At 53.3% G+C, this 115,343-nt stretch carries 108 protein-coding genes and 2 pseudogenes (2 of these 110 running past the window's edge); 58 read left to right on the plus strand and 52 right to left on the minus strand.

Going from position 1 to position 115,343, the window contains the following annotated elements:
• A protein-coding gene (locus P8T57_RS01790) for a gamma-glutamyltransferase (RefSeq protein ID WP_341364419.1) crosses the window boundary here: on the minus strand, positions 1 to 459 show its 5' portion. The gene continues 945 nt to the left of window position 1, outside the view; the window shows 459 of its 1,404 coding nt (coding positions 1-459); it begins with the start codon at positions 457 to 459; its stop codon lies off the left edge, out of view.
• On the opposite strand from P8T57_RS01790, the gene P8T57_RS01795 reads away from it, so the two are divergent.
• The 3 genes from P8T57_RS01795 to P8T57_RS01805 all read left to right on the plus strand — a co-directional run bounded on the left by P8T57_RS01795 (position 446) and on the right by P8T57_RS01805 (position 3,327).
• Positions 446 to 1,792, plus strand: coding sequence for a M48 family metalloprotease (locus P8T57_RS01795; RefSeq protein WP_071241188.1), 1,347 nt, complete (start codon positions 446 to 448; stop codon positions 1,790 to 1,792). The genes P8T57_RS01790 and P8T57_RS01795 overlap by 14 nt on opposite strands.
• A complete protein-coding gene (locus tag P8T57_RS01800) occupies positions 1,789 to 2,478 on the plus strand; it encodes a hypothetical protein (RefSeq protein ID WP_341364420.1) in 690 nt (229 codons plus the stop codon). Before P8T57_RS01795 ends, P8T57_RS01800 begins: the two co-directional genes overlap by 4 nt.
• An 87-nt stretch (positions 2,479 to 2,565) precedes the next feature.
• Positions 2,566 to 3,327, plus strand: coding sequence for a thioredoxin domain-containing protein (locus tag P8T57_RS01805; RefSeq protein ID WP_114094014.1), 762 nt, complete (start codon positions 2,566 to 2,568; stop codon positions 3,325 to 3,327).
• 112 nt (positions 3,328 to 3,439) lie between these two features.
• Here P8T57_RS01805 and thiS read toward each other — a convergent pair whose 3' ends face one another.
• Positions 3,440 to 4,435, minus strand: coding sequence for a sulfur carrier protein ThiS (gene thiS, locus P8T57_RS01810; protein WP_063095751.1), 996 nt, complete (start codon positions 4,433 to 4,435; stop codon positions 3,440 to 3,442).
• 243 nt (positions 4,436 to 4,678) lie between these two features.
• Between thiS and aroQ the strand changes: the two genes are divergently transcribed.
• The 3 genes from aroQ to accC are packed head-to-tail and all read left to right on the plus strand — an operon-like array spanning position 4,679 to position 6,944.
• Positions 4,679 to 5,125: a type II 3-dehydroquinate dehydratase gene (gene aroQ / locus P8T57_RS01815; protein ID WP_341364421.1), complete on the plus strand. Its 447-nt coding sequence runs from the start codon at positions 4,679 to 4,681 to the stop codon at positions 5,123 to 5,125.
• An 11-nt stretch (positions 5,126 to 5,136) separates the two neighbouring features.
• Positions 5,137 to 5,583, plus strand: coding sequence for an acetyl-CoA carboxylase biotin carboxyl carrier protein (gene accB, locus P8T57_RS01820; RefSeq protein ID WP_341364422.1), 447 nt, complete (start codon positions 5,137 to 5,139; stop codon positions 5,581 to 5,583).
• A gap of 17 nt (positions 5,584 to 5,600) precedes the next feature.
• Entirely contained in the window at positions 5,601 to 6,944 is a 1,344-nt protein-coding gene (gene accC, locus P8T57_RS01825; protein WP_007090290.1) for an acetyl-CoA carboxylase biotin carboxylase subunit, read from the plus strand.
• Between the two features lie 84 nt (positions 6,945 to 7,028).
• On the opposite strand, the gene P8T57_RS01830 is transcribed toward accC, so the two are convergent.
• On the minus strand, positions 7,029 to 7,643 hold the full coding sequence (locus P8T57_RS01830; protein WP_341364423.1) for a LysE family translocator: 615 nt from the start codon (positions 7,641 to 7,643) through the stop codon (positions 7,029 to 7,031).
• A 156-nt stretch (positions 7,644 to 7,799) separates the two neighbouring features.
• On the opposite strand from P8T57_RS01830, the gene aat reads away from it, so the two are divergent.
• Both aat and P8T57_RS01840 read left to right on the plus strand, forming a co-directional pair.
• Entirely contained in the window at positions 7,800 to 8,447 is a 648-nt protein-coding gene (aat, locus tag P8T57_RS01835; protein WP_341364424.1) for a leucyl/phenylalanyl-tRNA--protein transferase, read from the plus strand.
• Between the two features lie 70 nt (positions 8,448 to 8,517).
• A complete protein-coding gene (locus tag P8T57_RS01840) occupies positions 8,518 to 9,000 on the plus strand; it encodes an N-acetyltransferase (RefSeq protein ID WP_341364425.1) in 483 nt (160 codons plus the stop codon).
• Between the two features lie 63 nt (positions 9,001 to 9,063).
• On the opposite strand, the gene serA is transcribed toward P8T57_RS01840, so the two are convergent.
• Positions 9,064 to 10,305: a phosphoglycerate dehydrogenase gene (serA, locus tag P8T57_RS01845; RefSeq protein WP_007090294.1), complete on the minus strand. Its 1,242-nt coding sequence runs from the start codon at positions 10,303 to 10,305 to the stop codon at positions 9,064 to 9,066.
• 228 nt (positions 10,306 to 10,533) lie between these two features.
• On the opposite strand from serA, the gene P8T57_RS01850 reads away from it, so the two are divergent.
• Complete coding sequence (locus P8T57_RS01850) at positions 10,534 to 11,682, plus strand: GNAT family N-acetyltransferase (protein WP_341364426.1); 1,149 nt, start codon at positions 10,534 to 10,536, stop codon at positions 11,680 to 11,682.
• 81 nt (positions 11,683 to 11,763) lie between these two features.
• On the opposite strand, the gene P8T57_RS01855 is transcribed toward P8T57_RS01850, so the two are convergent.
• From P8T57_RS01855 to P8T57_RS01885, 7 genes are all read right to left on the minus strand, one after another.
• Positions 11,764 to 13,446, minus strand: a complete 1,683-nt coding sequence (locus P8T57_RS01855) for a methyl-accepting chemotaxis protein (RefSeq protein ID WP_341364427.1) — start codon at positions 13,444 to 13,446, stop codon at positions 11,764 to 11,766.
• Between the two features lie 12 nt (positions 13,447 to 13,458).
• A complete protein-coding gene (locus tag P8T57_RS01860; RefSeq protein ID WP_341364428.1) occupies positions 13,459 to 14,076 on the minus strand; it encodes a hypothetical protein in 618 nt (205 codons plus the stop codon).
• Between the two features lie 506 nt (positions 14,077 to 14,582).
• Positions 14,583 to 15,137, minus strand: a complete 555-nt coding sequence (locus P8T57_RS01865; RefSeq protein WP_007090298.1) for a hypothetical protein — start codon at positions 15,135 to 15,137, stop codon at positions 14,583 to 14,585.
• A 101-nt stretch (positions 15,138 to 15,238) separates the two neighbouring features.
• Positions 15,239 to 17,560 carry an ATP-dependent Clp protease ATP-binding subunit ClpA gene (clpA, locus tag P8T57_RS01870; protein ID WP_037988020.1) on the minus strand — a complete coding sequence of 774 codons (2,322 nt, stop codon included), beginning with the start codon at positions 17,558 to 17,560 and terminating at the stop codon, positions 15,239 to 15,241.
• 3 nt (positions 17,561 to 17,563) lie between these two features.
• Complete coding sequence (gene clpS / locus P8T57_RS01875; protein WP_037988091.1) at positions 17,564 to 17,890, minus strand: ATP-dependent Clp protease adapter ClpS; 327 nt, start codon at positions 17,888 to 17,890, stop codon at positions 17,564 to 17,566.
• Between the two features lie 261 nt (positions 17,891 to 18,151).
• Positions 18,152 to 19,360, minus strand: coding sequence for a phasin family protein (locus P8T57_RS01880; RefSeq protein WP_341364429.1), 1,209 nt, complete (start codon positions 19,358 to 19,360; stop codon positions 18,152 to 18,154).
• Between the two features lie 304 nt (positions 19,361 to 19,664).
• The gene (locus P8T57_RS01885) at positions 19,665 to 20,327 is read right to left on the minus strand and encodes a hypothetical protein (RefSeq protein WP_341364430.1); all 663 of its coding nucleotides are present in this window, start codon (positions 20,325 to 20,327) and stop codon (positions 19,665 to 19,667) included.
• 262 nt (positions 20,328 to 20,589) lie between these two features.
• On the opposite strand from P8T57_RS01885, the gene P8T57_RS01890 reads away from it, so the two are divergent.
• Positions 20,590 to 21,900, plus strand: coding sequence for a D-alanyl-D-alanine carboxypeptidase (locus P8T57_RS01890; RefSeq protein ID WP_223305133.1), 1,311 nt, complete (start codon positions 20,590 to 20,592; stop codon positions 21,898 to 21,900).
• A 72-nt stretch (positions 21,901 to 21,972) separates the two neighbouring features.
• Here the strand turns inward: P8T57_RS01890 and P8T57_RS01895 are convergent, their stop codons facing one another.
• The 6 genes from P8T57_RS01895 to P8T57_RS01920 all read right to left on the minus strand — a co-directional run bounded on the left by P8T57_RS01895 (position 21,973) and on the right by P8T57_RS01920 (position 28,314).
• Positions 21,973 to 23,388 (minus strand): phosphomannomutase/phosphoglucomutase, encoded by a 1,416-nt coding sequence (locus P8T57_RS01895; RefSeq protein WP_037988015.1) that lies wholly within the window; start codon positions 23,386 to 23,388, stop codon positions 21,973 to 21,975.
• 9 nt (positions 23,389 to 23,397) lie between these two features.
• Positions 23,398 to 24,714: a UDP-glucose/GDP-mannose dehydrogenase family protein gene (locus tag P8T57_RS01900; RefSeq protein WP_063095731.1), complete on the minus strand. Its 1,317-nt coding sequence runs from the start codon at positions 24,712 to 24,714 to the stop codon at positions 23,398 to 23,400.
• A 75-nt stretch (positions 24,715 to 24,789) separates the two neighbouring features.
• The gene (gene galU / locus P8T57_RS01905; protein WP_007090306.1) at positions 24,790 to 25,677 is read right to left on the minus strand and encodes a UTP--glucose-1-phosphate uridylyltransferase GalU; all 888 of its coding nucleotides are present in this window, start codon (positions 25,675 to 25,677) and stop codon (positions 24,790 to 24,792) included.
• Positions 25,678 to 25,791: 114 nt separating this feature from the next.
• On the minus strand, positions 25,792 to 26,502 hold the full coding sequence (locus P8T57_RS01910) for a DnaJ domain-containing protein (RefSeq protein ID WP_063095887.1): 711 nt from the start codon (positions 26,500 to 26,502) through the stop codon (positions 25,792 to 25,794).
• A gap of 98 nt (positions 26,503 to 26,600) precedes the next feature.
• Positions 26,601 to 27,362: a VWA domain-containing protein gene (locus P8T57_RS01915; protein WP_247643627.1), complete on the minus strand. Its 762-nt coding sequence runs from the start codon at positions 27,360 to 27,362 to the stop codon at positions 26,601 to 26,603.
• A gap of 52 nt (positions 27,363 to 27,414) precedes the next feature.
• Entirely contained in the window at positions 27,415 to 28,314 is a 900-nt protein-coding gene (locus tag P8T57_RS01920) for a division plane positioning ATPase MipZ (protein ID WP_007090309.1), read from the minus strand.
• A gap of 209 nt (positions 28,315 to 28,523) precedes the next feature.
• On the opposite strand from P8T57_RS01920, the gene P8T57_RS01925 reads away from it, so the two are divergent.
• The 4 genes from P8T57_RS01925 (at position 28,524) to P8T57_RS01940 (ending at position 32,634) form a co-directional block, all read left to right on the plus strand.
• A complete protein-coding gene (locus tag P8T57_RS01925) occupies positions 28,524 to 29,558 on the plus strand; it encodes a hypothetical protein (protein WP_341364431.1) in 1,035 nt (344 codons plus the stop codon).
• 21 nt (positions 29,559 to 29,579) lie between these two features.
• Positions 29,580 to 30,713 (plus strand): NAD(P)/FAD-dependent oxidoreductase, encoded by a 1,134-nt coding sequence (locus P8T57_RS01930; protein ID WP_341364432.1) that lies wholly within the window; start codon positions 29,580 to 29,582, stop codon positions 30,711 to 30,713.
• On the plus strand, positions 30,710 to 31,900 hold the full coding sequence (locus P8T57_RS01935; protein ID WP_341364433.1) for a hypothetical protein: 1,191 nt from the start codon (positions 30,710 to 30,712) through the stop codon (positions 31,898 to 31,900). Before P8T57_RS01930 ends, P8T57_RS01935 begins: the two co-directional genes overlap by 4 nt.
• Positions 31,901 to 32,040: 140 nt before the next feature.
• Positions 32,041 to 32,634, plus strand: a complete 594-nt coding sequence (locus P8T57_RS01940; RefSeq protein ID WP_341364434.1) for a 2-hydroxychromene-2-carboxylate isomerase — start codon at positions 32,041 to 32,043, stop codon at positions 32,632 to 32,634.
• 89 nt (positions 32,635 to 32,723) lie between these two features.
• On the opposite strand, the gene P8T57_RS01945 is transcribed toward P8T57_RS01940, so the two are convergent.
• The gene (locus tag P8T57_RS01945) at positions 32,724 to 32,957 is read right to left on the minus strand and encodes a hypothetical protein (RefSeq protein ID WP_007090314.1); all 234 of its coding nucleotides are present in this window, start codon (positions 32,955 to 32,957) and stop codon (positions 32,724 to 32,726) included.
• 575 nt (positions 32,958 to 33,532) lie between these two features.
• Here P8T57_RS01945 and P8T57_RS01950 point away from each other — a divergent pair.
• The gene (locus tag P8T57_RS01950) at positions 33,533 to 34,579 is read left to right on the plus strand and encodes a Glu/Leu/Phe/Val dehydrogenase dimerization domain-containing protein (RefSeq protein ID WP_063095705.1); all 1,047 of its coding nucleotides are present in this window, start codon (positions 33,533 to 33,535) and stop codon (positions 34,577 to 34,579) included.
• Positions 34,580 to 34,688: 109 nt separating this feature from the next.
• On the opposite strand, the gene P8T57_RS01955 is transcribed toward P8T57_RS01950, so the two are convergent.
• From P8T57_RS01955 to putA, 3 genes are all read right to left on the minus strand, one after another.
• On the minus strand, positions 34,689 to 34,922 hold the full coding sequence (locus tag P8T57_RS01955; protein WP_037988009.1) for a (2Fe-2S)-binding protein: 234 nt from the start codon (positions 34,920 to 34,922) through the stop codon (positions 34,689 to 34,691).
• A 156-nt stretch (positions 34,923 to 35,078) separates the two neighbouring features.
• Positions 35,079 to 35,708: a BON domain-containing protein gene (locus P8T57_RS01960; protein ID WP_085644458.1), complete on the minus strand. Its 630-nt coding sequence runs from the start codon at positions 35,706 to 35,708 to the stop codon at positions 35,079 to 35,081.
• A 264-nt stretch (positions 35,709 to 35,972) separates the two neighbouring features.
• A complete protein-coding gene (gene putA / locus P8T57_RS01965; protein WP_341364435.1) occupies positions 35,973 to 39,782 on the minus strand; it encodes a bifunctional proline dehydrogenase/L-glutamate gamma-semialdehyde dehydrogenase PutA in 3,810 nt (1,269 codons plus the stop codon).
• A 185-nt stretch (positions 39,783 to 39,967) separates the two neighbouring features.
• Between putA and P8T57_RS01970 the strand changes: the two genes are divergently transcribed.
• The 7 genes from P8T57_RS01970 (at position 39,968) to P8T57_RS02000 (ending at position 47,322) form a co-directional block, all read left to right on the plus strand.
• Positions 39,968 to 40,441 carry an Lrp/AsnC ligand binding domain-containing protein gene (locus P8T57_RS01970; protein ID WP_007090318.1) on the plus strand — a complete coding sequence of 158 codons (474 nt, stop codon included), beginning with the start codon at positions 39,968 to 39,970 and terminating at the stop codon, positions 40,439 to 40,441.
• A 126-nt stretch (positions 40,442 to 40,567) separates the two neighbouring features.
• Entirely contained in the window at positions 40,568 to 41,176 is a 609-nt protein-coding gene (locus tag P8T57_RS01975) for a 2-hydroxychromene-2-carboxylate isomerase (RefSeq protein ID WP_037988082.1), read from the plus strand.
• Positions 41,177 to 41,437: 261 nt separating this feature from the next.
• Positions 41,438 to 43,048 carry a carboxyl transferase domain-containing protein gene (locus tag P8T57_RS01980; protein ID WP_114093999.1) on the plus strand — a complete coding sequence of 537 codons (1,611 nt, stop codon included), beginning with the start codon at positions 41,438 to 41,440 and terminating at the stop codon, positions 43,046 to 43,048.
• 7 nt (positions 43,049 to 43,055) lie between these two features.
• Entirely contained in the window at positions 43,056 to 43,877 is an 822-nt protein-coding gene (locus P8T57_RS01985; protein ID WP_114093998.1) for an enoyl-CoA hydratase/isomerase family protein, read from the plus strand.
• A 2-nt stretch (positions 43,878 to 43,879) separates the two neighbouring features.
• On the plus strand, positions 43,880 to 45,883 hold the full coding sequence (locus P8T57_RS01990) for an acetyl/propionyl/methylcrotonyl-CoA carboxylase subunit alpha (RefSeq protein ID WP_341364436.1): 2,004 nt from the start codon (positions 43,880 to 43,882) through the stop codon (positions 45,881 to 45,883).
• A gap of 1 nt (position 45,884) precedes the next feature.
• The gene (locus tag P8T57_RS01995; protein ID WP_341364437.1) at positions 45,885 to 46,814 is read left to right on the plus strand and encodes a hydroxymethylglutaryl-CoA lyase; all 930 of its coding nucleotides are present in this window, start codon (positions 45,885 to 45,887) and stop codon (positions 46,812 to 46,814) included.
• Between the two features lie 58 nt (positions 46,815 to 46,872).
• Positions 46,873 to 47,322, plus strand: a complete 450-nt coding sequence (locus tag P8T57_RS02000; protein ID WP_223305140.1) for a GNAT family N-acetyltransferase — start codon at positions 46,873 to 46,875, stop codon at positions 47,320 to 47,322.
• On the opposite strand, the gene P8T57_RS02005 is transcribed toward P8T57_RS02000, so the two are convergent.
• The 6 genes from P8T57_RS02005 to P8T57_RS02030 form a co-directional block, all read right to left on the minus strand.
• On the minus strand, positions 47,319 to 48,986 hold the full coding sequence (locus P8T57_RS02005; protein ID WP_341364438.1) for a methyl-accepting chemotaxis protein: 1,668 nt from the start codon (positions 48,984 to 48,986) through the stop codon (positions 47,319 to 47,321). The genes P8T57_RS02000 and P8T57_RS02005 overlap by 4 nt on opposite strands.
• 150 nt (positions 48,987 to 49,136) lie before the next feature.
• Complete coding sequence (locus P8T57_RS02010) at positions 49,137 to 50,516, minus strand: MATE family efflux transporter (RefSeq protein ID WP_341364439.1); 1,380 nt, start codon at positions 50,514 to 50,516, stop codon at positions 49,137 to 49,139.
• Between the two features lie 34 nt (positions 50,517 to 50,550).
• Positions 50,551 to 51,900, minus strand: coding sequence for a hypothetical protein (locus P8T57_RS02015; protein ID WP_341364440.1), 1,350 nt, complete (start codon positions 51,898 to 51,900; stop codon positions 50,551 to 50,553).
• A gap of 456 nt (positions 51,901 to 52,356) precedes the next feature.
• Positions 52,357 to 52,881 carry a DUF934 domain-containing protein gene (locus P8T57_RS02020; RefSeq protein WP_341364441.1) on the minus strand — a complete coding sequence of 175 codons (525 nt, stop codon included), beginning with the start codon at positions 52,879 to 52,881 and terminating at the stop codon, positions 52,357 to 52,359.
• A complete protein-coding gene (locus tag P8T57_RS02025) occupies positions 52,868 to 54,523 on the minus strand; it encodes a nitrite/sulfite reductase (RefSeq protein ID WP_341364442.1) in 1,656 nt (551 codons plus the stop codon). Before P8T57_RS02025 ends, P8T57_RS02020 begins: the two co-directional genes overlap by 14 nt.
• A 14-nt stretch (positions 54,524 to 54,537) precedes the next feature.
• Positions 54,538 to 54,831, minus strand: coding sequence for a DUF2849 domain-containing protein (locus P8T57_RS02030; protein ID WP_037987987.1), 294 nt, complete (start codon positions 54,829 to 54,831; stop codon positions 54,538 to 54,540).
• A gap of 70 nt (positions 54,832 to 54,901) precedes the next feature.
• On the opposite strand from P8T57_RS02030, the gene P8T57_RS02035 reads away from it, so the two are divergent.
• Entirely contained in the window at positions 54,902 to 55,465 is a 564-nt protein-coding gene (locus P8T57_RS02035; protein WP_341364443.1) for a DUF1489 domain-containing protein, read from the plus strand.
• Between the two features lie 6 nt (positions 55,466 to 55,471).
• On the opposite strand, the gene P8T57_RS02040 is transcribed toward P8T57_RS02035, so the two are convergent.
• Positions 55,472 to 56,437, minus strand: a complete 966-nt coding sequence (locus P8T57_RS02040; protein WP_007090334.1) for a transcriptional regulator GcvA — start codon at positions 56,435 to 56,437, stop codon at positions 55,472 to 55,474.
• Between the two features lie 139 nt (positions 56,438 to 56,576).
• Here P8T57_RS02040 and P8T57_RS02045 point away from each other — a divergent pair, with 139 nt between their 5' ends.
• The 3 genes from P8T57_RS02045 to P8T57_RS02055 all read left to right on the plus strand — a co-directional run bounded on the left by P8T57_RS02045 (position 56,577) and on the right by P8T57_RS02055 (position 58,967).
• Positions 56,577 to 56,810 carry a DUF1127 domain-containing protein gene (locus P8T57_RS02045; RefSeq protein ID WP_007090335.1) on the plus strand — a complete coding sequence of 78 codons (234 nt, stop codon included), beginning with the start codon at positions 56,577 to 56,579 and terminating at the stop codon, positions 56,808 to 56,810.
• A gap of 132 nt (positions 56,811 to 56,942) precedes the next feature.
• Entirely contained in the window at positions 56,943 to 57,980 is a 1,038-nt protein-coding gene (gene ppk2 / locus P8T57_RS02050; protein WP_341364444.1) for a polyphosphate kinase 2, read from the plus strand.
• 117 nt (positions 57,981 to 58,097) lie between these two features.
• Positions 58,098 to 58,967: an NAD(P)-dependent oxidoreductase gene (locus P8T57_RS02055; protein ID WP_063095657.1), complete on the plus strand. Its 870-nt coding sequence runs from the start codon at positions 58,098 to 58,100 to the stop codon at positions 58,965 to 58,967.
• A gap of 77 nt (positions 58,968 to 59,044) precedes the next feature.
• Here the strand turns inward: P8T57_RS02055 and P8T57_RS02060 are convergent, their stop codons facing one another.
• Positions 59,045 to 60,562 (minus strand): S41 family peptidase, encoded by a 1,518-nt coding sequence (locus P8T57_RS02060; RefSeq protein ID WP_341364445.1) that lies wholly within the window; start codon positions 60,560 to 60,562, stop codon positions 59,045 to 59,047.
• A gap of 323 nt (positions 60,563 to 60,885) precedes the next feature.
• On the opposite strand from P8T57_RS02060, the gene P8T57_RS02065 reads away from it, so the two are divergent.
• The 7 genes from P8T57_RS02065 to rsmA all read left to right on the plus strand — a co-directional run bounded on the left by P8T57_RS02065 (position 60,886) and on the right by rsmA (position 70,470).
• Positions 60,886 to 62,661 (plus strand): acyl-CoA dehydrogenase, encoded by a 1,776-nt coding sequence (locus P8T57_RS02065; protein ID WP_341364446.1) that lies wholly within the window; start codon positions 60,886 to 60,888, stop codon positions 62,659 to 62,661.
• Between the two features lie 195 nt (positions 62,662 to 62,856).
• Positions 62,857 to 63,975, plus strand: a complete 1,119-nt coding sequence (gene lptF, locus P8T57_RS02070; protein WP_341364447.1) for an LPS export ABC transporter permease LptF — start codon at positions 62,857 to 62,859, stop codon at positions 63,973 to 63,975.
• A complete protein-coding gene (gene lptG, locus P8T57_RS02075; RefSeq protein ID WP_007090341.1) occupies positions 63,972 to 65,075 on the plus strand; it encodes an LPS export ABC transporter permease LptG in 1,104 nt (367 codons plus the stop codon). The genes lptF and lptG overlap by 4 nt, the downstream gene beginning before the upstream one ends.
• 4 nt (positions 65,076 to 65,079) lie before the next feature.
• The gene (gene lptD, locus P8T57_RS02080) at positions 65,080 to 67,263 is read left to right on the plus strand and encodes an LPS assembly protein LptD (protein WP_341364448.1); all 2,184 of its coding nucleotides are present in this window, start codon (positions 65,080 to 65,082) and stop codon (positions 67,261 to 67,263) included.
• A 12-nt stretch (positions 67,264 to 67,275) separates the two neighbouring features.
• Entirely contained in the window at positions 67,276 to 68,547 is a 1,272-nt protein-coding gene (locus P8T57_RS02085; RefSeq protein WP_341364449.1) for a peptidylprolyl isomerase, read from the plus strand.
• A 20-nt stretch (positions 68,548 to 68,567) separates the two neighbouring features.
• Positions 68,568 to 69,599, plus strand: coding sequence for a 4-hydroxythreonine-4-phosphate dehydrogenase PdxA (gene pdxA / locus P8T57_RS02090; RefSeq protein ID WP_037990104.1), 1,032 nt, complete (start codon positions 68,568 to 68,570; stop codon positions 69,597 to 69,599).
• 4 nt (positions 69,600 to 69,603) lie between these two features.
• On the plus strand, positions 69,604 to 70,470 hold the full coding sequence (gene rsmA, locus P8T57_RS02095) for a 16S rRNA (adenine(1518)-N(6)/adenine(1519)-N(6))-dimethyltransferase RsmA (protein WP_007090345.1): 867 nt from the start codon (positions 69,604 to 69,606) through the stop codon (positions 70,468 to 70,470).
• Positions 70,471 to 70,491: 21 nt separating this feature from the next.
• Here the strand turns inward: rsmA and gmk are convergent, their stop codons facing one another.
• Both gmk and P8T57_RS02105 read right to left on the minus strand, forming a co-directional pair.
• Positions 70,492 to 71,124 carry a guanylate kinase gene (gmk, locus tag P8T57_RS02100; protein WP_063095640.1) on the minus strand — a complete coding sequence of 211 codons (633 nt, stop codon included), beginning with the start codon at positions 71,122 to 71,124 and terminating at the stop codon, positions 70,492 to 70,494.
• 10 nt (positions 71,125 to 71,134) lie between these two features.
• Complete coding sequence (locus P8T57_RS02105) at positions 71,135 to 72,019, minus strand: YicC/YloC family endoribonuclease (protein ID WP_341364450.1); 885 nt, start codon at positions 72,017 to 72,019, stop codon at positions 71,135 to 71,137.
• Positions 72,020 to 72,208: 189 nt separating this feature from the next.
• Here P8T57_RS02105 and P8T57_RS02110 point away from each other — a divergent pair, with 189 nt between their 5' ends.
• A complete protein-coding gene (locus P8T57_RS02110; RefSeq protein ID WP_341364451.1) occupies positions 72,209 to 73,033 on the plus strand; it encodes an SDR family NAD(P)-dependent oxidoreductase in 825 nt (274 codons plus the stop codon).
• 20 nt (positions 73,034 to 73,053) lie between these two features.
• On the opposite strand, the gene mltG is transcribed toward P8T57_RS02110, so the two are convergent.
• The 5 genes from mltG to fabD all read right to left on the minus strand — a co-directional run bounded on the left by mltG (position 73,054) and on the right by fabD (position 77,535).
• Positions 73,054 to 74,028, minus strand: a complete 975-nt coding sequence (mltG, locus tag P8T57_RS02115; protein WP_114093982.1) for an endolytic transglycosylase MltG — start codon at positions 74,026 to 74,028, stop codon at positions 73,054 to 73,056.
• A gap of 33 nt (positions 74,029 to 74,061) precedes the next feature.
• Positions 74,062 to 75,321 (minus strand): beta-ketoacyl-ACP synthase II, encoded by a 1,260-nt coding sequence (gene fabF / locus P8T57_RS02120; protein ID WP_037990093.1) that lies wholly within the window; start codon positions 75,319 to 75,321, stop codon positions 74,062 to 74,064.
• Positions 75,322 to 75,408: 87 nt separating this feature from the next.
• The gene (locus tag P8T57_RS02125) at positions 75,409 to 75,645 is read right to left on the minus strand and encodes an acyl carrier protein (RefSeq protein WP_007090351.1); all 237 of its coding nucleotides are present in this window, start codon (positions 75,643 to 75,645) and stop codon (positions 75,409 to 75,411) included.
• Positions 75,646 to 75,814: 169 nt separating this feature from the next.
• The gene (gene fabG, locus P8T57_RS02130; protein ID WP_037990091.1) at positions 75,815 to 76,555 is read right to left on the minus strand and encodes a 3-oxoacyl-[acyl-carrier-protein] reductase; all 741 of its coding nucleotides are present in this window, start codon (positions 76,553 to 76,555) and stop codon (positions 75,815 to 75,817) included.
• A 38-nt stretch (positions 76,556 to 76,593) separates the two neighbouring features.
• Positions 76,594 to 77,535: an ACP S-malonyltransferase gene (fabD, locus tag P8T57_RS02135; RefSeq protein WP_037990088.1), complete on the minus strand. Its 942-nt coding sequence runs from the start codon at positions 77,533 to 77,535 to the stop codon at positions 76,594 to 76,596.
• A 531-nt stretch (positions 77,536 to 78,066) separates the two neighbouring features.
• Here fabD and rpsF point away from each other — a divergent pair.
• The 12 genes from rpsF to P8T57_RS02195 all read left to right on the plus strand — a co-directional run bounded on the left by rpsF (position 78,067) and on the right by P8T57_RS02195 (position 89,249).
• Complete coding sequence (gene rpsF, locus P8T57_RS02140; RefSeq protein ID WP_007090354.1) at positions 78,067 to 78,444, plus strand: 30S ribosomal protein S6; 378 nt, start codon at positions 78,067 to 78,069, stop codon at positions 78,442 to 78,444.
• 22 nt (positions 78,445 to 78,466) lie between these two features.
• Positions 78,467 to 78,700 (plus strand): 30S ribosomal protein S18, encoded by a 234-nt coding sequence (rpsR, locus tag P8T57_RS02145; protein ID WP_007090355.1) that lies wholly within the window; start codon positions 78,467 to 78,469, stop codon positions 78,698 to 78,700.
• A gap of 47 nt (positions 78,701 to 78,747) precedes the next feature.
• On the plus strand, positions 78,748 to 79,686 hold the full coding sequence (locus P8T57_RS02150) for a DUF2232 domain-containing protein (RefSeq protein WP_037990085.1): 939 nt from the start codon (positions 78,748 to 78,750) through the stop codon (positions 79,684 to 79,686).
• The gene (gene rplI, locus P8T57_RS02155; protein ID WP_007090357.1) at positions 79,686 to 80,291 is read left to right on the plus strand and encodes a 50S ribosomal protein L9; all 606 of its coding nucleotides are present in this window, start codon (positions 79,686 to 79,688) and stop codon (positions 80,289 to 80,291) included. The genes P8T57_RS02150 and rplI overlap by 1 nt, the downstream gene beginning before the upstream one ends.
• Before the next feature lie 187 nt (positions 80,292 to 80,478).
• Positions 80,479 to 82,017, plus strand: coding sequence for a replicative DNA helicase (locus P8T57_RS02160; RefSeq protein WP_007090358.1), 1,539 nt, complete (start codon positions 80,479 to 80,481; stop codon positions 82,015 to 82,017).
• A gap of 43 nt (positions 82,018 to 82,060) precedes the next feature.
• Positions 82,061 to 83,182, plus strand: a complete 1,122-nt coding sequence (alr, locus tag P8T57_RS02165) for an alanine racemase (protein WP_071241144.1) — start codon at positions 82,061 to 82,063, stop codon at positions 83,180 to 83,182.
• A 59-nt stretch (positions 83,183 to 83,241) separates the two neighbouring features.
• Positions 83,242 to 84,015 (plus strand): ABC transporter permease, encoded by a 774-nt coding sequence (locus P8T57_RS02170; RefSeq protein ID WP_085644512.1) that lies wholly within the window; start codon positions 83,242 to 83,244, stop codon positions 84,013 to 84,015.
• 9 nt (positions 84,016 to 84,024) lie between these two features.
• Complete coding sequence (locus P8T57_RS02175) at positions 84,025 to 84,801, plus strand: ATP-binding cassette domain-containing protein (protein ID WP_341364452.1); 777 nt, start codon at positions 84,025 to 84,027, stop codon at positions 84,799 to 84,801.
• 53 nt (positions 84,802 to 84,854) lie between these two features.
• Positions 84,855 to 86,267 (plus strand): DNA repair protein RadA, encoded by a 1,413-nt coding sequence (gene radA, locus P8T57_RS02180; protein WP_007090362.1) that lies wholly within the window; start codon positions 84,855 to 84,857, stop codon positions 86,265 to 86,267.
• A gap of 62 nt (positions 86,268 to 86,329) precedes the next feature.
• On the plus strand, positions 86,330 to 87,016 hold the full coding sequence (locus P8T57_RS02185) for a CvpA family protein (protein ID WP_007090363.1): 687 nt from the start codon (positions 86,330 to 86,332) through the stop codon (positions 87,014 to 87,016).
• A 62-nt stretch (positions 87,017 to 87,078) separates the two neighbouring features.
• Entirely contained in the window at positions 87,079 to 88,539 is a 1,461-nt protein-coding gene (gene purF / locus P8T57_RS02190) for an amidophosphoribosyltransferase (protein ID WP_007090364.1), read from the plus strand.
• Entirely contained in the window at positions 88,536 to 89,249 is a 714-nt protein-coding gene (locus P8T57_RS02195) for an SDR family NAD(P)-dependent oxidoreductase (RefSeq protein WP_007090365.1), read from the plus strand. Before purF ends, P8T57_RS02195 begins: the two co-directional genes overlap by 4 nt.
• A 74-nt stretch (positions 89,250 to 89,323) precedes the next feature.
• Here the strand turns inward: P8T57_RS02195 and P8T57_RS02200 are convergent, their stop codons facing one another.
• Positions 89,324 to 89,752 (minus strand): c-type cytochrome, encoded by a 429-nt coding sequence (locus tag P8T57_RS02200; RefSeq protein ID WP_233421766.1) that lies wholly within the window; start codon positions 89,750 to 89,752, stop codon positions 89,324 to 89,326.
• Positions 89,753 to 90,013: 261 nt separating this feature from the next.
• On the minus strand, positions 90,014 to 90,919 hold the full coding sequence (locus P8T57_RS02205) for a LysR family transcriptional regulator (RefSeq protein ID WP_007090367.1): 906 nt from the start codon (positions 90,917 to 90,919) through the stop codon (positions 90,014 to 90,016).
• Between the two features lie 103 nt (positions 90,920 to 91,022).
• Here P8T57_RS02205 and P8T57_RS02210 point away from each other — a divergent pair, with 103 nt between their 5' ends.
• Both P8T57_RS02210 and P8T57_RS02215 read left to right on the plus strand, forming a co-directional pair.
• A complete protein-coding gene (locus P8T57_RS02210) occupies positions 91,023 to 92,060 on the plus strand; it encodes an aldo/keto reductase (RefSeq protein ID WP_341364453.1) in 1,038 nt (345 codons plus the stop codon).
• Between the two features lie 129 nt (positions 92,061 to 92,189).
• Positions 92,190 to 92,774 carry a TlpA disulfide reductase family protein gene (locus P8T57_RS02215; protein WP_341364454.1) on the plus strand — a complete coding sequence of 195 codons (585 nt, stop codon included), beginning with the start codon at positions 92,190 to 92,192 and terminating at the stop codon, positions 92,772 to 92,774.
• Between the two features lie 45 nt (positions 92,775 to 92,819).
• Here the strand turns inward: P8T57_RS02215 and der are convergent, their stop codons facing one another.
• From der to P8T57_RS02230, 3 genes are all read right to left on the minus strand, one after another.
• Positions 92,820 to 94,301, minus strand: a complete 1,482-nt coding sequence (gene der, locus P8T57_RS02220; RefSeq protein WP_007090370.1) for a ribosome biogenesis GTPase Der — start codon at positions 94,299 to 94,301, stop codon at positions 92,820 to 92,822.
• Positions 94,302 to 94,422: 121 nt separating this feature from the next.
• On the minus strand, positions 94,423 to 95,763 hold the full coding sequence (locus P8T57_RS02225; protein WP_065702023.1) for a PQQ-like beta-propeller repeat protein: 1,341 nt from the start codon (positions 95,761 to 95,763) through the stop codon (positions 94,423 to 94,425).
• 50 nt (positions 95,764 to 95,813) lie between these two features.
• Positions 95,814 to 96,464, minus strand: coding sequence for a tetratricopeptide repeat protein (locus P8T57_RS02230; protein WP_007090372.1), 651 nt, complete (start codon positions 96,462 to 96,464; stop codon positions 95,814 to 95,816).
• A gap of 454 nt (positions 96,465 to 96,918) precedes the next feature.
• Between P8T57_RS02230 and P8T57_RS02235 the strand changes: the two genes are divergently transcribed.
• The 3 genes from P8T57_RS02235 to P8T57_RS02245 all read left to right on the plus strand — a co-directional run bounded on the left by P8T57_RS02235 (position 96,919) and on the right by P8T57_RS02245 (position 98,630).
• Positions 96,919 to 97,344, plus strand: a complete 426-nt coding sequence (locus P8T57_RS02235) for a hypothetical protein (protein ID WP_063095613.1) — start codon at positions 96,919 to 96,921, stop codon at positions 97,342 to 97,344.
• Between the two features lie 154 nt (positions 97,345 to 97,498).
• A complete protein-coding gene (locus P8T57_RS02240; RefSeq protein ID WP_063095611.1) occupies positions 97,499 to 97,852 on the plus strand; it encodes a DUF2794 domain-containing protein in 354 nt (117 codons plus the stop codon).
• 16 nt (positions 97,853 to 97,868) lie between these two features.
• Positions 97,869 to 98,630: a tetratricopeptide repeat protein gene (locus tag P8T57_RS02245; protein ID WP_341364455.1), complete on the plus strand. Its 762-nt coding sequence runs from the start codon at positions 97,869 to 97,871 to the stop codon at positions 98,628 to 98,630.
• A gap of 62 nt (positions 98,631 to 98,692) precedes the next feature.
• On the opposite strand, the gene P8T57_RS02250 is transcribed toward P8T57_RS02245, so the two are convergent.
• The 3 genes from P8T57_RS02250 to P8T57_RS02260 all read right to left on the minus strand — a co-directional run bounded on the left by P8T57_RS02250 (position 98,693) and on the right by P8T57_RS02260 (position 103,039).
• The gene (locus P8T57_RS02250) at positions 98,693 to 99,721 is read right to left on the minus strand and encodes a ribonucleotide-diphosphate reductase subunit beta (RefSeq protein ID WP_007090376.1); all 1,029 of its coding nucleotides are present in this window, start codon (positions 99,719 to 99,721) and stop codon (positions 98,693 to 98,695) included.
• Positions 99,722 to 99,761: 40 nt separating this feature from the next.
• On the minus strand, positions 99,762 to 101,636 hold the full coding sequence (locus P8T57_RS02255; RefSeq protein WP_341365357.1) for a ribonucleoside-diphosphate reductase subunit alpha: 1,875 nt from the start codon (positions 101,634 to 101,636) through the stop codon (positions 99,762 to 99,764).
• Positions 101,637 to 102,106: 470 nt separating this feature from the next.
• Entirely contained in the window at positions 102,107 to 103,039 is a 933-nt protein-coding gene (locus P8T57_RS02260; RefSeq protein ID WP_341364456.1) for a hypothetical protein, read from the minus strand.
• A 186-nt stretch (positions 103,040 to 103,225) separates the two neighbouring features.
• Here P8T57_RS02260 and P8T57_RS02265 point away from each other — a divergent pair, with 186 nt between their 5' ends.
• From P8T57_RS02265 to P8T57_RS02280, 4 genes are read left to right on the plus strand one after another with little or no spacing between them, the layout of a single operon-like run.
• Entirely contained in the window at positions 103,226 to 104,521 is a 1,296-nt protein-coding gene (locus P8T57_RS02265; protein ID WP_063093908.1) for a tyrosine-type recombinase/integrase, read from the plus strand.
• A gap of 7 nt (positions 104,522 to 104,528) precedes the next feature.
• On the plus strand, positions 104,529 to 106,370 hold the full coding sequence (locus P8T57_RS02270) for a phage integrase SAM-like domain-containing protein (protein ID WP_341364457.1): 1,842 nt from the start codon (positions 104,529 to 104,531) through the stop codon (positions 106,368 to 106,370).
• 37 nt (positions 106,371 to 106,407) lie between these two features.
• A complete protein-coding gene (locus tag P8T57_RS02275) occupies positions 106,408 to 108,273 on the plus strand; it encodes a hypothetical protein (protein ID WP_157097758.1) in 1,866 nt (621 codons plus the stop codon).
• Between the two features lie 7 nt (positions 108,274 to 108,280).
• The gene (locus P8T57_RS02280) at positions 108,281 to 108,664 is read left to right on the plus strand and encodes a hypothetical protein (RefSeq protein WP_063093914.1); all 384 of its coding nucleotides are present in this window, start codon (positions 108,281 to 108,283) and stop codon (positions 108,662 to 108,664) included.
• A 160-nt stretch (positions 108,665 to 108,824) separates the two neighbouring features.
• Here the strand turns inward: P8T57_RS02280 and P8T57_RS02285 are convergent, their stop codons facing one another.
• Genes P8T57_RS02285 through P8T57_RS02305 form a run of 5 tightly spaced genes read right to left on the minus strand, consistent with a single transcriptional unit; the run spans position 108,825 to position 111,937 of the window.
• Complete coding sequence (locus tag P8T57_RS02285; protein WP_063093916.1) at positions 108,825 to 109,496, minus strand: cytochrome c biogenesis protein CcdA; 672 nt, start codon at positions 109,494 to 109,496, stop codon at positions 108,825 to 108,827.
• Between the two features lie 32 nt (positions 109,497 to 109,528).
• Positions 109,529 to 110,950: a mercury(II) reductase gene (gene merA / locus P8T57_RS02290; protein WP_063093918.1), complete on the minus strand. Its 1,422-nt coding sequence runs from the start codon at positions 110,948 to 110,950 to the stop codon at positions 109,529 to 109,531.
• A 1-nt stretch (position 110,951) separates the two neighbouring features.
• Positions 110,952 to 111,203, minus strand: a complete 252-nt coding sequence (gene merF, locus P8T57_RS02295; protein ID WP_063093920.1) for a mercury resistance system transport protein MerF — start codon at positions 111,201 to 111,203, stop codon at positions 110,952 to 110,954.
• Between the two features lie 3 nt (positions 111,204 to 111,206).
• Positions 111,207 to 111,569 (minus strand): cation transporter, encoded by a 363-nt coding sequence (locus P8T57_RS02300; protein ID WP_341364458.1) that lies wholly within the window; start codon positions 111,567 to 111,569, stop codon positions 111,207 to 111,209.
• A complete protein-coding gene (locus P8T57_RS02305) occupies positions 111,548 to 111,937 on the minus strand; it encodes a mercuric transporter MerT family protein (RefSeq protein WP_062956566.1) in 390 nt (129 codons plus the stop codon). Before P8T57_RS02305 ends, P8T57_RS02300 begins: the two co-directional genes overlap by 22 nt.
• Before the next feature lie 75 nt (positions 111,938 to 112,012).
• Between P8T57_RS02305 and P8T57_RS02310 the strand changes: the two genes are divergently transcribed.
• Positions 112,013 to 112,429, plus strand: coding sequence for a helix-turn-helix domain-containing protein (locus tag P8T57_RS02310; protein WP_062956567.1), 417 nt, complete (start codon positions 112,013 to 112,015; stop codon positions 112,427 to 112,429).
• A gap of 294 nt (positions 112,430 to 112,723) precedes the next feature.
• On the opposite strand, the pseudogene cadR reads toward P8T57_RS02310, so the two are convergent.
• Positions 112,724 to 113,133, minus strand: a pseudogene (gene cadR, locus P8T57_RS02315) (Cd(II)/Pb(II)-responsive transcriptional regulator).
• Positions 113,134 to 113,213: 80 nt separating this feature from the next.
• Here cadR and P8T57_RS02320 point away from each other — a divergent pair.
• Both P8T57_RS02320 and P8T57_RS02325 read left to right on the plus strand, forming a co-directional pair.
• On the plus strand, positions 113,214 to 114,110 hold the full coding sequence (locus P8T57_RS02320) for a cation transporter (RefSeq protein ID WP_062956568.1): 897 nt from the start codon (positions 113,214 to 113,216) through the stop codon (positions 114,108 to 114,110).
• A 5-nt stretch (positions 114,111 to 114,115) separates the two neighbouring features.
• A pseudogene (locus tag P8T57_RS02325) lies at positions 114,116 to 114,294 on the plus strand (signal peptidase II); the annotation flags it as partial.
• A 133-nt stretch (positions 114,295 to 114,427) separates the two neighbouring features.
• Here the strand turns inward: P8T57_RS02325 and P8T57_RS02330 are convergent.
• Together P8T57_RS02330 and P8T57_RS02335 are read right to left on the minus strand one after the other, a co-directional pair.
• Positions 114,428 to 114,637, minus strand: a complete 210-nt coding sequence (locus P8T57_RS02330; protein WP_062956569.1) for a hypothetical protein — start codon at positions 114,635 to 114,637, stop codon at positions 114,428 to 114,430.
• A 126-nt stretch (positions 114,638 to 114,763) separates the two neighbouring features.
• Positions 114,764 to 115,343: the 3' portion of a heavy metal translocating P-type ATPase gene (locus tag P8T57_RS02335; protein ID WP_063093927.1), read on the minus strand. Its footprint extends 1,877 nt past the window's final position; only the last 580 of its 2,457 coding nucleotides appear in the window; its start codon lies beyond the right edge, outside the window; the stop codon is at positions 114,764 to 114,766.

The raw sequence follows: 115,343 nt of genomic DNA on the forward strand, positions 1-115,343 counted from the left end.
GCCGCGCGGGACACCCGGAACGGTCGTTGCGACCTGTCCATCTGCGGTGCGAGTCCCCGGACGTGGCCAGAAATCAAGGACTTCGACCTTCTTCGATTCCCGATCATGGACAACGCAAACCCCGCCACCACCGATACCGGCAACCGATGATTTGGTCACCGTCATGGTGGCATAAAGCGCAACAGCCGCATCGGCCGCCGTGCCGCCAGCCGAAAGAACATCGCGCGCGATACGGACCGCACGGGGTTCGTCGGCAACCACGCCACCAAGGAAACCACTGACGGCCCCGATTTGGCCAAGATTATCAGTATTATCAGTACCGCAGGCAGCAAGACCGGCAGTCATTGCGATTGCCGCCATGATCCGCCATGATGGCTTGCGCGTCGGGAACCTGTCCGCACGGGTCGGGTCGACATAAGATGAACGAGAACACGGAACGCACATTTTGCTCAGACGCATTATTACTCTCACTGCCATTTTCCTTGTTGCCCTGCCCAGCACAGTTTTTGCGCAGGGTCGTTCTTTTATCCGGGATACCGAGATTGAGGAAACCCTTCATCTCTATGCGACCCCGATATTCAAGGCTGCCGGGCTCGATCCGCGCGGCGTTACTGTCTATATCGTCTCAGATCCCAGCCTGAACGCATTCGTTGCAGGTGGCCAAAAGCTTTTTATCAATACTGGCCTCTTGTTGAAAGCCCAGACTCCCGAACAGGTTATGGGCGTGATGGCCCACGAGACCGGCCACATTGCGGGCGGGCATCTTTCACGTGTTCATGATCAGCTTCGAAATGCATCTGCTGTGTCGATTCTGTCAACCATCGTTGGGGTTGCTGCCGGTGTTGCCGCCGGACGTGCCGATGTGGGTACGGCAGCCGTGCTTGGCGGCCAGAACGTTGCCGAACGCAATTTTCTGGCCTATTCGCGAACACAGGAAAGCAGTGCCGATCAGGCCGGCGTCAAATTCCTGAGCGAAGCAGGCATATCATCGCGCGGCCTGATGGAATTCATGGAAACGCTTGAAGGTCAGGAATTGCTGAGCACCGCGCGTCAGGACCCGTATCTGCGCAGCCACCCGCTGACGACCGAACGTGTTGATTTCCTTGAAAACTATACCGCGAATTCACCGTTAAAAGACGCCAAGGTCGATCCGGTTCTGTATGAACGCCATGACCGCATGCGTGCCAAGCTGTATGCGTTTACCAACCATATCCAGCATACTTTGCGCACCTATCCCGAGTCCGATACCAGCGTTTCGGGGCGCTATGCGCGCGCCATCGCCTATTACCGGGACTCGCAAATCGAACCGGCGATGAAACTGATTGACGGACTGATCGCCGAAGAACCCGAAAATCCGTATTTCGAAGAGCTTAAGGGTCAGGTCCTGCTGGAATTCGGCAAGGCCAAGGAAGCCACCGATCCGCTGCGCAAATCGGTCGAATTATCCAATGGTGCCCCTTTGATCCGCCTTCTGCTGGCGCATGCCCTGATTGAAAGCGGCGATGATGCGGTTCTGGGCGAAGCCAAGGAAAACCTTCTGGGGGTTCTTTCGGTGGAACGTGGCAATGCATCGGCATGGCGATTCCGGGCGATCATTGAAAACCGTCTTGGCAATGAGGGCGAAGCATCGCTGTCGCAGGCGGAATACAGCCTTTTGACCGGGGACCGGGAAGCGGCGAAATATCATGCGGTGCAGGCCGACCGGAAACTTGAAAAGGGCACCGCGACCTGGCAGCGCGCACAGGACATCATTCGGGCGACCGACCCGGAAGGCAAGGACAAGCCCAATTGATATCGGTTCTGTCGCCGCGGGCGGGCGTCATTTCGATGATGTCGCGCCGTCTGGGCGTTGCTTTTATGGCGGTTTACGTCCTGGCCGGATGCAGCCTGCCCGATGCCGGGGTCAGCGTCGAGGGAGACCTGAAGCTTCTTTACGCCCCCTTCTCGCTTGGCAATCCGCCGCGCTACTGGCATTACGCCGACCGCCCGGCAAAGCTTGATCAGGGTGAACAGTCAAAGGCCAACAGCCTTTACTGGGACGATATTGATGGGCGCATCGCCCTTGCCATGCGCCCGGCCATTGCCCCGTTTGAACTTGGCCGTCGAACCAATATTTCGGTTCTTGCATCCCCCTATCTATCTTTTGACTGGTTGATGAACGCATCCGCCCTGCCCGGCGATACCGAGCTTGTGCTTGGTTTCCGGTCGGAGTCACAAGGGGATTGGGGCGAAAGTGATCTGGGGGTTGGCAAGCCGCCGATTGATCACGTAATCCGCCTGCCGATCGGGGGCGATATTTCGGGCACTGTCGGCTGGCAGCGGGATTATTTCGATCTTTCGACCCTGCATCGACGATACTGGCCCGACACAGACACTGTCGATGTTCGTCTGGTATGGATCGGCGTCGCATCGTCACATGATCAGCGCCCCGATGTGGCCGGTGTCACATATCTCTCGCATATTTTACTTTCCCGTTAGGGTGCCCGTCTCGTATCAATGATTTAAAGAAATCAGGTCCTGCGCGATGTCAGAAACATCCGGGACGAAGACAACAGAGGATTTTCGATGAATTCGCTTATGATCAAACGCCTTTTGGGCGGTGCCGCCATTATGCTTTCTCTGGGTTTTGCCATGGGGGGCCCGGCACAGGCAGCAGACCTTAGCGACGCACAGAAGGCAGAGATCGAAGGCGTGATCGAGCAGTATCTGATGGAAAACCCGGATGTTCTGTTGCGCGCCATCCAGAATGTTCAGGTCTGGCAGACAACCGAACAGGCCCGTCAGCAGGCCGAAGCCATTCAGCCGGTATGGGATGCGCTGGTTGCTGACAGCTCCGTGCCATCGGTTGGCCCGCTTGATGCACCGGTTACCGTGATCGAATTTTTTGATTATCACTGCGGTTATTGCAAACGCGCCTTTGACGGTGTGAAAGAACTTGCGGAAAATTCCGACGGCAAAATCCGCACCATGTTTGTTGAATTCCCGATCCTGCGCGAAGAAAGTGCCAGTGCGGCACGTGCCGCACTGGCCGCTGCCAAGCAGGGCAAATACATGGAAATCCACGCGGCCTTCATGGAAAGCCGTGGTGTGCTTGACGAAGCACAGATCAATAAGCTGGCCGAAGATGCCGGTGTTGACGTTGATCAGATGCGCAAGGACATGCAGTCGCCGGAAATCAACGGCATGTTGCAGCAATATTCCGCCATGGCGCGCAGCATCGGGGTTAATGGCACCCCCGCCTTCCTGATCAATGGTCAGATGGTGTCGGGGGCGGATATGGAACGGGTCAATGCGCTGGTCAAAGCCGGACTTGAAGAAGCATCCTGATTTTTAAATCACCTGCGACTACGGATGCAGTCAATCCGTTTCGCAGCCTTAATAAAACAAAAGCCCCCGTTTCGGTATCGAAACGGGGGCTTTTTATCGGGCGTTTGCGCGATCAGATCAAACCGGCCAGCGGCGAGGACGGATCGGCATATTTTTTCTTGGGCATACGACCGGCAAGGAACGATTCACGCCCGGCAATGATCGCATGTTTCATGGCACGCGCCATGCGGATCGGGTCCTTGGCACCGGCAATCGCGGTATTCATCAGAACACCGTCACAGCCCAGTTCCATGGCAAATGCCGCATCGGATGCGGTGCCGACACCGGCATCGACGATCACGGGCACCTTGGCGTTTTCCTTGATGAGTGCGATATTGACCGGATTCAGAATCCCCATGCCCGATCCGATCAGGGAGCCCAGCGGCATGATCGCGACACAGCCCATATCTTCAAGCATCTTGGCCTGAATGGGATCGTCGCTGCAATAAACCATCACGTCGAAACCGTCCTTGATCAGGGCTTCGGCCGCCTTGAGGGTTTCGGGCATGTTGGGATACAGCGTTTTCTGATCGCCCAGAACTTCAAGCTTCACCAAGTTCCAGCCGCCGGCTTCGCGGGCCAGACGCAGGGTGCGAACCGAATCATCGGCCGTAAAGCAACCCGCCGTATTGGGCAGATAAACGTATTTTTTCGGATCGACATAATCGACCAGCATTGGCTGCGACGGGTCGGTCAGGTTAACACGACGCACCGCAACCGTAACCATTTCGGCACCCGAGGCATCAATCGCGATGCGGGTTTCTTCGAAATCCTTGTATTTGCCGGTACCGACGATCAGACGCGATTTGAATTTATGGCCCGCGACGACAAAGCCCGCGTCATCGGCCGATGCAAGATCGGCATCCGATGAACCGCCACCAATGAAATGAACGATTTCAAGTTTATCGCCATCGGCAAGGGCGGTATCGCCATAGGCCGTTTTCGGCACGATTTCGAGATTGCGTTCCACCGCGACCTTGGTCGCCGTGATCCCGAGTTCGCCGAGAAGATCGGCAACGGTTGCTGCGGTATCGATGGTGCGGTCTTCACCGTTGATGGTCAGGCGCATCTGTTCGTCTTGTCCTTGTGGTATCAAAATATTCATCTATTGGCGCGCAGTATGCGCAGCTGCCGGGCGAGAGGCAAGCTGTGATCGGCGGATTCTGCCATGCGGGGCACACAAAGCTGTCCCGATGGCGATGATGCCAGCATGATCTTGCGGCTACAGTCATAGCCTCGTCCGAATGCAACGTTGCGTCAGACTTTGGTCGTGCTATAAACGCATCACTATATGTTGGGCATGTGGGAACGGATGACAAAACCCGTCTACATTCTGAATGGGCCGAATTTGAACCTGCTGGGACAGCGTCAGCCGGAAATATACGGTTCGACCACCTTGCGGGATATCGACGACATGTGTTCGGCACATGGGTCGCAAATAGGCCTGCCCGTCGTCTTTCGCCAAAGCAATCATGAAGGCGAACTGGTTGACTGGATTCAGGAAGCCCGGCAAGAAGCTGCTGGTATTATTATCAATGCTGGGGCATATACGCACACATCGGTTGCGATCCTTGACGCCTTGCTGGCATCCGATTTGCCGGTCGTCGAGGTGCATCTTTCAAATATTCATCAGCGGGACGCATTCAGACATCATTCTTACGTCTCAAAAGCTGCAAAAGGCATGATCTGTGGTTTTGGCGCGCAGGGTTACATTCTTGGCCTTGATGCCATCAGATCACTGATCCACACACCATCATAAAAGATATCGAAATGAGCAAGTTCAACATCGACAACGATACCATTCGCCAGCTCGCCGAGCTGCTGGACGAGACCAACCTGACCGAGATCGAAGTTGCCGCAGGCGACAATCGCATTCGCGTCGCCCGTCAGGGCACCATGGTTGCAGCCGCTCCGGCTGCTGCACCGGTTGCGGCTCCTGCTGCGGCGGCTGCTCCGGCGACACCTGCTGATGCAGGTTCCCATCCGGGTGCTGTAAAATCGCCGATGGTTGGCGTGGTCTATTTCGCACCGGAACCCGGCGCTGCACCGTTTATTTCGGTCGGTTCCAGCGTTTCCGAAGGCCAGACCCTGATGCTGATCGAAGCAATGAAGACCTTCAACCCGATCCGCGCGCCGAAATCTGGCAAAATCAGCCAGATCATCGCAACCGACGGCCATCCGGTCGAGTATGACGAGCCGCTGGTCATTATTGAATAAGCCGGGGTAAACACCGCATGTTCGACAAACTACTGATTGCCAACCGTGGCGAAATCGCGCTGCGTATTCAGCGCGCCTGCCGCGAAATGGGCATCAAAACTGTCGCGGTGCATTCCACCGCCGATGCCGATGCCATGCATGTCCGCCTGGCAGACGAAGCCGTCTGCATCGGCCCGGCCGCATCGAAAGACAGCTATCTGAATATTCCGGCGATCCTGTCGGCTGCCGAAATCACCGGGGCGGAAGCCATCCATCCGGGTTACGGCTTCCTGTCGGAAAATGCCGACTTTGCTGCCATGGTCGAAGAACATGGCTTTGCCTTTGTCGGTCCGTCGGCGGAACATATCCGCATGATGGGTGACAAGATCACCGCCAAACTGACCGCAGCAAAACTGGGCATTCCGGTTGTTCCGGGGTCGGACGGGGAAATCACCACCGTTGCCGAAGCCCAGAAATGCGCCAAGGAAATCGGCTATCCGGTTCTGATCAAGGCATCGGGTGGCGGCGGCGGCCGCGGCATGAAAGTGGTCGAGCGCGACGAAGACCTTGCCGAAGCCTTTTCCATGACCCGCAAGGAAGCATTGCAGAACTTTGGCAATGCCGCAGTTTATATGGAAAAGTACCTTGGCAAACCGCGCCATATCGAACTTCAGGTTATCGGCGATTCCCACGGAAATGCCGTCCATCTGTTCGAACGTGACTGTTCGTTGCAGCGCCGTCACCAGAAAGTGCTTGAAGAAGCCCCTTCGCCGACGCTGACACCGGAAGAACGCGAACGTATCGGATCGACCGTTGCCAACGCGATGCGTGGCATGGGATATCGCAATGCCGGTACGATTGAATTCCTGTATGAAAATGGCGAGTTCTATTTCATTGAAATGAACACCCGCCTGCAGGTCGAACATCCGGTAACCGAAGCCATTTCGGGCGTTGACCTTGTGCGTGAGCAGATTCGCGTTGCCGCAGGCCTTGAACTGTCCTTTACGCAGGAAGATCTGGAAATTCACGGCCATGCGATTGAATGCCGCATCAATGCCGAAGATCCGGAAACCTTTGTGCCGTCACCGGGCAAGATCAAGGAATATCATGCACCGGGCGGTTTGGGCGTTCGTGTCGATAGCGGTATCTATACCGGTTATTCGATCCCGCCCTATTACGACAGCATGATTGCAAAGCTGATCGTGCATGGGCGTGACCGCGAAGAATGCATGATGCGCCTGCGCCGTGCGTTGGCCGAATATGCGATTGGCGGGATCAAAACCACCATTCCGCTGCATCAGAAGCTTCTGGCGCAGCCTGATATCCAGAAAGGTGATTACGATATTCACTGGCTGGAAAAATTCATGGGCATGAAGAAGTAACCTTCTTTATCCCGATCAAAAAACGGGGCTCCCGAAAGGAAGCCCCGTTTTTGTTTGGGAATTTCCGTTAGCCCAGCAACGCCCCTAGCGAGAGGCGATGGCAACCGCCGCTCCGGCCATAACCGTTGCACTGGTGCGGTTGGCGATTTTCATAGCGCGTCGGCTGCGGATCAGGTGGCGCAGACGCGACGCCATGAAAACCCATGTCAGGTCAACCGCGACCAGAACCACCATCAGGGCGACGGAAAGTTCGAACCAGCCAAACAGCGACACGGATGCCAGATCAATCACGGTTGGAACCAGCGCCATATAGAACAGCATGATTTTCGGATTGCCCATTGTCACCGTCATGCCCGCGATGAACATCCGGACACCGGATTTTGTATCGGGGATGGTTTCAGCATCGACATCAACAGGCGCGTGCCACATCTTCCACGCCAGATACAGAAGATAGGCCACACCAACATATTTGATGATGGCGAACAGGAGATGGAAGCTGTTTGCGATGGCCGACAGGCCAAGTACGGCAAAGCTGAGCCAGATCAGTTCGCCAATCCACAATGCGGCCAGAAACGGCAGGATATCGCGGTATCCACGTGCAAGAACCCGGGCCACCAGTGCCGCAACACTTGGTCCCGGCGATCCTGATGCCACCAGCAACGCCCCGGCAAAAATAATCAACGAAGAAATTTCGAGCATTTTACAATTCCGGCGCGAAAGAATTAATCATACATTTCGATTATCATGCCAAACATAGTCGATGGACTGCAAGCTGCTATCTTGTCAGAACAGTGCGCGTTCACATATGTAAACAGACGATTTGCAAACAGGACCGAAACCATTATCACCGCGATCATGTCGAACCAACTGACCCCTGATCTGTTGATCCGTGCCTATTCGGTCGGCCTGTTTCCCATGGCCGAAAGCCATGATGACCCGACCCTTTACTGGATTGACCCGGAATGGCGTGGCGTATTGCCGCTTGACGGCTTCCACGTGCCCAGAAGCCTGCGCAAAGCGGTGCGCAAGGAGACATTCAAGGTCCATGTAAACAAAGCATTTCCCGATGTCATTCGTGCCTGTGCGGAGCCAACAGACAGCCGGGATGACACCTGGATCAATGACAATATCCTTGATGCCTATTGCGCGCTTCACAAGATGGGGTGCGCCCATTCGATCGAGGCATGGCTGGATGGCAAGCTGGTTGGCGGTCTTTATGGCGTCAGCCTTGGGCAGGCGTTTTTTGGCGAAAGCATGTTTTCGCGTGCGACCAATGCATCAAAGGTGGCATTGGTGCATCTTGTCGCCCTTTTGCGGCAAGGCGGCTATACCCTGCTTGATACCCAGTTCGTCAATGATCACCTAAAACAGTTCGGGGTGGTCGAAATCCCACGGGAACGTTATCGTTCCGAACTTGCCCGCGCGCTTGCCGGACGGGCGAGCCTGCCGTTTGAAGCGGACCCCGAATTTATCGAACAGGTCTTGCAACAGGGCGACCGCTAACACCTGCCCGCGCCATGTTTTATCCCCTGCCCCGTGCGGGCTTGTCCCCCACGAAAGACTGATCGTTACAATGCAGATACGCCCCGCCACCCAGAATGATGTCGCGAAAATCCTTGAAATCGTTGCCCCGGTCCTTCGGGCCGGTGAAACCTATGTCATGCCCATCGACATGACCGACACGGAAGTGTTGGCCTATTGGATGGGCGCGGACAGGGAAACCTTCGTTGCCGAGGAAGACGGGCAGATTGTTGGCACCTATTACCTGAAAGCCAATCAGCCGGGCAATGGTGCCCATGTCGCCAATTGCGGCTATATGACCGCCCCCGATGCGGGCGGGCGCGGGATTGCGCGGCGAATGTGCGAAGACTCGCTGATCCGTGCAAGGGATCGGGGCTTCAAGGCAATGCAGTTCAATTTCGTCATCGCCAGCAACAAGGCCGCGGTGCATCTTTGGCCGCAGCTTGGCTTTGAAATTGTCGGGCGTTTACCCGGTGCCTATATGCACCCGACCCACGGCGAAACCGACGCACTGATCATGTATCGCAAACTATAAGAAAAGAGCGGAAACAATGATATTTCCGCCCTTCTCAGTTTGATTGGATTGCGCAACTATAGATCAGAACAGGAAGCGAACCCGAAGCGTACCGTCGATGGCTTCGAGTTCCTTGCGGATGCCAAGCCCCGGCTGGATTTCCTCGTCGACTTCGACAACCACGTAACCCACGCCGCCTTCGGAACGCAGATACTGACCGCTGATATTCATGCCGCGCGTTGCAAACACGTCGTTGATTTTCGACAGAACGCCCGGAACGTTGCGGTGAATATGCATGAAGCGGGTGTGCTTGCGATCCTTGACCGGCAGCGAAACTTCCGGGAAGTTGACCGCGCCCAGCGTCGACCCGTTATCGGAATAGGTGATCAGCTTGTCGGCAACTTCGACACCGATATTTTCCTGTGCTTCCTGGGTGGAACCGCCGATATGCGGGGTCAGGATCACGTTCGGCATACCGCGAAGCGGGCTCTGGAATTCCTCGTCCTTGCCGGCAGGCTCGACCGGGAACACGTCAAGGGCTGCACCGGCCAGATGGCCGCGTTCCAAGGCCGCAGCAAGGTCTTCGATCACGATGACATTGCCACGTGCCGCGTTGATCAGATGCGCGCCCGGCTTCATCTTGGCGATTTCGGTTGCGGTGATCATGTTTTTGGTCTGTTCGTTGGCCGGAACATGCAACGAAACGACATCAGATTTCGCCAGCAATTCATCCATCGAACTGCACGAGGTTGCGTTACCCATCGCAAGCTTGTTGATCACATCATAATAAATGACGTTCATGCCAAGCGATTCCGCCAGAACCGACAGCTGCGATCCGATATGACCATAGCCGATGATGCCCAAAGTCTTGCCGCGCGCCTCGTACGAGCCCTTGGCATTTTTAAGCCAGCCACCAGCATGGGCAGCCTTGTCACGCTGCGGGATACCGCGCATCAGCATGATGATCTGGCCCAGAACCAGTTCGGCGACCGAACGTGTATTGGAATAGGGCGCATTGAAGACCGGAATACCGCGCATCGCAGCGGCTTTCAGATCAACCTGATTGGTGCCGATACAGAAACAACCGATAGAGGTCAGCTTGGGTGCAGCGTCGATGACTTCTTCGGTCAGTTTGGTGCGGGAACGGATGCCCAGAAAATGCGCTTCGGAGACGACGGATTTCAGTTCATCCGCATCCAGAGCAGCAGGGTAGTGGTCGACATTTGAGTAGCCGGCCTCTTTGAACATCTTTACAGCGTTTTCATGGATACCTTCGAGCAGGACGATCTTGATCTTGTCCTTCTCCAACGAAAGCTTGCTGTTCACGGCGCACCATCCTTTTCTTTGCGAGGGCGACACGGGCATTTCCCGAGCCGTAGGGCCGTAACGTTACGCGCCCTTGGCCCAATGAAATAGGGCCTAAGGCAACGTCCGTCAAAGGCTTTCCCTTGCGCAAACATGCAATGCGCCTATCTTCTGAACGCATATACCGGCTATTGCGTATAGAATGCAGGCCCGAACGGCGACCAAGGATTGAACACAGGGGACCCCATCTTGCCTGCCGAGATAAGAACCGTTACCGATATCCATGAAATCGGCGCAACCGACTGGGACAAATGCGCAGGCACGGCCAACCCGTTTGTCAGCTTTGCCTTTCTTTCCGCAATGGAAGATAGCGGCTCGGCCAATGCCGATACCGGTTGGCAACCGTTTCATCTGGTGGTTACCGATGATGACGATACGGTTGCCGGGATTGTGCCGCTTTATGTCAAATCGCATTCCTATGGCGAATATGTCTTCGACTGGAGCTGGGCGGAAGCCTATGAGCGGGCGGGTGGACGGTATTATCCGAAATTACAGGCCGCAGTACCCTTTTCACCGGTTCCGGGCCCACGGCTTCTGATACGGTCCGATCATCCAGCCCCTGAGCGCGTTCGCACACTTCTGATTGGTGCGCTTTGTGCCCTGCCCGAACGGCTTGGCATTGCCAGCCTGCATGTAACGTTTTGCAGTGGCGATGAAAGCCGGGTGATGGAAGATGCCGGATTTCTTCCGCGAACCGGCATTCAATATCACTGGTGCAATCGTGGTTACGACAGTTTTGACGATTTCCTTGGCGCGCTGAATTCGCGCAAACGCAAAAATCTGCGCAAGGAACGCAAACAGGTGCGCGATGCGGGATACAGCTTTGAAGTTCTATCGGGTGATGACCTTAAAGCCGCCCATTGGGACCGGTTTTATGCCTTTTATCACGACACATCGGATCGCAAATGGGGCCAGGCCTATTTAACGCGGGAGTTCTTTGATCTTCTGCATGAACGGATCCGGGACCGGACCGTTTTGGTGGCTGCCTTTCGTGACGGCGACATGGTTGCCGGGGCGCTCAACCTGATCGGCACGGAAACCTTATACGGACGCAACTGGGGCACTGTTGACCGGACCCCGCTTTTGCATTTCGAGACTTGTTACTATCAGGCGATCGATATCGCGATTGAACGCGGCCTTAAAACGGTTGAGGCCGGGGCACAAGGTGAACACAAAATCCAGCGTGGCTATGAACCGGTTCTGACCCATTCGGCACATCTGATTGCCGATGCCGGTTTACGCACTGCCGTGGCCCGTTTTCTGGATCAGGAACGCCATCATATCGCGCAGGACCGCGAATTTATCGTGGCCGAACACAGCCCGTTCAAACAGGAATGAACCGGCAGCTCCGCCAAGCAAAAAGGAGCACGATGCATCAGCATCGCGCCCCTTCCTGACTGCCCAACCAACTCGTTATTTTTAGACGGCTCTGACGTCGTTCAGGAAGCCATTTACATGGCTTCTAAGCTCATCATTGGCGGCCGCAAGACGACCGACACAGTCAAGCTGACCATTCGAAAGATCGCCGCTTTCGGTTGTGGCCTCGGCAACACTTTTCACCGCATTTGAAATCGCGACGTTGCCATTGGCGGCCCCTTCGACACTGCGTGAAATTTCTTCGGTTGCAGCGCCCTGCTCTTCCACCGCACTGGCAACAACCGACATCAGTTCATCAATTTGATGAATGGTTTCGGCAAAGCCGCGAACGGCTTCGGCGGCGGCACCGGTTTCACCCTGCATTTCGGTAATTTTCGCAGTGATCTGTTCGGTTGCCTTCACCGTCTGGGCAGCAAGGTTTTTGACTTCCCCCGCCACCACAGCAAAGCCCTTGCCTGCATCGCCGGCACGTGCGGATTCAATTGTCGCGTTAAGTGCCAGCAGGTTTGTCTGATCGGCAATGTCGCTGATCAGGCTGACAACTTCACCAACACTTTGCGCCGCTTCGTTCAGCATTTCGACACGCTGATTGGTGCGTTCGGTTTCCGCAACGGCATGCTGGGTGATTTCGGTAACACGTGCGATCTGCGATGCGATTTCAGAAATCGACGCGGAAAGCTGCGCGGTTGCCGATGCAACGGTTTCGATGTCTCCCGATGATTCTTCGGCCTGCTCTGCCACACTTTTCGCATCCTGATTGGCGCGAACCGAATGTGACGAAAGCGTTTCCGATGCACTGCGGACCTCGTCCAGCGCAACATTAACCGCCGAAAGAACTTCCTGGATTTTATGATCGAAACCGGCAGTCAGAGTGCCCATACGCTTGCTGCGTTCGATCTGGCGTTCGGCTTCAATCCGTTCCTGTTCGGCCATCCGGGCACGTTCACGGGCGTTTTCACGGAACACTTCAAGCGATTTGGCCATCGCCCCCACTTCGTCGGCGCGCTTCATATCAAGGATTTCGATATCAAGGTTGCCAGATGCCAAACTTCCCATCGCATCCGTCATCTTGCGGATCGGTGTCGCAATAAGGCGCGACAACGTGCCACCAAACAATGCCGCCATGGCGATCAGCAAAACAACACCAATGCCCAGTGTGGTCTGAAACAGCATCATGGCCCGTTCGACACGGTTTTCGACATCCAGGTTCATCTGGTCGATATTTTCTGCCAGTTCCAGGGCAATCTTCGATACGCTGTCGGACAGTTCGCGCGGTTCGCCGGAAGCTTCAATCGCACGCGCATGGTTGACGGTCAGATAATGACGCATCAGTTTCGCCTGTTCGCTGGCGATCTCTTCCCAGCGATCAATTGCGCTGTCCATCTGTTCGATAAGATCGGCAATTGTCGGGTTAATCGTCGCGTAGACTTTCAGAACATCGGTGCGGGTATCGATTTCAGCCAGCGATTCCTGATAACTTTCAAGTCCGGTCCGGTCACCGGTTGTCAGGAAATAAACCAGTTCCTGACGCGCCATCAGATAAGAGCGGTCCAGGTTGCGATAGTCGCGTTCGAAATCAGAAAGATAATCACGTTGATCATTGGCAGACTTGACCTGGAAAGTCGCAAACATCCCGGCACCCGCAACCATCAGGATGACCACAATCATCACAGCAAAGCAGGTCGTCAGCTTGGCTGGTATGGAAAGGTTTTTGAAGAAGTTCATTGTCCGTCTCCCTTACAACTGCTGACGACGCGCGAGCTCATTAAGATTGACCTCGATCGTGACGGCACCGATTGGTGCCCCTTGCTGATCGCTCATGGTCATATTGAGCTGCGAACGCCAGGTGTCGGATTCTTCGTTATATTCAGCTTCATCAATGAAGACGGCGTTGGCTCCGTTGGGGAAGGTGTTTTTGAACTTGGCCTCGTCCCCCTGCCAGAAATCGGAAGTGATCGAGCTTTGCCCGACATTGAGGCCGACAGCGTCCATGACAAATATTTCGGCAAACAATCCGCCGGAACGCGCCTGGATCTGCGTCAGATAACTGGAAAGAGGATTGGTCAGAATGGCTGCGACCAGCGGCTGGTCCTCGGCTTCGCGTTCCGCCACCCATTGTTTGTCGGCAGCATCGATCTGATCCTGCGTCATTCCTTTGCGCAACCGGTTCTGCGACGAGATCGAAAGCTCGACCACCGGATTTGCAAGCCATTCCCGAACATCACGGATCGTGTCATCCGTAATCAACTGGTCCGGTGCCCCGGGCAAATCTGACTTGGCATTGGCGGCAGTGGCACCAAACGAAGTGCCAATCATCAGGCCCGTCACCAGAACAAGGTGTTTTGTTATCTTCATAACCCTTCCTACCCCTCCGTATGCAAATACTATCCCTTGGTATAGATTATACAGAGAAAAATCTGTTCATCAACTACTTTTAGACGCAGGAAAATATATACAAACACGCATACATTATCCGATATCCCCATATGGGGATGCCAGTTAAGCCATTGGAGGGCTGGATGATAAGAAAAGGGGGACAAAAGAAAAAAGCGGCGGAAAAACCGCCGCTGAGTTTGGTTGGGACACGAGCAAACTGCAGAAGATTACGTTGTTCCAGGCGCAAGATGCGCCCCTGCAAAGAACAACTGTCCGATCACCCATATGCATAGGGTGTGCCAGTTTTTGGCATCATCTTAAAATCGCAGAATTTGGCCGATTATTGATTGAAAAAACTCTGATAAGACAACTACTTCAAAATTAATTCGCAATTTGCGACAGAAATATTTGCAAAATGCGATAACCATTCTTTGCATTTTGCAAAACGCAATTTAAGTCAAATGACAGCAGGATTGATCTGCAGATCAACCGGCGTTGCGGCGTGCCGGCTTACGCTTTTTCCGATTTCCGAAATTCAGCAAAGCAGGAGCGTTTTCAATGATTTCCTGAAGAATTTCCTTGGCAATCTCAAGGTCATCCTTGGCACCTTCATCAAGGTGGCTGATATATCGCGGATTGGAAATCATGCGCTCTGCCTCATAAAGCGTGCGAAGCTCGCTTTGAAACATCTCGCGCGCACCAAGCGGCAGAACCGGCTTGGCACTCATCACAAAGAAGAATTTCAGGCTGGTTTTGATCACGATGCGCAGCATCAGAATCTGCAATTTATGGAATTGCTCTTCAAGCTCGTCCTTTTTCGGATGCTTTTCAAGCTTTGCAAGGCGGTCGGTGATCACCAGCGAAAGCGCTTTGAAATTATCGACTTCCTCGCGGAAAGGCCGGTAACCTGTCACTTCCGTTGTATCGACCGTCTTCTCGATCACATCTGCCAAAGCCACAAGCCTGCGCGCCTGCGATTCAAGTTTGGACAGAAACTTCTCGACCTCATCACGGTATTTTCGCTGTGTCGCCTGGTTCATTGTTTTTATATGCCACCAAAAGCAATTGCCCGAAACAACTGTTCCGGGCAATCACAATAACGCGCCAAAACTTAATGACAAGGTAATCGATCACAGGGCAATCAGTTTGCCATTTCCGGATCTTTTTCCTTTTTCGACCCGCCACCATTTTCTTCCGGATAACGGAAGATAACGGCATCGTCTTCGATATCGACCAGAACGGCCCCGCCCTTTTCGAGTTTGCCAAACAGCAATTCCTCGGCCAGCGGCTTTTTGACGTGTTCCTGAATGACACGCCCCAATGGACGCGCCCCAAAGGCCGCATCATAGCCCCGTTCGCCCAGCCAGGTCCGCGCGGCTTCGGTCAGTTCGATCGAAACATTGCGATCTGCAAGCTGGACTTCAAGCTGCAGTATGAACTTATCCACCACCATCTTGACGACCTCCGGCTTGAGGTTTTCAAACGGAATGACCGCGTCCAGACGATTACGGAATTCCGGCGAGAAAGTTCGCTTGATCGCCTCTGCATCCTCGCCGGTACGCATTTCACGTTTGAAACCGATGGGCGGCTTTGCCATATCCGATGCGCCCGCGTTGGTCGTCATCACCAGCACAATATTACGGAAATCAACGGTCTTGCCGTTATTATCCGTAAGCTTGCCGTGGTCCATCACCTGCAAAAGAATATTGAACAGGTCCGGATGGGCTTTCTCGATCTCGTCAAGCAGGACAACAGCATGCGGATGCTGATCGACGGAATCGGTCAGAAGCCCGCCCTGATCGAAACCGACATAGCCGGGCGGCGCACCAATCAGGCGAGAAACGCTGTGGCGTTCCATATATTCCGACATGTCGAACCGTATGAATTCGATCCCCATGACATGCGCCAGCTGCTTGGTCACCTCGGTCTTACCAACACCTGTCGGGCCGGAGAACAGATAGCTGCCAATCGGCTTTTCCGGTTCGCGCAGACCGGCACGTGCGAGCTTGATCGCGCTGGCAACAGCCTCAATCGCCTTGTCCTGCCCAAACACAACGGTCTTGAGGTCACGTTCCAGATTGGCCAATGCCTTACGGTCATCCGTCGACACCGATTTTGGTGGTATGCGGGCAATCTTGGCGACGATTTCTTCGACATCGCGTTTGGAAATCGTGCGCTTGCGCTTGCTTGGTGCCACCAGCATCCGGGATGCCCCGACTTCGTCAATCACATCAATCGCGCTATCGGGACGTTTGCGGTCATTGATATAGCGTGATGCCAGCTCGACCGCAGACCGAATGGCCTCGTTGGTGTATTTGACGTGATGATGTTCCTCGTAATAGGGTTTGAGGCCCTTGAGGATTTTAATGGTATCTTCGGGTGACGGTTCTTCGACATCGATTTTCTGGAAACGACGCACAAGGGCGCGGTCCTTTTCGAAATGACCGCGGAATTCCTTGTAAGTCGTGGAACCGATGCATCGAAGCGAACCGCTGGCCAAGGCCGGTTTCAACAGGTTAGAGGCATCCATCGCCCCGCCCGATGTCGCACCCGCGCCAATCACCGTGTGAATTTCATCAATGAACAGAACCGCGCCATCAAACTCTTCGAGTTCCTTGACGACCGCCTTCAGGCGCTCTTCGAAGTCACCACGATACCGTGTACCGGCCAGAAGCGCGCCCATATCAAGAGAGAAAATGGTGGCATCCGCAAGAACCTCGGGGACATCACCATCAACAATGCGACGCGCCAAGCCTTCGGCGATGGCGGTTTTGCCAACCCCCGGATCGCCAACATAAAGCGGGTTGTTCTTGGTGCGACGGCACAGGACCTGAATGGTGCGTTCAATTTCGCTTTGGCGGCCGATCAACGGATCAATCTTGCCATTCTGCGCCTTGACATTAAGGTTCACGCAATAGGCCTTGAGCGCCTCGCCCTCGCCAGCGGCGGCACCTTCTTCAGCGTCGGTTGTCGCACCGGGTGCAACTTCTTCTTCGGCACCACGCGGAATGCGGCGTTCGTTCAGTTCTGGCGCCTTGGCAATTCCGTGGGAAATGTAATTGACCGCATCCAGACGGGTCATGTCCTGCAATTGCAGGTAATAGACCGCGTGCGATTCACGTTCGGAGAACAGTGCAACCAGCACATTCGCCCCCGTTACCTCTTCTCGCCCGGAAGACTGAACATGAATGGCTGCGCGCTGTATCACGCGCTGGAAACCAGCCGTCGGCTTTGGGTCCACCAGACGCGCACTGATCAGGCCGGAAAGCTCGCTATCAGCAAACTCCAGCAGATCCGAACGCAGACGATCAACATCCACCCGGCACGCTTTCAGAACAGACAACGCGTCCTGATCTTCGGTCAATGACAACAGAAGATGTTCCAGCGTTGCATATTCATGACGCCGCTCAGAGGCATATGCCAGCGCACGATGTAAGCTTTCTTCAAGGTTACGTGAGAGCATGTTTCACTCCTTCTCTAACGTGCACTGCAGCGGATGCTGATTTTGCCGCGCCAGATCCATGACCTGGTTGACCTTGGTTTCCGCGATCTCGTAGGTGAAAACCCCACAAATTCCGACCCCCTTTCGGTGGACCTGAAGCATGATCGCGGTCGCCTCTTCCCGGCCCTTTTCAAAGAACCGTTCAAGCACATGGACAACGAATTCCATGGGGGTGTAGTCGTCATTTAGCAACAACACCTTGTACATGGACGGCTTCTTCGTCTTTGGCCGTGTCTTCGTTACGATCCCCGTATTCGGGAGACCACCACCGTCATTGTCCTGATCACTCATAATCTGCTTACCGGAACCCCTTTGTTCTGCATTGTCTCCATGATAGGTCATTGAACATCTGTTTCAAAGTCCGCAGCGACAAAACGTTTCTAACCTCATCCCAAATTCATGTAGGCCGAGAATGCCGTGCTGCAAGATCATTGACCAAACTTCGTCATCTTTGCCGTAAATATCGGTAAAAAAAATAAAAACGGACATGGCTGCCAGCCATGTCCGTCCCGATACATTCATTATGGCAAAATCCTAAGTGCGTCGGGTTGCTTACTTGATCGGAACACCAGCAGCCTTGGACATTGCAGCAAATCCGTCCGTGAAAGCAGCGAACATCATTTTCTGAATTTTTTCGCCTTCGGACATGCCGGACTCGACATAGCGCTTCAATATACGCTCGTTCAGCTCCTGCAGTTCAGAAAGGCTTTCGACCTTTGAAAGCGCTTCGAAATCAGCTTGGGATGCATCAACTTCCCGCTGCGCCCAGGATGCCAGCTCAGCACCGAAGGAACCGCTTTTTTCCATCAGCTCAGATGAAACCTGCCATACGCCTTCGAAACTTTTTTGCTGCGTTTCGATCAGTTCTTCGTATCTGGCCATCATTTGCGTTCCAGCATCGGAGAATATGTCAGCCTGCTCGGTAATCTTTTCTGTCACCTGAGCAAGAACATCATTGACCGCCGTTAGACTTCCTTCGAGAGCATTCTGGGTTGCTGCAACCATGGTATCGACTTCCGGTGCTTTCCAAAGCTCTGTGAACGGTTCAAGGCTGACCGCACCAAACGCAGCCACATCACCGGCGGCCGTCGGCTGGGCTGCAACCTTAACCTCGACATCAGTTTTTTGGGTGTCTTTAGCTTTCGTCTCGGCCTTCGCTGCCACTGTCACTTTGGCCGGAGCAGCCGCTTTCTCTTGCTCTGTCACGATGGAAGCCTTCTTTAATGGGGGGGGCGTTTCGGAAATCGCACCAGATGCCTTATCGCTGGAAACCGAAACTTTGGGTTCGCTAACGGCTTTGGAGGTAGGCATAACCGTATTCTTTTTCGATGTGGTTGCCGCCTTCGGACGGCTTGCCGGTTTGGGGCCTGCCGTTGTTTTCTTTCTGGCTTGTTCGGGCGCAGGCTTGCTTTCCGCTGCTTCTGCTTTTACCGGGTCATCAGCCTTGGCCGGAGCCTCAGCCCCTTTAGCGGCAACAGGTTCTTTCTTCGCCTCCGGTACTACAGCATCCGGTTTTGATAGCTCCGCAGGAGGATGACGCAATGCCTTTGCTTCAAGCGCGCTTGCGGTTGTGACGACACGCTTCGGCCGCTCTGTTGCAACCTCGGAAATTTCAGCTGTCGCGGCCTTTGCCGGGGAAGCAGCCGACTTTTTACCGCCATCAGAAGCTGTTTTTTGAGTCACCGCCTTTGGGCGAGAAGAGACCTTCGCCGGATTAGCATTTGTTGAAGCGGGCGCAGATTTTTTGCGAGGAGTCACCATGTGCCGACCTCCTTGAATTGGGCTTGGCATTCAGAAATTATGCTGCATCGCAACATAACCCTAGATGGAATATCGGTGTGCCGTCAAGGTTGCTTTGGTGACATTTTAAAAGTCGTGAATGGGTCAAGCACGTCTGGGAGAACGGATTATCTTGATTCCCAGGAACCGATTGTAAAAAACCGGCATACGTTCAACCGCTTAGGCGGGAAATTACGTTAATCCTGATATTCAGGATGCTAAAAAAACAAAAATGGCACGGGTTATGCCGTACCATTTTCATCGAAGATTCCTGAAACGGATCAGCTTATTTCAGCTGATTTCCGCGCACGGTGCGATAGAAATGGCGAGACTCGGCTTTCTTGTCATTCTTGCTGAAAAACGGATCAGGCTGCTTTGGCGTCCCGAAAGCCGGCGGCTGTGGAAGTGTTTTTTCCAAACCCGACAGGTTTTCGAGCACATTCGGGAAAGTCAAAGCGCGCAGATCATCCTTGGTAGATGTCCAGGCGGCAAGCGTGATGCTTTGCGATGAACAGCCAATCGCAACCCAGTAATAATCGTCAGAATGCAGGCGCAATCCGTCGCGGCTTTGATATCCGAAACCATCGGCCTGAAGCGCATCGGTCAGTGCAAGATATTGTCCGCGCGACAGGTTTTCCCGCGATTCCGTCCCGCCGAAAGCACCAAGGGGGGCTGCGACCTCAACATTGACCTCGCTTACGTCAAGCGGACCAAATATCCGCGACACCATCTCAAACTGCTCCGCACCGCTCCTGGGAACAAGGTCGTAACTGCGCGTTTCTTTATAATAATCAGCATTATAGACGATGCGAATCCGTCCTTCTGCATCCCCGGCAGAACATGCGGTTCGAATGTCATCCGCATTGATAAACGAGAACCAGCTACCCTTGCGCACCAGCGGATTTTCGATATCGCTTGTACCGGTAAAACTGCATGCAGAAAGCGCCATCAAACCTGCGGCACACAGCGCGCCACCACTTAAAATTGATGATTTTGTTCTTATGTTACTGACAACAGACATTATTTTTTTACGCATTCGATCCTCGATTTTTAACCTTCTGGCGGATATAAATTGAGTCTGACGAAAAAATGAGACCGCAACAAGGCGGCAACTCAGATTATCTGAACAAGCGTTAAGCATTTTTTTAATGCCGCGATGAGACACTGACCATATTTCGTCTTGGGGATCACCGTAAAGCCGAGCCCGTCAAATGCGTTTTAAGACCCGTCTTGGGCCAAAAGCGATGGCCACCGTTAGTACTGATCAAAGTCGACCGATGTGGCAATCGCAGGGTCGCAGGATTTACTGCGTCCTGTCCGTGATGCTGCTGATCATCGCTGCTGTTGTATTCACAACACCGGCAGCAATGGCACGCACCTATACAGCGATGGTTATCGACGCCGAAACCGGCGATGTCCTTCATGAATATCGCGCCGACCACAAAGTTTACCCTGCGTCACTGACCAAGATCATGACGCTTTACATGCTGTTTGATGCGCTGGATTCCGGTAAGGTATCGCTTTCGACACGTATGGAAGTTTCCAAACGCGCCTGGGGACAGGCCCCTTCGAAATTAGGCCTTCAGCCTGGTGAAAAGATTTCGGTCGAGGATGCCATTCTGGCACTCGTTACGAAATCGGCAAACGACATTGCCGTTGTGGTCGCCGAGCATCTTGGCGGAACCGAGGTGAAATTCGCGCAGATGATGACCGCGAAAGCGCGCCAGATCGGCATGAAGAACACCACCTTTCGCAATGCATCAGGCCTTCCGAACCGTGGCCAGTTGACCACAGCCCGCGATATGATCCGGCTTGCGGTTTCGCTGCGCAAGGATTACGGCAACTACTACCATTATTTCAGCACCCAGAAGTTCAGCTATGGTAAGCGCACCTATGGCAACCATAACAATCTTCTGGCGTCCTATTACGGTACGGACGGCATCAAGACCGGCTATATCAATGCGTCGGGCTTTAACCTTGTCGCATCGGTCAACCGCAATGGTCGCCGTTTGATCGGCGTTGTCTTTGGTGGCCGGACAGCGCGGTCACGCGATGACCAGATGAAAAAGCTTCTTGATCAGGCCTATCTTGAACTGAAAAAAGACGGCGAAATCATCGCGCCACGTCCGCGCATCAGCCCGGATGGCAAAATTCTTCCGGCTGATACCCAGCTTCTGATGGCCAAGCAGAACAACGCCAATGAAGTCGAACAGCCCGGCCGCATTGATACCGAAACCGTTGTCGCCCGCCTGTCGCCGGAAACCGGCGGATGGGGCATTCAGGTTGGTGCGTTCAGCGATCAGCGTCGCGCACAGGAAGCCGTCCTTGCCGCGGCCCGCACAGCGCCGGAAGTCCTTCGGCTGACCCGTGCCGCTGTCGAGCAGCAAAGCAACGGATCGGGGGTTGTTTATCGTGCCCGCCTGCTTGGGTTTGGTGGTGAACAGGAAGCACGCAGTGCCTGTGCTGCGCTGCGCAAGGAAAAGGTCGCCTGTATCCCGGTTAATGCCGGTGATGCCGGGTAAACAGCCTGCCTCAAATCAAAAAAGCCCGCTGAAGCAATTCAGCGGGCTTTTTTGTACCTTCCAGAAAACGGCCTAGTGACCTCCACCGGGTGCAAAGAAATCATTCGAAGTCAGACCGCTTTTTTGCAGCTGTGCGGTTACCTGTGCTTTCAACCGCAACAAACCGCTTTCATCAGCGGCCTCGCAACGGGCCACGATCGCAGGCTGGGTATTGGAAGCACGCAGCAACCACCAGCCGTCATCCGTGCTGACACGCACACCATCAATTCCACTGACTTCAGCACCAGCTTCGGACAAACGACCACGTACTTCTTCGATCAGGGCGAACTTGCGGTCATCCGGGCAGTCGATGCGGGTTTCCGGGGTATTGACGGCCACCGGCATCGCATCACGCCAGTCATCAAGGCTTTTGCCACTCTGAACCAGAATGCGATACAGCCGGACCGCGGCATACATTGCATCGTCATAGCCATAGTAGCGTTCGGCAAAGAAGATATGACCGCTCATTTCACCGGCAATCGGTGCCTTTGACTCAACCATTTTGGTTTTGATCAGCGAATGGCCGGTTTTCCACATGATGGCATTGCCGCCAAGACGGGTGACCTCGTCAAACAGCGTCTGGCTGGCTTTGACATCGGCAATGATCGATGCGCCCGGCAGACGCCCGAGAACGTCGGCAGCATAAATCTGCAGCAGCTGATCGCCCCACAAGACACGCCCCTGCCCGTCAACAACACCGATACGATCACCATCGCCGTCAAAGGCAACACCCCAGTCGGCATTCAGCGATGCCACCTTGGCCTTGAGATCGACCAGATTGGCCTCGACCGTCGGGTCCGGGTGATGATTTGGGAAAGTGCCATCGATCTCGTCAAACAGCAGGTGGTGGTTGCCCGGAAGCTTTGCAGTCAGTTTGCGAACCACATCGCCTGCGGCACCATTGCCGCAGTCCCATACAATCGTCATCGGCTTGGCAACATCACAATCAAGTTCGGTCAGCAACCGTTCGACATAGTGGTCTTCGATATCAATGTCGGTAACCGAACCAGTACCGGTTTCGAAATCACCCGATGCAGCAATACGGCCCAGCTCCTGAATGGCTTCGCCAAACACCGACTTTCCGGCATTGAGCATCTTGAAGCCGTTATAGTCAGACGGGTTGTGCGACCCGGTGACCATGATGCCAGCATCGGTTTTCTGGTCATAAACCGTGAAATAGAGCATCGGAGTTGGCCCACGCCCGATCCGGACAACATCACAACCGGTCGAAACGATCCCTTCGACAAGCGCACTTGCCAGTTCGGGCGAACTCAGCCGTCCGTCCCGGCCAACGGCAACCCGTTTTCCGCCAGACTGGCGCACTTTCGTACCGAATGCCTTGCCAAGAGCAAGCGCATCGACCGCATGCAGGGTTTTGCCCACGATACCGCGCACATCATATTCGCGCAGCACGGAAGGATCAAAATTGTGTCCGGCAGAGATGGTCATAGTTCTAACTTAGCCTCCGATTGATGCACGCCCGATGCAGGAATAGCTGAAACCCTGTTCTGCCATCTCGCCGGGGTCATATACATTTCGCAAATCCACCACGATCGGGTGTTTCAGCGCAGATTTGATGCGATCCAGATCCATCCCGCGGAACTCGTTCCATTCGGTCAGAACCACCATCGCATCGGCACCTTCAAGGGTGTCAAAGGCGGTATCGCAATAAATTATGTCTTCAAGAAGCTTTTTTGCTTCTGTCATGGCTTCCGGGTCATAGGCCTTGACCGTTGCGCCCGCCGCAATCAGGGCCGGCACGATGTCAAGGCTTGGCGCATCGCGCATATCATCGGTATTAGGCTTGAACGCCAGCCCGAGGATACCGATGGTTTTGCCCGAAACCGAGCCACCACAGGCCGAAATGATGCGATCAGCCATAGCCTTTTTGCGCTGCGCATTTACATCGACCACAGTTTCAATAATGCGCAGCGGGCTGTTATGTTCCTGTGCTGTGCGTACCAGCGCCAGAGTATCTTTCGGGAAGCATGACCCGCCATAACCCGGCCCGGGATGCAGGAATTTCTTTCCGATACGTCCGTCAAGCCCGATACCGCGCGCAACATCATGAACGTCGGCACCAACCTTTTCACAAAGATCGGCGATTTCGTTGATGAAGGTGATTTTGGCTGCAAGGAAGGTATTGGCCGCGTATTTGATCATTTCCGACGTTTCGCGCGAGGTGAAGACAATCGGTGTTTCAATCAGATAAAGCGGACGATAAAGATCACGCATCACGTCACGGGCGCGTTCGTCGGTCGTTCCGATCACAACACGATCCGGCCGCATGAAATCACCAATTGCGGACCCTTCGCGCAGGAATTCGGGGTTGGAAACCACCGCGAATTCCGCATCCGGTCGCCGTTCACGAATAATGCGTTCGACTTCGCGCCCCGTGCCGACCGGTACGGTCGATTTGGTCACGATGACGGTAAAGCCTTCCATTGCGTCTGCAATTTCTTCGGCTGCGGCATAAACGTAGCTGAGATCGGCGTGACCATCACCACGACGGGTCGGCGTGCCAACGGCAATAAAGATCGCCTCGGCACCTTTCACGCCTTCCTTAAGGTCGGTCGTGAATGTCAGACGCCCCGCCTTGACGTTATTTTCAACAAGAACATCAAGGCCCGGTTCGTAGATCGGCATGATGCCGTCTTCAAGACGGGCAATCTTTGCTTCGTCCTTATCAACACAGATAACGTCAGTGCCAAATTCCGAGAAACAGGCACCGGAGACAAGCCCCACATATCCGGTCCCGATCATTGCTATGCGCATGGATGCTTTACCCCAATAGTCGTCATTGGCAGGAGCCTGTCCCGGCTCCTGCCAAAATATATTAAGTGAATTCTATTATTCCGCGGCTTCGCCCGCGGCGAATTCGTGAATAAGATTGCGAACGTCATCACGCATGTCTTCGCGTGCCAGCGCGAAAGACATGGTGGCCTTCAGGAAACCGATCTTGTTGCCGCAGTCAAAACGACGGCCTTCGAAGCGATAGCCGTAAAACGGAACTTTTCCAATCATGGCCGCAAGCGCATCCGTAAGCTGGATTTCATTGCCCGCACCGCGCGGAATATTCTCAAGAACCTCAAAGATACCCGGATCAAGGATGTAGCGGCCAATCGCCGACAAGGTCGATGGCGCGTCTTCGGGCTTGGGCTTTTCAACCATGCCGCAGGCGCTGACCAGTCGGCCATTGGTGCCTTCGACTTCAAGCACGCCGTAACGCTGGGTTTCCTCGCGCGGGACGTCCATAACGGCAACCATATTGCCACCCGTCCGGCCATAGCTTTCGACCATCTGCTTCATGCAAGGCACTTTTGACTGGATCAGGTCATCGGCCAGAAGAACGACGAAGGGCTCGTCACCGACAAGAGATTTGGCGCACAATACGGCATGACCAAGCCCCAGAGGATTGCCCTGACGGGTATAGGTCACACGACCATTTTCCGGGATCATCGCAAGCGAGGTTTCAAGCGCATCATGTTTGCCGCGCTCCATCAGGATCGCTTCGAGTTCGGCAGAACGGTCGAAATGGTCTTCGATTGCGGTTTTGCCACGACCGGTTACGAAGATGAATTCTTCGATGCCCGCCGCGATTGCCTCTTCAACGGCATATTGAATAAGCGGCTTGTCTACCACTGGCAGCATTTCCTTGGGCATTGCCTTGGTTGCTGGCAAAAAACGGGTTCCCATACCCGCAACCGGGAATACAGCCTTTTTGATTCGCTTCGACATGCCTTTTTTCCTCTGTTTTGACCGCGTCATACCCGCCTCATTCGCATTCGGCCAATCTTATGCTTCTGCCACATTTCAAGAACGCGGATCAAGCGAGTGCGCTGTTTATTCAGTTCAATCTTTAAAAAGCTGTAACAGGAGGCTCCGGGCCGCATTGATTTTGGATGCAAGATAATCTGATCCGCCATGATCCGGGTGAACTGCCTTGATCAGGACCTGATAGGCCCGATTAATCTCCTCGCGCGTCGCCTGTTCGGAAACACCAAGGATTCTTCGGGCCTCACCTGCATTCATCTCTCCGCTGCGAAATCCACTGTCAGCTTGCTCGTAATCGTTTCCGGCACGGCCGTTTCCATTATCATTTTCATCCCGGGACGCCTGCCAGTTCTGCCATCCTGAACAATCCGGTCGGCGTTCCAGATAGGTTTCCAGAACAGTCTGGCTTTGATCTTGTGCGCCGCAACATTCAACATAAAGCACGCGCATCTCGTCAACCCCGAGCGTATCCAGATCCCGCCCAATCATCGAGCCGCGCACGATTGTGCCAGCCAGTTGACCGCTGTCGTGATCAAGATACATGTGCAGATAATCCGTTTTTATCTCCGATACCCGTCCTGAACCGGCAGACGCACGCCCGGAAGGCCTGCCGCCGCCAGAGCGGGCAAAACCGAACATCCTGCGCAATAATGGCCACAATAAGCCAATTTTGAGGATTCTAGAGAGGAAGGGTATGGCAGCAACAAGGGCGGCAACCATGGCCGCAAGCTTTCCGGTCAGAAGCAACCACGCTGCCAGCACGCCCAGCGACAGAACGACGACCCACATACCGATCTTTCTGACGTGCTTTGGCTCGGCTGACGATAACCATCTGATGATAAATCCGGCAGCAACGAAAAGCCCTATCCCCAACAAGAACCATTGCATTATCGGGGTTTCCGCAGTTGGGAGCCCAGCAATTTGACATCCTGCGATGATGTTTTGTGGCCGTATTCCTCGAGCGCGTTGATCCCGCCAACCGCATAACTTGCAACCGCGCCAAGCAAATCGCGTAAACGGTCTGCTGCACTGGCATCAAAACGGGCAAAAGCACCACCGGTGATCCGGGCAATTTCGCGGAAGGCTGTCTCGGCTTTCACGTCATATCCTTCCTGAAACATGAATGCCTTGATCCCCTTTAACGCCAGTTGCCCCGCCAGCCCGGCAAGATTATCGATATCTTCCTCGAGACAATCCCCGACATAAATCAAGGCGTTGATCTTTTTATCCTTCGCCTGACTTTCAACATGACCAAGCACCCGGGCAAGCTGTGTATGCCCCGCACGACAGGTGACTTTTGTCATGGAGTCACGCAACCTTGCCGCATCCCGATACCAGGCACTGGCCTTGCATTCCGAAATCCCGCGGAAGAAAACAAGCTGAATATCCAGTGTGCTGCCAATGCCTGCGACGGCATCAAACATTTCAGCCTGCAGAACTGCGGCACTGTCCCAGCTTGGCTGACGGCTGGCCGTTGCATCCATCGCAAAGATCAGACGCCCCTGCGCAGGACCAGAAGCCGGTGCAACAGCAGCCAAAGTGCGCGCCTGCTTCACAAAGGCGGTCACGTCTGTATGGTTTGAGACATCAGACGCAACACGGCTTTGCTGTTTGGCTTGTGTTTCGGGTGTCGATTTGTTTCCGGGCACGGGCACCAACCATTTTTCAGGGCACTATCACCCTGATATAGGGGCGCTTATATCAGATCGGCAACTCTTCGCCATCTGCCGGTGTGAAGCCGATTATTTCAAGCAACGCACGAACTTCCTGGCGGGCTGCCATATGCGACATGCTAAGCGGGATTCCCACCCCCTTCTCGCGAAGGTCAAGCAGGGTCAGACCTTTCAGGAACAATTCCCGGTAGATCACGCGTTCGCCAAAGCCGGGCGCCACACGGAACCGGATACGCGCTGCCAGCTTGTCGACGATTTCGGCGATATCACGTTTATTGCGTGCATCAAGATGTGACAGACGATTACGCATGACGATCCAGTCAATGGTACCGCCATCTACCGCTGCACGGCGTTTACGTGCATCCCAGACCATTTCGGCATAGATACTTGGTCCTTTGATATCAAGGGTGTCCGGATCGATCCGGGCGAGCATATCAAGATCGATATAGCTGTCATTAATCGGGGTTACCAGCGTATCGGCGCAGGAATGCGCAAGACGCGACAGGTAATTGTCACTGCCCGGGCAATCCATCACCACAAAATTGCAGCCCATCACCAGTTCGCCAAGTGCATTGGTGAAACGCTCCCGCTCGTCAAGCTTGGCGGCATTGCCATCATCAAGCTCGCTGCGGTAAATCGGACGATGATCCGGAACAGGCAGTTTCAGCTTTTTCTGTTCGTTAAATGAAATCCGGTTTTCAACATATCGGGTCAGTGTCCCCTGACGGGCGTCAATATCGAGCGAACCAACGGAAAATCCCATTTTCATCAACGATACGATCAAATGCATCGCCGTTGTCGACTTTCCGGATCCACCTTTTTCGTTGCCAATCACGATCACATGGGCGCGCTTCGCGCCTGGCTGCTTGGCGGTAGCGATCTGTTGGCCTGCGCTTTCCCCGGTTGCGCTGGTCTCGTGCACCGTCATTGAAGTTTGCTCCGTTATTCAGGCAATTTTCTGTCCCCAGGGCCGAAACCCTGCTTCCAATGAGCGTCTTTGCCCGTAAAAATCAAGAACAAAGAATTTCATTGAAGGCAAGTTGTCTACTGGCCCCTAGCCAATCTATCACCGTACAGGTAAAGATAGGAGTAGGGAAAAATGATTTCACCAGCAATAACATGAAGGAAGGACGCAAAGTGACCAATCGGGGGGCCCTTTGGGGTGGCGTAATTGCCGGCACTTTGATGATGACCGGAATGTCGTCTGCGAACGCGCAGGATGTTGGCGGGTTTGAGCAGATTCCAGCGGATCAGAGCCCGCTTTCACTTAAATCCGATATACCGCTTACAACGGTCTTTCTGCGCCAATATCGCGAAAACAGTACCGTTTTTGTTGGTCGCTGGCTGTCGCCTGCGGCGGAAGGCAGTATCAAAGGCGCAAGCGATGATTTGTTTGTTGAAAGCGTTTTTTCGACTTCCGCCCCGGGCTTTGCCTTTAACAATGAAATGTCGTCCGAACAGCTTTTGGAGATGTTTGACGGATTGCGCGGACGAAGTGCCACCAATGGCATGAATTTCATGCAAGATACCCGATACGGGCCGATTGCAATGACCCCCTTCATTCGCGCCGGTTCACAATGCGTGTCGTTTGTCGGTCAATGGAACCCGGATAAACCAACGGTGCGTGGCAGTCGCCTGCTTGGTTATTATTGTGACCCGGTCGCGCGCCAGACCATGACAGATTTCACAGCCCCACCTAAACAGCTTGATGTGGTTGATGCCCAGCTGTTCGGGGCTAATTTCTTTACGCGGTTTGACGTGCAGCTTCCCGACGGTGTCGTGATCCCGTCAACGCAAGCAACCCCGGAAATTGTCGAAACACAGTCACCAGCGGCACTTCCAGATAGCAATACGACAGACACACCGTCCGAAGGATTACCGATCAGCACCAACTGGCAAGGATCACGCGGACAGGGAATGCTGAAATTTGATCAGCCCTCCGGCGAAGGCACGATGATTATCGATAGTGACCTTCGCCATTGTGAAGGCATATGGCGGCATGATGGCGGCGCTTATCAAAGCAACACATTGCCGTTTGGCAGCTGGTACGTGTTCTGTGACGACGGGGCATCTGCACGTGGCCATTACACAAGCGAAGACCCCGGCAGTGTGACCGGCGAAGGTCAGGATAATCAGGGACAGGCCGTTTATTTCCGTCAGATCAACTCTTAAGCCCCGGACAATTTTTTCAACATGACCACCGATATTCAAACCGTCATTATCGGCGCCGGCGTTGTCGGCCTTGCCTGCGCACGCGCCCTGGCCAAAGCCGGTCGGGAAGTTCTGATTATCGAACGTCACGATGCAATCGGAACCGAGACCAGCGCACGCAATAGCGAAGTCATCCATGCCGGCATTTACTATCCGAAAAACAGTCTGAAGGCCAGATTCTGCGTGGCAGGACGCGATATGCTGTATCGCTATTGCGCAGAAAACGGCATTGATCATAAACGAACCGGCAAACTGATTGTCGCAACCCACGACGATCAGATCCCCGCCCTGCGCGACATTGAAAAACGGGCACATGAAAATGGGGTCCATGACCTTGTCTGGCTTGACGGACATGACGCGATTGCGCGCGAACCGGCCCTGAATTGCGTGGCAGCACTTGAAAGCCCGTCAACCGGCATTGTTGATTCCCATCAGCTGATGGTGACCCTATTGGGCGAGGCAGAGGCAAACGGGGCAACTTTGGCACTTAATACCGATGTTGTGGCCGCGAAATTTGAAAACGGCTTTTTTGCCATCGAAACGCGTGACCGCGACGGTCAGGAAATGAGCCTGACCTGTGCCGAGCTTCTGATCGCCGGGGGCCTGCATAGTCAGACATTGGCGCATAATTTTACCGGCCTGCCAGAACAGAGCATTCCGCCACAGCATTATGCACGCGGATGCTATTTCACGCTTTCGGGCAAGGCCCCCTTCTCCACCCTGATTTATCCGGCCCCCGAACAGGCGGGGCTTGGCATTCATCTGACCCTTGACCTGGGGGGACAGGCGCGTTTTGGCCCGGATGTGACCTGGGTTGAAGAACCGAACTATGACGTGCCCGAAGAAAAACGTGCGGGATTTGCAGCTGCCATTCGCAAATACTATCCGGCACTGGACGAAAATGCCCTTCAAACCGGTTATGCTGGCGTCCGACCAAAAATTCAGGCACCGGGCGAAGCCGCCCGCGACTTTCTGATTTCGGATCGCGAAGCCCATGGCATTGATGGTCTGGTGATACTCTATGGCATTGAATCACCGGGATTGACGGCATGCCTTGCAATAGCGGACCATGTCGAAAATGTCCTTTCACGACCGCAGGCAAAGGCAGCGTCATGATGGCAGAAGCAAACTGGCAAAAAGTACGCGATTTGAGCCGGGGAAAAGTTTCGGGCAAATTAACCAGCAATCCGCAAAGCAGATTTCGCTGGAAACGCAGCCTTGTCGCCTTTGGTTTGGTAGTTGGCAGCCTTTGCGCGCCTGTCACGTTGACTGCTCCGGTAAACGCCCAGCAGTTGGAGCCTTTCGTTCCGCCCCCCAACAGTCTTAGTTCACCGAGCAAACGAAGCGAGGCAACCGGAACGGAAAAGCCGGATGTTAAGTTTGCCGATGAAATGCGAAATTTCGTCATTCAGCTTAGCCGGTGGGCGAAATCCTATCGCAGCGATTTTTCGATCATTGCCCTTAATGGTCTGGAACTGACGGAATATCTTGAAACCACGCTGTTTGCATCGCGCGGGACGGCAGAGCCTGCACGCAATTATCTGCGTGCGCTTGACGGTATCATGATCGAAGCCCCGTTTTACGGTTTCGACAAATATGGCGAGCCCACAGATAGCGAGGAAACCAAATATATCCTTGGCTATCTGGATCGTATGAAATCATCCGGGCTTGAATATTTCGCGCTGGACTACACCGATAAAAGCGATGCACAGCAGGCCGCACGCCAGAAGTTGCGGGACCTTAACGCACTTTATTACGCGGCTCCGCCGCCCGATAAGCAGCTTTCGACATTGGCGAAAGTACCGCGCACACCAATTGGTGCGAACCCGCATATCATCGATAATATTCGCGAAGCCAAAAATTACGCGATCGTGCTCGACAGCTCACCTTATGGAACCAAGGACGCATTTATCGACGCAATGATCGATACCAATTACGATGTCCTGATCATTGATCCGTTCCATCGCGGCACAATCCCGCTGACCTATGACGACATGAAGCGTCTGCGTTATAAAAAAGTCGGCACGCCGCGCACCATCCTTGCCTATCTGAATATCGGAACGGCTGAAACATATCGCTACTACTGGCAGAATAACTGGCGTGCGGGCAGCCCGGAATTCATCGGCGAAGGCAACCTTGACGCGCGCTGGGGGCAGGAACACCATGTCTATTACTGGTCACAGGCATGGCAGAATATTATGTTCGGCAGCGAAAACAGCTATCTGGGCGGTATCATGAAGCTTGGGTTTGATGGTGTGGTGCTGGGCGGGCTGAATGAATATAGCTGGTGGCTGGATTACTAGATCCTGATCATGGCCACCTGCGAATTCATCACAAATCCGGGATATGCCGTCAGACCATTTGACGGTGACAGAGCAGATCGGGCAATCTTGCATCATTCCAAAACAATATGCCGCTGACAGGCAGCCCCCGGAGGTTTTGAATGTCTACGCCCATCATCCATTATTTCTTTGTTCAGTCCCCCTGGTCGTTCTTCGGGTTTAACCGCGTTGTCGAAATCGCACGCAAACATGATACACCGATCATCCATAAGCCATGCCGGGCAGCGGATGTCTGGCAACATGGCGGCGGTGTTCCCTTGGCGCAACGCCCCAAACCGCGCCAGGAATATCGCATGGTCGAAATGAAGCGCTGGGCAGACTTTTTGAACATTCCGGTCAATCTGAACCCTGCCGCGTTTCCGGTGGACGAAACACTGGCCGCGCGCACCATTATCGCGGTTCAGGACGAAGGCAAGGACCCGACCGGACTGATCCATACGCTGATGGGGGATGTCTGGCTTCGAGATCGCAATATTGCCGAGCCACAAGTCGTCCGCGAGGCGCTTGTGACGAACGGATTGTCGGGCGAATACATCGAACATGCCGATTATCCGGCGATTGCCAAAATTTATGATGCCAACAGCGAAGCTGCAAAAGCAGACAATATCTTTGGCGTTCCGACATATTTTGCCAATGGCGAAATGTTCTGGGGACAGGACCGGCTCGATTTTCTTGATCGCGCACTTGAGAAGTAAGACATTCCGATCATTACAGAAAACAACAAGGGCGGGTTGAAACCCGCCCTTGTTGTTTTGGCCGCTGGCCGGAAATCCCGTTGTGCCGGTTAGTCACGGCGTTTGACGTGATCGACAACAAAACCGTCGCAAGACGGATAGGTGTTTTCGATCATGGCAAGTGCCTTGTATTCGTCCTTGGCAGCAACTTCGTGGGTCTGCACATCGGCCCAGCGATCATCAAAAACCTCGTGGGAACGATTCTCTTTGACGCATTCACGAACGGCCTGGTTGTGCAGTTCAACCTGATAAACGGTTTGGCGTGGGTCTGTGAAAGCAGACATGTCCACCCGGTCTCCTTACTTTTGCCTGCGGCGCCCGCCCGACGCCGCCTGTGTCCTGAACCGGGAATTTCATAAAAATGAAACGCCCAACCACGAGTGTGGAACAAGTGGCTTAACGAGCCGTAAATCATCCGGCTGGATTCCATATTTAAATGAATTGATCCGGATTGAAGTGTGACGGTTTTGCATGGCTGGGTCCAAAATGGCGTAATTCTGCGGTGCAGCACGAATTCCTATCGCAGCGCAACTTGTCTCTTTCAGTTTACCCTTATGTCTGGATTTCGACCTTCCAAGCGCCGTTTGAACAACAAAAATGGGATCGCGACGCGCAACGACAAATGCCAAGATAACCATAAATCGCAAAATACGCATTTCAGTACGCGAAAGATTATTTCAAAGCACCCTCCTCACGATCACAAAATTCCATCTTTTGTCGCGCGTTTTACCGAAACGGTCTTTTTTAACCCAAAGGTGATTTTGAAATTGATCAAAAGCCCGAAGCATCAAACATAAAGGAATAATCAAGGGACCGCCCCTTGCAGAATAACGAGCTTGCGCCAGGAGGCGACACCAGGATGAACGTTTTTTCCGACACCGCATTTGACGGCCATGAACAGGTTGTTTTCGCCAGTGATCCCGACACCGGCCTCAAGGCCATTATTGCCGTGCACAATACCAATCTTGGCCCGTCGCTGGGCGGATGCCGTATGTGGCCTTATGCGTCGGAACAGGAAGCCATTCACGATGTGCTGCGACTGTCCCGTGGCATGACCTATAAATCAGCGCTTGCAAATCTGCCGCTTGGTGGCGGCAAATCGGTTATTATCGGTGATCCGCGCAGTCAGAAAACGCCCGAGCTGTTTCGCGCAGTAGGTCGGGCTGTTGAAAGGGTTGGCGGTCGCTACATCGTGGCCGAAGATGTTGGCACCAGCCCGGCTGACATGGAACAGATCGCCAGCCAGACCAAGCATGTCGGTGGTATTAATGACGGCAAAGATCCAGCACGGACCGGCGATCCGTCCCCCTTCACCGCCTACGGCGTTTTTATCGGTCTGAAAGAAGCGGTTCGCTTTAAAAACGGTCATGACGATCTTGCGGGGTTACGCGTTGCCGTTCAGGGGCTTGGCAATGTCGGCTATCACCTGTGTCGCATGCTGCATTCGGCGGGTGCACGACTGGTTGTGTCGGACCTGAATGCCAACAGCGTTAACCGGGCGGTCGAAGAATTCGGCGCTACTGCGGTTTCAACCGACGAAATCCTGTTCATTGATGCCGATATTCTGGCCCCCTGCGCGTTGGGGGGTGTCGTTAACGACCGAAGCATCGATAAAATCCGCGCCCGCATCATTGCCGGTGCCGCCAACAACCAGCTTGAAGCCGACCGACACGGCGAAATGCTGCGCGAGGCGGGCATTCTTTATGCGCCGGATTATGTGATCAATGCGGGTGGCGTTGTCGAAGTCTATTATTGCCGCGAAGGCAGGCCGGTGAGCGAAACCAACAAGCATATCGAAGGCATCGCCGCCACCGTGCGCGAAATCTTTGAACGTGCAGACCGCCAAAACCTGTCGACCGGTTTTGTTGCAGACCGCCTGGCCGAGGAACGGTTCGGGAAGCGCTGATTTTCAAACCTGCCTGCATTCCCGGAACGCAGGCAGGTTTCCGGGTCTGAAAACAACAAAGCCCCCGCTTGCGGAGGCTTCATCAAAATTTCCCGATCTATATTGGAGCTTATTCGGCGGCAATCGGAGCCACATTTGCGGTGACAGCGGCCGCATCATCGCAATCGCAATTGCCGCATGTTTTCGCCTGAAGCAATTCCGCACGCATGTGGCAGGCGCATTTCCCGCATTGCGGGGCACAGCCATGAAAACGGAATACGTCCGCAGGGCGCGTTGCACCACCTTCCTCGGCGGCACGACGAACATCGCGTTCTTTTATGGCGTTACAAATGCAAACATACATCGGCGTAATTGCAATCAGTTATTAATGACAGCAACCTACCTGTAATCCACATGCGAATAGTTTTCAAACACTTTTGCAACACGCAGATAAAAAAGATCCCCCGCAAACCGGCAGATTTGCAGGGGATCGCGAGAAAATCTTTTAATCACAAGGTGATCAGACAGTTGCGATATGGCTGACGACGCGCTTGACACCCTTGATACGACGAACGATTGACAGCACTTTGTCGAGCTCTTCGCTGCTTTGGGCATCACCCATGATGTAGACGATATTGTTCACGGACTGCCAACGGTAGTTCACCGAACTGACACCTTTTTCGGCCAATAACAATGCCTTGATCTGGCTTTCGATCCAAACGTCTGACCCTGTCTGTGTCGCCGAATCCGCCGGCACGGCATTTTTGCCATATTCGTCTTCTGCCTTGTGATAGGCCTCGATGGTTGCCGCATCTGCGACTTCAAGATGGTCATAGACAGTCTTGATGCGGCTGTCCTGTTTGACCAGCGACATCACATCAAAATATTTGCCTTTGGAATCGACCATGCCGGTGACCATCACCTGCTGTTTCCAGATATCGACATTCACGTCGATAAGGTAGGTATGGTCGACCTTAGAGAACTCGCCAAGGATGCCTGACTTGATCTGGGTATCAAGCCACTGGTCATTCCCGGTCCGGTCTTCCAGCGGCATCTGTAACGGCCCACAGGCCGCAAGCGGCGTCGCCAGCAAGGCACATACCGAAACAGCCTTCATCGCGTTGCGCCAGCCTCGGGAAATCGTGATCATCTTTGAGCTCCTTCTCATGCCGATGGATCGACATATCCAAATTCTTTCGAACCACTAATACAGCAGATCGCAATAAAGCTTTAACGCCCTGAACTGCCCGTGGTTCCGGCACATCTTGTGGCAGGCGATTATGACGAAAAAAAGCCCGCGCACAATTGCCCAGGCATGTTTCGTCGCAACACAAAGGCACAATATCGCCCCCCAAAGAAAAAGACCGGGGCGATATACCCCGGTCTCTGGTGACGGATATAGAGATCCGTAAGATCAGTTTTCTTCCATCGACATCAGTGATGCGTTGCCGCCCGCCGCCGTCGTATTGATGGTAATGGTTTTTTCGGTCGCAAAACGATGCAGGAATGTTTCGTCAGGCAACGCACCGTCATCGTCAGCACCGCTATCGGAAATCAGCGACAGGATCGCCCCGTCACGTTTTGCCAGAAGCTGCTTGAACGCCGTTACACGATCAAGCGGCGCAACGCAGGACACACCGGCGACATCGCCATCATACATCACGGCAACGCCGACCTTAGATGACACAACGCCGATAAGCTTTATCGGGAGGCCTGCTTCGAGCGCAAATACCGGAAGATCACCAAGCCATTTCTGATCGCCTGCCACAATTACCGCATTGCCCGCAGCAAGGGCTGCGGCGATATGACGGATAATCCGGGATGGCTCGGCATCCTTTTCGGCCTGAACCAGATAGACACCACGTCCCAGCATATAAAGGTCGTTGGTTTCACCGGTCGGCCCGGGCATCCGGGTCGGCGCAACAAAGCCGTTTTCCGAAATTGCGGCAAAATTCGCGATCAGTTCGGCATTTTCCGACAATTCGCTGACCGGGGCGGCTGCCAGTTTGGCCGCGAAATTTTCCAGAAGACGAACACGTTCATTGCCATCCGTCGCCTGCCATTTGACCTGTGCTGCCTGCAGGAAGCGGTATTCCTCGTCTGCCAGCGATGCCTTAATCACGATAGGCGAGCGGTCATCGGCAATTGCGGCACTACCAGCGGCCTTTTGACCGGCTTCAGTCACCGGCTTGGCAAAGCGTTCAACATAGTGCGGACCGCCTGCTTTCGGGCCGGTACCAGATTTACCCTGACCGCCGAACGGCTGCACGCCAACAACAGCCCCAATCATGTTGCGGTTCACATAGCAGTTGCCAACACGCAGCTTTTGCGAAATCTGGCGCACGGTGCTGTCGATACGCGAATGGATGCCCATGGTCAGGCCATAACCGGACGCATTGATCTGATCGAGAACCTTGTCCAGATCGCGCGCCTTGTAGCGAACAACGTGAACAACCGGGCCAAACACCTCACGTTCAAGAACATCAAGCGACGGAATTTCGAAGCAATGAGGGGCAAAGAACGTGCCGTCCTTGCATTCGGGCAAGATGTCACAGGCATGCAGCAGCTTGGCTTCCTTGGTCATGTGTTCGGCATGCGCGACAAGGGTTTTGCGCGATTTTTCGTCAATCACCGGTCCGACGTCGATATCAAGGAATTTCGGGTCACCAACGCGCAGTTCCTTCATCGCCCCGACCAGCATGTGGCAAAGTTTATCGGCGATGTCTTCCTGAACGAACAGGACGCGCAGGGCCGAGCAACGCTGCCCGGCGGACTGGAATCCGGAAATGATCGCATCCTGAACAACCTGTTCCGGCAATGCGGTTGAATCGACAATCATCGCATTCTGGCCACCGGTTTCGGCGATCAAAGGCAACGGAACACCCGGGCGCTTTGCCAGCGCCTGATTTATGACCTGCGCCGTTTCAGTCGAACCGGTAAATGCCACCCCCGCAATACGCGGGTCATTGATCAGGATGTTGCCAATCACCCGGCCCGGCCCCGGCAACAGCGTGAATGCCGCCGCCGGCACGCCCGCAGCAAGAATAAGTTCGGCGGCCTTAGCCGCGACAAGCGACGTCTGTTCGGCCGGTTTGGCAATCACGGCATTCCCGGCGGCAAGTGCAGCACTGACCTGGCCTAGGAAAATCGCAAGCGGGAAGTTCCACGGACTGATGCAGACGAAAATGCCGCGCCCTTCAAGGATGCTGCCCTCGCGGAAGCTTTCTTCTGCCCGGTTGGCATAATAACGGCAGAAATCGACAGCTTCGCGTACTTCGGCAACACCGTCGGAATAGAGCTTTCCTGCTTCGCGCTGACAGAGCGCGATGAATTCGTCCATGTTGTCTTCAAGAAGATCACCAAGACGGCGCAGGCACGCGGCACGCTCAGTCGCCGCGGTCTTGTTCCAGATTTCATAACCTTTGGCGGCGGCAACAATCGCGGCCTCGACATCGGCTTCACCGGCTTGAACCAGTTCGCCGACTTTTTCGTTCCGGTTTGACGGATTGAGGACATCAATAGCCTCGCCCGAGACAAGCTTGCCATCAATCAGCGGCGCAGCATGCCAGATTTTACCCTGAATCGAGGCCAGCTTTTCCGCCAGCGGCAGAAGCTTGGTCGTATCGGTCAGATCAATGCCCTTGGAATTGACGCGCCCCACACCATAAAGATCAATCGGTGCCGGAATTTTCGGATGGGCCTTGCGTGGCAGGGCGGCCATCTTTTCCACCGGGTCGGCAATCATTTCCTCAATCGGGAGTTGCTCGTCCTGAATGCGGTTTACAAAGCTGGTATTGGCACCGTTTTCAAGCAAACGACGAACAAGGTACGCCAGCAAATCCTCGTGGGTGCCAACCGGTGCATAAACACGGCACGGCACGTTTTCACCGTTTCTATCGACGATCTGTTCGTAAAGGGCTTCGCCCATGCCATGCAGCCGCTGGAATTCAAATGTCCGGTCATTGCCGGCCATTTCCAGAACCGATGCCACCGTGTGGGCATTGTGGCTGGCGAACTGGCAATAAAATGCATCACGACGCGACAGCATGAAACGCGCGCACGCCAGATAGGAAACATCGGTTGCCGCCTTGCGGGTAAAGACCGGATAACCTTCGAATCCATTTTCCTGACTGTTTTTGACCTCGGTATCCCAATAGGCCCCTTTGACAAGGCGCACCATCATTTTGCGGCCAACCTTGACCGACAGGTCGGCAAGCCATTCAAGCACGTGATACGCCCGTTTTTGATAGGCCTGCACCGCCAAACCATAGCCTTCCCAGCCATCAAGATCAGGGTCGGCAAAGACCGCCGCGATCACATCAAGTGACAGGTCCAGGCGATTGGCTTCCTCGGCATCGACGGTGAAACCGATGTCATATTTCTTGGCCAGTAGCGCAAGCTGTTTGAGGCGCGGCACAAGTTCATTCATGACACGGTCATAATTTGCGAAATCGTAACGCGGATGGATCGCGGAAAGTTTTACGGAGATACCCGGGCTGTTGATCGGGCCACGGTTATTGGCGACCTTGCCAATATCGTTGATCGCATCAACATAGGATTTGAAATAGCGATCAGCATCTTCCATGGTGCGGGCGGCCTCGCCCAGCATGTCATAGGAATAACGATAGCCTTTTTCTTCGTTTGCTTTTGCCCGTTCGGCGGCCTCTGCGATTGTGCGGCCCATAACGAACTGACGCCCCATAATGCGCATGGCATGGTTGAATGCCTTACGGATGACCGGTTCACCCGAACGTGCGATCATGCGCTTAAGCAATGCGCCCGGATCGGCCTTTTCCGCCTTGCCGAACTTGATCACCTTCCCCGTCAGCATCAGTCCCCAGGTCGATGCATTGACAAAGAAGCTGTCGGAATGGCCCAGATGGCTTTGCCAGTTGGCGTCAAACAGCTTGTCCTGAATAAGTTTATCAGCGGTGACCGCATCGGGAACGCGCAAAAGTGCCTCTGCAAGGCACATCAGGATGACGCCTTCCTTGCTGGATAGCTCATATTCATGAAGCAGTGCATCGATGCCGCTTTTGCCATTGTCGGCTTTGCGGACACGGGCGACCAACTGATAGGCGCGATCCTGAACACGGGCTGACTGCTCGGGTGCCAGTCGGGCGGCATTGATCATGCGCTCGACAACGGCTTCTTCGTCAGTGCGATAGGTTTCGCGAATTTTGGCGCGGATTTCGTTAGCCTGGGGCATATCAATGCGAAACATGGCGATGGCTTCTCCCTGCAAATGCGATCCTCCGGTTCCTTATGGGAACGCAGAGTTTTCTCCTCATGTGGCCACAGACAATATATATGCACTCAAAAAATGTGCTGCCATTTTCGCTAAAAATACGATATATCATCCACAGAAAAACTTTTAGTGCAGTCATTATAACTGGTTAATAGATAGAAATGCAGAAGAATCATAAAAGCCTGGACAAGATCGACAAACAGATCCTGCGCGAACTTCAAAACGACGGACGCATGTCGAATGTAGAACTGTCACGCCGCGTCAATCTTAGCCCGACACCTTGCCTTGAACGTGTCCGTCGCCTTGAACAACACGGCTTCATCACCGGCTATATGGCCCTGCTTGACCCCCGTAAGCTTAACCAGTCGCTGGTGGTTTTCGTCGAAATCACGCTTGATCGAACAACCCCGGACGTGTTTGACGTTTTCGCAACAGCGATCCGCAAATTGCCGGAAATCGAAGAATGCCACATGGTGGCAGGTGGCTTTGATTACCTGATGAAACTGCGGGTTGCTGATATGTATGCCTATCGTGAATTCCTTGAACGCCTGTCTTCGGTTCAGGGCGTGAGCCAGACTCATACATATGTCGTCATGGAAGAAGTAAAAGTCCGCCCCGGCATAACGATCCCATAAATTCCATCATTTTGGTTGCAATACAAATGCTTAGTGGCACACTATGACCAAGCCATCCTGCCGATGGCTTTGCCGGTATCGCAACGTGGCACACAGTTTCGCGTCATTATTTACGGGCCCCACAACATGTCGGAAGTCACTTTCTATTTCGATTTCTCGTCACCTTACGGTTACCTTGCGGCGGAACGCATAGAGGCCTTTGAGACCAGAACCGGCGTTACGGTCAATTGGTATCCATTCATGATCGGGGCAGCCTTCAAGCAAACCGGACAAAGCCCACTGCTGGACCAGCCAATCCGCGGCGACTATTTCAGGCACGACATGGAACGCTGCGCAAAGATGCAGAACACGCCGTTCTGCATCCCCGAAAAATTCCCCTATGCCGCACTGGTCCCGACCCGCGCCTATTACTGGATTGCATCAACCAAGCCCGCATTGGCGATCAAGTTCGCCAAGGATGTCTATCGCGGATATTTTGCCGACGGGCTTGATATGTCGGACCCGGAAGTTGTCTTTGCCACAGCCACCCGGCACTCCATCAATGCCGGAGAAATCCGCGCAGCCGTCGAAAATCCGAAATGGAAACAACACGTCCGCGAAGTTACCGACGAAGCCATCGCACGCGGTGCCTTCGGGTCGCCGTTCTTTTTCTATGAAGACGAGGCATTTTTTGGCAATGACCGGCTTGAACATCTTGAACGCTGGATCAAACTGCGCAAGCAGATTGACGACTGATCCGATCAGAAAACGTGCCCATCGAAAATCCATAACCAATTAAAATATATACGAATTTTGCGACACTTTCCCTCACTCGAAATATCATTTCGCGATCCCAATATACTGTCCATTTTTGATATACGTAAATTCGGTACTGGATTACCTATTTAATCTTGACGTTTACGTAAACTTCCACCATAACAGCAGTCATAAACGCCATTCACCACGGGGCCGTTTCCTTGCATAAACAGCCCCGGCAACAAACGGTGTCAATTGACGATGACGGTTCTGAAATCTGCGATAAATCCCCGCTCGGAAGATTTCCGCAACAATGCCGAACAGATGGAAAAACTGGTTGCCGATCTTCGTGATCAGATCACGCAGATCAAACTTGGCGGCGGTGAACGCGCGCGCGACCGGCACACAGGGCGCGGCAAACTTCTGCCCCGTGAACGTATCCGTCAATTGCTGGATATCGGGTCCCCGTTCCTTGAACTGTCACAGCTTGCCGCCTATGGCATGTATGACGATGAAGACGTTCCTGCTGCGGGCATCATCACCGGGATTGGTCGGGTTTCAGGCGTTGAATGCGTCATCGTTGCTAATGATGCCACGGTCAAAGGCGGCTCCTATTATCCGATGACGGTGAAGAAGCATCTTCGCGCGCAGGAAATCGCGCTCGAAAACAATCTGCCCTGCATTTATCTGGTCGATAGCGGCGGGGCGAACCTGCCACGGCAGGATGATGTTTTCCCGGATCGCGACCATTTCGGCCGCATCTTTTTCAATCAGGCAACCATGTCATCAAAGGGCATTCCGCAAATCGCGGTTGTCATGGGGTCCTGTACGGCGGGTGGCGCCTATGTACCGGCCATGTCCGATGAAAGCATTATCGTTCGTAAACAGGGCACGATCTTTTTGGGAGGCCCCCCCCTGGTGAAGGCCGCAACCGGCGAAGTTGTCTCGGCCGAGGACCTTGGCGGTGCCGATGTTCATTGCAAGACATCGGGCGTGACCGATCACTATGCACAGGACGATGCCCACGCATTGTCGATTGCGCGCAATATCGTCAAGAACCTGAACTGGACGAAAAATCCCGGTTTGACCCTGACCACCCCGCGCGACCCCGCCTATGACCCGCGCGAAATTTATGGCGTTATTCCAAGCGATTCCAAGAAACCCTATGACGTGCGCGAAGTCATTGCCCGCATCGTAGACGGATCAGACTTTGACGAGTTCAAGGCCCAGTATGGTACAACACTGGTTACCGGCTTTGCCCGCATTTTCGGCTATCCGGTCGGGATCATTGCCAATAACGGCATCCTGTTTTCCGAGAGTGCACTTAAAGGTGCACACTTCATTGAACTCTGTTGCCAACGCAGTATTCCACTCGTGTTCTTGCAAAACATCACCGGTTTCATGATCGGGCGCAAATATGAAAGTGGCGGCATTGCCAAGGATGGTGCAAAGCTTGTGACCGCCGTTGCGACCGCCAAGGTTCCCAAATTTACCGTCCTGATCGGTGGATCATTTGGTGCGGGCAACTATGGCATGTGTGGCCGTGCTTATAGCCCCCGCTTCCTTTGGATGTGGCCAAATGCAAGAATTTCAGTCATGGGCGGGGAACAGGCGGCAAATGTTTTGACCCAAATCCGCGCAGATGCACAAGAAAAGCGCGGTGAAACATGGCCCATAGAAGAACAGGAAGCCTTCAAAGGCCCGATCCGCGACCAGTACGAAGAACAGGGTCATCCCTATTACGCGTCTGCGCGACTTTGGGACGATGGGGTGATTGATCCGGCCGATACCCGCATGGTTCTTGGGCTTGGTCTTTCGGCAGCACTTAACAAACCGGTCGAGGAAACGCGCTTTGGCGTGTTCCGGATGTGAGGCTGGCATGAGCAATGTAAACACCGATAACACCAATCCATCAACCGATGCCGTGATGTGCCAGATCAGCGCATCGGGCGTTGCCCGCATCACGCTGAACCGTCCGGAAATCCACAACGCGTTTGACGATATCCTGATCGGCGATCTGACGGCCAAGCTGGAATCGCTGAATGCCGATCCGCTTGTGCGGGTAATCATTCTGTCCGGCGCTGGCAAAAGCTTTTCTGCCGGGGCCGACCTGAATTGGATGAAGCGCATGGCCGGTTACAGCCATGACGAAAATCTTGAAGATTCCCGCAAGCTTGCAAAACTGATGAAGGTTTTGAACTTTGCGTCAAAACCAACCATCGGGCTCATCAACGGGGCGGCCTTTGGTGGTGGGGTTGGGCTGGCAGCATGTTGTGACATTGTGATTGCGTCTGATCGCGCCAGTTTCTGCCTGTCGGAGGTCAAACTGGGCCTGATCCCAGCGGTTATTTCTCCCTATGTGGTTGAGGCCATTGGCGTCTCGCACGCCCGTCGTTATTTTATGACAGCGGAGCGTTTTGACGCCGCGACCGCCCACGCCATCGGATTGGTCCATGAAATTGTTTCAGGTGACGATCTGATAGCGCGTGGCGACGCCATGGCAAAGCTTTTGCTGGCGAATGGCCCGGGTGCCATGGATGCAGCAAAATCGCTGATTTATGCGGTTGCCAACAAACCGATTGACGATGATGTCCTTGACGATACCGCACGACGTATTGCCGATCAGCGCGCAAGTTCCGAAGGCCGTGAAGGTGTCAGTGCATTTCTTGAAAAACGCCCCGCGAAGTGGAGTGAGAATTAATCATGCTGCGCAAAATACTGATCGCCAACCGTGGTGAAATTGCCTGCCGCGTGATTGAAACCGCACGCTGCATGGGCATCCAGACCGTCGCGGTTTATTCCGACGCGGATGCCAATGCCCTGCATGTCCGACGGGCCGACGAGGCCTATCACATCGGCGGTCCAGCCCCGAAAGACAGCTATTTGCGCGTTGATCGTTTGCTTGATGTCATTGCACAATCGGGGGCAGATGCGGTTCACCCGGGTTATGGTTTCCTGTCGGAAAATGCAGGGTTTGCAGATGCCCTTGAAAAAGCGGGCTGTGTCTTTGTTGGCCCACCGGCAAGTGCGATCCGCGCGATGGGATCGAAATCCGAAGCCAAGAAAATCATGGGCAAGGCGGGTGTTCCGCTGGTTCCCGGTTATCACGGCGAAGATCAGGACCCGGATCTTCTGGCCGCAGAAGCAGACAAGATCGGATATCCGGTTCTGATCAAGGCATCGGCGGGCGGCGGCGGCAAAGGCATGCGGGCGGTTGAAAAACCCGCCGATTTCAAGGATGCCCTTGTCAGTTGCAAACGAGAAGCCGCCAGCAGCTTTGGCGACGATCATTGCCTGATTGAAAAGCTGATCGTCAAGCCGCGCCATGTTGAAATTCAGGTCTTTGCCGATAGTCATGGCAATGCGGTTTATCTGTTTGAACGCGACTGTTCTCTGCAACGTCGCCACCAGAAAGTCATTGAAGAGGCCCCGGCCCCGAACATGCCCGAAGATCTTCGGGCACAGATGGGCAAGGCCGCCGTTGATGCCGCAAAGGCGATTGGCTATCAGGGGGCTGGTACGGTCGAATTCCTGCTAGATGCGTCTGGTGCGTTCTATTTCATGGAAATGAACACACGCCTTCAGGTAGAACATCCAGTGACCGAGATGATCACCGGAGAGGACCTTGTCGAATGGCAATTGCGTGTTGCTGACGGTGAAAAGCTGCCCAAGGCACAGGAAGAACTGACCATTAACGGCCATGCCTTCGAAGTCCGACTGTATGCCGAAGACCCGCATAATGATTTCCTGCCCGCCACCGGCACACTTGTGCATATGCGCATGCCCGCGGCCAATGATCACGTGCGGATAGATACCGGCGTTTACGAAGGCGGCGAGGTTTCAATTCATTATGACCCGATGATCGCAAAGCTGATCACCTGGGATACGGATCGCATATCGGCACTGCGCCGGATGGCAACCGCACTTAACGATGTACAGATTGTCGGCGTAACAACCAATACCGGTTTTCTTGCCAATATTGCGCGTCATCCGGCCTTTGAGCGCGGCGAAGTCGAAACCGGTTTCATCGGCCAGTATCTTGACGATCTGATCCCTGCCCCGGCGGTGCCTGATAATGACGCATTGGCCTTTGCCACCCTTGATATTCTGATGCGTCGCGATGCCGAGGCCAAAAGCCATGCGGCGCAAAGCAGCGACCCCTATTCCCCGTGGCACAGCACATCGGGATGGCGGATGAATGATGACAACCACCATAATCTGATCCTGCGCCATGACGGTGCAGAACTGAAAATCAGGGTGCATTACCGCACGCACGGTTATGTCATCGATATGCCTGACGGCAATTCGGTTACGGCCCATGCCGAATTCGGCAGTGATGGGACCATTCATGCAACACTTGATCAGGTGCGCAAACGCGCAAGTGTCCTTCGCGATGGCAATCGACTGACGATCTTCCGCGATGGACGTTCTGACCGGTTGGAGATTTTTGATCCGGTCGCCGCCGCAGGCGGGCAGGAAGGTGCCGGTGGCGGGTTAACAGCGCCGATGCCCGGTAAAATCATTGCCGTGCTGGCGGAACCGGGGCAATCTGTTGCCGCAGGCGATAAGCTTGTGGTGATGGAAGCAATGAAAATGGAACACACTATTTCAGCACCGGTTTCGGGCTCGGTCCGCGAGATATTCTTTGCCGTTGGCGATCAGGTTGATGATGGCGTGGAATTGATCGCCATCGAGGAGGCAAAATAGAATGCCCCGCCTTTCGGGCTTGCCCGCGCGTGTCAAAATCGTCGAAGTCGGTCCGCGTGACGGGTTGCAGAACGAAAAGGGGATGGTTGCGACCGACATCAAGGTCGAACTGATCCATCGCCTTTGCAATGCAGGCCTTTCGGTCATCGAAGCCACCGCCTTTGTCAGCCCGAAATGGGTTCCACAAATGGCCGACGCATCCGATGTCATGGGCCGTATTTTGCGTAAACCGGGCGTCACCTATCCAGTTCTGGCCCCAAACCTCAAAGGGCTTGAAGCCGCCATCGAAGCAGGTGCAACCGAAGTTGCAGTTTTTGGTGCGGCATCGGAGAGCTTTTCGCAGAAGAATATCAATTGTTCCATCGCTGAGAGCCTTGATCGGTTCCGGCCGGTGGTCGCCGCAGCGCGTGATGCCAACATCGCCGTGCGCGGGTATGTTTCCTGTGTTCTCGGATGCCCTTACGAGGGTGAAATTGCCCCACAGAAGGTTACAGACGTCGCCAAAGCCCTGTTTGATATGGGGGCTTATGAAATCAGTCTGGGCGATACCATCGGCACCGGCACACCGGGCAAAGCACAGGCCATGATCGAAGCCGTTGCAAATCAGGTTGCCATCGAAAAACTTGCCGCACATTTCCATGATACATATGGCCAGGCATTGGCAAATCTTCTGGCGGTATTGCAGATGGGGGTTGCCACGATTGATAGCTCCGTCGCCGGTCTTGGCGGATGCCCCTATGCCAAAGGGGCCAGTGGCAATGTTGCGACCGAAGACGTCGTCTATATGCTGAACGGTCTTGGCATCGAAACCGGTGTCGACCTTGAAAAGCTTGCAGAAACAGGTAGCTGGATTACCGGAAAAATCGGCCGCCTGTCCGGATCAAAGGCCAATCTGGTGCTTGCTGCCAAACGCGACACTGTCGGGATCTGATCGCATGGCCGCCGCCGAGACATATCGTTTCCGGCGGGCCGTCCCCAGCGATTTGCCCATGATACGACGCTGGTTGCGGGTACCCGAAGTGGCGCGATGGTGGGGTGCACCGGACGAGCAGATCGAACTGATCACCGAAGATATCGAGCTGCCGGAAATGGCAACGCTGATTGTATCCTATCGCAATCGACCATTTGCCTTTGCTCAGCATTATGACGCGCATCAGTGGCCGCAGCCCCATTTTGCTCACCTTCCCAAGGGCACACGATGCATTGATGCCTTCATTGGCGTGCCCGACATGATGGGATGCGGCCACGGCAAAATGTTTTTGCGATTATTGGCGCAAATGCTGATCGAACGCGGCGCACCAATGGTCGCGATTGACCCGGATCCGGAAAATGTGCGGGCGCGAAAAAGTTACGAGGCCGCCGGTTTCATCGGTAATACCGAATATGAAACCGGCGATGGTCCGTGTGTGTTGATGCAGTTTAAACAAAACGAAGATTAAGCTGCCTTGACCGCTGTCAGGAAAGATTCAACTTTCAGACGCAAGGTTTCTGCCTGCTCAGACAGCTCACCCGATGCATTCAACACTTGCTCGGCAGCGGCGCCGGTTGATGTCGCCGCCTCGTTAACACCATGAATGTTTTCGGTTACCTCGCTTGTTCCGGCTGATGCTTGCTGAACATTTCGGGTGATTTCTTCGGTGGCAGCCCCCTGCTGTTCCACAGCACTTGCAATCGTTGCCGCAATTTCGCTGATCTCAGCAATCGTACCGCCAATAGAGTCAATCGCAACCACCGCAACTTCTGTTTCCGCCTGAATTCCTGTGATCTGGGCAGTAATCTCTTCGGTTGCTTTTGATGTCGCGTTTGCGAGATTTTTGACCTCGGCAGCAACAACAGCAAAACCTTTCCCTGCCTCACCTGCCCGCGCAGCTTCAATCGTTGCATTCAATGCCAAAAGGTTGGTCTGCGCAGCAATATCGCTAATCAACCCGACCACATCACCAATCTTCTGGGCAGCTTCCGCAAGCCCGCGGACCTGAGCGTTGGTATTTTCCGCCTCGGAAACAGCCTTGTTTGCAACTTGCGATGATTGATTGACCTGATGACTGATCTCCGAAATCGAAGCACTCAATTCCTCGGATGCACTCGCAACGGTTTGAACATTGTTGGATGCCTGTTCAGCCGCCGCTGCAACCACAGTTGACTGACGATTGGTTTCTTCTGCCGTTGCTGTCATCGATGAAGCTGTTGCCTGCATCTCTGTTGCCGCAGATGATACGCTTTTCAGCACCAGAGACATGTCGGCATCGAAATCATTGGTAAGCTTCTCGATGACTTTCACGCGGGCTTCTCTTCGTTTTTGTGCCTCGGCCTCCTGCGCGGCAAGCTGTTCAGCCCGGATCATGTTTTCTTTGAAAACCAGCACGGCTTTGGCCATATCGCCGATTTCATCCTTATGATCCTGCCCGGGGATTGGTGTTTCTTTATCGCCGGCGGCAAGAACCGTCATGGCTTCCGTAATATTCCGGATAGGATTGGATATTCCCGTCCCAATCAGCCAAGCGGCACCAATACCGCAAACCACCGCAGCAACTGAAATTGACGTCACAAGCATGATGGTATTCTGGATATCCTCGGTAACCATCGGCCCGAGCTTATCCTGCTCTTGCCTGATTTCAAGTTTCAGGTTTTCAAGATTGGATGCAACCTCTGGACCGATACGGTCCAGACCTTCAATAACAAGCTGGTCTCTTTGAGGATCACCAGCCGGAGTTTTTACAACTGATTGAAAGACTTGAAGATAGTCAGCCAAATCATCCTTCGTTTCCTCGATGAGGGCTTTTCGCGCACCCTGATCAACCAGCGTGCCGAGTTTTTCATTCAATTCAGATGCTGTTTGCAGACGCGTGAGCACAGTGCTGATGGCTGTTTGCCGCCCGGTCAGCAAATAGTCCCTAACGCCAACCCTGGCTTCGAGCATGTTGGCCTGTACCCGGCCTGCCTCGTTAGACTGTATTGCAATAGATCGGTATCTATCAAAATCGCTACCTATCCCGGTTAACGTGACGAACCCCAGTATGGATATCGACACCAGAAGCAAAAGAACGAGCCCGAAGCCACCAAAGATTTTGGGCGCTATTTTAAGTCTTTTTAAAATTGACATATTTCCCTCCAAAGATGCAGGCACACTCCTTAATGTTGTTTGGAAGGAAATAAATTCAACCAGAACAATTGTATTCAGACAGCAATAGAAAACCGCACTTTAGCGGGCCATTTTCAGGGCATTGAGCGCCGTCAGCGGAATATTCTTTGGTTACAAAATCTTAGAACTACCATAAGTTGTCTGCAAACCACCCTCCCTATCAGATGCCCCCATCCGGCGGGCCAGACGGTAACTGACGATTCCGGTGATGGTTCCAAAAAGAACAATTCCGGCGGCCTGCCCGAACAAAACACCGGTTGCGCCCAAATAATAACTGCCAAGCCATACCAGCGGGATCACCCCCAGCAGTTCCTTCGCAAGATCGAAGACCATCGCGAGATTGGGACGCCCGGTAACGTTAAAAAAGGTATGTGATGAAAATTGCAGACCGAGGAACATATAAAAGGGTGCTGTAAAACTGCAAAAAATCGATAGATACGCTGTTGTTTGATCGGTCGCGCTGAAAAGCTCCGCAATCTGGCTTTGAAACAGGAACAGGGCAGCGCAGACAGTAACCCCGTAAACCGCCACCAGTGCCCAGACATTATGCCAGATGCTGCGCACCCGTTCGGCCTTTGCCGCGGCAAAATTCTGGCCGATGATCGGGCCGATTGCCTGGGGTAACGCCATGTAGCCAACAAAGACGAATGGCGCGATACGTTCAATGATCGCCATGGCGGCCACTGCATCGGGCCCATACTTTGCCATGCTGGACATGATAAAGGCGCTGGCAATTGGCGGGCCAACCTTTGCCAATCCGACTGGTACGGTTACACGGGCAATATCGCGGATGTCCTTGCGGAAAAGATTCGCATCAAACAGGCCAAGCATGTGATGAACGTTTCGAACACCGTAAAAGGCAACTGCCATGATTACGATCCGTGACACGACGGTTGCCCATGCTGCCCCTTCGACTCCCCAATCAAAACCAAAGATGAAAATCGGATCGAGGACTGCATTGACCGCCGCCCCGGCCATTTTCGACCACATGGCGCGCTGCTTTGCCCCGATGGCACGCAACAACGCGCCCGATGACATGCTAAGCACCAGAACCGGCAAGCACAGGATCACGATCTGTACATAAGTGATGCCGATATCACGGGCCTTGCCGGTCGCCCCGAACATATCAAGCATCCAAGGTGCCGATAGCCACAAGACGACCGTCATCACGACCGATAGCACAAGACCGAATACCATAACATGCGTGGCATAGACTTTTGCCCTGTCCCGATCACCAAGCCCCTCGGCACGGGAAACAAGTGCTGTCATTGCGGTCGATATGCCAAGCGACACGGCAAGTGTGAAAAAGATAATCGGCCAGGCAAAGCCAAGACCGGCAATGATTTCCACATCCCTTAGAAGGCTCAGGAAAAACAGATCAAGCGCATCAACCAGAACCATCGCCACCAGCGCAAGCATGCTGGTATGCGCCATTGAAAAGATGTGACGCAGGATTGAACCCGAGACAAAATATTGCGACTGCATAGCCATCGAATTTCACACTGTGCAGAGCTGAAAAGCGCGTTCAGCCATCATTATTTGGCCGCAGGATAAATTCGAATTCGCGTTCTTCGGTGGTTGCACAATCATCCCCGGAAAGCAGCGGCATGCGCGAGAGACCTTCGCGGTTCACTGACGATGCCGATATTCTGGCGGCATCCGGGCCGATTTTCCATTTGGCGGCAATCACGCTGGGATTTTCGGCATCGAACTCGTCCAGCTTGCGCCCGATGCGAGACTGCAAAACCGGCGCATAAGGAAATTTCTGCTGGGTCCAGAAACGTTTAGAAGGCTGAAAATATCCAACTTCGTCCAGAAACGAGACACCAAAATAATAACAGGACTCAAGCGAGTTATAGAAACGACTGTCAGGGACGAAGCTGCCATCGCGCTTAAGGGAATGCCCAACACACCAGTCAAGCATGGCGCCAATCTGTTCGCGCGCCAAGGCCCGTTCTGCCGACTGCATATGCGGCCACCCATAGCGAAAGATTTTCGCGACATCATAGTTGTTGTGATTATTAAATTCACCGCGGCTGAGCCATCCTTGCGGATATTCCATCTGGCGGCTTTCAAGAGTGGTGCGGATGATATCGGACCAATGTCCGACGCGCCCCTTGCGATATGACACGATATGAAAAGTATAGCTGAGATCATCATAACGATGGGTTTTGCCATCCGAAATGTACCAAGGGCCCCAGTAACCGGTTTCGGGGTTCTGGATTTCATCAAGGAAGTTGCGGAAGGCATCAACATAGTTTTGATCAAGATCGATGCCGCGCACATGTTTCTGCGCATAGCGTCGCAAGGACGGCTTGAAACAAAGCTGCGCCAGACAGCAGATCACACTGCCGAATTCATCGCGCTGATTGCGCCCGGTGGTGGCAATATCGGAAACAAGAAGCTTTTCCAGATAGTTTCGCATTGCCGGAGCCGTTGCAATCGGTTCTAGGAAATGCAGCGGATAACGCGGTGCGCGGCCTTCATTGGACAATTCATGCAAACGCACAATGGTTGCATCAAATTTGTGGTGGAATTCGTTATATTTCCACCCCCACGAACCATCAACCGAAGACTGAGTTGCGACATAGCTTTGGTCAACATCGTCAAAACTGTTTTCCAGTCTGTCGACAAGTTGGTCAAGTTCCGGCCAGTATGCCGTGTATCGCGCCAGCCATTTGGCGTAGATATACAATTGCTGGGACGCCAGCATTGTCCGGCTATATTCGGAAAATTTACGCAACGCCAGCGATAGCGCCCCCAGATAATCGATATATTTGAGCGCCTTGTCCTGATAGCCGTGATCGTAACGCGTAAAATCCCGCGTAATCACGCAGCTATCACCAATCCCTGCCAGGCTTTGCTCAATCGACATTGGTTGCCTTTTCCTGTTGAACCCAGAAATGCGAACCTGCTTCCTTGCATCGGCCGTTACCGATGCCAACTGTCAGGAGATGCGTGAATTCCCCAATCCGCTTGGCAGGATTGCATCCTGTTGTTGGGACTGATGTTTTCGGGCTCTCCTTTTTAGCCTGAAGGACAACCAAGCATTTTACAATGGTTGCCACGCAAAGGCACTTAAACAGCTAATAAGTGTATAGCTTGAAACCGATCAAAACACCACTCTAAAGGTGAACTCTGGACAGTTTTTTATATACAAAAGAATAATCATTGAGCCGCCAATATCAATTCCCTGCCCAGAAATGACGACTGGACGACCGCTATCACTGACAGAAAATACCGGCATTATAAGGGCAAAAGAAAAGACGCCCTCAACGGGCGCCTTAACGTGAATGCTATTTAAAGCCTGGCTTGATCAAATCAGATGAAATCAGGACGCCGATTTAAGAGCCGTCCGACGCCGTTCACGAAGCGATGCAGCCGTAACCCGCCCATCCCCTGTCGGTTGATAATAAACCGTCATTTCCTTTAATGCGGCGCGCACTTTTGTCAGCGATACATCGTCGTCATTTTTCAACTCATATGCGTCAAATCCGCAGCGATGCATGTAAAGAATCTGGTCGCGCAACACGTCACCAATTGCACGAAGTTCACCCTTGAAACCAAGACGTTCGCGCAGAACACGCGCATAGGAATATCCACGCCCGTCGGTATAGGCCGGGAAATTGACGGTGATGATCGAAAGACGATCCAGATCGTTTGCCAGATCTTCCGGCGCATCGCCGGGGTTAAGCTGCACGCCAAGACCACCATTGCGACCGATCAGCGTTTCGCGTTCTTCCTTAAAACGCGCAAGAGGCACGATAATGTTTTCCTCCCCCGGCGGAAGGTCGGCTTCGGCGTCAAGCGTGATCCATTCCTGATCAATCACACTGTCATTCTTAACGATCGCCATAAAGCACCTCCTTGAACGGGTCCATGCCGACACGGCGATAGGTATCGATAAAACGTTCGCCGGTTTCGCGAATGCCAAGATATTTGGTCACCAGACTTTCAATGGCATCGACGACTTCGGCCTCGGAGAAACCGGCACCGGCAATTTTACCGATTTCGGCATTCTCACTGGCGTCGCCGCCAAGGGTGATCTGATAGAATTCCTTGCCACGTTTATCGAGGCCCAGAATACCGATATGACCAACATGGTGATGTCCGCAGGCATTGATGCAACCGGAAATCTTGATCTTGAGTTCGCCAATATCATGCTGGCGATCCAGATCGGAAAAACGTTCCGAAATGCGCTGTGACAGGGGGATCGAACGCGCCGTTGCCAGCGCACAATAATCCAGCCCCGGGCAGGAAATGATGTCGGTAACATAGCCAAGGTTTGCCGTCGCCAGATTGGCATTTTTCAGCTCCGCCCAAAGCGAGAACAAATCGGCTTTTTTCACGTGCGGCAAAACCAGATTCTGTTCGTGGGTTACACGGACATCACCAAAACTGTACTGCTCCGACAGATCGGCAACCAGTTCCATCTGGGTATCGGTTGCATCGCCCGGAATACCACCAATCGGCTTCAGCGATACGTTGGCAATCGCATAACCCGGTTGCTTATGCGCAATGACGTTCGAACGCACCCAGTTGGAGAATTCCCGATTTTCGGCCTTACGACGTTCAAACTCGGCATCATCGTCCGAAAGGGTTTCAAATGCCGGCGGTGCAAACTGTTCGATATAATGCGCAATTTCGGCATCATCAACGCGCAGAGATCCGTCCTTGATCTGCGCCCATTCTTCCTCGACCAGGCGCTGCATTTCCTCTACCCCGATTTCATGGACGAGGATTTTGATGCGTGCCTTGTACTTATTGTCACGACGGCCAAAGCGGTTATAAACCCGCAGGATCGCCTCAAGATACGAAAACAGATCGTTCTTGCCGATAAAGTCACGCACGGTTTTACCAACGAATGGTGTGCGACCAAGACCACCGCCCACGATGACCTCGAACCCGACCTCGCCCGCATCATCCTGATGCATGCGAAGTCCGATATCATGAACCTTTACTGCGGCACGGTCATTTGGCGACCCGGTCACCGCGATTTTGAATTTGCGCGGCAGATAGGTGAATTCCGGATGGAACGTTGACCACTGGCGGATCAGTTCGCAATAGGGCCGCGGATCTTCGATCTCGTCGGCGGCAGCCCCTGCGTACTGGTCGGTTGTCGTGTTGCGGATGCAGTTGCCCGATGTTTGAATCGCATGCATTTCGACCTTGGCAAGATCAAGCAATGCATCGGGAATTTCATCAAGCTTTGGCCAGTTATACTGGATATTCTGCCGGGTCGTGAAATGCCCGTATCCCTTGTCATAACGACGCGCGATATAGCCAAGCTGGCGCAATTGATCCGCGCGCAACGTTCCATAGGGAACAGCAACGCGCAACATGTAGGCATGCAGTTGAAGGTAAACACCGTTCATCAGGCGCAGTGGGCGGAACTGGTCTTCGGTAATATCGCCCGAAAGACGACGTTTTACCTGTTCACGGAACTGCTCGGTACGTTCCAGCACCAGCTGGCGGTCAAAATCATCATAGCGATACATGACGTATCCTCTCCTTACCCGGCCTGATAGCCGAGATCCTGCCGCACACTGGGACCCTTGGTGCGCAGAACTTCACGGTATTTTGTCGGAACCAGTCCACCGTCCTGTTGTTCCACCTCAATCAGATAAGGTCCGACAATGACAGTATCGAGCTCAGGTGCACTGGCCTCTGCCAGCAGGGCGTCACCCGCCTCTTTTCCGTCGGCAACGCGAGACTGATTGATGTCTTCACTCCAACCGCCTTCCGCGGTCAGGAAAACCACCAACCCGTCACCAAGACGGTTTGCCGTGACAACTTGCAGGGACATTCGGTTCTCTCAGCCTGTAAATCTCTCTGGTGATGTCCTGTCTATGGACATTTTCTGCACCAGAATTTGGATGATTACCGACTATTGGTCAAGTTTTTTTGTGAAATACATAAAAATACAAATTATTAATGTTATTAATACTCAACACTTGACCAAATTCCCCATGACTTCTAGGTCAGATAACACCCTGTCTCGCCTGAAAGAACATGACCAAACCATGCCCCTCCATCTGATCAAACTAAGTGTTGGTACGGAAAGCCCCGAAACCCTGCGCCAATGGCAGGCCTATTTCGGGAACCTTCATGGACGAATTTATCATACCACCCGAATGACTCCGAAACGCAAAGCGGAAATACTGGCCGGCGGATCGATCTATTGGGTGATCAAGAGGGCAATTCGCGCACGTCAGCGCATTGTCGATCTGGAAGAATTCATTGACGATGAAGGCATCAAGCATTGCCGCATCGTCTTGGACCCGGAACTTTTCGAAACTCGCACATGGCCGCACCGCGCCTTTCAGGGGTGGCGTTACCTTTCAGAAGACAAATGTCCGCCGGATGAAAAACAGGCTGGTGGCGCAGAAGCACTTCCCGAAGACATGGCAGATGAATTGCGCGAGCTCGGCCTTCTCTGAGCCGGATTACGATTTTCCCGGATCGGGGGTGATGACAGTCAAGGCCGGCTGGTTTTCCTCGATATCCTTGAGGGTTGCGGCAACTTCGTCCTTCAGCCAGCGAATAAAGGATTGTACACGCGGCCGGTTCAGGTTTTCCTCGGGACAGGTCAGATAATAGGCGTAACTTGACGCAACGGTTTGCGGAAATGGGCGAACAAGCAAACCGGCTTTCAGGTCCTGCGCGGCAAGACTGGTTCGCGCCATGCCAACCCCGTGCCCCATCAGTGCTGCCTGAATGACCATGTCGCCGGAATTGAAACGAAGCCCGCGTCGCAAATCAATTCCCTTAACCCCGACACCTTCCAGCCAGAATTGCCAATCCGCAGCGCGCGGTTGCTCAATATGCGATGTGGCGTCATGCAGAAGCTGATGACCGGCAATATCTGCAGGCCGGTTCAGCGGCGGACTTGATGCCAGATAATCCGGGCTGCAAACCGGGAAAACTTCATCACGCATCAGCAGTTCGGTATAAAGATTGGGATACCGGCCACGGCCGAAACGAACAGCAAGATCAATACCTTCGTTGCGGAAATCAACCAATCGATCATCAGCGTGGATGCGAACATCAATATCAGGATGTGCTTCACGAAAATGCCCAAGCCGCGGCACCAGCCATTTGACGGCGAAAGATTGCAATACGCTGACGGTAACAACACCAGCTTCTTCCACAGCGCGAAGGCTGTCGATTTCGCCTGCGATGCGTGAAAAGCCTTCAAACGTTGCCCTCGCCAGACGATCCCCCTCCTCGGTCAGTTGCAACCGCCTTGGCAAACGGAAAAACAAACGAAATCCAAGATATTCTTCGAGCTGGCGGATCTGCTGACTGATCGCCCCCTGGGTAACGAAAAGTTCCTCGGCAGCGCGGGTAAAGTTCAAATGTCGCGCAGCGGCATCGAAGGCACGCAAAGACTGCAATGGGGGTAAGCGCATGTTCGCCTCAAATCCACAATCATTAGATAATCTAATACATAACCCGAGAAATACTCGTTTGTCACCTACCTGATTTAAGAGGAGTATGGCTTCAACAAACGTAACCTCCATTAGAAGAACTCAATTCAGGAGAACGATTATGGCACATGCATATTGCCAGACGCCTTCTGGCCATACCAACACCAGAGCCACAAACCCGCCAACCACATCGCTGCAAAACGTTATCAACACAGTATTCAGCACAATCGCGGATACGCTTGCCAAACGCGCACAGCGCCGTGCTCTCATGCGGTTAAGTGACGCCCAGCTTTCTGATATCGGTCTGTCGCGAAGTGATGCCGAGGCCGAATACCGGAAATCCTATCCGCTTTGACATTGCCCCACCTGCGCCATGATCGAAATCCTATCCGTGAACCGGATTTGATCTACCTCCTTGCGCCCCCTTTCGATCATGGCGCATTTATGTCACTGTAATTTCCCATTAAAGTTGCAGGGCATCTACAGTATGGCGGCGAAACAGAAAGACAACCCGACGAAAAAGACAGAAAGCGGTGACAATTCGATCCGCAAGGCGGTGAAAAATACGGCGCGCAGCCGCAGGGCTTCGAAACAGCATCCCGATCTTTCCAGCCTTGATAGCGAAGCCCGTGATCGTTTTTTACTTGATGCTGAAAGCATGACGATGGATCGCCTTGATGATCGCCCGTCAAAGAAAAGCATTTCCCCGGAATCAGATACCCCCGGAGACTATGTCTCGCCTGACATCGACGCCGATCCCAAAGCACGCGTGAAAAAGATGCATGGCAAACAGTATCTTGAACTCATTGCGCCATTGCATATCGAACTTCTCAAGCTGCAAAACTGGGTGAAGGCTGAGAACATCAAATCACTGGTGATTTTCGAAGGCCGCGATGCCGCTGGAAAAGGTGGCACGATAAAACGCTTCACAGAACATCTGAACCCGCGTGGCGCACGTGTGGTTGCGCTCGGGAAACCGAATGACCGGGAACTGACTCAATGGTATTTCCAGCGCTACGTTGAACATCTGCCATCTGGCGGCGAAATCGTCCTGTTTGACCGGTCCTGGTATAACCGGGCGATGGTTGAACGTGTCATGGGATTCTGCAACATGTTCGAAGTCAGCGAATTCCTGCAATCGGTCCCGGCGCTCGAGCGCATGCTGATCCGTTCCGACATTCACATGACCAAGTTCTATTTTTCGGTCAGTAAAAAAGAACAGGCGCGCCGGTTTGATCAGCGCAAACAAGACCCGCTTAAACAATGGAAACTAAGCCCGGTTGATCTGGCATCGCAAAATCTTTGGGATGCCTACACCGAAGCAAAGACCGAGATGTTTTTCCATACCTCGACCACCGACAGTCCTTGGATCATTGTCAAATCCGATGACAAGAAACGTGCGCGCGTCAATGCCATCCGGTATTACCTGTCCCAGTTCGAATATCCGGGGAAACGATCAGAACTTCTGACCTATGATCGCCGGATCATCCACACCGTAAGCGAGGAACTGGCACTCGACGACTGAGATATGACCGATATGTATTCCGGATCGTGGAAACATTGTCTCCGTGACATTCCCTTGCATTGACATTCGCAAGGTGGCCTCCTTTACTGGTAACACCAATTACACGGGAGGCACGAAATGGCAAAATGTGCATTTATCGGGCTGGGCGTCATGGGCTATCCCATGGCCGGCCACCTGCAAAAGGCAGGGCACGACGTTACTGTTTTCAACCGCACCGCCGCAAAAGCAGATAAATGGGCGGGCGAATATGGCGGAAAATCCGCCCCTACCCCGGCCGAGGCCGCCAACGGGGCAGAATTTGTTTTTATCTGCGTTGGCAATGACGACGATCTGCGAAGCGTCGTCCTCGGCGATACCGGAGCTCTTGCCGGGGCGGCAAAAAATGCTGTGATGATTGACAACACAACAGCATCAGCCGATGTCGCCCGCGAACTATATGCCGCCGCCAAAGATGCCGGTGTTTCCTTTATCGATGCCCCCGTATCGGGCGGACAGGCGGGTGCTGAAAACGGCATTCTTACCGTCATGTGCGGCGGTGATCAGGCGGCATTTGACCGCGCGGCACCGGTTATTGACGCGTTTGCGCGCTCCTGCAAACTGATGGGTGAAAGCGGATCGGGCCAACTGACCAAGATGGTGAATCAGATTTGCATCGCAGGCCTTGTTCAGGGTCTTTCCGAAGGTGTGAATTTCGGTCGCAAGGCTGGCCTTGATATGGAAAAGGTTCTTGATGTGATTTCGAAAGGTGCCGCTGGCAGCTGGCAGATGGAAAACCGAGGCAAGACAATGGTCGAAGACAAGTTTGACTTTGGCTTTGCCGTTGACTGGATGCGTAAAGATCTTGGCATCTGCCTTGAAGAATCGAAGCGCAATGGCGCGCGCCTGCCGGTAACCGCGCTTGTTGATCAATTCTATGCGCAGGTTCAGGAGCGTGGAGGAAACCGTTGGGATACATCCAGCCTGATTGATCTTCTGGCGCGTGGATAAGCAGCACCGCAGACCTTTCAAAACACACAAAAAACGCGGCCTTTTGCAGGGCCGCGTTTTTTGACAATTTATCGCAATTAGAGCCCCGCGCGCAAAAGTGGCTCCACCTGATCCCTATACACAGCAAGCTTACCGTCACTGAAATAGCCCACGGCGCATTCAAGAACAGTATCACGCTGCAATTCCTTGGCTTTGACCTCGCCATCGCCTTCGGCGTCCAACGGGTTATCATTTGTTGCAGATTTGCCGATACGGGTAACCTCTATATCGCGTTCGCAACTTGCTGCATCCATTGATGCAAGAACCTTGCGCGGATCGCGGCGACGCGGCGGCAAGGCGTGCTCAAGGTCAACCTCCCGCTCGAACTCTTCGGCATCAGGAAGTTTGACTTCGATATCCGGGACAACACCATTGCCCTGCACGATGTGGTTTTCCGGCGTCGTGTAATAACCAGTCGTGATTTTAAGACCACCGCCAGAAGTCAGCGGCATGATGCGTTGCATTGAACCTTTACCAAACGACTGTTCGCCGATGATGACACCTCGCCCGTTTTCACGCAGGGCGGCCGCCATCAATTCGGCGCCCGACGCCGATCCACGGTCAAGCAGAATAGCCATCGGCGCACCGTCAAAATAATCGCTGCTGTCTGCTTCGTAGCTGCGCAATTTACGTTCGCCCCGCCCTTCGGTCGCAACAATCAGCCCCTTGCTCAGGAATTGATCGGCGATATCAGCGGCACTATCAAGCAATCCACCCGGGTTGCGTCGCAAATCAACGATTACGCCCCGCGGTGACCCGATCCTGTTTTCCAGCATTTCAAGATATTCGCGTGTCTGATCCAATGTGCTGGCATCAAAACGCGACACACGGATGTAGGCCAAATCGTTATCGATGATTGATGCGGTAACCGACGGCACCTCGATCCGTGCACGTTTCACGGTGACGTCAAAGTTTTCCTGCTTGCGCTGTATCGACAGTGTCACCGGGTCTCCGATGCGACCGCGCATAAGACGGACAGCCTCGGCAATGGGCTCGCCCTTCATTTCATGACCATCAATATGCGTGATCCGGTCATTGGGTTGCAGGCCAGCCCGTGCGGCAGGTGTATCGTCAATCGGTGACACGATACGGATCAGCTTGTCCTCGTCCTGCGAAATCACGATGCCAACACCGGCAAAACTTCCCTCGGTACTTTCCTGTAAACGGCGGAACATATCGTCGGTCATATATGCGCTATGCGGGTCCAGGTCGTGCAGGCTTTCGTCGAGTACAGCACCAACGATGCCGTCTGGCGTGTGATCATCAGTTTCAAGATTTGGCAAACTGGCAATCGCGCGCTCGACAAACGCCGGGCGATCAATATTTTCCACATAGGTATCGGAAAGAACCTGAACCGCTTCGACGAACAGTTTATCGGCGCGATCATATTGGTCGCTGGTCGCACTTTCGTCGACATAGTCGCGGTAGGCATCCAGAAACTGCTGTTCATCATCGCTTGGCCAAACCGGACCGGCACACGCCACCAACCTCGTTCCGGCAAATGAAATCACCACCGCAAGCAAAATTGGTAATATTCCTTTGCGCAGCACCGCCATACTCCTGTGTTTTCTTGTTCTTCAGATCGTGTCCTGATCACCGGAGGGGCAGTCTAGCTTGCCAAAGCCCGAATGGCGACCCTGCAACGGTTTTCACACCTGATTTATATCGGAACCATTATATATTACCGCCAGTAGTGCGGCGCAACACTCACTGGTTTTCCAGAAGAACATCCAACTAATAGCTTAGAGTAATTTGGTACTTTCAGAAGGAAACAGACTCGATCTTCTCCCGCCTTGTGATTATGCTATATAGCAACAAAGCCCCGAAACGAGGGCGAAACCGAGCGGGCGCCTCACAATTCAGGGAGACGTCTTTTTCCATGAGCGACTATACGCCACCACTCCATGATCTGCGGTTCCTGATCCACAATGTGATCGGTTTGCAAACCGTTTCGGATATCCCGGCCTTCGCAGAAACCAGTCCGGACCTTGTCGATGCCATTCTTGAAGAAGCAGGGAAACTGGCTTCTGGCGTACTGGCGCCCTTAAACCGTATTGGGGATCAGGAAGGTTCGGTTCTTCAAACTGATGGCCATGTTAGAACTCCGACCGGCTGGAAGGATGCCTATGATAAATTCTGTGAAGGCGGCTGGCAGGGCATAAGCGCCCCGCAGACCGAGGGCGGCATGGGGTTGCCGTTGCTTTTGGGTGCCGCCGTAGGAGAGCTTTGGCATTCAGCGAATATGGCCTTTGCCCTGTGCCCCATGCTTACCGCCGGCGCCATTGAACTTCTGACCGCACATGGATCGGACGAGCAACGCGCAATTTATCTGTCACGCATGATAAGTGGCGAATGGACCGGCACCATGAACCTTACCGAACCGCAGGCCGGTTCAGACCTTTCAAAGGTTCGCAGCACGGCCGAGCCAGAAGATGACGGTTCGTACCGGATTACCGGACAAAAGATTTTTATCACCTATGGCGATCACGAGATGACAAGCAACATAGTTCATCTTGTGCTTGCCCGGACACCGGACGCGCCAGACGGGGTCAAAGGTATATCGCTATTCATTGTGCCGAAGTTCGTTGTGAACGCCGATGGCACACCAGGTGAGCGTAACGATGTGAAATGTGTATCACTCGAACATAAGCTTGGTATTCATGGAAGCCCGACCGCTGTTCTTTCCTTTGGAGACAACGGGGGCGCCAAGGGCTATCTGGTCGGACACAAAGGCCACGGTTTGGCTTGCATGTTCACAATGATGAACAACGCCCGTCTCGCTGTCGGGCAACAGGGCGTCGCGATTTCAGAACGCGCCTATCAGCAAGCTGTATCCTACGCACGTGATCGCAAACAGGGGAAATCTCCGACAACCGGGCAGGATGAAAGCATCATTCATCACGGCGACGTCCAGCGCATGCTGATCAGAATGCGCTCAACCGCCGAAGCCGCCCGCGCGCTTTCACTTTATGCTGCGGCGCAACTTGATATTGCTCATCATCATGAAGACGAAAATGAACGCACGAAGGCGCAAACGCGCGCAAACCTTCTGATCCCAATGGTCAAGGGATGGTCAACGGATCTGGGCGTGGAAAACGCATCCCTTGGCATTCAGGTTCATGGCGGGATGGGCTTTATAGAGGAAACAGGCGCAGCCCAGCATCTGCGTGACGCGCGAATTGCGCCAATTTACGAAGGCACAAATGGCATTCAGGCACTGGATCTGATCGGCCGGAAGCTCCTTCGTGATAACGGAGCCGCGATGCGGTCACTGATTACCGAAATGCGTATGTCTGTATCCAAGCCGCATCTTGATGACAATTTGTCTAAAGCGGCGCGGATGTTCGCCCATGCCATCAATCAACTGGAACAAACCACAAAAGATATCCTCTCTAGGTGCAAAAACTCATCTGGCCTCGCTCAGGCTATCGCCTCCCCCTACCTCCGGCAGACTTCGATTTGTGTGGCAGGTTGGTTAATGTTCCGCTCTTTGGAAAAACTGACCGATAGCGACATTGAAGAGGGCTTTGCCAAAGCAAAGGGCCTAAGCTGTAACTTCTTTTTGGCGCAAATCGTTCCCGAAGCCGATTTCATGGCACAGCAGATCACCAATACGCGACACGAATTGCTGCATGAAACCGCGCCATTATTCTGACACAGCGTTGACGTTGAAATCCCCCAACCTCTTCCGGAACAGATTCTCCAGAAGAGGTTGCTTTCGCCTTTAACGGCAATCGTTTGCAGCATGCTCCACCGCAATCAGCCAGCCCCGTCGCGTAACAGTGTAATTGCCGGGATTTACCCCTAATTTCCTGTTTCGGTTTTTGAACGCTTCTCTATAATCCGGCCAATGAATCGTTTAACCCGATATATGCTGAAACAGCAGTTCATCATGATGGTGTTTGTGACACTTGGCTTGCTATGTGTCATTTGGCTGTCGCAAAGCCTGCGTTTCATTGAAATGATTGTGAACCGCGGCCTTTCGGTATCGGTATTTTTGCAGCTAACATCTCTGCTGCTTCCAAGCTTTTTGGCGATTATTTTACCGATCTCGCTCTTTTTCGTTGTAGTTTTCACATATAACAAACTTATTCAGGACCGCGAGTTGATCGTTATGCGATCCGCCGGGTTAAGCCAGTGGGCTCTTGCAAAACCGACACTCATACTAGCATTGCTGACCGCCGCTTTCGGTTATTTCCTGACGCTGTTTTATCTGCCTTACAGCTACCAGCAATTCAAAGAACTGCAGTTCTCAATCCGCAACGATTTCTCATCCGTTTTGCTGCAGGAAGGCAGCTTTACCGACCTTGACGGTCTGACAGTCTATATCCGGGAAGTCGGGCAGGATAACGAGCTACTTGGCATTCTTGTCCATGACGCCAGAGATCCAAACAAACAGGCCACAATGATGGCCAAAAATGGTGCGCTCGTTCGCACGGAAAATGGTCCGCGGATCGTATTGCTTGATGGAAACCGCCAGGAAGTCAACACGAAGGACGGCACGATGTCGATCCTCTATTTTGACCGCTATGCTGTCGATATTGCGCATAATGCAGAAGATCCAGCCCTTCGTTACAGAGAAGCGCGTGAACGAAGCGTATCCAATCTTCTAACAACCATGCCGCCTGATGTTTTGCCGAATGACATTGGCTCATTTCGCGCTGAAGGACATGATCGGCTACTTTCACCGCTATACTCCATCGGCTTTGCAAGCATTGCACTGGCAGTTCTGGTTTCAAGCAGCTTCTCTCGCAGGGGGCAGACCGGGCGCCTTTTATTTGCGATTGCAATTATGATCGTCTTCCAGGTGATCAGCATCACAATGAAGAACCTTGCAGCAAAGAATCCCGACCTTGTCCCCCTTATGTATTTGAATGCGCTTCTTCCAATCGCAGGGGGCCTCTACTGGACATTCCGCGGACCGCAAATCCGTGCGAAGGCAGGAAGCCGGGACGAGGTTCCAGCATGAGAATCTCCCCGACCCTCACCTGGTATTTCGGCAAACATGTTCTGATATCGATTCTGGGAATTCTCGCCCTTTTGATCGGATTGATCCTGATCGGCGATACAATCGAGTTGCTGCGTCGCGCCGGTGGACGCCCAGATGCGACGGTTGGTATCGTGTTTCAAATGGCAACCAGTCGAATTCCATTCATGACAGAGAAGGTCCTGCCGTTTGCTGTCTTGTTCGGATCGATGTTTTCGTTCTGGAAGCTTACTGGCAATCAGGAGCTTGTCGTCACACGTGCAGCAGGTGTTTCTGCCTGGCAATTCCTACTTCCGCCAATCATGTGCGCGATTTTACTAGGCTCCATTCAGGTTATGGCGCTTAATCCGCTATCTTCAATTTTGCTACAAAGATACGAAACGCTTGAGGCCCGGTATCTTCAGGGCAACAGCAGTGTCATGAATCTCTCGTCAAACGGATTATGGCTGCGTCAGGGCACGCAGGATGGGCAGGCCGTAATATATGCCCGCGAAGTTCGTGGGCAGGCAACAGATAGAGTTGACTTGCGGAACGTCACCGTTTTCCGTTTTCAGAATGCGGATGATTTCACAACCAGAATTGATGCGCAGCGTGCAGTTCTCGAGCCCGGCACATGGCGTTTCTATGACGCATGGACCTTCCATCCGGGACAGACTAGTGAGTTTTCATCCGAATTGATGTTGCCCACAAATCTGACCGCACGAAAAATCCAGGACAGTTTTGCATCTCCCGAAACGATGTCATTCTGGGACCTGAAGCCGTTTATCAACCTTTTGGAACGCGCCGGCTTCAACGCAACTCGCCATCGCATCCATTTTCACAGTTTGCTGTCGCGTCCATTGCTGCTTTGCGCAATGGTTCTAATTGCCGCTGCATTCTGTCTTAAATTTTCTCGACGTCGCCGCGCATCTCTTGTTATCGGTGGGGGTGTTGCGACCGGTTTCATTCTTTATTTTTGTACCGATGTCATTTCAGCACTTGGCGTTTCAGGCGGAATCCCGCCCGTCTTGTCGGCTTGGGCACCTGCAGGTATATCTTTGCTATTGGGAGTTTCCACCTTGCTTCATCTGGAGGACGGCTAGCTGAATGGCTCATACAGGGGGAATGATAAAAAGACTGGCAACGGGGACCATCCTGGGCTGTGCATTTGCTTTGGCCGGAACATATTCGATTGCCGCCAAGGCACAGCAGTCCGATGAAGTGACCACTGGAAACGACGAACAGTCCAAGATTCTTTTCAGTGCGGATGAAGTTGACTATAACCGGGAACTTCAAACGGTAACAGCGCGCGGCAATGTCGAAATCTCGCGGGATGGTCGTATTTTGCTGGCAGATACCGTCAGCTATGACAGATCACAGGACGTGCTTACGGCGTCTGGCAATGTCAGTATTACCGAACCAACCGGTGAAGTGACGTTTGCAAGTCATGTCGAACTCTCGGGTGATTTCAAGGAAGGCATTGTTGAAGACATTTATGTTCTTCTTGATGAAAACACTCGAATTGCCGGTACCGGCGCGCGCAGAAGCGGCGGGAATTTTACCGAAATTGCCAAGGCGGTTTACTCTCCTTGCAAGGTTTGCGAAGACGATCCGGAAACACCACCGCTTTGGCGCATCAAAGCAGCCCGTGTTCTTCACGATGCCAAAGAAAAAACCGTGGAATACGAAGATGCCCGACTGGAATTTGCAGGAATTCCGGTTCTTTATTCGCCGTATTTCCAGCATCCTGATCCAACAGTTAAACGTCAATCAGGTCTTTTGGCACCATCTTTTGGTAGCACGAGTTATGTCGGATCGTTCTTCGAATTGCCCTATTATTGGGCTATTGATCAAAGCAAGGATCTGACCCTTCGTCCTATCTACACAACGGACGAAGGCCCGGTTCTCGCCAGTGAGTATCGCCAACGCTTTGACAGCGGTGAAATGGAAGTTGTCAGTAGTGTTACCAGTGACGATACGGACGACTTTCAGGGGCACATTGATGCAAAAGGCCGCTTTGACATCGATAAAACATGGCGGTGGGGATTTGATGCAGAACAGGCTTCTGAAAAGACCTATATGAGCCGATATGGTTTTGGCTCACCGTCTGTTTTGACCTCCAACCTGTTTACCGAGGGTTTCAGAGGGGCCAGTTATAGCCGTGTCGACGGCTATTATTTCCAAGGGCTAAAGGCCGAAGATGATCGGGATACGACACCCATCATTTTGCCACACGCACAATTCCACGGTCAAACGGCTCCGGCGAAATATGGCAGTTACACCACCCTTGATTTGGATGCCTTGTCACTCACCCGGGAAGAAGGGGCGGACTCTCATCGCCTTTCCGCCAAAGCAGGCTGGGCTCTGCCCTATATCGGATCACTTGGGGACGTAACAAAGCTCTCGATGTCCATTCGCACCGACAATTACATGGTTTCGGATGTATCGAGAGACGGTCAACAGGATTACAACGGATATGCAGGCCGAATTCTTCCATTGGCAGCCGTCGACTGGAACATGCCATTTGTGAACAATCAGGGCAGCTACCATCATATCATCAAACCGATTGTCATGGCCGCATGGTCGCCAAACGGTGGAAACCCGGACGAGATTCCGAATGAAGACTCCCAGTCATTCGAGTTTGATGACATCAATATTTTCTCACATGACAGATATAGTGGCCTTGACCGTGCAGAAGACGGTTTTAGAACCAGCTACGGCCTTGAATGGGGGGTCTACGGTGAGGAAGGAGGATATACCAGTGCCATGTTCGGCCAAAGCTATCGCGCCAACAAGGGCGATACCTTTGAAGAAGGCACTGGCCTCGAAGATCATCTGTCGGATTATGTCGGCAGAGTAACCGTCTCTCCAAACAAATATGTCGACCTGACCTATCGCTTCAGGCTTGATAATGAAGATTTCTCGACACGCCGAAATCAGGTATCAGCAGGTTTGGGTGAAAAGGAAACGTTACGCCTTAATCTGGATTACGTTCACTTTGCAGAAGATGCTGGCAGTGATGAGTTCGGGCAACGAGAAGAACTTTATTTCCGTGCAGAGCGCCAGTTCAGCGAGTTCTGGTCGGGGATGGCATATAGTCGCTATGATCTTGATCAGAACGACCCTCTTGAATACGGTTTCGGCTTTGTTTACGAAGACGAATGCTTCGTGTTTGACGGACGGGTCAGAAGAACATTCTACGAAGATCAGGACCTTGGTCAGTCGGATGAGATTCTTTTCCGACTGGTATTCAAAACACTTGGCGAATTTGCGTCAGCAGCCGGATTATAAGGCAGTATAACTTTGCATAGCACCAGACTTTCTCATCTCGTCGCAGCAATTGCTGTCATGCTTTTTGCTGCTGTTTCGATATCGACAGCAAGAGCTCAAAGCACGATCGGCGTCGCAGCTGTCGTCAATGATGCCCCGATTTCGGTGGTCGATCTGGTAGAACGTATCAAGCTTGTCGCTGCCTCTTCCAATATTCCGATGAGCCCGCAACGAAGCCAGGAGATGGCACCACAGATTTTACAGCAGCTGATCAATGAAAAGCTGCAACTGCAGGAATCTGAACGTCGCGGCTTTGATGTGACGGACGCAGATATTGATCGCGCCAAAACCCTGATCGAGCAAAATTCAGGATTGCCAACGGGGGGGCTTGACCAGTTTCTGGCTCAGAATGGTATCGCACCAGAAACCATAAGAAACCAGATCCGTCCCCAAATTGCATGGCAGAAACTTTTGGGTTCCATGCGTCGCGAAATCGAGATTTCCGATACAGAAATTGATGACAACCTCGAACGTATTCGCAGCAACCAGGGCAAGCCGCGTAACAATGTTCAGGAAATTTTCCTGCCTGTCGATAATCCGCAGGACGAAACCAAAGTTTACCAGAATGCCCGCGAGGTGATCCGGGCCCTTGAACAGGGGGCTAATTTTGGCGGCCTGGCGAGACAGTTTTCGGCAAGCTCAAGTGCAGCAAACGGTGGTAACCTTGGCTGGCTTTATTCTGGTGAAATGGCCGGAGAATTGCAGCAGGCCATTAACCAGATGCAGCCGGGCGATGTAAGTGATCCTATCAGAACCATTCGCGGATATTACATCCTGAAACTGCTTGAACGCCGTCGGGGAGATGCCAACGCCCTGACTGATGTCCGGCTTGATCTATATCAGCTCTTTGTTCCGATTGCAGCCAACACGCCCCAAGATGAGGTCAACTCCAAACTTGGTATCCTGCAAAATGCCAAAGAAACTGCCGATAGTTGCCAATCATTGGCAAATGTCGCGGTTGACCTTGGTTCGGACATGAGCGGAAAGACCGAAGGCATATCACCAAACGATCTTGCAGGGCCTGTACGCAATGCCGTCGCAAATCTGGATAAAGGCGGTATTTCCGATCTGATCAAGGTTGATGGCGGTGCCCTGCTTGTCATGGTTTGCGACAAGACAGAAGAAAGTACTCTTCCGGATCGGGAAAGCATCCGCCAACGTCTTGAAATGGAACGCCTCGAAATTCTGGCGCGCCGTAAACTGCGTGAATTGCGCCGCAATGCGTTTATCGATATCCGGATGTAATCCGGAAAGGACGCCAACCGATGAGCAACATCAAGCCGATTGCAATGACACTGGGAGAACCGGGCGGCATCGGCCCGGAGCTCGCCCTCAAGGCGTGGCTGTCGCGCAAAGACCATGTACTTCCTCCATTTTTCATTCTCAGTCCCAAGACAATCATGGATCAAACCATCGAAAGTCTTGGGCTGCGGGTAAAAACCAAGGTGATAAACGAGGTCAGCCAAACAGGTAAGTTCTTCGAGGACGCCCTTCCGGTTTTTGAAATCCCCGGCACAGCGCAAGATATCAAACATGGAACGGCATCCAGCAAAACCGCATCTATTGTCATAGACAGCATTAACCATGCCGTTAACTTGACGCGATCAGGAACAGCAAGTGCTGTGGTAACCAACCCGATTCAGAAGAGCGCGCTTTATCAGGCCGGTTTCAAACATCCCGGCCATACCGAATTTCTGGCAGAGCTTTCTGGTCCGGGCACCATCCCGGTTATGATGTTGGCCAATAGTCAATTGCGCGTCGTACCGATGACAATCCACATCGCCCTTTCGGAAGTGCCAAAGCAACTTACCAGTGAAATGATCAAACAATTGGTCCGCATCACGTCAAAGTCGTTGCAACGGGATTTTGGGCTGGAAAAACCAAGGCTTGCGATTGCCGGATTAAACCCGCATGCAGGTGAAGATGGATCAATGGGCGACGAAGAAATCAGGATAATACGTCCTGCCATAAAGGCATTGCAGAATGAGGGGTTTGATGTCGTTGGGCCCCTCCCCGCAGATACCATGTTCCATGCCGAGGCACGTGCAAACTACGATGTCGCCCTATGTTCCTATCATGATCAGGCTCTGATTCCGGTCAAAACACTTGATTTCCATGGCGGTGTGAACGTCACGCTAGGATTGCCCTTTATCAGAACGTCCCCTGATCACGGGACGGCTCTTGATATCGCAGGTAAAGGCATCGCACGGCCTGACAGCCTGATCGCGGCCATCAAAATGGCGGCTGAGATGGCACATAAACGAGTAGCCGGCAACGCTGCCTCACAAGGAGCCTGACATCGTGTCAGACCAGAACAACGAAACCACCAGCCTTGCCAATGATGGGCTTCCACCCTTGCGCGACGTCATTGCAACGCATGAACTGTCCGCGCAGAAGAAGTTTGGCCAGAATTTCCTTTTTGATCTGAACCTGACCGGGCGGATCGCGCGCGCGGCTGCACCACTGGATGACGCAACCGTAATTGAAATCGGTCCAGGCCCCGGTGGTCTGACACGCGCCTTGCTTTATCATGGCGCAAAGAACTTGACGGTTATCGAACGTGATCCCCGTTGCCAACCGGTTCTTGAACAAATCAGCAATCACTATCCGGGGGCGCTTCATGTGATCGATGGGGATGCGCTTGACGTTGATGTTACGTCACTCGGCCCGGCTCCGCGAAAGATTGTCGCCAACCTTCCCTATAACGTGGGTACGCAACTTTTGCTGGGTTGGCTGATGCAGATTGATCAGTTTGCCAGCCTGACCTTGATGTTCCAGAAAGAAGTCGCAGAGCGCGTTGTCGCCGCCCCGAAAAGCAAGGCCTATGGCCGCCTTTCGGTCCTGTGCCAGTATTTATGTGACTGCCAGATACTTTTTGATGTGCACCGTAGTGCCTTCACCCCACCGCCCAAGGTAACCTCAGCTGTCGTTCAACTGCGTCCCAAAACAGATCGAGGCGAAGCTGTAAATCTTGTCAGTCTGGGCAAGATCACACAGGCAGCCTTTGGCCAAAGGCGCAAGATGCTGCGCGCCAGCCTGAAGACATTGAACATGGATGTCGGAATGTTGTTGGAACGTGCACAAATTACAGAGACAGCACGTGCAGAAGAATTAAGTGTAGCCGATTTCGTTCGACTAACACTTGTTCATGACGAAATGGTCGCCTGATCAGGCGGCCATTTCGGATCATCAATCTGTCAAAAGCTTTTTAACGAACCCCGGCAGTTGGGATTGGCGTTCGCGTTTAACGCGTTCGGCACCAATGATATGTTGTACATCGGCAAGACAACGTTCAAGGTCATCATTGATCAGAACATAGTCAAATTCTTCCCAATGGCTGATTTCGGCACCGGCTTTTGCCATACGCTTCATGATCACATCATCAGCATCCTGTCCCCGGTCACGAAGACGGCGTTCAAGCTCGGCTGACGAGGGCGGCAGGATGAAGACAGAAACAACATCATCCCCACCCTTCTCGCGTATTTGCCGCGCGCCTTGCCAGTCAATGTCAAACAGAACATCGTGGCCTTCGGAAAGCGCCTTTTCGACCGGGCCGCTAGGCGTGCCATAATAGTTGCCAAACACTTCCGCCCATTCCAGCAATTCATCATCGGCGATCATATGCTTGAAGGCATCAACGGATTTGAAGAAGTAGTGTATCCCTTCTTCCTCGCCCGGACGCGCTGCACGTGTTGTCGCAGAAACCGAAAGAGAAATCTGGCTGTCTTTTTCCAAAATCTGGCGTGTGATCGTGGTTTTCCCTGCCCCTGAAGGGGCACAGAATACCAGCATAACACCACGACGTTTTGCCTGATCCGTCATTGGATTGTCCTTATTCAACGTTCTGAACCTGCTCGCGCAGTTGATCGATTATGACCTTAAGCTCCATGCCGCAATTGGTCAGTTCGATATCATTCGCCTTGGAACAGAGCGTATTGGCTTCACGATTGAATTCCTGACATTGGAAATCAAGTTTACGGCCAATCGCACCGCCTTTTTGGACCATGTCGCGTGCGGCGATAATATGGGCTTTAAGTCGATCGATTTCCTCCCGAACATCCGCCTTGGTCGCAAGCAAAGCTGCTTCCTGATGAAGCCGTTCGGGATCGAACTTGCCTGTTTCCATCAGCTCATCGATCTGACGCTTGAGCTTTGCCTTGATCGCATCGCTTCGAACGGACGCGCAATTTTCAGCACTCAGGACGGTTTCCTCGATACGATCAATATGACCGCGCAGCATTTCGTCAAGCTTCGCTCCTTCTTCGGCGCGATGGGCTGCCAGTTGATCAAGCGCCTCGCCAAAGCTTTCAAGGATCGCGGCATCCAGATTTTCGCGACTGTCGTCGTCTTCCTGCTGTTCGACCGCTTCGAGAACGCCACGCACATTCATCAAATCTGCAATCGTTCCGGCCGAAAGGCTGCTGGCGCGATCAAATTCCTCGGCTAGCGCAACCAATTCGGCAAGTAAATCGCGGTTAATGCGATAGGCACTGGTTTCCCCGGGGCGGACAACATTTAACGTGACCCCCATATTGCCTCGCTTGAACCGTTTGACGACGGCGTCTCGTACAACAGGCTCCAGACGTTCAAAGCCGCCGCTAAGGCGCGTACGAACGTCCAATCCCTTGCCATTGACACTGCGAAGCTCCCAGGTCCAGCCAAAGCCTTCTGCACCGCCGTCGGTGCGGGCGAACCCGGTCATGCTTGATACGGTCATATTCTTATCCAGTCTGAATTGTCGGTTGCCCGTTTATAACGGTTGTGCCTCGGCGCGCCAAGGGATTGTCGTTTGATGATCGATCATCAAGACAGACAGTTATTGCCCGCATTTCATAATGCTGCCCTAATGCTGTCCCATGTTCCGCGCGAACAATTCGGAACACGTCCAACGGGATCACGAGCAACCATGTCACTGCAATACCACGCCATCCTGATTACCGGTGCCAGCTCGGGCATCGGGGCCGCCCTTGCGCGTCACTATGCCCGCACCGGGGTCACCCTGTTTATCAGCGGCCGGGACCAAACACGTTTGAAACTGGTCGAAAATGAATGCCGCGCGGCAGGGGCAAATGTATTTGCCGATGTGCTTGATGTGACCGAACGCGAAACGATGGCTGAATATGTTACCAAATGCGACCAGATTACACCGCTGAGCCTGATTATCGCCAATGCGGGTATTTCAGCCGGAACCGGCAGCGAGGGTGAAGACCCCGATCAGGTACGCGATATTTTTGCAACCAATGTTGCAGGTGTTCTCAACACGATTGATCCTGCCATCGACTTCATGTCCGCACGTGGGAACGGCCAGATCGCACTGGTTTCATCGCAGGCATCTTGGCGTGGTCTTCCGTCCGCCCCGGCTTATTGTGCCAGCAAGGCCGCCGTAAGGACGTATGGCGAAGGACTACGGGGTGCCCTTGCCCCCTTCGGAATAAAGGTGAATGTGATTTGTCCGGGATTTGTCAAAAGCCGCATTACCGATACCAACGACTTTCCCATGCCATTCTTCATGCAGGCCGACAAGGCCGCAATCAAGATTGATAAAGGCCTGTCGAAGAACAAGGGAATGATCGCGTTTCCCTGGCAAATGAACATTCTGGTTGGTGTTCTGAAAATGGTCCCGCAATCACTGCTGGACATGGCGGCATCGCGTATCCCGCGAAAGGCATCGAAAAGCCAAACGCGCCAAAGACTGGCATCAACTTCCGAACATATACAGCCGCGTCAATAAAAACGGGGATAACCAGTTACTTATTGGCGATCCCGGATGCGGCGCCAACGCGCGACATTGCGGTTATGCTCGTCCAAAGTCCGGGCAAAGGCATGACCGCCCGTTCCATCCGCAACGAAATAAACCTCGTCAGTTTCGGCAGGATGCAAAACGGCATAGATCGCATCACGTCCAGGATTTGTGATCGGTCCCGGCGGTAACCCGGATGACACATAAGTGTTGTAGGAACTATCGAATTTCAAATCAGCGCGCGTCAAGGCACGGTCAAGCGGTTTATCCGGGCTGATTGCATAAGCAACCGTCGGATCGGACTGCAAACGCATATTCATTCTGAGCCGGTTGACAAAAACCCCCGCAACACGTGGACGTTCCGCAGCAACACCGGTTTCCCGTTCTACAATCGATGCCAGAACAATTGCTTCTTCGATGGTATCATATGGCAGATTGGCTTTTCGTCCCGGCCATAACTGGGTTACCAGCGCATCATGTGCTGCTGCCATACGATCAATGATGCTTTGTTTCGTGTCACCGAACGAAAACTGATAGGTCTCTGGCAGAAGCATACCATCAGGCGGAACATCAGAAATTTCACCAATGAGACCATCTACAAGATTGATACGGGTGACGATCTCGCTTGAGCGCAGCCCTTCAGGGATCGTCACAAACCGTTTTACAGTATCGCCGGTCGCAAGAATTTCTGCAGCCTGTTTGGGGCTGACACGTGCAGGAAAATGATATTCTCCTGCGCGCAATGCCCGATCAAGCCCGGCGATGCGGACGCCAAGCAGAAACACAAGCGGTTCCTGAATAATATTTTGGCGGCGAAAGATGTCCGCAATCCCGCGAACACCGGTACCCTGCGGAATGACAATATCACTGCCCTGTGCCAGTTTGCTGGGCGATGTATACTGCACATAAACATACACCGCCGCCCCACCAATGGTGAGCGCGGCGGTGATGCATAAAAAGCCAAGAACAAGCAGAAAACGCTTCAAGGGGTTTCCCTCTGTCAGGTTGAATCTGCTGTCTTAAACGCCTTTGAAGACCAGCGAAGCATTGGTACCGCCAAAGCCGAACGAGTTCGACAGGGCGACATTGACCTTGCGTTTCTTCGCTTCAAGCGGAACCAGATCAATTCCGAGGCAAGCTTCGGAAGGATTACGCAGGTTAAGGGTCGGCGGAACAATACCTTCATGGATTGCAAGGATCGAGAACACAGCCTCAATCGCACCTGCTGCGCCAAGAAGATGGCCGGTTGCCGATTTGGTCGAGGACATCGAAAGTTTCGATACCGAATCCCCGAACAGACGTTTTACCGCACCGAGTTCGATTTCATCACCCAACGGAGTCGACGTACCATGTGCGTTCACATAATCGACGTCTTCCGGGTTAACGCCCGCATTGCGAAGGGCATTGCGCATCGAACGGAAACCACCATTGCCGTCTTCGGCAGGTGCCGTGATGTGATAAGCGTCACCCGACATGCCATAACCGGCAACTTCGGCATAGATTCTAGCGCCACGGGCTTTGGCGTGCTCGTATTCTTCAAGCACCACACAACCGGCACCTTCCCCCATGACAAAACCGTCACGGCCCTGATCCCAGGGGCGCGATGCTTCGGTCGGGGTATCGTTGTAACCGGTGGACAAGGCACGCGCCGCAGCAAAGCCCGCCATACCCAACCGGCAAACAGCGGCTTCAGCCCCCCCGGCAACCATAACATCGGCATCGCCCAGCATGATCATGCGCGATGCGTCGCCAATGGCGTGCGCACCGGTTGAACATGCCGTAACGACAGCATGGTTAGGACCTTTAAGGCCATGTTTGATCGAAACCTGGCCGGAAACCAGATTGATCAGGCAGGACGGAATGAAAAATGGGCTGACACGGCGGGTTTTGCCGTTATTCACCAGCTCCGTGGCTTCGGAGATCTTCGGTAAACCACCAATACCCGAACCGATCAAAACACCAGTATTTTCCTGGTCTTCATCAGTTTCGGGCTTCCAGCCGGAATCGGCCAGTGCCTGATCGGCAGCGGCAACACCATAGACGATGAAATCGTCCATTTTTTTCATGTCTTTGATCGAGACATGATCTTCCGCGTTGAAAAGTCCGTCACCCACACCGCGCGGCACAAGGCCAGCGATCTTGGCCGGGATATCGGACACATCGAAAGTGTCGATGCTTTTGATTCCGGATTGGCCGTCCAGCAATTTCTGCCAGGTGTTCTGTGCGCCGCTGGCAAGCGGAGTAACAGCACCAATACCGGTAACAACTACGCGTCTCATCCCGCACTACGCCTTTATTTTATGAATACAGCAAAGACGAAAAGGGCGCCTGAGGATGCCCTCTGGCGCCCATGTCTCACGGCAAGATTAGCCGTTCGCCTTTTCGATGAAGTCGATCGCGTCTTTAACGGTCAGAATTTTTTCTGCTGCGTCATCAGGAATTTCGCAACCGAATTCTTCTTCAAACGCCATGACCAGCTCGACAGTGTCCAGGCTGTCGGCGCCCAGATCGTCGATGAAGCTTGCGTTTTCGGTGACCTTGTCTTCCTCAACACCGAGGTGCTCGACAACGATCTTCTTCACGCGATCTGCGACATCACTCATAGCTCAAATCCTTCAATAGGTTTTCTGTCAGTTGGTTTTGATTGGTTCTTCGCGCCTTCCCCCTATTGAAGGAATTTGCGAGGACCGGAATCCGACAACCGCAATTGCCGGTTTCGTGATTTTCTATAGCGGCCTCTTTTAAACAGAAAAGCAAGCAACCCGCAACGGGTTAAATCATCGCCATTCCGCCATTCACATGCAAGGTCTGCCCCGTGACATAAGCGGCTTCGTCGCTTGCCAGATACAGAACCGCTGCTGCGATCTCTTTGCTTTCCCCCATGCGCCCGGCAGGAACATTGGCCAGAAGCTTTTCTTTCTGTCCGTCATCAAGCTCGTCAGTCATCGCCGTGGTAATGAACCCCGGTGCAACACAGTTAACAGTAATTCCGCGCGATGCAACTTCCTGTGCCAAGGATTTTGACCATCCGATCATTCCGGCCTTCGCTGCCGAATAGTTGGCCTGGCCCGGATTCCCTGTCACACCAACGATCGAGGTAATATTGATAATACGGCCATGACGGCGTTTCATCATCCCGCGCAACGAGTTCCGCGCAAGCTTGAAAGCAGCCGTCAAGTTCACATCGAGAACCGCCTGCCAGTCTTCGTCTTTCATGCGCATCGCGAGCTGATCACGGGTAATACCAGCATTATTGACCAGAATGTCAAGCTGACCGCCAAGGGCTTCTTCGGCATCCTTGATCAGACCGGCAACCGATTCCTGATCAGAAAGGTTACCCGGAACGACAACAGCATTTTCACCAATTTCCGCAGCAACAGCCTGAAGGCGTTCTACGCGCGTGCCCGAAAGAGCAACCTTTGCACCGGCCGCAGCCAGAATTTTGGCAATTTCACCGCCGATACCACCAGTCGCGCCGGTTACAAGTGCGGTCTTGCCTGCAAGATCAAACATCAATCTATCCCTTTGGGTTCGTCTGTTTCGAGCAACGCTTAAAGCGTGCCGAGGAAGCTTTCGATATCGGCCGGGCCGTTAACGGCCAAACCGGTAAGATCACGGTCGATACGGCGAACCATACCACTCAAAACTTTACCCGCGCCCAGCTCCACCAGATCGGTGATACCCTGCTCTTTCATATAAAGAACAGACTCACGCCAGCGCACGGTTCCGCAAACCTGCTCCACAAGGAGTTTACGAATGGTTTCCGGATCAGCAGTTTTTTCCGCAATCACGTTTGCGACAACCGGTTTACCGGGGGCATTCATCGCCACAGACGCCAGTGCTTCGGCCATACGGTCTGCAGCCGGTTGCATCAACGGGCAATGGAACGGTGCCGATACCGGCAGCAAAACAGCGCGTTTTGCACCCTTTTCCTTGGCTATCTCGATCGCGCGCTCAACGGCCGCCTTATGGCCCGAAACAACAACCTGTCCGTCGGCATTGTCATTTGCAGCGGTACAGACATCACCTTGCGCAGCTTCTTCGGCAACAGCAACGGCGTCGACATAGTTAAGCCCCAGAAGAGCTGCCATCGCGCCGACACCAACCGGCACAGCGGCCTGCATCGCCTGCCCGCGAATTTTCAGAAGGCGAGCCGCATCTGCAATCCCAAAGGTGCCTGCAGCTGCAAGGGCCGAATATTCACCCAGCGAATGGCCCGCAACCAGATCACATTTATCTGCAAGCTTGAAACCGCCTTCGGATTCAAGAACACGGGTAACCGCAAGACTGACAGCCATCAGAGCAGGCTGCGCATTCTCCGTCAGCGTCAATTCGTTTTCAGGACCTTCGAACATCAGGGTGCTGAGTTTCTGCGAAAGAGCGTCATCAACTTCCTGAAAAACTTCGCGGGCAACCGGAAATGCATCTGCCAGTTCCTTGCCCATACCTACCGCTTGCGACCCCTGACCGGGGAAAACGAATGCGCGTGTCATTATGTGTAATTTACCCTTGTCTGCTTTCGTAAGGACCCGGTTCGGTCAGATCCCTTTTTTCGAGCTACCCTTGATACTGCCCGCAAGCCCTGTGTCAAGAACAGACGACATTGTCATGCGACTTTCCGTCGCTTTGTTGCCCGAAAGGTAACAGACTTGCCAAACGCCGAAAACAAAACCTTGTTGCGCAGTGCAACGTGGCCTGTTTGCTTCCGGCGCGTTCTTGCCCGCAAAGCATCAAGCATCCAACCTGATATATACAAGTGCTATTCAATTCTGCACTGAATGACACAAAAGGCCGGTTTTCTGCGGTTTACCACTATTAAAGAACGATCAATACCCATACCGTTCATGATGGCAGGTTTCGCGCGGTTTTCAGCAGAAGTTTGATGGGGCATTTACGGTTGCATGCCCTGTGGAAAAGTGTATATTCCGCCGTCTCACGGCTCCTTGCCGGGGTTGTCCGGCTATGCCTGCATGGCACGAGGTCATGCGAGGAAGAGACAAGCCAAAAGGAGTAATAGGAGTATTATGAATAAGTACGAGAGCGTGTTTATCGCACGTCAGGACTTCTCGACCGCACAGGTCGAAGCCCTGAATGAAAAACTGGCCCAGACCGTTGAAGGTCTTGGTGGCAAAATTGCCAAAACCGAATATTGGGGCCTGCGTTCCCTGACATACCGTGTCAAGAAGAACCGCAAAGGTCACTATACTCTCTTCCAGATCGAAGCCGACAACGCCACGATCGCGGAATACGAGCGTCAGATGCGCCTGAACGAGGACGTTCTGCGTCAGATGACTGTCAAGGTTGAAGAGTTCGAAGAAGAACAGTCAGCCATTCTGCGTAACCGCGACGAGCGCGGCGGCCGTGGCGGTAATCGCCGTGGCGGTCCCCGTCAGCACGGCTAACAGATAGCGAGGAGAATTTATTATGGCTGGACGTCGTCTGTTTTTCCGTCGCCGCAAAACCTGCCCGTTCTCGGGTGCGGATGCGCCGAAGATTGACTACAAAGATGTCAAACTGCTGCAGCGTTTCGTTTCCGAACGCGGCAAAATCGTTCCGAGCCGTATCACTGCGGTTTCGGCCAAGAAACAGCGCGAACTGGCGAAAGCCATTAAACGTGCCCGTTTCCTGGCGCTGCTGCCGTATTCAGATCAGGTCTGAGGCAGTCGGCAAGAGACCCTCTTGCGGTCTCGGGCCTGGAGTAACTGATGTCGCGTAACATTTTAATGGCAGTCGGTGCAGGTTTGGGCAGTTCTGTCCTGTTCCTGCTTGTATTGTCAGGTAATCCGCTGGCTCTGTTGCTTTCATATTTCGGGCACCTGCCACTTTTTCTTATCGGATTGTGGCAAGGTCCAAAACGCCTGCTGGTTGCGGCAATTGCCGCATGTAGTGCCCTTGTTCTACTGGGGGGACTGCTGCCTTTCACGGTCTTTATGGTCGTGTTTGCCGGACCGGCGATGTTGTTGACCCGCATGGCGCTGGTCATCCGCAAGGACGAAACCGGGAAACCGGGCTTTGTTCCGACCGGAATAGTGGTAAGCGCCATGGCCGTCATGATTGCAATGGTGATGATTGTCATCACCGGCAGCGTAACGGCGGAAGGTTTGGACATCCAGGAATTCATTTCGCAGTTCCTGGGTCAGATGTATTCAGAAATGGGGGTCCCTATGACGCCCGAACTTCAGAATATCATCGACATGTTCCAAACGTATTTCCCGGCGATTGTGGCGGTAAGCTGGCTTCTTATGCTGTTTGCCAATGCTGCGATCGCACAGGCAATTCTGGTGCGGTCCGGTCGCAATTTGCGTCCGTCGCCCGATCTGGCCTCGATGGCCTTGCCTGGATGGTCACTGTTTGCGTTCGCCCTGGCTGGATTTCTGGTCGGCTTTGCCGATGGATCTTTGGCCTATGTGGCGCGAAACGTCGCGGTGGTGCTGGCAGTGCCGTTCCTGATGCAGGGATTGGCACTGGTGCACGGGCAGGCAGCCCGTTGGCCGCAAAAACGTATGATACTGACGGTATTCTATATCGTCGCGGTTCTGTCCACATGGTCGTTTATCGCGATCACCGGACTTGGAATTGTTGAGCATTTAATCAGGCTGCGGGGGAAACAACCGATGACCCGTAGCAATGAGGAGGATCGGTGATGGAAGTTATTCTGCTCCAGCGGGTAGAAAAACTCGGTCAGATGGGTGACGTAGTCACCGTCAAGCCGGGCCATGCCCGCAACCGTTTGCTTCCGAAGGGCATGGCCCTTCGCGCAAACAAAGCAAATCTGGCAGTTTTCGAAGCTAAAAAAGCACAGCTTGAAGCTGACAACCTTGACCGCCGCAAAGAAGCCGAAGCGGTTGCCGAGAACATGGGCGACGTTGCTGTCACCCTCGTTCGTCAGGCATCCGATGTTGGTCACCTTTACGGTTCGGTTACCGCACGTGATATCTCGAACGCGGTTACCGAAGCAGGCTTTACCGTTGCACGCACCCAGGTCGTTCTTGATCAGCCGATCAAGACCCTTGGTCTGCACCAGGTCAAAATCAACCTGCACCCGGAAGTTTCCGTTGAAGTGACCGCCAACGTCGCACGTTCCGAAGAAGATGCCGTCGAGCAGCTTCGTAAGGGCGGCGCCGTTCTGGGCACCATCGACGAAATGGAAGCCGAAGAAGCTCTGGAAGCTGCTGAAGAACTCTTCGAAGAAGACGTTCCGGAAGACTTTGCTGACGAAGCTGAAGGCGAAGAAGAAGCCAACGTTTAATCGTTGCCTTTCATTCAAAGCCAGTTTGGAAACGGCGTATCCGCAAGGATGCGCCGTTTTCTTATGGTTTTGTAATATATTTCAGCTTTTTACACCGAAGGCGACCTCTGCGCTTGCGGAATACCGGCTATGAGTTATACCGATTAGCCCTTTCAGCCCAACAAGATGACTGATACCTTTTTACGCCATGACTGATCCCCAGCTAGATGCCCTGTTCGCACCCCTCGAAGAAAACCACGGTGGCAACACTGAAATGGTGCTCGAACGGACTCCGCCTCATAACTTCGAGGCAGAGGCAGCACTGCTTGGCGCCATCCTGAACAATAACGCCGCTTACGAACGCGTTTCAGATATACTGCGTCCCGAACATTTCGCGGACGCCCGCCATGGCCGTATTTTTGAAGCCTGCGGCAAATTGATCGAACGCGGTCAGCTAGCCAACCCGGTGACCCTGTCGGCGTTCTTTCGGCAGGACGAACATCTGGCTGAAATCGGTGGCGCGCAATATCTGGCCGAACTGTCAAACAATCTTGTCTCGGTTATCAATGCCGGCGATTACGGCAAACTGGTATACGACCTGTATCTGCGCCGCGAACTGATTGAAATCGGCGAAGACACCGTCAACGAGGCCTATCGCTACGAAATCGAAACTGACGCCGCCAACCAGATCGAGAAAGCCGAACAGAAACTTTTCTCTCTGGCGACGGCGGGTGCTGCTGAATCCGGTTTCGTTGCATTCGGCCCTGCCCTGACCAAGGCATACGAAAATATTGAACACGCCTATAAAAACGCCGGAAAAGTTGTTGGTGTAACCACTGGCCTGCGCGATATCGACCGTAAGCTTGGCGGTCTGCACGCTTCTGACTTGCTGATCCTTGCCGGACGTCCATCAATGGGTAAAACCGCGCTTGCAATGAACGTGGCATTTAACGCCGCCATTGCATCGCATCAGAACCGAAAAACCGGTGCCGAGGCAGGCGACGAACTCAAGACCGGCGCTGTCGCGGTTTTCTCGCTCGAGATGGCGGCAGAACAGCTGGCTGGGCGACTTCTGTCCCAGGCGGCCGAGGTTTCGGGCGACAACATGCGCCGCGGCGATTTGAACGAAGACGATTTCCAGCGTCTTGTGGTTGCCACTCAGGAACTCAATACCGTTCCGCTTTATATCGATGATACGCCGGCTCTTCCGGTTTCGACCCTGCGCACACGTTGCCGCCGCCTGAAACGTCAGCACGGCCTTGCGATGATCGTCGTCGATTACCTGCAACTTCTGGCTCCGCCAACCAACTTCCGCGGCGATGGCCGCGTACAGGAAGTTTCCGAAATCACCCGTATGCTAAAGGCAATCGCCAAGGAACTCGAAGTTCCGGTTCTAGCCCTGTCGCAGCTTTCACGTGCCGTCGAACAGCGCGAAGACAAACGTCCGCAGCTGTCGGATTTGCGTGAATCGGGCTCGATCGAGCAGGACGCCGACGTTGTGATGTTCATTTACCGTGAACAATATTATCTCGAACGTGCAGAACCGGCACAACGTCCGGAAGAAGCTACCGACAAGTTCGGCGAACGTTACTCCCAGTGGCAGGATCGCCTGAACCACGTCTATAACACCGCAGAAGTCATTATCGCCAAACAGCGTCACGGCCCGGTGGGCAACGTACGCCTGTTCTTTGACGGGAACTACACCAAGTTTGGCGACCTTGACCATATCGAAGAAGAATATGAATAGGCCTTGAGCCTGAAACCGAAACGGACTCCACGGGGTATTGCGAATGAGCGTTCTTCCCGCCGCCGGCCGTGCTGCTGAGTGTGCCGAACTTCAGATCAATCTGAAGGCGATTGCTGACAACTACCAGATCATCAAGAAACGCTACAAAGGGCGGACTTGTGGCGCTGTTGTCAAAGCAGATGCTTATGGCCTTGGCGCACAAACCATTGTGCCTGTTCTCAAAAAGCAGGGTTGCCGTCTTTTCTTTGTCGCGCAGGCAAACGAAGCAGCCGACCTGTTCCCGCTTCTGCGTGGCGGTGGTCGCATTGCTGTTCTGAACGGTGTCCTGCCCGGCGACGAAGAATTCTTTATCGAAAATGATGTCATTCCGGTTCTCAATGACCTTGGTCAGATAGAACGTTGGTCAAATCTTTGCCGTGAACATGAACGTCCCGCACCGGCCTTCATTCATCTTGATACCGGGATGAACCGTTTGGGTCTTGCCCCGCGCGAGATCGGCGAACTGGTGGATCGTTATTCGTCTCTTTTATACGGCTTCGAAAAAGCGGGCTATATGACCCACCCGGTCGCTGCCGACGAGCTTGAAAATCCGGTCACGGCCGAACAGTACGAACTGTTCATGAAATGGTATCGCCGCCTGCCGCCTGCTCCGCGCGGTTTCTGCAATTCCTCGGCGATTTTCCGTAATAACGATTATCACCTCGAATTTTGCCGTCCGGGCTTTGCGCTTTGGGGTGGAAACCCGACCCCCGAAACCACCAACCCGATGCGCCCGGTAGTAAAACTGACCGCAAAGGTACTTCAAGTGCGTCAGATCGGCGCTGGCGAGGCGGTTGGTTATGGCGGCACCTGGCGCGCGGAACGAGCCAGCCGCATTGCGACAGTCGCCGTTGGTTATGCCGATGGATGGCTGCGTTCGCTTTCGAATTCAGGAAAACTGCGCATCAAAGGGCATGAAATCCCGTATGTCGGACGGGTTTCGATGGATGCAATCAGTATTGATATCACCGATCTTCCGGGCAAGCCGTTGCAGCCAGGCGATATGATTCCGTTGATTGATGACAAAATGACGGTTGACGACATCGCAAGTGCTGCGGGTACAATCGGTTATGAAATACTGACTTCTCTTGGACATCGCTATCGGCGGGTCTATACAGAAAGCTGACTTGAAGAAATCGGCCAACAGTCAATGACTGGCCTGCAACAGGGGAAATAATAATTCCAATGCCGATCTTTGCGCCGGTTGGCCGTATGTTCCTTGCCTTTTTGGCTCTCGTTGGTCGCGTAACGGTATTTGCCGGGCGCACCATTGGCCATATGGTAACGCCGCCATTCTATTTCCGACTGATTTTCAAACAGATGCGCGAGATTGGCTATTTCTCGTTGCCGGTCGTCGCCATGACGACCCTGTTTGCCGGGATGGTTCTGGCCCTGCAATCCTATTCAGGCTTTTCACGCTTTTCTGCCGAAAGTGCGGTTGCCACGGTTGTCGTCATTTCGATGACCCGCGAACTGGGCCCGGTTTTGGCCGGCCTGATGGTGGCCGGTCGTGTCGGGGCGGCGATTGCGGCTGAAATCGGTACCATGCGCGTCACCGAACAAATCGACGCATTGGTGACCCTGTCGACCAACCCGTTCAAATATCTGGTGGTCCCACGTGTCATTGCCGGGCTGCTGACCCTGCCCGTGCTGGTCCTGATCGGGGATATCATCGGGGTGCTGGGCGGATATCTTGTCGGGGTGAACAAGCTCGGCTTCAATGACGGTTCCTATATCCGCAATACGTTCCAGTATCTTGAACAGCTTGACGTGATTTCGGGTCTGGTGAAGGCGGCGGTCTTCGGCTTCCTGATCACGCTTATGGGTTGCTATCACGGATATCATTCGCGTGGTGGCGCACAAGGCGTCGGGCAAGCCACAACCAATGCTGTGGTTTCAAGCTCTATCCTGATTCTGATATCGAACTACATCGTCACCGAACTTTTCTTCACACGCTAAGGTCGGGATATGAGCGACACAGCCAAAATCTCGCTTCGTGATGTACACAAGTCCTTTGGCGCCAAAAAGGTGCTCCAGGGGGTCAATCTTGATGTCGGCCCGGGAGAATCCGTTGCCATCATCGGCGGCTCTGGTACCGGTAAGTCCGTTACACTGAAATGCGTTCTGGGTTTGCTGACACCTGAACAAGGATCCATAAAGGTCAACGGTGTTGAAATGGTCGGGGCATCGCGGTCCGCCCGTGAAGACATGCTTGATCATACCGGCATGCTGTTTCAGGGGGCCGCGTTGTTTGACTCCCTGCCTGTTTGGGAAAATGTCGCCTTCGGCCTGATCGAAGGCCGCGGCATGAAACGCAAACAGGCCCGTGACATTGCCATAGCAAGACTTTCCGATGTCGGCCTTGGCCCCGAAGTCGCCAATATGTCCCCGGCATCTCTTTCGGGCGGCATGCAAAAACGTGTCGGTTTGGCACGCGCCATTGCCACCGAACCGGAAATCCTGTTTTTTGATGAACCGACCACTGGCATCGACCCGATCATGGGTGACGTGATCAATGATCTGATCGTCAAATGCACCCGCGAGCTTGGTGCCTGTGCGATGACCATCACCCATGACATGGCAAGCGCGCGCAAAATCGCTGATCGCGTTGCCATGCTGTATCAGGGCAAGATCATCTGGGATGGTCCGGTTTCTGAAATCGACAATGCCGATAACCCCTATTTGCAACAGTTCGTTTCGGGTGATATCGAAGGTCCGCTGGATCTTGATCTGAAGCATCTCTGATCACGATCAGCCCCTTCGCCTGTTTCGTTCCATCCTCATGCGCGGAGCCACCTGTGGCCAAAACCCAAAGTCGTTTCATCTGCCAGAATTGCGGTGCAGAATACCGGAAATGGACCGGACGTTGCGATGCCTGCGGCGAATGGAATTCGATCGAGGAAGAACGCATTGAAGCCAGCCCCAAGGCAACCGGTGGCATCGCGACCGGGTCGAAGGGCAAACAGCTTGATTTCGTCGCCCTTGAAGGTGAAAGTGCAAGCCCGCCCCGCATCATAACCGGCATTGCCGAACTTGATCGTGCGGTTGGTGGCGGCCTTGTTCCTGGCTCTGCCCTTTTGGTTGGCGGCGATCCTGGGATCGGTAAATCAACGATCCTGTTGCAGGCCGTTGGCGTCCTGTCGGCCAGACATAAATGCGCCTATATCTCGGGCGAGGAAGCGGTTGATCAGGTGCGCATGCGTGCCGCCCGTCTTGGACTTGAAAAATCAAAGGTCGATTTTGCCGCCGCAACCAGCCTGCGCGATATCATCGCGACACTGGATCAAAGTTCACATGAAGTCGTGGTCATCGATTCCATTCAGACGATGTATGCCGATACGCTCGACAGTGCCCCGGGTACCGTATCGCAGGTCCGCGCCTGTGCACTTGAACTGATCCGCCTTGCCAAGCGCAAGGGTTTTGCCGTGATCCTTGTCGGTCACGTCACCAAGGAAGGCCAGATTGCCGGTCCCCGTGTTCTGGAACACATGGTCGACACGGTTCTATATTTCGAAGGCGAACGCGGCCATCAGTTCCGCATTCTGCGCGCGGTTAAAAACCGTTTTGGTGCGACCGATGAAATTGGCGTGTTTGAAATGGGCGATGCGGGCCTTGTCGAAGTCCCGAACCCGTCCGCCCTTTTCCTTGCCGACCGCGAAGCCCCGGTATCGGGCACCGCCGTGTTTGCCGGGCTTGAAGGCACCCGCCCGATGCTGGTGGAAATTCAGGCGCTGGTTGCGCAATCAGCACTCGCCACGCCACGTCGGGCGGTTGTCGGCTGGGATTCGGCCCGTATGAACATGATCCTTGCGGTTCTGGATGCGCGCTGTGGCTTGCCGCTTAGCCAATTTGACGTTTACCTGAACGTTGCCGGTGGCATGCGTGTGGGCGAACCCGCCGCCGACCTTGCCGTGGCGGCTGCCCTCATATCTGCCGTCGCAGATGCGCCGGTTCCTGCCGAAACCGTTATTGTCGGCGAAGTCGGCCTTTCGGGCGAAGTCCGCCCTGTCGGTCAAATCGAATCACGCCTTAAAGAAGCCGCCAAACTCGGCTTTGTAAATGCCTATAGCCCGCGAACCGGTGGTAACGGCAAGAAGAAAATCACGATCAAGGGCCTTAACCAGCGTGAAATCGGCCATCTTCAGGATTTGGTAAATCTCTTCGGCGACGATGTTCGTGACAAGGTGCGTCCGCGCGAAGGCATGTATTGATCGTTGCCCGGCTTTTTTGTGCGCGTACTGCGAACTGACTGACCAACAGGATTTACGAAATTATGGACTTTTCCAGCCTGCCCGATCTTGGTGCACGGGACGTATTCGATCTGGTGATAGTAGGCATTGTCCTGATCTCCGGTCTGTTTGCATTTTTCCGCGGCTTTATCCATGAAACCCTGTCGATGATGGGCTGGGTCGGGGCTGGTCTTTGCGCATTGTATGGTTATCCGGTCGCGCGCCCCTATGTGCGTGATCTGATTCCTTCCGAACTGATTGCCGATCTGGCCACCGGGGTTGGGTTGTTTCTGATAAGCTTCCTGATCTTTTCCTTCATCAGCGGGCGTATTGGTCGTGCCGTTCAGAATTCCGGTCTTGATAGCCTCGATAGCACGCTTGGCTTTGTCTTCGGGCTTCTGCGTGGCGGGCTTATCGCCTGTATCGGCTTTCTGGCTCTGTCATGGCTTTTGCCGGCAACCTCGCAGCCAGACTGGGTTCGAGACGCCCGTACCCGCCCGGTTCTGGAAGAAGGTGCGTTTCTGCTGATGCGCGCAATGCCCAATGAAATCTTTGACACAACCGCCGAAGAAATTGCCCGTGCGCAACGTGATGCGGAAATCAACGACCAGACATACCGTCAACTTCTGGGTCCTGAGCCAAAAGGTGCTGGACCCAAGCCCCTAAACGGGTATACAAGGCCCTCGCGCGATGATTTGGATCGTCTGATTGAGGCGACCACCAACGAGTGAGGCGATAGGGTTTCGCATGGGTGCGGTATCCTGCGCCACCGGCGAGAGAGCGGAACCCACTCATGCTGACCACCAATCCATTTGACGACGACAAGCTGCGTGAAGAATGCGGTGTTTTCGGTGTTTTCGGATCGCCCGATGCGGCGGCCCTGACGGCCCTTGGCCTGCATGCGCTTCAGCATCGCGGACAGGAAGCCGCTGGCATCGTTTCCTATGACGGCGAAGATTTCCCTGCGCACCGGGCATCCGGTCAGGTCGGCGATATCTTCGGTTCTGAAGACGTAATCAAAAGCCTGCAAGGCCACCGTGCCATCGGCCATGTGCGCTATTCCACGGCCGGGGGCAAAGGCCTTCGCAACGTGCAGCCACTCTTTGCAGATTTCGAATTCGGCGGTCTGGCGATTGCCCATAACGGGAACCTGACCAACGCACTTGCCGTGCGGGAGCGTCTTGTAAAACGTGGTTCGATCTTCCAGTCGACCTCTGATACCGAAACATTCATTCACCTGATCGCAACCAGCCTGTATGAAAAAATCGTGGATCGCCTGATTGATGCCATTCGTCAGGTCGAAGGCGCATACAGCCTTGTGGTCATGACCCAGAAAAAGCTGATCGGTGTGCGTGACCCGCTGGGTGTACGTCCGCTGGTTCTGGGCAAGCTGAATGACAGCTATATTCTGTCATCGGAAACGGTTGGCCTTGATATCGTTGGCGCGGAATTCATTCGCGACGTCGAACCGGGCGAAATCGTTGAAATCACGGATGACGGCCTCAAATCGATCAAGCCGTTCAAACCGGTCAAATCGCGTTTCTGCATTTTCGAACATGTCTATTTCGCCCGCCCCGACAGCATCGTCGAAGGCACAAGCGTTTATGACGTGCGCAAAAATATCGGTCGCGAACTGGCACTGGAATCCGGTGTTGATGCCGATGTGGTCGTACCGATCCCCGATTCAGGTGTCCCGTCCGCGCTTGGCTATGCCGAGGCAAGTGGCGTCCCGTTCGAACTGGGCATCATCCGCAACCACTATGTCGGTCGTACCTTCATCGAGCCGACCGATCAGATCCGCCACCTTGGCGTAAAGCTGAAACACAACGCCAACCCCGGCAAGCTCAAGGGCAAACGCGTTATTCTGGTCGACGATTCTATTGTTCGCGGCACCACCTCGACCAAGATTGTCGATCTGGTCCGTCAGGCTGGTGCTGCCGAAGTGCATATGCGCATCGCAAGCCCGCCGACCACCAATCCGTGCTTCTATGGTGTTGATACACCGTCGAAGGAAAAACTGATGGCGGCCAATCACGACATCGAAAGCATGGCAAAGATCATTGGTGTCGACAGCCTTGCCTTTGTTACCATTGACGGCCTTTATCGCGCAGCCGGTCTCACGGGACGCGACAATGACAGTCCGGCCTTCTGTGATGCCTGCTTCACCGGTGATTATCCGATCCGTTTGGTCGATCATCAGGCCGAAAACAAGGACCGCAAACTTAGCCAGCTTGTCGAAAGGCAGTCCGCATGAGTGATGCGAAGCGCCTTGAAGGCCGCGTTGCCCTGATTACCGGGGCCTCGCACGGGATCGGTCGCGCGGTTGCAAAACGATTTGCTGCCGAGGGAGCCACTGTCATTGCACTGGGTCGCAATGTCGGTGCGCTTGAAGAACTTGATGACGAAATCCGGGCCGACGGCGGCAAACTTGTTCTGCTGCCGATGGACTTGACCATGTATGAAAAGATCGATGCCATGGGAGCATCGATCTATGAACGCTTTGGCAAACTGGACATCGTCGTTGGCAATGCCGGTCTTCTGGGGGAACTTGCCCCGGTCGGCCATATCGATACACAGGTTTTTGAAAACACTTATGCGACGAATGTCACGGCGAATTTTCGCCTGATCCGCAGTGTCGATAAACTTCTGCGTCTTTCCGATGCCGGTAGAGCGATCTTTGTGACCTCGAATGCCTCGTTCAAGGGACGTGCTTTCTGGGGCCTTTATGCGTCGACCAAGGCCGCGCTGGAAAGTCTGGTGCTGTCCTATGCCCAGGAAGTCGAAGAAACGCCCCTGCGTGTTAATCTGGTCAATCCGGGCCGCATCCGCACAAAGATGCGCGCAGAGGCCTATCCGGGTGAAGACCCGGAAACCCTTCCGACAGCTGAAAGCATCACCGATGTGTTTGTCGATCTGGCCGCAACCGATTGCACAAAACATGCCGAGGCCGTCAACGCATACTAAGCCAAAGTGACCTGAAATGACAAAGGCCGGGCATATGTCCGGCCTTTTTGGTATTTGCGTAATCCGGGGACTTACTATTCAAATGTGACCGACGGACCATTATCGATGATCTCACGAATACGGTCGCTCAGATCATCCTCGGTGAAGCTTTCCTGTGCCTCTCTGTCATGCGCGAAAGCATAGATATCGGCCAGATCCTGACCGTTGAAATCAATCTGATAGCCAAGATCAGCGCGCTGCAAATGCAGCATCTCATCCGCGCCATGCCACATCCGCGCAAAAAAATCGAACGGGTTTAATGACTGATCGATATTGCTGGCATCAAACCCCGGTCCGATATCTCCGCCGACATTATTCACGGCGTGGCAAACAACACAACCACGCTCGGCAAACAGCTTTTTACCTCGCAGGGCATCCATTTCCGGATAAACAATATTAGCAGCGCCGGCGTTGGTGTCATTCTGCGCCCAAACCACACCGAAACCCGAAAATCCTACCGCCAATGCGATTCCAACGGCAAAGGATAGCCCCAAAGGGCGAGTAAAAGAAAAATGCTGGTGCATATAAAGTCCTTAGGTTGCTTGCTTGGCTCCAAACGGTGCAGCGTTGCGACTGTAAAGAAGCCTATGCCACGAGACAAGCGTATCAACGAAACTGCAAACCGTTTTGCACGACCCCATGTGCGAAAAGGAGCACCGACATCTCATCGGCCTTGTCCTGCAACGCGCCCCACTTGTTCACCGCAATAATCAACGCGTGTTTTTTCAATTCAGACGGATGTTTTCGGCGCAGAAATCCAAAAATGCTCGAACACGGGCGGGTAAATGCCCTCGCCCGCCAATATAAACGGCGTTAATATCGACACCGCCGCCGGGATAAAATTCATCCAGTAAAACCTCAAGCCTGCCATCCGCGACTTCCGCATTGATGTGGAACCTTGCGAGCCGCACGATACCGCCCCCTGCAAGGGCCAACTGACGCGCACTTTCGGCATCCGCAACGTCAAACACACCACCCGGGGTTACCGAAACGTCCTGCCCGTTTACCCGAAACGGCCAGTCAGGAAGAACACGCTGAAAATTGTATCCGATCAATGTATGGCTTTGCAGCGCATCCACGGTCGTTGGTCGTCCGTGTTTTTCAAGATATGACGGGGAGGCGGCAATTGCCATCCGGCATTGCCCAAGCTTGCGCGCAATCAGTCCGGATGACTGTAACGGACCACTTCGGATCGCCACATCGGCACGTTCCTCATACAGGTCCATCACCTTGTCGCTGACTGTCACGTCCAGCGTGATATCGGGATACCGTTCCCGAAACAGCGGCACCAACGGTAAAAGACGATGCAACCCGACAGGCACGTTGGCCGTTACGCGCAACCGCCCGCGCGGTGCCATTGCGGTTGCGACTTCCTGTTCTGCCTCATTAATATCCGCAATGATATCAAGTGCGCGTTCATAAAACCGCTGCCCTTCGGATGTCAGATGCAGCTTGCGGGTCGACCGGTTAAACAATCGCGTTCCCAGCCGATCTTCCAACCGACCGACAAGCTTGCTGACGGCGGATGGTGTCATGTTGAAATCACGTGCCGCAGCAGAAAACCCGCCGCGTTCAACAACACGCACGAAGACTTCCATCTCGCCGGATCGGTTGGTTTCAAGTCGCGCCACAGTGAATTCAACTCACAAATCTTCTTCTTAAGATACTACTAGTTGAAAATAAATCCTTTGTCCATATTCCCCCCATGAACCATTTCCAGTGACGGAGAAAACAATGGAATACAGACAATTGGGGAATTCCGGTTTGCGTGTCCCGGCACTCAGCTTTGGTGCAGGTACCTTTGGCGGCCAGGGCCCCCTGTTCGGTGCATGGGGTACAATTGACGCCCGCGAAGCCAGCCGCATGATCGATATCAGCCTGGAAGCAGGCTTGAACATGTTCGACAGTGCCGACGTCTATTCCGACGGTGCGTCCGAACAGGTTCTGGGTGAAGCCATCAAAGGACGCCGCGACAAAATCATACTGTCGACCAAACTGGCCTTGCCGGTTGGCGATGGCCCGAATGACTTTGGCACCTCGCGCCACCGCCTGATCATGGCAACCGATGCCGCCCTGAAACGATTGGGGGCCGATTACATTGATCTGCTGCAACTTCACGCCTTTGACGCCTTCACCCCGGTCGAGGAAGTCCTGTCAACGCTGGATGACCTCGTACGCGCCGGGAAGCTGCGTTATATCGGCGTTTCAAATTTTGCCGGGTGGCAGATCATGAAATCTCTCGCCGTATCTGATCACCTTGGTTACAGCCGCTATGTCGCCCATCAGGTTTACTATTCACTGGTCGGGCGCGATTACGAATGGGACCTGATGCCGCTGGCGCAGGATCAGGGACTTGGCGCACTGGTCTGGAGCCCCTTGGGCTGGGGCCGGTTGACCGGTAAAATCCGCCGCGGCACGCCGATCCCTGATGGCAGCCGCCTGCATCAAACCGCACAATTCGGCCCGCCGGTTGATGAAGACCATCTCTATGACATTGTCGATGTGCTTGATGAACTAAGTGCCGAAACCGGCAAAACCGTCCCACAGATTGCCATCAACTGGCTGCTGCACCGCCCTACGGTGGCATCTGTGATTATCGGGGCACGCAATGAACAGCAATTGCGCGACAATCTGGGTGCGGTTGGCTGGTCCCTTTCCAGCGAACAAATCGCCCGCCTTGATGCCGTCAGCAAAAGGCAACCACCCTACCCGCATTACCCTAATTACATCCAGGAAGGCTTCGCCCGACTAAACCCGCCATTATTTGCATAAGGATTACAAATACCTGCAACAGGGCCGATCACCCGGTATTGATCACGACGGATTGATCGGCCCTGTCTTGTCTTTGCCAACATCAACGGTTAGTCGGAACATCCGGTTTGATCATGCCACGGATGCCCGATGCGATTTTTGCGCTGCCTTCTCGTTTCTGCAATCTTTACAATCTCGGCATCTGCCATCGGGGGGACTGAAGCGTCGCCACTGACTCTGATTGGCGAAAGCAGCCAGTTTGTCGAACTTGATCCCCAACGGATTGCGCGCAACACCCGCTTTTATGACCGGCGAAATCAGCAGACCAGTATCACGACCTATCGCGGCAAGGTGGTACTGGTAAATTTCTGGGCCAGCTGGTGCCTGCCCTGTATGGCTGAAATGCCGTCGCTTGATCAGTTGGCCTATGACCATTCCAATGATGAACTTGTCATCATTCCGGTCTCGATAGATGAAGACGGGTTGTTGGCGGCCATTCCCTTTTACCGCCGTTTGGGCCTTGAAAATCTTGATCTTTTCGTCGATCCGAACGGCGAAACCGCTTATAGCAACCGTGACAATCCAAAGAATGCCGAGTTTGCCCTTTATGGCCTGCCGATCACATACGCCCTTGATCGTGATGGCCGTATTCTTGGCTATATAACCGGGTTGATCGACTGGCAGTCAGACGATGCTGCCGATTTCATTGACCGTCTTTTAGAGCCTGCCAAATAAAAACGGAGGCATTCCTGCCCCCGTTGATGCTTCTGCACTCAGGCCCTATCGTTTTTTCTTCTTGTTGCCATAGGGGTTGTCACTGCTACGCAAATAAATGCGGATCGGAACACCCGGCATGTCGAAATCCTCGCGCAGACCATTAATCAGGTAGCGCGTATAGCTTTCGGGCAGCTCGGCGGCCTTGGAGCAGTTGATAAAGAAGCTTGGTGGACGCGATTTCGCCTGGGTCATATACCGCAGACGGATACGACGGCCGGAAATAACCGGTGGCAGATGGCGCTCGGTAATGGCTTCAAGCCAGCGGTTCAGCTGCGAGGTCGGAATACGGCGGCTCCAGATATCATAGATATCAAGGACTGTCGGCATCAAGGTATCTGTCCCGCGACCGGTAAGGGCCGAGAATGTCAGGATCGGAATACCCTTGGCCTGCGCAAAGGACGTATCAAGCTTGTCGCGCAAAGCCGACATCACACCGGATTTGTCTTTGACCGCATCCCACTTGTTCACCGCAATGATAAGCGCACGACCTTCTTCCAGGACCATACGCGCAATCGTCAGGTCCTGTTTATCAAGCGTATTGGTCGCATCGAGCATAATGACAACCACCTGCGCATAGCGGATCACGCGCAAGGTATCGGTCACAGACAGCTTTTCAACCCGATCATCAATCTTCTTCTTGCGGCGCATTCCGGCGGTATCGACCAGACGGATCGGACGGCCTTCATAGGACCAGTCAACGGCAATCGAGTCACGGGTCAAACCAGCCTGCGGACCAGTCATTACCCGGTTTTCACCCAAAAGCTGGTTCAGAAGGGTTGATTTACCCACATTTGGACGGCCGACAATCGCAAGCTGGATTTTCGAATTGTCCTTGCGAACAACTTCTTCCTCGCCTTCATCGTCTTCGTCATATTCGATTTCAAAGGACGGGAAAGAGCCATCGTCCTCGTCCATCTCGTCATCTTCGAAATCGTCATCGATGGCAGCAATATCGCCTTCCTTGCGCGCTTTGCGCTGCTTATCGCGATATTCTTCCCAATGGGGGCGCATGATATCTATCAGCAATTCCATGCCAAGGCCATGCTCGGCTGAAATCGGCGCAACATCGCCAAGACCAAGGCCATAAGCCTCGTACAGACCTGCATCCTGATCCCTGCCCTCGTGCTTGTTGGCAATCACATAAACCGGCTTCTTGCGTTTGCGCAGCCAATCGGCAAAGTGATTGTCAAGCGGGGTCAGGCCCGCACGCGCATCGATCAGGAAAAACGCAATATCACATTCTTCAAAGGCCATTTCGCTTTGCTGGCGCATTTTGCCTTCGATTGAATCGTCAAATGCCTCTTCCAGACCGGCGGTATCGATAATATCGAAACCCATATGGCCAAGACGCGCCCTGCCATAACGGCGATCACGTGTGACGCCCGGCTGGTCATCAACCAGCGCCAGCTTCTTGCCGACCAGACGGTTAAACAAGGTCGACTTCCCGACATTGGGGCGACCGATAATGGCTACTTTCAGCGACATCTGACTTTCAGACTCATTGTTATAAAACGGCGATGTGCGCCGAGGGGCAGTTTACCCCGTTCCGGCGCACGCGCATATCAGGCAAAAGATCGGATCTTTCGCAAAAACTGTGTTCTACCTGTTAGCGATACGCGATTAGATCGGCATCCGCAGTCAGGAAGTAAAGACTGTCACCCGCAACAGACGGCGGCAAGGTGATCGGGCCGGAAACTTCATCCTTGCCAATGATCTCGCCACTATACGGGGAAACAGTCATGATTTCGCCCTGCTCGTTTCCAACGATCAACCGGTCACCAACCAGGACCGGACCGGTCCATACCATCGGGCCTTCCTGATCTTCGGGATCGACAAAACGCGGCAAAGCAGTCACCCATTTAACCTGTCCGGTGTCTCGACGCAAGGCTATCAGGTCATTTGTGTTGGTAAGGATGAAAACATAATCGCCCGCAACCCACGGCGACTGGATGCCTCCGGCTTCCAGTTCCCAGACGCGGTACCCGGTGCGAAGGTCAATCGCAACCGTCAAACCGGCATTACTGGTGGCGATCACCAGATTATTGTCAATCACCGGAAGACCGCGAATATCGGCAATCGCCGAAACCGCATCGGTGCGCCCCGCCGATGCCAGCGCATCGGACCAGATCACCTGACCGTTTTCAACACGAAGCGCGTACATTTCACCGGTCGTGTAAGCCGAAATAACAACCCCTTGATCAACCGCCGGGCTTGCACCACCGATAAAGGAAGCACCTTCAGATGCGCCGCGATGGCTCCAAAGTGTCTCGCCGGTCATAGCGTTCAGTGCGACAGTCTGGTTATCAACCGTCACAACGAACACGCGCCCGCCACGAACCGTCGGCGCGCCGCGCATCGGGGCGGTTACCTGTGAGCGCCACATCACGGTTGCACTGGGAGCATCAATCGCGATTACCTCGGCAAAGCCGGTCGTCGCGTACAAAATACCGTTTTCATAGGCAAGACCGCCCCCCAGAAGCGTGCTGTCTTCGTCCTCGTCCTTCGCCAGTTCAAGCGACCAGATACGCTTGCCCGATTTGGCACTGAACGCACGAACGACGGCGTCGGCATCAATTGTAAACACCACACCCCGCGCTACAATCGCCTGATTGAGCAGAAGATTGTCATCCATCGATCCTTCGCCGATACCAACAGACCAATCCTGACGCAGCACATCGTTGTCCAGACCGACATGATGCAGGGCATGACTTGGCAGACCACCGTTCTGCGGCCAGTCTTCCATTGGCTCCGGTTCCGGCAGGATCACGCGTTGATCGCTCAATTCGGCATCCGGCTGAACCGTGCTTTCAAGTGATAGAACCGCAAGGCGTTCACCGGGAAGCGGCGGATCTTCGGATTCTCCAAGCCAGCTTGAGCATGCCGAAACGGCAACCGACATGCCCATGACGCACAAAAGGGATTTAATGTTGCGTGGTCTCAAAACCATATCCTCTGATCCAGTCCCTGTGAACAGGTTGCCTGTGCCATTCCCGCCAATCAGGCGCCAACGGCTTTCAGAATTTCACTTGCGCGGGCGCGCATACCTGACGGTGCTTCGCTGTCATCGGCAATCTCGGTCAGCAGCGGCTTTGCTGCCTCTACCTCGCCTGCTGCGATATGAAGCATCGCGATCATTTCACGTGCCGAGTAGTACCAGGGATTTTCAGGCACAGCGATCGGTTCCAAACGCGAAACCAAATCCTTGGCATTTGATGCGTCGGCGTTGTTCATCGCAATCTGAACCACGGCAAGATCGCGATAGATCTTTTCGACGTCGCTGTTACCCGCAATTGCCTCAAGCTCGGCGACCGCGGAATCTTTCGCCCCGGCGCGAAGATAAATTGCCGCCTTCTGGAAATGACCAAGGGCGACAAAACCGGCATCGCCATCGGCAATGATCGCATCAAGCGCACCCAGTGCCGCATCCTGCTTTTCTTCACCAGCCTGTGCCAGTTCAATGGCATTTGCCATGCGCGTGCCGTTTTCGATGCGCGAATTTTCCTCGTAGCTTTTCCAGCCTTCACGTCCGGCAACACCCAGCACGATCACGGCCGCCACACCCACGATGTATTTGCCGTATTTGCGCCACAGCGCTTCATTGCGCTCGCGCTTGAGGTCTTCTTCGACTTCCTGGAAAATATCAACCACGAAAACCGCTCCAATCCGATCAAAAGAAAGCGGGCAACCTGCCCGCTTGTCAGAATTAATTCCGGCAAGGATTTAACGCGCCAGTACGCAAGGGGTCAAGTCCGCTGCACATCAGGAGCCGCCAATATCGCAATTAAATCCCGCAATGCTGTATTTCACGCGCAAAACTGCCACCCATCACGTTGTTTTTGATCCAGTGAACAACCATCAAAGGAAAGAATTGCCGCCTGCGATGCAGGACCAGACCTTAACCCGAACGAAAATCTGCCGCCAAAATCATAATCTGCCGTCCGGTTAATTGCCAAACCCGGCTGAAATGTGGCCAATCCGTCCCAACATCAAAAACAGTATCTGCTTCACCCAAAACGGCACATGGATTGCATTTGTAAATTCGGGAAACGGAATTTTAATCGCTACCGGGCAAATACTGACCGGTCGATGCACGGAGATCAGGATGAAAAGCTTGCACAAGGCCCAAAGCCGACAAGAGGCGAAACGAATAATCCGTCAGCGCGTTCTGGCTGGATTATTCGCAACGCTGCTTGGTGCCGGGGTCTCAGGCTGCGATACCACCGCATCCGACATTGCAGGTACACACATCTTCACCGGTGTTGAATGGTATATCGCGCTCGACGTTGTCAGCATCATCAACACCGACAAAACCCTGATTGACCACGTCGTTTCCCTTTCGACTGGCCGCGATTGTTCGACCATCCGCAAGATCGATGGCAAATCATACTGCAAAAAGGACCCGGTCCCGGAACCGCCACTTTATTGCTATCGCACCTTGGCCGCCGTCAGCTGCTATCGCACACCCGATCCTTATAACACCGGTGCACAAACCGTTGACTGGCCGCCAACACGCTCACGCAGCCTGTAATCGCCTCAACCAACTGAAATCCCACATATATTTGTAAAAATTTTCATATCCCGGCCCTTTCAAACTTGAGGCTGCGGATAAACCGCGCTACCGTGTCATCAGAGCGTCATAAACGCTCTATCCCGGCCTTTTGAAATTACGTCCGGAGAAAGACATGGGTACATTGTTCAATCTGGCTCAGTACCGCAAAGCCAAAAGCGTTGTGCATTTCGACCGGACTGAATTGATGCAGCTCATGAACACCTATTCCAGACAAGTCGCAAGTGGCGCATGGCGCGACTATGCCATTGATCATCTTGATGGCATGGCCATGTTCTCCATCTTCCGTTCCTCACACGAAACAGCCATCTTCACCGTCATCAAACTTGGTGCGGATCACAAGAATGCCGGGCATTTCGTAGCACTTCACAGCGGTGAAAAAATTAAACAAAGCTCGGAAATCCAGAACGTTCTTGATGCCGTTGAAAAACGTGCACGCAAAGTCGTCCCGCTGTTCAAATCCCGTTAAAGATCGGTTTCGCCTTTTGCTCCTTTCCATACTTGCTTTCTTCTCGCCCAATCGCGGCAATCGCACCATCCTGTGTGGTTTTCTTGTTCTGGCGGCATATACGTTTCATGCCCCACCGGCACAGGCCGACTACACCAGTGGTTATAAGGCCTATCAGGCGGGGAATTATGAGATGGCCCGCGCACAGTGGCGCGTTGCCGCACAGGAAGACGATCCACGTGCGCAATATGCGCTTGGCCTGCTTTACTATCGCGGTCTTGCCGGACCACAGGACTACCGACAGGCGGCAGATTGGTTTGCCCTTGCAGCACGCTCTAATCATGCAAATGCAATCTATTATCTTGGGCTGATGTATTTCAATGGCTGGGGGCTGCGCTATGACCAGTTCCGCGCCACAGAATTCTTGAAACGTGCTCTTCGTGCCAACGGGAACAATACCGATGCCGCCTTTCTGATTGGCGAACAGTATTTTCACGGTCGTGGAGCGGAACAAAACTATGTTGAAGCCGCCCATTATTACAGGATCGCCGCCGAAAAAGGCATGCATGCCGCCCAATTCATGCTCGGCGCGATGCTGGAACGCGGCTGGGGTATAGAACAGGATTATGCAGATGCCTATTACTGGCTACGCCGTTCAGCCCTTGGCCCACGCCCCCTGCCACCCGGTGTCGAACTTGAAATGGACCCGGCAACGGCAATTACCAATCTTGAACCAAAGCTGCGCCTTGAAGAAATCAGACGTGTTGACAAACGGCTACAGGAATTGGTTGTTCCCTGAACCAGAATACAAAAGGCCACCCGAAGGCGGCCTTTTGCATGATATTCGTTCCGTGACCAGGATCAGGAAAATGCTTCGTCCCAAGTACCGCGCGTTGCGGCTTTTGAATATTCCGTCGCGCGGTTTTCAAAGAAGTTGGTGTGCTCGACCGCATTCAGCATCGCATCCATCCAAGGCAACGGGTTCTGTTCAATCCCGTATTGCTCCTCAAGACCAAGCTGGCTAAGGCGACGATCAGCGATATAGCGGATGTATTTCTTGATATCTTCCGCTGTCAGTCCCTGCACCGCACCGGCTTCGAACGACAGATCGATAAACGCATCTTCGTGACTGACGATGGTTTTGCAGGCCTCGATCAGGTCGCTGCGCATTTCGTCATCCCAGATTTCCGGGTTCTCTTTGCAGAATGTCCGAAACAGGCGGATGATGCTTTCGCAATGCAGACTTTCATCGCGCACAGACCATGTGACGATCTGCCCCATGCCCTTCATCTTGTTAAAGCGAGGGAAATTCATCAGCATCGCAAATGAGGCAAACAGCTGCAAACCTTCGGTAAAGGCGCCAAACACCGCAAGCGTCTTCGCGATGTTCCGCTTGCCCTGTGTGGTTAAACGCAGGTCGCCATGCTCGTCGGTATACTCGTCTTCCGGACCAATGCCCCAGATTTGCATATAGTCGTATTTGTCCTTCATTTCCTTGTACTGGAAGAAGGCCTCATACTCGGCTTCGGGCATGCCAATGGTATCAAGAAGGTGCGAATAGGCGGCTACATGGATGGTTTCCATGTTGGAAAATGCCGCCAGCATCATCTGGACTTCGGTTGGTTTGAATACGCGCGTATAATGGCGCATATAGCAGTTATTGACCTCGATATCCGACTGAGTGAAAAAGCGGAAAATCTGCGTGAGCAGGTTGCGCTCGGCATCGGAAATCGTGTGGTTCCAATCCTTGACGTCATCGGCCAGCGGCACTTCTTCGGGCAGCCAGTGAATTTGCTGCTGGGTCAACCACGCCTCATAGGCCCACGGATAACGGAACGGCTTGTAGACCGGGTTTTCCGTCAGAAGATCAATTACTTTATCGTCAGACATATCGTCACTTCTCGCAAAATTTCTGTGTACTCAAGCCGCCTTACTGGCAGGCGAGACATTCATCATAGTCAGGTTCGCTGGCTGCCTGTGCGGCGGCGGCCGCAACCAGTGCCGGGATTTCAAACGAGCTTTCCGGGCTTGGCATATCGGCATCATTCGACTTCGCACGCCCCGGAATGTTCGCAACCACCTCGGCCCGCTGGATCGATTTCGACCGGCAGTAATAAAGGCTTTTGACCCCCTTTTTCCATGCCTGAAAATGGATCTGATGCAGGTCGCGTTTATGAACATTCGACGCCAGGAAGATGTTCAGTGACTGTGCCTGATCAATCATCGGCGTGCGATCACCGGCAAGTTCGATCAGCCAGCGCTGATCCAGCTCGAACGCAGTCTTGAAGATGTCCTTTTCCAGATCAGACAGGAAATCAAGATGCTGAACCGACCCTTCATGCACCGTGATGGATGTCCAGACATCCTCAGTATTACGACCTTTTTCTTCCAGAACCTCGGCAAGATACTTGTTACGCACGTTAAACGAGCCCGAAAGCGTCTTGTGGGTGTAGGAGTTCGCCGCCATCGGCTCGATTCCCGGCGAAGCACCGCCGCAAATGATCGAAATCGATGCGGTCGGCGCAATCGCGGTTTTGTTCGAGAAACGGGTTTTGATGCCGTATTCGGCCGCATCCGGGCACGAACCGCGTTCTTCCGCCAACTTCTCGGACGCAGCATCGGCATGCTTTTTCAAGTGATCAAAAATCTGCTTGTTCCAGACTTTGCTCATTACCCCTTCAAGCGGCACTTTCTGCGCCTGAAGGAAGGAATGGAAGCCCATCACGCCAAGACCAACCGAACGTTCACGCATCGCGGAATATTTCGCACGCGCCATGGTATCGGGCGCATGATCGATAAAGTCCTGAAGCACGTTATCAAGGAAACGCAGAATATCTTCGATGAACTGCGTGTCATCCTTCCAGGTCAGATAATGTTCAAGGTTCAGCGACGACAGGCAGCAAACAGCAGTACGATCCCCGCCCAGATGATCCTTGCCGGTCGGCAACGTGATTTCCGAACACAGGTTCGACGTCTTGACACTAAGCCCGGCCAGCTTGTGGTGTTCCGGCACCGCACGGTTCACGGTGTCGATGAACAGCATATAGGGCTCGCCTGTTTCAACGCGCGATGTCAGCAAACGTATCCACAATGAACGCGCGCTGATTTTGCGGACAACATGCCCGTCTTTTGGGGATGTCAGCGCCCATTCTTCATCATTTTCGACCGCACGCATGAAGGCATCCGAAATCGCAACGCCCTGATGCAGGTTCGGCGTCTTGCGGTTCGGGTCACCACCGGTCGGGCGGCGCATCTCGGAAAACTCTTCGATCTCTGGATGGCTGACCGGCATATAAACCGCGGCCGATCCGCGGCGCAACGATCCCTGACTGATCGCCAGTGTCAAGCTGTCCATCACGCGAATGAACGGCACTACCCCGGACGTCTTGCCATTCTTGCCGACCTTTTCCCCAATCGAACGCAGATTGCCCCAGTATGAACCGATTCCGCCGCCACGTGCCGCAAGCCAGACATTCTCTGTCCAGATATCGACAATACCGCCAAGATTATCGTCTGCCTCGTTCAGGAAGCAGGAAATCGGCAAGCCTCGCGTGGTCCCGCCATTCGACAGGATCGGAGTGGCGGGCATGAACCAGAGCTTGGAAATATAATCATAAAGACGCTGCGCATGCGCTTCGTTGTCACCATAGTAGCTGGCAACGCGCGCAAACAGATCCTGATAGCTTTCGCCCGGCATCAGATAACGGTCATTCAAAACCGCCTTGCCAAAGTCAGTCAGCAATGCATCGCGCGAACGATCAACAATAACGCGCGCACCTTTTTCGTGCTGCACCACATCCAGCATCTTCATGCTTGTAGTCCCCTTACCTGAACGGTCGCACGTTGGCGGCGATCCGCTTCCTGTTTGTTATCTTCATCAAACGGCGTTTGCCTGATCCGGCCCCGGTTGACGGCCTGCCAGATCATGAAAAATAGCCGTTTCCAATGCCCGTTTGAAAATGGTTATGCCTGCTCAAAGCCCGATTGAAAACACAATATGTAGTGTGAATGGATAAAAAACCGTCAATCAATTGTATCAGTTCCGTTACAATCCCGGATATCCAATGATTCGCGGCAAAGGCATTTTTTACTCCCCCTGCGGTCAAGCAAAAGATCAGCAAAATTTTTGCGAACAGCTTGATCCCAAAGGTTGAGTTTGGGGTGATCAGCATCCTACAAATTCGCAAAACGCCAGTTGCGATTCCCGATTTGAATTGTCCCAAACAAAAAGCGCCCGGACAAACCGGACGCTTTTTACAGATATTCGAAACGTGCTTAGGGCAGTTTATAGGCCACCACGTAATCACCGGCCTTGGTTCCGATGGAACCGTGCCCACCAGCAACGATCAGCACATATTGTGTGCCGTCATCGGTGGTGTAGGTCATCGGCGTTGACTGCCCGCCAGCAGGCAGCCGCGCCTCCCAAAGCTGTTTGCCCGTGGTGACGTCATAGGCACGGAAGTAGTTATCAACCGCCGCACCAAGGAACGCCACACCACCCTTGGTGATGATCGGACCACCGATACCTGGCACACCAAGCTCGAACGGTAATGGCAAGGGTGTCATGTCCTCAACCGTACCGTTTTTATGCTTGTAAACAACCTCGCCAGTGCGAAGGTCCGCCCCCGCGACATAGCCCCATGGCGGAGCTTGGCAAGGAACGCCAACTGGTGACAGGAATGGCCCCATACTGACTGCATAAGGCGCGCCTTCATTGCGGTTGATCCCCATCTCGCTGGCTTTTTCCGTACCGCGCGGCGGCACTTCGTCGCGTGGGATCAATTGCGATGTGAAAGCAAGATATGTCGGCATGCCGAACATGATCTGTTTTTCGGGATCAATCGCCACACTGCCCCAATTGAATGTGCCGAAATTACCGGGATAAACCAGCGTCCCTTCCAAAGAAGGCGGGGTATAACGGCCTTCATATTTCAACTGATGGAACTGAATGCGACATGCCAGCTGATCAAACAGTGTAATGCCCCACATATCCTTTTCCGTCAGCGGTTCGGGCATGAAGGTCAGGTCCGATACCGGCTGTGTCGGCGCTGTGAAATCTTCCGGGATGGCACCGCCAGGTGCGGGAACTTCCCTAACCGGAATGATCGGTTCGCCCGTTCGACGATCAAGGACATAGATATCACCCTGCTTGGTCGGTCCGACAAGTGCCGGGACATTTTCACCATCGGATGTGGTGATATCGAGCAACGTTATATGACATTACTAACATTGTTCACATACACAAACTTCCTTGCTAACATGGCTGTTTAGCTGCCACTGTGCCTACAGACCTTACCTGCACCGCCAGCATGCTGGCGGTGCAGGTAAGGTCTGATATCACAGCCTCAAGATGACAAACAAAACCCGGTGCCCGACATTTGGAATGAGGGAAGCATGCTGACAGTTCCCTACTACACGGTTGCCAAAACAGCGGATGTCGTTCGACCTGCAACGATCATCCGCGATACCGAGTGGGATCAAGTGAAGAGCCACAGTCTCCCTACCGGTTTCCACTATCTTGTCTATGACGGATGCAGAATTGTTGAGCCGGTCTTATTCTATCTCCATGACAAATGCGTCCGGTCCTCGAGAATTCCCTCGGTAGGAAACACACAAACAGCTTTAACCTATGACCTGTATGAGTGGTTCACATATCTAGGCTTGATTCATAGGGATTGGGACGCTGCTTGTTTCGATGACATCGAACTATATCGCGACAAGCTTTTATGCAGCAAATCACCTAAAACCGGTAAACGATATGCTGTTGCAACAGTACGCCGCAGGCTTGGCACCATCGTTGACTTCTATGAATGGGCGTCCAGACAAGGCTTGATTGAATTTGATGCGAAAGAGTTTTACGAAGAACGTATCAAACCCCGAAATTATGCAATTACCCGGATGGCGCATGTTCAATCCGGCGACAATACGGTCAAAACGAGTAAACTGCTTCCGAGAACCTATAACAGTGAAACGGCTGAGGCATTTTCTCCCGAAGCTCTTCAACGAGTGCTCGCCGAACTTGGTTCGATCCCCGGAGACAAAGCTGATCGTCGTCCATGCAGAGACCGGCTCATTGCCAGCCTTGCTGTCGCCACAGGAATGCGACTTGACGAATGCGCCAACCTCACTCTGTCGCAATACAAGAATCTCAAGAAAGATGGTAGCTACAGCAACGTCGCATTGCCTCTTTACAAAACCAAAGGCCTGAAGCCGCGCACAGTTGTCGTACCGGGCATAATCCATGATGATCTGCGACATTACGTAAAAACAGAACGGGCCCGTGCGGTTCGACGCGCGAAAACATCTGTCGAGGCTCTTTTTGTCAATCACGCCCATGCCAAAAGAAATCCGGGTGAAGCAATGACAGCTCATTCCATCTGGCGCCACTTTCAGCGCGCGGTTCTGAAAGCCGGTCTTGTATGCCCTTCCCATAAAAACGGCACAACCAGCCCCTTAGACAGACCTGAAGCCCTGCACAGCTTTCATCACCTCCGTCATACCTTTGCGGTTACCATGTATTTTGAACTGGTTCGCGCGGGCAAAGCAGAACCCTGGCTCAGCCTGCGAACATTGCTTGGCCATAGTCACATAACGACAACAATCAATACATATTTGCGGAGTGTACAAATTCGGGAAGCACTCATGACAGATACCCTGAATACGTATCTCAAGGCCCTACGCGATGGCTAGAAAGCGCATGGACAGATCTTTTCTCACGTATCGCCCGGGTGCGGCACCTGCCTTCGACAGGAACAACCTGGCCCGTCCGGAAAAGGAAGAGAGAGAATACGGGGTTATCCAAAAGCTGTCACCTGACGGAAAACTGTGTCAACTCACGCTAAACTGTCCCCGTACCGCAAAATCCAACCGCGGCAGTGCCCAGATCAATGTCAGCGACGATTGGCTGAAAGCCGAACATCTGTCTGTTCCGTTTGCTACGGCCATTTTCTCGCATATTCGCAAGTTTGGTCCCTCTACCCAGGTCAACAAGGTTCAAGCTCTCAATCGCTTCTTTGCTTTTATGTGCGAACAGGGAAAAGCACATTTTAAACTGTCGGATCTGACCACAACTCTTTTTAATGAGTACATTTTCTGGCTCGACACCCAACAGCTTACAAGCAAAACGAAAGCCGGGTTAATCTCCCCACTCCGTGTTGTATTGCACTATCTTAAACAAAATCCACAATATACAAGCGAAGTCCCTGGGGATGCTTATATCCAGCCAAATCCCTGGCCTGGAATAAACGAGCAAATTGCTCATCGACCAATTTTGGCTATCACCGATCTTGTAACGATTGAGCGCGCCTGCATCAAAGAAATGCAGACATCGATGCGCAAATGGGAAGAAGGAAACGACTTTATTAAATCAGGTAGAGAACGCCTGCAGGCGGGTGCTTCACCCACCGAGCATAGACTTGAAACATTGCTGGCAATCATTGAAGACCGCTATGGTGGCTATGTGACGAACAGCAAACAATTCTTTGCTGACGGCGATGGCCGGCGACGACAAATCGAGTTTTTCGGAGGGATCAAGGGTATTGCTCCGTGGCTGTATGCAACAAAGCGCTCTCTGGTCCCGTTTGTCGTGATGATGGCAATCAGGACGGCCTTCAATCCGGAAACCATACTGGCTTTACGAAAATCCGCCCTTCGGGAGAGCTCGTTACTTAAAGGAAGTGCCGAACTGGCGCCGAGATATCGGGTGGTCGGCGGGAAGAAACGCGCGCGAGGCGATCAGGTTCGAACCTATCCTCAGGATAGCACAGAGATTGATAGCCCGATTTCCATTTTCAACAATGTCGGAAAGCTGACCCGTCGCCTCCCAAATGCCGAGCACGATCCCGACCATGATATGCTCTTCATATTTCAGGGCAGAAATTACGGAAGGGCTCATCATTATCTCAATGCAACCTGCACCTTCCCTAACGCACTTTCTGCTTTCAGAAAAGATAATCAACTCCCTGATTTCAGCTTGTCGAACATTCGCCCCACCATCTCGGAGATTGTCAATCAACTGAGTAACGGGGATATCAAGGCACAACAGGCAATTCTCAATCATTGGCACACAGAGACAACGGAAACGCATTATGTGTCGGAAGCGGCCCGGCACCGCAGACGGGAAACATTGGGCAATCTTTTGAACCGACGGGAACGATATATCCGGACATCTGGAAAGTCCGATGACCGTATCAATCTTCCAAACAATACAGGTCGCGCCGCAACGCCGGGGTTTGAATGCACCGACCCCTATGATTCTCCTCTCGCATCCCAGTCCACAGGACAACTCTGCACCGCCTGGGGAGAGTGTCCGCTATGTCCTCGCGCCGCCGTGATCCCCGACAATTCACACGCTTTGGCACAACTGCTTCATCTCCACAATGCCATTGAGAAAGCACGTCACGATTTACCGCCAGGTCGCTGGCTATATTGGTCAACGGTACAAAAGGCCCTGAACAATTGGCTCAGCAAGTTCCCGGCCAAGAGTGTTTGGCATGAGGCCAAAAACATTCAAAGAACCCACGCCATTCTGATCGAATGACATGAACCCTATACAAACCGCTACAGCATATCATCTCATGGCAGCGGAAGATCTGCGGGAAACGAGGATCAACCGCCATTCCCGCTGGTCTGATGACAGATGGTTCTTCGACAATCTGACGCCAGGTCACGACGCTGCAGCCAGCACCATACGCTGGGATTTCATCATGCCGGACGGCAGTAAATTCGTTGATCCTAAATGGGCGATATTGCTCGACGCGCATCGTCGACTGGTCTGGTCATTGATTGTCGACCCAAGACAGCGACATAGATACAAGCCGGGCTCAATGGGCAAGCTCTCCCGGCGGGTTCATTATCTTGCCCGCTGGATGGGCAAATCCGGCTACGCTCATTTCGGCGCGCTTGATACCAACGCATTCGCCCAATATCTTGATGACCTGCTGATTGATAAACGCGATAAAGCCAATCTCAATGCCCTGTATCTTATGGAACATCTCGCATTACCTGTTTCTTTGGGATATCAGGCCCCTGTTCTGGCAAAAGCCGGAATTCCTGTACCGGGCAGCGCCCCCTGGCATGGCATGACGGCGTTCGAGGTCGCGAAACAGCTGGCAGGCAGGGAACAGGGATCCGTCCCGCCCGTCCCGGACCCCATATTTTTACACATAATGACCAGTGCCTTGCGCATGCTTGATGAAGCAGAGGATATCATTTTACAGGCTCGGCATTTCGCGGACACCAAAGACCTGCTGGTTGCCGAAAAATATGCACCAGACAGGCAGCATTTACGGGATCGCATCAACTCTCTGACTGACGCGTGCCTGATCCTCATCCAGGGATTGACGGGTATCAGAGTGAGTGAATTGCTGGGACTGCAAGCCTCTGATACGCCACTGGCACAAAATACCTTGCCCGATTGCATAAAAATTGAACCGTCGGCCAGCGGTCTTCATGAGATATTTTATCTTTCCGGTCATATCTACAAGACGACGAAAACGCCTCGCCCGGTCACCTGGGTCACCGGACTGCGCCCGGTCGGGAGTGATCACCTTCCTGTTCCGGTCAAGGCAATATCTGTCATCGAAAGGTTGTACGCCCCCTGGCGCACTCGAAGAAACATCAACGAACTGATTGTCGGTTTTAGCCGAACAAAAAGCCTGACCAAAGATGTGAAAGCCCATACTTTAAGTTGGGTCAATCGCTGCCAGAGAAGGTTCTTTGTCAGAAGCGGTGTTAAGGATTGGACTGTTACTTCTCATCAATGGCGCAAATCCTTCGCCCAATATGTCATCCGAAGCGACAGCTGCATGCTCCCGGTGCTTCGGGAGCATTTCAAACACATCAGTATGGCGATGACGGAACAGGGATATATAAATGCGGATCCAGAACTGAAACAGATCCTTGATGATGCTGCGGTTCAGTCAACGGTCTCTCTCATTGGCGAAATGATTGCCGGCAGAAAAAACGTCTCGGGGGCCCTCAGTGGAAAACTGAAAGAGACTGCGAATCAACTCGGAAAATCTCTGGACAACCGTCCCGAAGATGACCGCCCACGCGATATTGAAGAACTGGTTCGTACCTCGGGTATACGGGCACATGATATTCGCTGGGGAAAGACATCCCTCGGAACCTGCCTGTTTCGACAGGGAACCGGGAATTGTACCATCGGTTGCTCTGCCCGATGGGTGATCAGTGCGCCGCTATGGTCGGCCGCACGCCCGGATTTATGTTGGGAATGTCAAAACCTTGTCCTTGACGAGACTCATTTGCCCTTCTGGAAAGACCGCCGGGCCAAATTGCAAGATGATCTGAAAACGGCAACAACCAATGATGACTTTGCTCTCGCACAACTCTGCAAACAACGCCTCGAACAATGTATTATGGTGCTAAACAAGCTTGAAACCACCGAAGCTGCAGCTGCAGAAAACAACAATCCCGGGTAATGAAACCATGTCACCCACATCTGTTGAAGCCGCATTCATGATGGCGATTGATCGGCTCCTCGCGCGTCATGCTCTGAAAGCCAATTCCAGCAATACACCCAAAATCAACAAAAGTATGGTTGCGCGCGAAGCCGGGCATAGCCGGACAACACTGTACAAATATCCCAAAGTGCTTGAGAGACTGAAATCATTTGAGGCAACAGCAAAATCATCAAAACAAAATGAGATCATGAGTCTGCGTCAGGAAATCGCCAAATTAAAACAGGAAACCGGGACGGCGAGAGACCTGATGGCAGCAATGCTGCTTCAAATGCGCGAGATGGAACGACAAACGGCTTCAAGAATTCGCCAGGCAGTACGTATGACACAAGCAGAAGGTTCTGATACGTAATGGGCCTTCCACGACACAGGAAGACTCTTAACAAGCCTTTTACATCAATCGTGGTGTCTACGCCAAGCCTCTCCTAATGCACATGTCTCCCATCTTCCATAAATCATCCCACTTACGACAGATCACTTCCGCAGATCAGCAGAGAGGCGCCTCCCCAAGTTCATGCCTTTGCCCAGTCTGCCAGATTGACAAATAGCCCGAACCAGATTGACCATAGGCCAAGGGCGACGAAAACAAAGCCGGTCAACCAGCGGCGCGGACGCATCCAGTCTGCAAGTCCGACAAGAAGCGAAGTAAGTTGCGGCACGACCGAAAACGGTACCAATGGAAGTGACAACGACAGCGCAAAGACCGCCATCAGAATGAAACCCTTTGCGGCGGAGCCTGTTGCGGTTGCGGCCCCCATCAGGCCGAAAAGGATCGGCGCGGCGCAGGCGGGAATATTCAGGCCAAACGCAACGCCCTGAACCCATGGGTTTTTCGTGATCCGCCATCCGACTGGCGCAATCCGGATACGCCGCCGAAACCGTCCCCCTGCACCGAACAGGAAGACAATTCCGATGACCATATAGAGTGCCCCAAAGATCAGCCATGCCCCGGTCTGAACCCCGATCATGCGTTGTCCCAGCATGACGATCACGCCGCCGAAACCGCCCATGACCAGAAGGCGTGCGAGCATGAATGCAGCTAGAGCCCCAACCCGCATGCGCAGTGAACGGTCACACTGGCTGTTGAGAAACAGCATATGCGCGCCAATCGTGCAGGGCTCGATAAATCCCAAAAATCCCAAGCCCAGCGCAAGAAAGATCAGGTTGAACAGGTCCGGTGTCACGTTTGTAAATTCCTTATCATCGTCGCATGGTGTTACCCGGCACAACAGGACAGTCTGGCGACATCTCTCGCAAAGCCCTGAGCGGCAAGTTTCAGGCCCTCGACTGTGGTCAGATAGGGAAAAATCGTGTCGCCAAGTTCTTGGGCGGTCATCCCAAACCGTATGGCCAGCGCCATTGTCTGAATGCTGTCACAGCCCTCGGGTGCCAGTATCTGAGCGCCCAGCAAGCGGTCAGTTGCTTCATCTGCAATGAGTTTTATCAAACCGCGTGTATCACGGGCGGCAAGTGATCTGGGCACCAGATCAAGCGGCACGACAGATGTCTTGACCACAAAGCCCCGTTTCTGTGCCTGAACCTCGGAGAGACCTACGCCAGCAACTTGTGGATCAGTGAAGACAACCCAGGGCATCGTTGTGTTGTCATATGTCTGTTCGTCACGGTTATAGGCATTTATTGCCGCAAGTTTGGCGCCATAAGCTGCCATATAAACGAACTGGTCGCGCCCGGTCACATCGCCCGCAGCATATACATCAGGACGCGTCGTCCGCATGTACGCGTCCACAACAATTCCGCCATTCGAATTTACTTCAATTCCGGCCGTTTCGAGGCCTAATCCGTTTGTATTCGGCTTACGGCCTGTCGTTACCAGGATATGTTCAGCAAAAAGAACCTCGGCCTGGCCATCAACGTTAATGGTCAGTTCCGTTTTATCATTCTTCCGTTCAACCCTCTCGTAGGTGAGGCCCGTGCGAACGGATACCCCTTCATTCCTTAACTCCTGAGTGAGCGATGCAGCAATTTCCGGTTCTGCTTCGGGAAGAAGCCGTGACCGTGTCACCAGCGTAACCGAGCTGCCGAGCCGTGCAAACATCTGAGCCAGTTCACAACCGATATATCCGCCGCCAATCACGAGAAGTGATCGTGGCTGCTGATCAAGTTCAAGTGCCGTTGTACTGGTCAGACAGGGGACATTCTCAATGCCTGGAATATCGGGAAATGACGGGGATGTGCCGGTTGCAATGATTGTCTTTCTTGCAACAAGCTTTTTGCCGTCAAGCAGAAGACCGGTGTCATTAAATATAACGTCCCCTTCGAGATAATCGATACCATCATATTCGGGCAGCAGATCGATATATTTCTTCTGACGCAAACCGGAAACCAGATCCTCTTTAGCCTTGATCAGGGACTGCCAGTCAGCGACATGAGCGTTTCCGGAGAGGCCGGGAAAACGCGCAGCGGCCCCCGCACCATGCACGGCCTCTGCGGCACGGATCATGGTTTTGGAGGGAACACACCCGACATTGACGCATGTGCCGCCAATCATTCCCTTGCCGATAAGTGCGACCCTTGCGCCCTGTTCAGCGGCCGTAATCGCCGCCGAAAAACCGGCCGAACCCGCGCCGATGACAGCAAGGTCATATTCCTGTTTGTCGGTCGAACAACAATTGTTCATATTATTTTCCTTTCCGGGTGGTTGGTTGTGTATCGGTCTCGCAGCAAGCGCGCGCACGGGCTCGTTGTCGGTAGCCGTACAGTGCCAGGGCAATGAACAGGAGTAATCCGGGTATGAGGACATAGTCTATCCAGCCCAGCCATGCCGAGAGTCCAAGGGCCCCGAACGAGACAACAAGGATTGGTGTGAAACAGCAGATCACAGCAAAAATTGTTCCGACGATCCCGGTTTTGAAAATGGTGTTGCCACGCATTATTTAATCCCGCGCCTTGGCCGGATAACCGGCATTTGTCGAAGCGATCCCGATGGTTTCCACATTGGCGACTGACGGGTCGAAGGTGACAGTTGCGGTTTTTTTATCGAAGTTGACGTCTACGGCCTCTACGCCGGTGACGGCTTCCATCGCGGTTTTGACCGTCACCGGACACAGGGCGCAGGTCATGTTTTCGATGTCGAAAACGGTTGTTTGTTCATCCTGCGCTGTGGCGCTGGCAGCAAGCGCCGCAGTTGGGAGGTAGCCTCCCGGATATATGACAGCCAGTCCCAGGGCAAATGCCCCGGCCAGAATAATGCCTGTTCGTTTCATCTCGATTTCTCCTAATAGAACAGCGGTGCCCACCAGTTGATTGTCAGGGCCAATCCCACCAGCACGGTTGAGAACCACAGGGCGGCTTTGGTGATCAGTGCGGATTCCGGACGGGCGCAGTAAGACCCGTCGTCACAAGCTGGCTTGGTCTTGAAATAGACCTGCCAGAACCCCAGCCCGATAAATATCAGAGCCACCGTCGCGAAGAGTGGTTTGTAAGGTTCAAGAGCCGTCAGATTGCCGATCCAGGCCCCCGACACCCCCAGCATCAGAAGCAGGAGTGGTGCGACACAGCAGGCGGATGCAAGAATGGCTCCGACCACTCCACCAGTTGCAAGCAGACCTCTTTTTGTCTGCTTCCCGTCATCCGACAACAGGTCGTCCGATTTGATATCGTTCATGTGATTTACCTCGAATTCGATTCGCAGTTAAGATACAGTCTGTAGCTGCTACAGATTAAAGAAGGTTTTGATCACATGGACGATCACAATTCCGGGAGGCGACTAAAGCGAGCAGAATTGTCGAAGGTGACAGGCTGTCATCTTGAAACGATCCGCTATTATGAAAAGACCGGCATGATGCCCGATCCGCGGCGCAGCAAAACGGGTTACAGGCTGTATGACGAAACACATGTTTCCCGGTTGCGGTTTATCCTGCGCGCCCGTGATCTGGGTTTTTCGATTGAAGATATCCGGGGGTTGCTGACTCTTATAGATGGTCAGTTGCAAACATGTTCGGAGGTCAAACAGCGTACGGAAAGCCATCTTGCTGACGTGCGCACAAAAATTGATGACCTGAAACGGATCGAACAGGTTTTGGCGGAAACGGCAGCTCAATGTTCAGGAAAAGATGTGCCTGAGTGCCCTGTTCTGGAAGCCTTGTTCCACGTTTGAAGTAGTAGCTTGTGAGTTCGGCTTCATCAAAAGGACAAAGAGGCCAGTTATCAATTTTTTACAACATTGTCAGCATGCCAACAAATGAAGTAAATTTCAATTATTCCCAAATCCTTGAGCTAAATATCAACAAAAACTTATGATGGAATGCCAGATTACAAAAAAGGATACGCCCCAAGTAATATATAAAATAGGAAGTATTTAGCAAGATAAACCAAAAAAGTTTCTGTTTATATAATTAAATCGGCAAGAGTAAAATATTGGTTTTTCGGTTTGTTCCACAGTAAAACCCCTCTACCTCTTATGCGTCTCTTTATCATTGATCCCAGAAAGAACGCCACATTCCTCTACATCCCGTCCATCTTTGCAACTTTCTCTTAGTGAAACGAGTTGTATTTCTAGCGCTTGTAGAGTGGCAATCTGTGATTGCACATGAGATATGTGATCATCAAGTAAAACGTTGACCGCATTACAAGGCTGATGAGGCTCATCCTGATGCTGCTGTAGTTCGGAAATCTCCGCCAGAGATAGACCCAGAATTCTGCAGCGACGGATAAATCTCAACCGTTGACCATGCTTTTTTTGGTATAGACGCGGTAGCCGTTTTCTCTCCGCCCTACCGACGGCAATAGGCCCTGCTGTTCATAGAAGCGGATTGTTTGTGTGTCGATCTCTACTAACCGTGCCAACTGACCAATGCGCATTTGTCCTCTCCACCCTATTGACCTTATAGTTACTATATAGTTTTGAATGGTAACACTGTAATTTAAAGTGGAACCATGTCATGAGTATATTCTGTGATAGCCTTTCTGGTAGTGATGCACCTCCGCCATCGAATACCGATGAACCGAACGCCTTCGAAGCATCAGAGCAATGGATCAGTATTTATGCAGTGCCAAAAATGGACTGCCCGTCAGAAGAACGAATAATCCGCCTCGCCCTGAATGGCCTTAAGGAGATTCAGACCTTGTCCTTCGACTTGTCGAACCACCAGTTGGAGGTCGTACACAATGGCGAAGTTGCCGCTATCACTACAAAGTTGGAGACCTTGGGGCTAGGCGCTACGCTTCAGGAAAGCACCGCAGCCGATCCAGAGACCATCAAGACCGCCGAAGCCTCAACTACCTCTATCAAACAAGAAGCAGGCACCCTGCGCTGGTTGCTTGGCATCAATGCACTCCTATTTCTAATAGAAATGATTTCCGGCCTGGCAGCCCAGTCCACTGGCCTAATTAGTGAGTCTCTTGATAATTTCGCAGATGCGGCGGTATACGGGCTCGCCCTTTATGCTGTTGGGCATAGCATAAGAATGCAGGTGCGTGCCGCGCATCTTGCTGGTGTTCTGCAGCTAATTCTGGCTGTTGGAGCACTAGCGGAGGTGGTGAGACGCTTTGTATTTGGCAGTGAGCCTGAATCGTTGGTGATGATGGCTATCGCATTCGTCGCATTGATTGCCAATGCCAGTTGTCTGCTGCTCATATCCAAACATCGGGAGGGCGGGGCGCACATGAAGGCAAGCTGGATATTCTCGGCCAATGACGTGGTGATCAATCTGGGGGTCATCACCGCCGGCGTTTTGGTCGCGTGGACCGGGTCCAATTATCCGGACCTGATCATCGGCACCATCGCCGGGGTCATTGTACTGAACGGCGCCAAACGCATTCTGGCTATCAAGGGTTAAGAGCAGTGTCCGTTGCGGGCAAAAATCGCTCACGGCATGACCTATTGCCCATTTCTGGCGTACTTCCTGCGTCGGATCAGGCGATAAAATGTCTGGGGCAACAATCAATGGCCTATGGCGAGTCTGTTTCTGTACCCCGTTCTTTAATTGGGTGCAGACATGGAACACCTGTGCTGCATTCAGTTGCCAATTGAGAAAACCACCAACTCTTCTTCACACGAATCAAGCCGTGCCATGTGAAACTCGGTTTGCTGAAAGATGAAGGATACTTTGAAATGTTAATTCAAGTGTTCCAATTGACCTTACCACCCCAGCTATCAATTATTGTGATGCTGTGAGCTTGCCGTCAAATCACGATACGCATCCATCAATGGACGATCCACGGTGTCATGTTCCGTTCGCTCCTGATCAAGCTTTTCAAGGGCTCTTAGCATAAATTCGGCAATATCAAGCCTTTCGCAGCTGCAGGCATGTTTGAAAGCATGCAAAACTACATACTCCAATTGTTCATCACTTGAGGTCGTCATTTAATCGCTCCTTAATCCGGTATTGGGTAAGAGAGGTTCTTGCCGAGAAGAACTTCTCCTACCGGTACTTTGACGCACTCACGATCTAATAGAACTTTTCAGTTCTTTCTCAATCCAATCACGCGATCACAACATACGCATTACCGGCACAATTTTACGGAGCCGCAATGCATTTGTTAAAACAAAGACCGAAGACAACGCCATTGCGCCTGCTGCGAGAACAGGAGTGAGCAGAATTCCAGAGAAAGGATAAAGCAGACCTGCAGCAACAGGGATAAGTGCGGTGTTATAGCCAAAAGCCCAAAACAGATTTTGCTGAATGTTTCGCATCGTCCGGTTGGATACTTCAAAGGCATTGATGACGCCGCCAAGATCGCCAGACATCAGAACAATATCTGCCGACTCAATTGCCACGTCAGTGCCTGTGCCTATCGCGATCCCAACATCGGCATGAGCGAGAGCAGGTGCGTCATTAATACCGTCACCAACAAATGCAATCTTCCGCCCCTCTCCACGAAGATCATTCAAGGCCGCAACCTTGCCGTCTGGCAACACTCCAGCAACTACATGATCAATTCCAGTTTCCTCTGCAATTACCTGTGCAGTCTCAAGACTGTCACCTGTTATCATTGCGACTTTCAGGTCAAGGCTGTGAAGCGCTTTTATCACGTCCCTGCTTGAAGGCTTTACAGGATCTGACACTCCG

The sequence above is a fragment of the Thalassospira sp. SN3W genome, assembly GCF_038070535.1.
GTDB lineage: Bacteria > Pseudomonadota > Alphaproteobacteria > Rhodospirillales > Thalassospiraceae > Thalassospira > Thalassospira xiamenensis.

Excerpts from the sequence above, each read along its gene's own strand:
- clpA (WP_037988020.1), bottom strand. The coding sequence starts at position 17,560 with ATGCTCTCACGTAACCTTGAAGAAAGCTTACATCGTGCGCTGGCATAT.
- P8T57_RS01955 (WP_037988009.1), bottom strand. The coding sequence starts at position 34,922 with ATGTATGTTTGCATTTGTAACGCCATAAAAGAACGCGATGTTCGTCGT.
- P8T57_RS01990 (WP_341364436.1), top strand. The coding sequence starts at position 43,880 with ATGCTGCGCAAAATACTGATCGCCAACCGTGGTGAAATTGCCTGCCGC.
- gmk (WP_063095640.1), bottom strand. The coding sequence starts at position 71,124 with ATGACGGATCAGGCAAAACGTCGTGGTGTTATGCTGGTATTCTGTGCC.
- P8T57_RS02265 (WP_063093908.1), top strand. The coding sequence starts at position 103,226 with ATGCTGACAGTTCCCTACTACACGGTTGCCAAAACAGCGGATGTCGTT.
- lptD (WP_341364448.1), top strand. The coding sequence starts at position 65,080 with ATGGCTCATACAGGGGGAATGATAAAAAGACTGGCAACGGGGACCATC.
- P8T57_RS01950 (WP_063095705.1), top strand. The coding sequence starts at position 33,533 with ATGAACGTTTTTTCCGACACCGCATTTGACGGCCATGAACAGGTTGTT.
- fabF (WP_037990093.1), bottom strand. The coding sequence starts at position 75,321 with ATGAGACGCGTAGTTGTTACCGGTATTGGTGCTGTTACTCCGCTTGCC.
- galU (WP_007090306.1), bottom strand. The coding sequence starts at position 25,677 with ATGTCGAAGCGAATCAAAAAGGCTGTATTCCCGGTTGCGGGTATGGGA.
- P8T57_RS02030 (WP_037987987.1), bottom strand. The coding sequence starts at position 54,831 with ATGTCCCTGCAAGTTGTCACGGCAAACCGTCTTGGTGACGGGTTGGTG.
- P8T57_RS02240 (WP_063095611.1), top strand. The coding sequence starts at position 97,499 with ATGGGTACATTGTTCAATCTGGCTCAGTACCGCAAAGCCAAAAGCGTT.
- P8T57_RS01805 (WP_114094014.1), top strand. The coding sequence starts at position 2,566 with ATGAATTCGCTTATGATCAAACGCCTTTTGGGCGGTGCCGCCATTATG.
- P8T57_RS01935 (WP_341364433.1), top strand. The coding sequence starts at position 30,710 with ATGATGGCAGAAGCAAACTGGCAAAAAGTACGCGATTTGAGCCGGGGA.
- rplI (WP_007090357.1), top strand. The coding sequence starts at position 79,686 with ATGGAAGTTATTCTGCTCCAGCGGGTAGAAAAACTCGGTCAGATGGGT.
- P8T57_RS02235 (WP_063095613.1), top strand. The coding sequence starts at position 96,919 with ATGAAAAGCTTGCACAAGGCCCAAAGCCGACAAGAGGCGAAACGAATA.
- P8T57_RS02275 (WP_157097758.1), top strand. The coding sequence starts at position 106,408 with ATGGCAGCGGAAGATCTGCGGGAAACGAGGATCAACCGCCATTCCCGC.
- P8T57_RS02110 (WP_341364451.1), top strand. The coding sequence starts at position 72,209 with ATGTCACTGCAATACCACGCCATCCTGATTACCGGTGCCAGCTCGGGC.
- P8T57_RS02055 (WP_063095657.1), top strand. The coding sequence starts at position 58,098 with ATGGCAAAATGTGCATTTATCGGGCTGGGCGTCATGGGCTATCCCATG.
- P8T57_RS01895 (WP_037988015.1), bottom strand. The coding sequence starts at position 23,388 with ATGACCATCTCTGCCGGACACAATTTTGATCCTTCCGTGCTGCGCGAA.
- P8T57_RS02305 (WP_062956566.1), bottom strand. The coding sequence starts at position 111,937 with ATGAACGATATCAAATCGGACGACCTGTTGTCGGATGACGGGAAGCAG.
- P8T57_RS02175 (WP_341364452.1), top strand. The coding sequence starts at position 84,025 with ATGAGCGACACAGCCAAAATCTCGCTTCGTGATGTACACAAGTCCTTT.
- P8T57_RS01970 (WP_007090318.1), top strand. The coding sequence starts at position 39,968 with ATGCAGAAGAATCATAAAAGCCTGGACAAGATCGACAAACAGATCCTG.
- lptF (WP_341364447.1), top strand. The coding sequence starts at position 62,857 with ATGAATCGTTTAACCCGATATATGCTGAAACAGCAGTTCATCATGATG.
- P8T57_RS02060 (WP_341364445.1), bottom strand. The coding sequence starts at position 60,562 with ATGGCGGTGCTGCGCAAAGGAATATTACCAATTTTGCTTGCGGTGGTG.
- rpsF (WP_007090354.1), top strand. The coding sequence starts at position 78,067 with ATGAATAAGTACGAGAGCGTGTTTATCGCACGTCAGGACTTCTCGACC.
- P8T57_RS02215 (WP_341364454.1), top strand. The coding sequence starts at position 92,190 with ATGCGATTTTTGCGCTGCCTTCTCGTTTCTGCAATCTTTACAATCTCG.
- P8T57_RS01920 (WP_007090309.1), bottom strand. The coding sequence starts at position 28,314 with ATGACGGTGCACGAGACCAGCGCAACCGGGGAAAGCGCAGGCCAACAG.
- P8T57_RS01960 (WP_085644458.1), bottom strand. The coding sequence starts at position 35,708 with ATGATCACGATTTCCCGAGGCTGGCGCAACGCGATGAAGGCTGTTTCG.
- P8T57_RS02045 (WP_007090335.1), top strand. The coding sequence starts at position 56,577 with ATGGCACATGCATATTGCCAGACGCCTTCTGGCCATACCAACACCAGA.
- merA (WP_063093918.1), bottom strand. The coding sequence starts at position 110,950 with ATGAACAATTGTTGTTCGACCGACAAACAGGAATATGACCTTGCTGTC.
- P8T57_RS02065 (WP_341364446.1), top strand. The coding sequence starts at position 60,886 with ATGAGCGACTATACGCCACCACTCCATGATCTGCGGTTCCTGATCCAC.
- P8T57_RS01880 (WP_341364429.1), bottom strand. The coding sequence starts at position 19,360 with ATGGTGACTCCTCGCAAAAAATCTGCGCCCGCTTCAACAAATGCTAAT.
- P8T57_RS01885 (WP_341364430.1), bottom strand. The coding sequence starts at position 20,327 with ATGGCGCTTTCTGCATGCAGTTTTACCGGTACAAGCGATATCGAAAAT.
- P8T57_RS01890 (WP_223305133.1), top strand. The coding sequence starts at position 20,590 with ATGCGTTTTAAGACCCGTCTTGGGCCAAAAGCGATGGCCACCGTTAGT.
- P8T57_RS02040 (WP_007090334.1), bottom strand. The coding sequence starts at position 56,437 with ATGCGCTTACCCCCATTGCAGTCTTTGCGTGCCTTCGATGCCGCTGCG.
- P8T57_RS02320 (WP_062956568.1), top strand. The coding sequence starts at position 113,214 with ATGAGTATATTCTGTGATAGCCTTTCTGGTAGTGATGCACCTCCGCCA.
- alr (WP_071241144.1), top strand. The coding sequence starts at position 82,061 with ATGAGCGTTCTTCCCGCCGCCGGCCGTGCTGCTGAGTGTGCCGAACTT.
- P8T57_RS01900 (WP_063095731.1), bottom strand. The coding sequence starts at position 24,714 with ATGCGCATAGCAATGATCGGGACCGGATATGTGGGGCTTGTCTCCGGT.
- P8T57_RS02025 (WP_341364442.1), bottom strand. The coding sequence starts at position 54,523 with ATGTATCGCTATGATGATTTTGACCGCCAGCTGGTGCTGGAACGTACC.
- P8T57_RS02160 (WP_007090358.1), top strand. The coding sequence starts at position 80,479 with ATGACTGATCCCCAGCTAGATGCCCTGTTCGCACCCCTCGAAGAAAAC.
- fabD (WP_037990088.1), bottom strand. The coding sequence starts at position 77,535 with ATGACACGCGCATTCGTTTTCCCCGGTCAGGGGTCGCAAGCGGTAGGT.
- aroQ (WP_341364421.1), top strand. The coding sequence starts at position 4,679 with ATGACAAAACCCGTCTACATTCTGAATGGGCCGAATTTGAACCTGCTG.
- P8T57_RS02255 (WP_341365357.1), bottom strand. The coding sequence starts at position 101,636 with ATGCTGGATGTGGTGCAGCACGAAAAAGGTGCGCGCGTTATTGTTGAT.
- P8T57_RS02250 (WP_007090376.1), bottom strand. The coding sequence starts at position 99,721 with ATGTCTGACGATAAAGTAATTGATCTTCTGACGGAAAACCCGGTCTAC.
- merF (WP_063093920.1), bottom strand. The coding sequence starts at position 111,203 with ATGCGTGGCAACACCATTTTCAAAACCGGGATCGTCGGAACAATTTTT.
- P8T57_RS02035 (WP_341364443.1), top strand. The coding sequence starts at position 54,902 with ATGATTACCGACTATTGGTCAAGTTTTTTTGTGAAATACATAAAAATA.
- clpS (WP_037988091.1), bottom strand. The coding sequence starts at position 17,890 with ATGAGTGATCAGGACAATGACGGTGGTGGTCTCCCGAATACGGGGATC.
- lptG (WP_007090341.1), top strand. The coding sequence starts at position 63,972 with ATGAGAATCTCCCCGACCCTCACCTGGTATTTCGGCAAACATGTTCTG.
- pdxA (WP_037990104.1), top strand. The coding sequence starts at position 68,568 with ATGAGCAACATCAAGCCGATTGCAATGACACTGGGAGAACCGGGCGGC.
- P8T57_RS02185 (WP_007090363.1), top strand. The coding sequence starts at position 86,330 with ATGGACTTTTCCAGCCTGCCCGATCTTGGTGCACGGGACGTATTCGAT.
- purF (WP_007090364.1), top strand. The coding sequence starts at position 87,079 with ATGCTGACCACCAATCCATTTGACGACGACAAGCTGCGTGAAGAATGC.
- ppk2 (WP_341364444.1), top strand. The coding sequence starts at position 56,943 with ATGGCGGCGAAACAGAAAGACAACCCGACGAAAAAGACAGAAAGCGGT.
- P8T57_RS01975 (WP_037988082.1), top strand. The coding sequence starts at position 40,568 with ATGTCGGAAGTCACTTTCTATTTCGATTTCTCGTCACCTTACGGTTAC.
- P8T57_RS01910 (WP_063095887.1), bottom strand. The coding sequence starts at position 26,502 with ATGTGGGTCGTCGTTCTGTCGCTGGGCGTGCTGGCAGCGTGGTTGCTT.
- putA (WP_341364435.1), bottom strand. The coding sequence starts at position 39,782 with ATGTTTCGCATTGATATGCCCCAGGCTAACGAAATCCGCGCCAAAATT.
- P8T57_RS02310 (WP_062956567.1), top strand. The coding sequence starts at position 112,013 with ATGGACGATCACAATTCCGGGAGGCGACTAAAGCGAGCAGAATTGTCG.
- P8T57_RS01945 (WP_007090314.1), bottom strand. The coding sequence starts at position 32,957 with ATGTCTGCTTTCACAGACCCACGCCAAACCGTTTATCAGGTTGAACTG.
- P8T57_RS02210 (WP_341364453.1), top strand. The coding sequence starts at position 91,023 with ATGGAATACAGACAATTGGGGAATTCCGGTTTGCGTGTCCCGGCACTC.
- P8T57_RS02280 (WP_063093914.1), top strand. The coding sequence starts at position 108,281 with ATGTCACCCACATCTGTTGAAGCCGCATTCATGATGGCGATTGATCGG.
- P8T57_RS02015 (WP_341364440.1), bottom strand. The coding sequence starts at position 51,900 with ATGTCGATTGAGCAAAGCCTGGCAGGGATTGGTGATAGCTGCGTGATT.
- fabG (WP_037990091.1), bottom strand. The coding sequence starts at position 76,555 with ATGTTTGATCTTGCAGGCAAGACCGCACTTGTAACCGGCGCGACTGGT.
- P8T57_RS02150 (WP_037990085.1), top strand. The coding sequence starts at position 78,748 with ATGTCGCGTAACATTTTAATGGCAGTCGGTGCAGGTTTGGGCAGTTCT.
- der (WP_007090370.1), bottom strand. The coding sequence starts at position 94,301 with ATGTCGCTGAAAGTAGCCATTATCGGTCGCCCCAATGTCGGGAAGTCG.
- P8T57_RS01840 (WP_341364425.1), top strand. The coding sequence starts at position 8,518 with ATGCAGATACGCCCCGCCACCCAGAATGATGTCGCGAAAATCCTTGAA.
- P8T57_RS01980 (WP_114093999.1), top strand. The coding sequence starts at position 41,438 with ATGACGGTTCTGAAATCTGCGATAAATCCCCGCTCGGAAGATTTCCGC.
- P8T57_RS01830 (WP_341364423.1), bottom strand. The coding sequence starts at position 7,643 with ATGCTCGAAATTTCTTCGTTGATTATTTTTGCCGGGGCGTTGCTGGTG.
- P8T57_RS01865 (WP_007090298.1), bottom strand. The coding sequence starts at position 15,137 with ATGAACCAGGCGACACAGCGAAAATACCGTGATGAGGTCGAGAAGTTT.
- P8T57_RS02330 (WP_062956569.1), bottom strand. The coding sequence starts at position 114,637 with ATGACGACCTCAAGTGATGAACAATTGGAGTATGTAGTTTTGCATGCT.
- P8T57_RS02195 (WP_007090365.1), top strand. The coding sequence starts at position 88,536 with ATGAGTGATGCGAAGCGCCTTGAAGGCCGCGTTGCCCTGATTACCGGG.
- P8T57_RS01930 (WP_341364432.1), top strand. The coding sequence starts at position 29,580 with ATGACCACCGATATTCAAACCGTCATTATCGGCGCCGGCGTTGTCGGC.
- accC (WP_007090290.1), top strand. The coding sequence starts at position 5,601 with ATGTTCGACAAACTACTGATTGCCAACCGTGGCGAAATCGCGCTGCGT.
- P8T57_RS01855 (WP_341364427.1), bottom strand. The coding sequence starts at position 13,446 with ATGAACTTCTTCAAAAACCTTTCCATACCAGCCAAGCTGACGACCTGC.
- P8T57_RS01860 (WP_341364428.1), bottom strand. The coding sequence starts at position 14,076 with ATGAAGATAACAAAACACCTTGTTCTGGTGACGGGCCTGATGATTGGC.
- P8T57_RS02125 (WP_007090351.1), bottom strand. The coding sequence starts at position 75,645 with ATGAGTGATGTCGCAGATCGCGTGAAGAAGATCGTTGTCGAGCACCTC.
- P8T57_RS02270 (WP_341364457.1), top strand. The coding sequence starts at position 104,529 with ATGGACAGATCTTTTCTCACGTATCGCCCGGGTGCGGCACCTGCCTTC.
- P8T57_RS02105 (WP_341364450.1), bottom strand. The coding sequence starts at position 72,019 with ATGACCGTATCAAGCATGACCGGGTTCGCCCGCACCGACGGCGGTGCA.
- thiS (WP_063095751.1), bottom strand. The coding sequence starts at position 4,435 with ATGCGCCTGACCATCAACGGTGAAGACCGCACCATCGATACCGCAGCA.
- P8T57_RS01985 (WP_114093998.1), top strand. The coding sequence starts at position 43,056 with ATGAGCAATGTAAACACCGATAACACCAATCCATCAACCGATGCCGTG.
- accB (WP_341364422.1), top strand. The coding sequence starts at position 5,137 with ATGAGCAAGTTCAACATCGACAACGATACCATTCGCCAGCTCGCCGAG.
- P8T57_RS02170 (WP_085644512.1), top strand. The coding sequence starts at position 83,242 with ATGCCGATCTTTGCGCCGGTTGGCCGTATGTTCCTTGCCTTTTTGGCT.
- P8T57_RS02010 (WP_341364439.1), bottom strand. The coding sequence starts at position 50,516 with ATGGCTATGCAGTCGCAATATTTTGTCTCGGGTTCAATCCTGCGTCAC.
- P8T57_RS02225 (WP_065702023.1), bottom strand. The coding sequence starts at position 95,763 with ATGGTTTTGAGACCACGCAACATTAAATCCCTTTTGTGCGTCATGGGC.
- aat (WP_341364424.1), top strand. The coding sequence starts at position 7,800 with ATGTCGAACCAACTGACCCCTGATCTGTTGATCCGTGCCTATTCGGTC.
- rpsR (WP_007090355.1), top strand. The coding sequence starts at position 78,467 with ATGGCTGGACGTCGTCTGTTTTTCCGTCGCCGCAAAACCTGCCCGTTC.
- P8T57_RS02000 (WP_223305140.1), top strand. The coding sequence starts at position 46,873 with ATGATACGACGCTGGTTGCGGGTACCCGAAGTGGCGCGATGGTGGGGT.
- P8T57_RS01940 (WP_341364434.1), top strand. The coding sequence starts at position 32,041 with ATGTCTACGCCCATCATCCATTATTTCTTTGTTCAGTCCCCCTGGTCG.
- P8T57_RS01995 (WP_341364437.1), top strand. The coding sequence starts at position 45,885 with ATGCCCCGCCTTTCGGGCTTGCCCGCGCGTGTCAAAATCGTCGAAGTC.
- P8T57_RS02020 (WP_341364441.1), bottom strand. The coding sequence starts at position 52,881 with ATGGCGATCGTTAAGAATGACAGTGTGATTGATCAGGAATGGATCACG.
- P8T57_RS02005 (WP_341364438.1), bottom strand. The coding sequence starts at position 48,986 with ATGTCAATTTTAAAAAGACTTAAAATAGCGCCCAAAATCTTTGGTGGC.